At 64.9% G+C, this 114,284-nt stretch carries 99 protein-coding genes, 1 tRNA gene and 1 pseudogene (2 of these 101 running past the window's edge); 47 read left to right on the top strand and 54 right to left on the bottom strand.

The window, feature by feature from the left end; all coding sequences use genetic code 11:
• Together metF and LRS11_RS04125 are read left to right on the top strand one after the other, a co-directional pair.
• Positions 1-389 carry the 3' end of a methylenetetrahydrofolate reductase [NAD(P)H] gene (gene metF, locus LRS11_RS04120; protein WP_260495645.1) on the top strand. It extends 457 nt beyond the left edge of the window, so only the last 389 of its 846 coding nucleotides appear in the window; the start codon falls outside the window, past its left edge; it ends in the stop codon at positions 387-389.
• 282 nt (positions 390-671) lie between these two features.
• Positions 672-2,558, top strand: a complete 1,887-nt coding sequence (locus LRS11_RS04125; protein WP_260495646.1) for a DEAD/DEAH box helicase — start codon at positions 672-674, stop codon at positions 2,556-2,558.
• Between the two features lie 252 nt (positions 2,559-2,810).
• Here LRS11_RS04125 and LRS11_RS04130 read toward each other — a convergent pair whose 3' ends face one another.
• The 3 genes and pseudogenes from LRS11_RS04130 to LRS11_RS04140 all read right to left on the bottom strand — a co-directional run.
• Positions 2,811-3,386: a YceI family protein gene (locus LRS11_RS04130; RefSeq protein ID WP_260495647.1), complete on the bottom strand. Its 576-nt coding sequence runs from the start codon at positions 3,384-3,386 to the stop codon at positions 2,811-2,813.
• A gap of 24 nt (positions 3,387-3,410) precedes the next feature.
• Complete coding sequence (locus tag LRS11_RS04135) at positions 3,411-3,965, bottom strand: cytochrome b (RefSeq protein ID WP_260495648.1); 555 nt, start codon at positions 3,963-3,965, stop codon at positions 3,411-3,413.
• 263 nt (positions 3,966-4,228) lie between these two features.
• Positions 4,229-5,710, bottom strand: a pseudogene (locus tag LRS11_RS04140) (flavin monoamine oxidase family protein); the annotation flags it as partial.
• A 121-nt stretch (positions 5,711-5,831) separates the two neighbouring features.
• Here LRS11_RS04140 and LRS11_RS04145 point away from each other — a divergent pair.
• Complete coding sequence (locus LRS11_RS04145) at positions 5,832-7,238, top strand: adenosylmethionine--8-amino-7-oxononanoate transaminase (protein ID WP_260495649.1); 1,407 nt, start codon at positions 5,832-5,834, stop codon at positions 7,236-7,238.
• Positions 7,239-7,368: 130 nt separating this feature from the next.
• Positions 7,369-8,088, top strand: coding sequence for a 16S rRNA (uracil(1498)-N(3))-methyltransferase (locus LRS11_RS04150; protein WP_260495650.1), 720 nt, complete (start codon positions 7,369-7,371; stop codon positions 8,086-8,088).
• A gap of 146 nt (positions 8,089-8,234) precedes the next feature.
• Here the strand turns inward: LRS11_RS04150 and LRS11_RS04155 are convergent, their stop codons facing one another.
• The 10 genes from LRS11_RS04155 to pilG all read right to left on the bottom strand — a co-directional run bounded on the left by LRS11_RS04155 (position 8,235) and on the right by pilG (position 23,474).
• A complete protein-coding gene (locus LRS11_RS04155; protein WP_260495651.1) occupies positions 8,235-8,846 on the bottom strand; it encodes a LysE family translocator in 612 nt (203 codons plus the stop codon).
• 75 nt (positions 8,847-8,921) lie between these two features.
• Positions 8,922-9,722 (bottom strand): helix-turn-helix domain-containing protein, encoded by an 801-nt coding sequence (locus LRS11_RS04160; RefSeq protein ID WP_409519778.1) that lies wholly within the window; start codon positions 9,720-9,722, stop codon positions 8,922-8,924.
• 1 nt (position 9,723) lies between these two features.
• Positions 9,724-10,194 carry a chemotaxis protein CheW gene (locus LRS11_RS04165; RefSeq protein ID WP_260495652.1) on the bottom strand — a complete coding sequence of 157 codons (471 nt, stop codon included), beginning with the start codon at positions 10,192-10,194 and terminating at the stop codon, positions 9,724-9,726.
• Positions 10,195-10,224: 30 nt separating this feature from the next.
• The gene (locus tag LRS11_RS04170; RefSeq protein ID WP_260495653.1) at positions 10,225-11,247 is read right to left on the bottom strand and encodes a chemotaxis protein CheB; all 1,023 of its coding nucleotides are present in this window, start codon (positions 11,245-11,247) and stop codon (positions 10,225-10,227) included.
• On the bottom strand, positions 11,240-18,988 hold the full coding sequence (locus LRS11_RS04175; RefSeq protein ID WP_260495654.1) for an Hpt domain-containing protein: 7,749 nt from the start codon (positions 18,986-18,988) through the stop codon (positions 11,240-11,242). Before LRS11_RS04175 ends, LRS11_RS04170 begins: the two co-directional genes overlap by 8 nt.
• A gap of 22 nt (positions 18,989-19,010) precedes the next feature.
• Complete coding sequence (locus LRS11_RS04180) at positions 19,011-19,874, bottom strand: CheR family methyltransferase (RefSeq protein WP_173211737.1); 864 nt, start codon at positions 19,872-19,874, stop codon at positions 19,011-19,013.
• A 68-nt stretch (positions 19,875-19,942) separates the two neighbouring features.
• On the bottom strand, positions 19,943-21,985 hold the full coding sequence (locus tag LRS11_RS04185; RefSeq protein WP_260495655.1) for a methyl-accepting chemotaxis protein: 2,043 nt from the start codon (positions 21,983-21,985) through the stop codon (positions 19,943-19,945).
• Positions 21,986-22,069: 84 nt separating this feature from the next.
• Positions 22,070-22,606 carry a chemotaxis protein CheW gene (locus tag LRS11_RS04190; protein ID WP_260495656.1) on the bottom strand — a complete coding sequence of 179 codons (537 nt, stop codon included), beginning with the start codon at positions 22,604-22,606 and terminating at the stop codon, positions 22,070-22,072.
• Positions 22,607-22,655: 49 nt separating this feature from the next.
• A complete protein-coding gene (gene pilH / locus LRS11_RS04195) occupies positions 22,656-23,021 on the bottom strand; it encodes a twitching motility response regulator PilH (RefSeq protein ID WP_068824882.1) in 366 nt (121 codons plus the stop codon).
• A 45-nt stretch (positions 23,022-23,066) separates the two neighbouring features.
• Positions 23,067-23,474 (bottom strand): twitching motility response regulator PilG, encoded by a 408-nt coding sequence (pilG, locus tag LRS11_RS04200; RefSeq protein ID WP_160077107.1) that lies wholly within the window; start codon positions 23,472-23,474, stop codon positions 23,067-23,069.
• Between the two features lie 242 nt (positions 23,475-23,716).
• Between pilG and gshB the strand changes: the two genes are divergently transcribed.
• From gshB to LRS11_RS04235, 7 genes are all read left to right on the top strand, one after another.
• Positions 23,717-24,688 (top strand): glutathione synthase, encoded by a 972-nt coding sequence (gene gshB, locus LRS11_RS04205; RefSeq protein WP_260495657.1) that lies wholly within the window; start codon positions 23,717-23,719, stop codon positions 24,686-24,688.
• Between the two features lie 87 nt (positions 24,689-24,775).
• Positions 24,776-25,672: an energy transducer TonB gene (locus tag LRS11_RS04210; protein ID WP_260495658.1), complete on the top strand. Its 897-nt coding sequence runs from the start codon at positions 24,776-24,778 to the stop codon at positions 25,670-25,672.
• Positions 25,673-25,798: 126 nt separating this feature from the next.
• Positions 25,799-26,368, top strand: a complete 570-nt coding sequence (locus LRS11_RS04215; RefSeq protein WP_260495659.1) for a YqgE/AlgH family protein — start codon at positions 25,799-25,801, stop codon at positions 26,366-26,368.
• Positions 26,365-26,802, top strand: coding sequence for a Holliday junction resolvase RuvX (gene ruvX, locus LRS11_RS04220; RefSeq protein WP_182832810.1), 438 nt, complete (start codon positions 26,365-26,367; stop codon positions 26,800-26,802). Before LRS11_RS04215 ends, ruvX begins: the two co-directional genes overlap by 4 nt.
• 97 nt (positions 26,803-26,899) lie before the next feature.
• A complete protein-coding gene (pyrR, locus tag LRS11_RS04225; protein WP_260495660.1) occupies positions 26,900-27,406 on the top strand; it encodes a bifunctional pyr operon transcriptional regulator/uracil phosphoribosyltransferase PyrR in 507 nt (168 codons plus the stop codon).
• Between the two features lie 9 nt (positions 27,407-27,415).
• A complete protein-coding gene (locus tag LRS11_RS04230) occupies positions 27,416-28,417 on the top strand; it encodes an aspartate carbamoyltransferase catalytic subunit (RefSeq protein ID WP_260495661.1) in 1,002 nt (333 codons plus the stop codon).
• Complete coding sequence (locus tag LRS11_RS04235) at positions 28,417-29,688, top strand: dihydroorotase (RefSeq protein ID WP_260495662.1); 1,272 nt, start codon at positions 28,417-28,419, stop codon at positions 29,686-29,688. The genes LRS11_RS04230 and LRS11_RS04235 overlap by 1 nt, the downstream gene beginning before the upstream one ends.
• Before the next feature lie 77 nt (positions 29,689-29,765).
• Here LRS11_RS04235 and LRS11_RS04240 read toward each other — a convergent pair whose 3' ends face one another.
• The 4 genes from LRS11_RS04240 to pilT form a co-directional block, all read right to left on the bottom strand.
• Positions 29,766-30,563: an ABC transporter substrate-binding protein gene (locus tag LRS11_RS04240; protein ID WP_260495663.1), complete on the bottom strand. Its 798-nt coding sequence runs from the start codon at positions 30,561-30,563 to the stop codon at positions 29,766-29,768.
• A 193-nt stretch (positions 30,564-30,756) separates the two neighbouring features.
• Positions 30,757-31,170, bottom strand: coding sequence for a TM2 domain-containing protein (locus LRS11_RS04245; RefSeq protein ID WP_260495664.1), 414 nt, complete (start codon positions 31,168-31,170; stop codon positions 30,757-30,759).
• A gap of 102 nt (positions 31,171-31,272) precedes the next feature.
• Entirely contained in the window at positions 31,273-32,418 is a 1,146-nt protein-coding gene (locus tag LRS11_RS04250; protein WP_260495665.1) for a PilT/PilU family type 4a pilus ATPase, read from the bottom strand.
• A gap of 72 nt (positions 32,419-32,490) precedes the next feature.
• The gene (gene pilT, locus LRS11_RS04255) at positions 32,491-33,525 is read right to left on the bottom strand and encodes a type IV pilus twitching motility protein PilT (RefSeq protein ID WP_260495666.1); all 1,035 of its coding nucleotides are present in this window, start codon (positions 33,523-33,525) and stop codon (positions 32,491-32,493) included.
• A 72-nt stretch (positions 33,526-33,597) separates the two neighbouring features.
• On the opposite strand from pilT, the gene LRS11_RS04260 reads away from it, so the two are divergent.
• The 13 genes from LRS11_RS04260 (at position 33,598) to LRS11_RS04320 (ending at position 44,270) form a co-directional block, all read left to right on the top strand.
• Entirely contained in the window at positions 33,598-34,290 is a 693-nt protein-coding gene (locus LRS11_RS04260; protein ID WP_260495667.1) for a YggS family pyridoxal phosphate-dependent enzyme, read from the top strand.
• A gap of 19 nt (positions 34,291-34,309) precedes the next feature.
• Positions 34,310-35,128 carry a pyrroline-5-carboxylate reductase gene (gene proC, locus LRS11_RS04265; protein ID WP_260495668.1) on the top strand — a complete coding sequence of 273 codons (819 nt, stop codon included), beginning with the start codon at positions 34,310-34,312 and terminating at the stop codon, positions 35,126-35,128.
• A 39-nt stretch (positions 35,129-35,167) separates the two neighbouring features.
• Positions 35,168-35,761: a YggT family protein gene (locus LRS11_RS04270; protein ID WP_260495669.1), complete on the top strand. Its 594-nt coding sequence runs from the start codon at positions 35,168-35,170 to the stop codon at positions 35,759-35,761.
• The gene (locus LRS11_RS04275; RefSeq protein WP_260495670.1) at positions 35,762-36,058 is read left to right on the top strand and encodes a DUF167 domain-containing protein; all 297 of its coding nucleotides are present in this window, start codon (positions 35,762-35,764) and stop codon (positions 36,056-36,058) included.
• 176 nt (positions 36,059-36,234) lie between these two features.
• Complete coding sequence (locus LRS11_RS04280; protein WP_260495671.1) at positions 36,235-38,223, top strand: dynamin-like GTPase family protein; 1,989 nt, start codon at positions 36,235-36,237, stop codon at positions 38,221-38,223.
• Positions 38,224-38,353: 130 nt separating this feature from the next.
• Positions 38,354-39,493 (top strand): homoserine O-acetyltransferase, encoded by a 1,140-nt coding sequence (locus LRS11_RS04285; RefSeq protein ID WP_260495672.1) that lies wholly within the window; start codon positions 38,354-38,356, stop codon positions 39,491-39,493.
• A gap of 2 nt (positions 39,494-39,495) precedes the next feature.
• The gene (gene metW, locus LRS11_RS04290; protein ID WP_260495673.1) at positions 39,496-40,116 is read left to right on the top strand and encodes a methionine biosynthesis protein MetW; all 621 of its coding nucleotides are present in this window, start codon (positions 39,496-39,498) and stop codon (positions 40,114-40,116) included.
• A gap of 24 nt (positions 40,117-40,140) precedes the next feature.
• The gene (locus LRS11_RS04295) at positions 40,141-40,560 is read left to right on the top strand and encodes a DUF4426 domain-containing protein (protein ID WP_260495674.1); all 420 of its coding nucleotides are present in this window, start codon (positions 40,141-40,143) and stop codon (positions 40,558-40,560) included.
• A complete protein-coding gene (gene rdgB / locus LRS11_RS04300; protein ID WP_260495675.1) occupies positions 40,557-41,153 on the top strand; it encodes an RdgB/HAM1 family non-canonical purine NTP pyrophosphatase in 597 nt (198 codons plus the stop codon). The genes LRS11_RS04295 and rdgB overlap by 4 nt, the downstream gene beginning before the upstream one ends.
• Positions 41,150-42,310, top strand: coding sequence for a radical SAM family heme chaperone HemW (hemW, locus tag LRS11_RS04305; RefSeq protein ID WP_260495676.1), 1,161 nt, complete (start codon positions 41,150-41,152; stop codon positions 42,308-42,310). The genes rdgB and hemW overlap by 4 nt, the downstream gene beginning before the upstream one ends.
• Before the next feature lie 206 nt (positions 42,311-42,516).
• Positions 42,517-42,813: a hypothetical protein gene (locus LRS11_RS04310; protein ID WP_260495677.1), complete on the top strand. Its 297-nt coding sequence runs from the start codon at positions 42,517-42,519 to the stop codon at positions 42,811-42,813.
• A gap of 204 nt (positions 42,814-43,017) precedes the next feature.
• Complete coding sequence (locus tag LRS11_RS04315) at positions 43,018-43,341, top strand: DUF3392 domain-containing protein (RefSeq protein WP_182832791.1); 324 nt, start codon at positions 43,018-43,020, stop codon at positions 43,339-43,341.
• Positions 43,342-43,844: 503 nt separating this feature from the next.
• Positions 43,845-44,270: a hypothetical protein gene (locus LRS11_RS04320; RefSeq protein WP_260495678.1), complete on the top strand. Its 426-nt coding sequence runs from the start codon at positions 43,845-43,847 to the stop codon at positions 44,268-44,270.
• A 206-nt stretch (positions 44,271-44,476) separates the two neighbouring features.
• Here the strand turns inward: LRS11_RS04320 and LRS11_RS04325 are convergent, their stop codons facing one another.
• The 5 genes from LRS11_RS04325 to LRS11_RS04345 form a co-directional block, all read right to left on the bottom strand.
• Positions 44,477-46,018, bottom strand: a complete 1,542-nt coding sequence (locus LRS11_RS04325) for a phosphoenolpyruvate carboxykinase (protein ID WP_260495679.1) — start codon at positions 46,016-46,018, stop codon at positions 44,477-44,479.
• Positions 46,019-46,175: 157 nt separating this feature from the next.
• Positions 46,176-47,063, bottom strand: coding sequence for an Hsp33 family molecular chaperone HslO (hslO, locus tag LRS11_RS04330; RefSeq protein ID WP_260495680.1), 888 nt, complete (start codon positions 47,061-47,063; stop codon positions 46,176-46,178).
• An 84-nt stretch (positions 47,064-47,147) separates the two neighbouring features.
• Positions 47,148-47,543 (bottom strand): RNA-binding S4 domain-containing protein, encoded by a 396-nt coding sequence (locus LRS11_RS04335; protein ID WP_260495681.1) that lies wholly within the window; start codon positions 47,541-47,543, stop codon positions 47,148-47,150.
• 6 nt (positions 47,544-47,549) lie between these two features.
• Complete coding sequence (locus LRS11_RS04340) at positions 47,550-48,518, bottom strand: acyl-CoA desaturase (protein ID WP_260495682.1); 969 nt, start codon at positions 48,516-48,518, stop codon at positions 47,550-47,552.
• A gap of 32 nt (positions 48,519-48,550) precedes the next feature.
• The gene (locus LRS11_RS04345) at positions 48,551-48,859 is read right to left on the bottom strand and encodes a metalloregulator ArsR/SmtB family transcription factor (RefSeq protein WP_260495683.1); all 309 of its coding nucleotides are present in this window, start codon (positions 48,857-48,859) and stop codon (positions 48,551-48,553) included.
• Between the two features lie 180 nt (positions 48,860-49,039).
• On the opposite strand from LRS11_RS04345, the gene LRS11_RS04350 reads away from it, so the two are divergent.
• Positions 49,040-49,474 (top strand): ATP-dependent zinc protease, encoded by a 435-nt coding sequence (locus tag LRS11_RS04350; protein ID WP_260496859.1) that lies wholly within the window; start codon positions 49,040-49,042, stop codon positions 49,472-49,474.
• Positions 49,471-50,376 (top strand): 30S ribosomal protein S6--L-glutamate ligase, encoded by a 906-nt coding sequence (gene rimK, locus LRS11_RS04355; protein ID WP_260495684.1) that lies wholly within the window; start codon positions 49,471-49,473, stop codon positions 50,374-50,376. Before LRS11_RS04350 ends, rimK begins: the two co-directional genes overlap by 4 nt.
• 16 nt (positions 50,377-50,392) lie before the next feature.
• Here rimK and LRS11_RS04360 read toward each other — a convergent pair whose 3' ends face one another.
• The 9 genes from LRS11_RS04360 to desA form a co-directional block, all read right to left on the bottom strand.
• Positions 50,393-54,256 carry an EAL domain-containing protein gene (locus tag LRS11_RS04360; RefSeq protein ID WP_260495685.1) on the bottom strand — a complete coding sequence of 1,288 codons (3,864 nt, stop codon included), beginning with the start codon at positions 54,254-54,256 and terminating at the stop codon, positions 50,393-50,395.
• Between the two features lie 104 nt (positions 54,257-54,360).
• Entirely contained in the window at positions 54,361-55,725 is a 1,365-nt protein-coding gene (locus tag LRS11_RS04365; protein ID WP_260495686.1) for a hypothetical protein, read from the bottom strand.
• 299 nt (positions 55,726-56,024) lie between these two features.
• Positions 56,025-57,143 (bottom strand): S8 family serine peptidase, encoded by a 1,119-nt coding sequence (locus LRS11_RS04370; protein WP_260495687.1) that lies wholly within the window; start codon positions 57,141-57,143, stop codon positions 56,025-56,027.
• A gap of 335 nt (positions 57,144-57,478) precedes the next feature.
• Positions 57,479-58,105 (bottom strand): anti-sigma factor, encoded by a 627-nt coding sequence (locus LRS11_RS04375; RefSeq protein ID WP_260495688.1) that lies wholly within the window; start codon positions 58,103-58,105, stop codon positions 57,479-57,481.
• Positions 58,106-58,166: 61 nt separating this feature from the next.
• Entirely contained in the window at positions 58,167-58,730 is a 564-nt protein-coding gene (locus LRS11_RS04380) for a sigma-70 family RNA polymerase sigma factor (RefSeq protein ID WP_260495689.1), read from the bottom strand.
• A complete protein-coding gene (locus LRS11_RS04385) occupies positions 58,727-60,304 on the bottom strand; it encodes a hypothetical protein (RefSeq protein WP_260495690.1) in 1,578 nt (525 codons plus the stop codon). The genes LRS11_RS04380 and LRS11_RS04385 overlap by 4 nt, the downstream gene beginning before the upstream one ends.
• Positions 60,305-60,349: 45 nt before the next feature.
• Positions 60,350-62,551, bottom strand: a complete 2,202-nt coding sequence (locus tag LRS11_RS04390) for a hypothetical protein (protein ID WP_260495691.1) — start codon at positions 62,549-62,551, stop codon at positions 60,350-60,352.
• Positions 62,552-62,962: 411 nt separating this feature from the next.
• A complete protein-coding gene (locus tag LRS11_RS22335; protein ID WP_312026994.1) occupies positions 62,963-64,279 on the bottom strand; it encodes a PAS domain-containing methyl-accepting chemotaxis protein in 1,317 nt (438 codons plus the stop codon).
• 247 nt (positions 64,280-64,526) lie between these two features.
• Positions 64,527-65,714 (bottom strand): delta-9 fatty acid desaturase DesA, encoded by a 1,188-nt coding sequence (gene desA / locus LRS11_RS04405; RefSeq protein WP_260495692.1) that lies wholly within the window; start codon positions 65,712-65,714, stop codon positions 64,527-64,529.
• Positions 65,715-65,890: 176 nt separating this feature from the next.
• Between desA and dibA the strand changes: the two genes are divergently transcribed.
• Entirely contained in the window at positions 65,891-68,164 is a 2,274-nt protein-coding gene (gene dibA / locus LRS11_RS04410) for a phosphodiesterase DibA (RefSeq protein WP_260495693.1), read from the top strand.
• Between the two features lie 53 nt (positions 68,165-68,217).
• Here dibA and LRS11_RS04415 read toward each other — a convergent pair whose 3' ends face one another.
• The 7 genes from LRS11_RS04415 to LRS11_RS04445 all read right to left on the bottom strand — a co-directional run bounded on the left by LRS11_RS04415 (position 68,218) and on the right by LRS11_RS04445 (position 74,151).
• Positions 68,218-68,433: a molybdopterin-binding protein gene (locus LRS11_RS04415; protein WP_013793202.1), complete on the bottom strand. Its 216-nt coding sequence runs from the start codon at positions 68,431-68,433 to the stop codon at positions 68,218-68,220.
• A 55-nt stretch (positions 68,434-68,488) separates the two neighbouring features.
• Positions 68,489-69,289 (bottom strand): aliphatic sulfonates ABC transporter ATP-binding protein, encoded by an 801-nt coding sequence (ssuB, locus tag LRS11_RS04420; RefSeq protein ID WP_260495694.1) that lies wholly within the window; start codon positions 69,287-69,289, stop codon positions 68,489-68,491.
• Entirely contained in the window at positions 69,286-70,080 is a 795-nt protein-coding gene (ssuC, locus tag LRS11_RS04425; protein ID WP_260495695.1) for an aliphatic sulfonate ABC transporter permease SsuC, read from the bottom strand. The genes ssuB and ssuC overlap by 4 nt, the downstream gene beginning before the upstream one ends.
• 247 nt (positions 70,081-70,327) lie before the next feature.
• The gene (ssuD, locus tag LRS11_RS04430; RefSeq protein ID WP_260495696.1) at positions 70,328-71,476 is read right to left on the bottom strand and encodes an FMNH2-dependent alkanesulfonate monooxygenase; all 1,149 of its coding nucleotides are present in this window, start codon (positions 71,474-71,476) and stop codon (positions 70,328-70,330) included.
• A 213-nt stretch (positions 71,477-71,689) separates the two neighbouring features.
• Entirely contained in the window at positions 71,690-72,652 is a 963-nt protein-coding gene (locus LRS11_RS04435) for a sulfonate ABC transporter substrate-binding protein (RefSeq protein ID WP_260495697.1), read from the bottom strand.
• A 257-nt stretch (positions 72,653-72,909) separates the two neighbouring features.
• A complete protein-coding gene (ssuE, locus tag LRS11_RS04440; protein WP_260495698.1) occupies positions 72,910-73,503 on the bottom strand; it encodes an NADPH-dependent FMN reductase in 594 nt (197 codons plus the stop codon).
• Between the two features lie 9 nt (positions 73,504-73,512).
• Complete coding sequence (locus LRS11_RS04445; RefSeq protein WP_260495699.1) at positions 73,513-74,151, bottom strand: peroxiredoxin; 639 nt, start codon at positions 74,149-74,151, stop codon at positions 73,513-73,515.
• Positions 74,152-74,368: 217 nt separating this feature from the next.
• On the opposite strand from LRS11_RS04445, the gene LRS11_RS04450 reads away from it, so the two are divergent.
• Both LRS11_RS04450 and LRS11_RS04455 read left to right on the top strand, forming a co-directional pair.
• The gene (locus LRS11_RS04450; protein ID WP_260495700.1) at positions 74,369-75,364 is read left to right on the top strand and encodes a sulfate ABC transporter substrate-binding protein; all 996 of its coding nucleotides are present in this window, start codon (positions 74,369-74,371) and stop codon (positions 75,362-75,364) included.
• Positions 75,365-75,518: 154 nt separating this feature from the next.
• Entirely contained in the window at positions 75,519-76,061 is a 543-nt protein-coding gene (locus tag LRS11_RS04455; RefSeq protein WP_260495701.1) for an REP-associated tyrosine transposase, read from the top strand.
• Positions 76,062-76,191: 130 nt separating this feature from the next.
• Here the strand turns inward: LRS11_RS04455 and LRS11_RS04460 are convergent, their stop codons facing one another.
• From LRS11_RS04460 to LRS11_RS04475, 4 genes are all read right to left on the bottom strand, one after another.
• Positions 76,192-76,923, bottom strand: a complete 732-nt coding sequence (locus tag LRS11_RS04460; RefSeq protein ID WP_260495702.1) for an ABC transporter ATP-binding protein — start codon at positions 76,921-76,923, stop codon at positions 76,192-76,194.
• Position 76,924: 1 nt separating this feature from the next.
• Positions 76,925-77,752: an ABC transporter permease gene (locus LRS11_RS04465; RefSeq protein ID WP_260495703.1), complete on the bottom strand. Its 828-nt coding sequence runs from the start codon at positions 77,750-77,752 to the stop codon at positions 76,925-76,927.
• 5 nt (positions 77,753-77,757) lie between these two features.
• Entirely contained in the window at positions 77,758-78,747 is a 990-nt protein-coding gene (locus tag LRS11_RS04470; protein WP_260495704.1) for an aliphatic sulfonate ABC transporter substrate-binding protein, read from the bottom strand.
• A 94-nt stretch (positions 78,748-78,841) separates the two neighbouring features.
• Complete coding sequence (locus LRS11_RS04475; protein WP_260495705.1) at positions 78,842-80,164, bottom strand: OprD family porin; 1,323 nt, start codon at positions 80,162-80,164, stop codon at positions 78,842-78,844.
• Between the two features lie 367 nt (positions 80,165-80,531).
• Between LRS11_RS04475 and LRS11_RS04480 the strand changes: the two genes are divergently transcribed.
• Together LRS11_RS04480 and LRS11_RS04485 are read left to right on the top strand one after the other, a co-directional pair.
• Positions 80,532-81,506: an aliphatic sulfonate ABC transporter substrate-binding protein gene (locus LRS11_RS04480; RefSeq protein ID WP_260495706.1), complete on the top strand. Its 975-nt coding sequence runs from the start codon at positions 80,532-80,534 to the stop codon at positions 81,504-81,506.
• A complete protein-coding gene (locus LRS11_RS04485; protein ID WP_260495707.1) occupies positions 81,496-82,722 on the top strand; it encodes an acyl-CoA dehydrogenase family protein in 1,227 nt (408 codons plus the stop codon). Before LRS11_RS04480 ends, LRS11_RS04485 begins: the two co-directional genes overlap by 11 nt.
• Before the next feature lie 183 nt (positions 82,723-82,905).
• On the opposite strand, the gene LRS11_RS04490 is transcribed toward LRS11_RS04485, so the two are convergent.
• From LRS11_RS04490 to LRS11_RS04500, 3 genes are all read right to left on the bottom strand, one after another.
• Positions 82,906-83,811 (bottom strand): sigma 54-interacting transcriptional regulator, encoded by a 906-nt coding sequence (locus LRS11_RS04490; protein ID WP_260495708.1) that lies wholly within the window; start codon positions 83,809-83,811, stop codon positions 82,906-82,908.
• 118 nt (positions 83,812-83,929) lie between these two features.
• Positions 83,930-84,511, bottom strand: coding sequence for an alpha/beta hydrolase (locus LRS11_RS04495; protein WP_260495709.1), 582 nt, complete (start codon positions 84,509-84,511; stop codon positions 83,930-83,932).
• 240 nt (positions 84,512-84,751) lie between these two features.
• Positions 84,752-85,720 (bottom strand): GGDEF domain-containing protein, encoded by a 969-nt coding sequence (locus LRS11_RS04500; RefSeq protein WP_260495710.1) that lies wholly within the window; start codon positions 85,718-85,720, stop codon positions 84,752-84,754.
• Positions 85,721-86,032: 312 nt separating this feature from the next.
• On the opposite strand from LRS11_RS04500, the gene oscA reads away from it, so the two are divergent.
• The 6 genes from oscA (at position 86,033) to LRS11_RS04530 (ending at position 91,085) form a co-directional block, all read left to right on the top strand.
• Positions 86,033-86,215: a sulfur starvation response protein OscA gene (gene oscA, locus LRS11_RS04505; RefSeq protein ID WP_260495711.1), complete on the top strand. Its 183-nt coding sequence runs from the start codon at positions 86,033-86,035 to the stop codon at positions 86,213-86,215.
• A gap of 100 nt (positions 86,216-86,315) precedes the next feature.
• Entirely contained in the window at positions 86,316-87,314 is a 999-nt protein-coding gene (locus tag LRS11_RS04510; RefSeq protein WP_260495712.1) for a sulfate ABC transporter substrate-binding protein, read from the top strand.
• A gap of 139 nt (positions 87,315-87,453) precedes the next feature.
• Positions 87,454-88,272: a sulfate ABC transporter permease subunit CysT gene (cysT, locus tag LRS11_RS04515; protein ID WP_260495713.1), complete on the top strand. Its 819-nt coding sequence runs from the start codon at positions 87,454-87,456 to the stop codon at positions 88,270-88,272.
• A 9-nt stretch (positions 88,273-88,281) separates the two neighbouring features.
• Positions 88,282-89,154: a sulfate ABC transporter permease subunit CysW gene (cysW, locus tag LRS11_RS04520; protein ID WP_260495714.1), complete on the top strand. Its 873-nt coding sequence runs from the start codon at positions 88,282-88,284 to the stop codon at positions 89,152-89,154.
• 3 nt (positions 89,155-89,157) lie between these two features.
• The gene (locus LRS11_RS04525; protein ID WP_260495715.1) at positions 89,158-90,147 is read left to right on the top strand and encodes a sulfate/molybdate ABC transporter ATP-binding protein; all 990 of its coding nucleotides are present in this window, start codon (positions 89,158-89,160) and stop codon (positions 90,145-90,147) included.
• Between the two features lie 215 nt (positions 90,148-90,362).
• A complete protein-coding gene (locus LRS11_RS04530) occupies positions 90,363-91,085 on the top strand; it encodes a hypothetical protein (protein ID WP_260495716.1) in 723 nt (240 codons plus the stop codon).
• A 455-nt stretch (positions 91,086-91,540) separates the two neighbouring features.
• On the opposite strand, the gene LRS11_RS04535 is transcribed toward LRS11_RS04530, so the two are convergent.
• On the bottom strand, positions 91,541-92,065 hold the full coding sequence (locus tag LRS11_RS04535; protein ID WP_260495717.1) for a DUF962 domain-containing protein: 525 nt from the start codon (positions 92,063-92,065) through the stop codon (positions 91,541-91,543).
• Between the two features lie 94 nt (positions 92,066-92,159).
• Between LRS11_RS04535 and LRS11_RS04540 the strand changes: the two genes are divergently transcribed.
• Both LRS11_RS04540 and LRS11_RS04545 read left to right on the top strand, forming a co-directional pair.
• Positions 92,160-92,849 carry a Crp/Fnr family transcriptional regulator gene (locus tag LRS11_RS04540; protein WP_260495718.1) on the top strand — a complete coding sequence of 230 codons (690 nt, stop codon included), beginning with the start codon at positions 92,160-92,162 and terminating at the stop codon, positions 92,847-92,849.
• Positions 92,850-92,951: 102 nt separating this feature from the next.
• Positions 92,952-95,843 (top strand): EAL domain-containing protein, encoded by a 2,892-nt coding sequence (locus LRS11_RS04545; RefSeq protein WP_260495719.1) that lies wholly within the window; start codon positions 92,952-92,954, stop codon positions 95,841-95,843.
• On the opposite strand, the gene LRS11_RS04550 is transcribed toward LRS11_RS04545, so the two are convergent.
• Both LRS11_RS04550 and LRS11_RS04555 read right to left on the bottom strand, forming a co-directional pair.
• Complete coding sequence (locus LRS11_RS04550; protein WP_260495720.1) at positions 95,830-97,047, bottom strand: response regulator; 1,218 nt, start codon at positions 97,045-97,047, stop codon at positions 95,830-95,832. The genes LRS11_RS04545 and LRS11_RS04550 overlap by 14 nt on opposite strands.
• 167 nt (positions 97,048-97,214) lie before the next feature.
• Positions 97,215-97,781 (bottom strand): TetR/AcrR family transcriptional regulator, encoded by a 567-nt coding sequence (locus LRS11_RS04555; protein ID WP_260495721.1) that lies wholly within the window; start codon positions 97,779-97,781, stop codon positions 97,215-97,217.
• 90 nt (positions 97,782-97,871) lie between these two features.
• Between LRS11_RS04555 and LRS11_RS04560 the strand changes: the two genes are divergently transcribed.
• On the top strand, positions 97,872-98,612 hold the full coding sequence (locus LRS11_RS04560; RefSeq protein WP_260495722.1) for an SDR family oxidoreductase: 741 nt from the start codon (positions 97,872-97,874) through the stop codon (positions 98,610-98,612).
• A 164-nt stretch (positions 98,613-98,776) separates the two neighbouring features.
• Entirely contained in the window at positions 98,777-99,370 is a 594-nt protein-coding gene (locus tag LRS11_RS04565) for a 2-hydroxychromene-2-carboxylate isomerase (protein WP_260495723.1), read from the top strand.
• A 346-nt stretch (positions 99,371-99,716) separates the two neighbouring features.
• Here LRS11_RS04565 and gabT read toward each other — a convergent pair whose 3' ends face one another.
• The 3 genes from gabT to LRS11_RS04580 all read right to left on the bottom strand — a co-directional run bounded on the left by gabT (position 99,717) and on the right by LRS11_RS04580 (position 104,140).
• A complete protein-coding gene (gabT, locus tag LRS11_RS04570) occupies positions 99,717-100,997 on the bottom strand; it encodes a 4-aminobutyrate--2-oxoglutarate transaminase (RefSeq protein WP_260495724.1) in 1,281 nt (426 codons plus the stop codon).
• 345 nt (positions 100,998-101,342) lie between these two features.
• Positions 101,343-102,794, bottom strand: coding sequence for an NADP-dependent succinate-semialdehyde dehydrogenase (gene gabD / locus LRS11_RS04575; protein WP_260495725.1), 1,452 nt, complete (start codon positions 102,792-102,794; stop codon positions 101,343-101,345).
• A gap of 335 nt (positions 102,795-103,129) precedes the next feature.
• Positions 103,130-104,140, bottom strand: a complete 1,011-nt coding sequence (locus tag LRS11_RS04580; protein WP_260495726.1) for an AraC family transcriptional regulator — start codon at positions 104,138-104,140, stop codon at positions 103,130-103,132.
• Between the two features lie 184 nt (positions 104,141-104,324).
• Between LRS11_RS04580 and LRS11_RS04585 the strand changes: the two genes are divergently transcribed.
• From LRS11_RS04585 to LRS11_RS04600, 4 genes are all read left to right on the top strand, one after another.
• Positions 104,325-105,395, top strand: a complete 1,071-nt coding sequence (locus LRS11_RS04585; RefSeq protein ID WP_260495727.1) for a fatty acid desaturase — start codon at positions 104,325-104,327, stop codon at positions 105,393-105,395.
• Positions 105,396-105,476: 81 nt separating this feature from the next.
• Positions 105,477-106,202, top strand: coding sequence for an NAD(P)H-dependent oxidoreductase (locus tag LRS11_RS04590; protein WP_260495728.1), 726 nt, complete (start codon positions 105,477-105,479; stop codon positions 106,200-106,202).
• Positions 106,199-106,363, top strand: a complete 165-nt coding sequence (locus tag LRS11_RS04595) for a rubredoxin (protein WP_260495729.1) — start codon at positions 106,199-106,201, stop codon at positions 106,361-106,363. Before LRS11_RS04590 ends, LRS11_RS04595 begins: the two co-directional genes overlap by 4 nt.
• A 64-nt stretch (positions 106,364-106,427) precedes the next feature.
• A tRNA-Arg gene (locus tag LRS11_RS04600) sits at positions 106,428-106,504 on the top strand.
• Between the two features lie 184 nt (positions 106,505-106,688).
• On the opposite strand, the gene LRS11_RS04605 is transcribed toward LRS11_RS04600, so the two are convergent.
• Positions 106,689-107,627: a GlxA family transcriptional regulator gene (locus LRS11_RS04605; protein WP_260495730.1), complete on the bottom strand. Its 939-nt coding sequence runs from the start codon at positions 107,625-107,627 to the stop codon at positions 106,689-106,691.
• A 116-nt stretch (positions 107,628-107,743) separates the two neighbouring features.
• Between LRS11_RS04605 and LRS11_RS04610 the strand changes: the two genes are divergently transcribed.
• Together LRS11_RS04610 and LRS11_RS04615 are read left to right on the top strand one after the other, a co-directional pair.
• Positions 107,744-108,355 carry a nuclear transport factor 2 family protein gene (locus tag LRS11_RS04610; protein WP_260495731.1) on the top strand — a complete coding sequence of 204 codons (612 nt, stop codon included), beginning with the start codon at positions 107,744-107,746 and terminating at the stop codon, positions 108,353-108,355.
• Positions 108,349-109,050, top strand: a complete 702-nt coding sequence (locus tag LRS11_RS04615; RefSeq protein ID WP_260495732.1) for a glutathione S-transferase family protein — start codon at positions 108,349-108,351, stop codon at positions 109,048-109,050. Before LRS11_RS04610 ends, LRS11_RS04615 begins: the two co-directional genes overlap by 7 nt.
• A 383-nt stretch (positions 109,051-109,433) precedes the next feature.
• Here LRS11_RS04615 and LRS11_RS04620 read toward each other — a convergent pair whose 3' ends face one another.
• Entirely contained in the window at positions 109,434-111,788 is a 2,355-nt protein-coding gene (locus tag LRS11_RS04620; RefSeq protein ID WP_260495733.1) for a hypothetical protein, read from the bottom strand.
• Between the two features lie 17 nt (positions 111,789-111,805).
• Positions 111,806-114,284 carry the 3' portion of a hypothetical protein gene (locus tag LRS11_RS04625; protein WP_260495734.1) on the bottom strand. It continues 1,490 nt past the right edge of the window, so the window shows 2,479 of its 3,969 coding nt (coding positions 1,491-3,969); its start codon lies off the right edge, out of view — the gene reads right to left on this strand; its stop codon occupies positions 111,806-111,808.

The following is a 114,284-nucleotide window of genomic DNA, read 5'->3' on the forward strand; positions in this document are numbered from 1 at the left end:
TGGCCAACTTCGTGCGCAAGGCCAAAGCCGGCGCCAACAGCGCGATCACCCAGTACTTCTTCAGCGCCGACTGCTACTTCTACTTCGTCGAGCGCGTGCGCAAGCTGGGCGTCGACCTGCCGATCGTGCCGGGCATCATGCCGATCACCAACTACAGCAAGCTGGCGCGTTTCTCCGACGCCTGCGGTGCGGAGATTCCGCGCTGGATCCGCAAGCAGCTGGAAGCCTACGGCGATGACCTGCAGAGCATCCAGAGCTTCGGCGAACAGGTGGTCAGCGAGATGTGCGAACGCCTGCTGCAGGGCGGCGCACCCGGCCTGCACTTCTACACCCTGAACCAGGCCGAACCGAGCCTGGCGATCTGGAACAACCTCAAGCTGCCCCGCTGAAAGTTGCGCTGTACTGAACGAGCCGGGCACTTGCCCGGCTTTTTCTTGCCCGGCCAAGCCAGCATCCCCTGAAATTGCCGTCGCCCCTCCACTGAGCCGGCCGACGGGCAGGTAGCTGCGCAAGGCCCTGGCTCTGTTATACTCGGGACTCCCGCCAGGCTTGCGCCCGGATGCTTGCCCCCGAGGCCAGCAGTACCGGTCGGGATTGCGCGCCCCAGTGCCGTGATTCAAGCCAGGCAATACACCCCCATAGGGCTTCGCCCTCACTAGACAGGATTTCACATGTCCTTTGCCTCCCTCGGTCTCTCCGAGGCTTTAGTCCGTGCGGTCGAAGCCGCCGGCTACACCCAACCCACGCCGGTGCAACAGCGGGCCATTCCCGCCGCGTTGCAAGGTCGCGACCTGATGGTGGCGGCTCAGACGGGTACGGGTAAAACCGGCGGGTTCGCCCTGCCGATCCTCGAGCGCCTGTTCCCCAACGGTCACCCGGACCGCGAACAGCGCCACGGCCCAAAACAACCGCGCGTGCTGGTGCTGACCCCCACCCGCGAACTGGCCGCCCAGGTGCACGACAGCTTCAAGCTGTATGCCCGCGATTTGCATTTCGTCAGCGCCTGCATCTTCGGCGGCGTTGGCATGAACCCGCAGGTGCAGGCCCTGGCCAAGGGCGTCGACGTCCTAGTCGCCTGCCCCGGCCGCCTGCTCGACCTGGCCAACCAGAAGGCCATCGACCTGTCCCATGTGGAAATCCTGGTCCTCGACGAAGCCGACCGCATGCTCGACATGGGCTTCATCCATGACGTGAAGAAGGTCCTCGCCAAGCTCCCGGCCAAACGGCAGAACCTGCTGTTCTCGGCGACCTTCTCCAAGGACATCACCGACCTGGCCGGCAAGTTGCTGCACAACCCCGAGCGCATCGAGGTCACCCCGCCGAACACCACGGTCGAGCGCATCGAACAGTGCATCTACCGCCTGCCGGCCAGCCACAAGCGCGCCCTGCTCGCCCACCTGATTACCCAAGGCGCGTGGGAACAGGTGCTGGTGTTCACCCGCACCAAGCATGGCGCCAACCGCCTGGCCGAATACCTCGACAAGCATGGCCTGTCGGCCGTGGCGATCCACGGCAACAAGAGCCAGAACGCCCGCACCAAGGCCCTGGCCGACTTTAAGGCAGGTGATGTGCGCATCCTGGTTGCCACCGACATCGCCGCCCGTGGCCTGGACATCGACCAGCTGCCGCACGTGGTCAACTTCGAGCTGCCCAATGTCGAGGAAGACTACGTGCACCGCATCGGCCGTACCGGCCGGGCCGGGCGTAGCGGCGAGGCGATCTCGCTGGTGGCGCCGGACGAGGAGAAGCTGCTCAAGGGCATCGAGCGGATGACCAAGCAGCGCATTCGCGACGGCAACACCATGGGCTTCGATCCGTCCACCGTCGAAGTGGAAAAACCCGAAGTGCGCGGCCCGCGCCCGGAGCGCCAGCCGCGCGCCGATCGCCCGCGTCACGAAGCGAAGAAGCCGGAAGGCGCCGCCGTGGACAAGGAAAAGCGCTCGAACAACCGCCGCGATCGCCTCAAGCCGCAAGGCCAGGCCGCCGCCGGCGAGCAGCAGCCACGCCAGGCCCGTGAGCCGCGCGAGCCCCGTGCTCCGCGTGAGCAGCGCGAACCCCGCGCCGCTCGCGAGCCGAAGGCGCCGCTGACGCCGCCGCCAAATCGTGATCCGGAAGAATTCCTCGACGACGAGTTCGACAACTTTGGCAACCGCGCGGACTACGTACCCGTGCCGGCCAAACCGCAAGGGCGCGCCAACCCGCGTCGCGGTGGCCAGCCGAGCCAACCCGCGCAGGGTCGCAGCCAGGGCAAACCGCAAGGTCAAGGCCAGGGTCAACGCCAGGGTGGCGCTGGTGGCCAGGGCAGCGGCAAGCCGAAAACCGGCCAACGCCCGCAAGGTCAGGGCCGTAATGGCTCCGGCCAGGGCCGCGGTGCCGGTGATCCACGTCGCGATGACGTGCGCCAGGAGCGCCAGGAACCGGCGGTGCAGACCAAGCAACCGCTGATCATCCGCAAGGGTGAGCGCCTGCCGACGCCGGAACAGCTGGACAGCCTGGCTGCCAGCCGTCCGCGCGGCGAGAAGCCGGCACTGCTGACGCGCAAGTCCGAGCAGGAATAAGTTTCACCTGCCCATGAAAAAGCCGGCTAAGCGCCGGCTTTTTCGTTTCTGCAAACTCACAACTGATCACGGATTTCGCGAGCTAGAGCCAGGCAAGGCGAACGGGCGTGAGGACGCGGAGTTTACGTGGTGTAAATGAGCAGTACTCATTTCCCTCGCCCTCCGGGCCGCACTTAAGCGCGTTAGCCGCAAGCGGCTTTCCGAACGCACGTTCAACACAGCCTGGCCGACGCGCAGCAAATCCGTGGCGGGTTACTCGCGCACGCCTTCTACCGACAGAATCAGCTCAACTTCCTGGGAAGCCGGGCCGAGGTCCTTCTGGATGTCGAAGTCCTTCAGCTTGAGCGTGGTGCTGCCTTCGAAGCCGGCACGGTAGCCGCCCCATGGGTCGCTGCCTTCGCCGAGGAACTTGGCCTTGATCACCACCGGCTTGGTCACGCCGTTGAGGGTCAGATTGCCGGTGATGTCGGCCGTGTCTGCGCCGGTCGACTTGACCGAAGTGGAAGCGAAGGTCGCGGTGGGGTTCTTCTCGACGTTGAGGAAGTCGCCGCTGCGCAGGTGCTTGTCACGCTCTGCGTGGTTGGAGTCGACGCTGGCGGTGTTGATGTTGACGTTGATCTTGCTCGCTTCCGGCGCCTTGGCATCGAAGCTGAAGCTGCCGTCGAAGTCCTTGAAGGTGCCGTACAGCCAGCTGTAGCCCAGGTGGCTGATCTTGAAGTTGATGAAGGCGTGCTGGCCTTGCTTGTCGATGGCGTAGTCGGCGGCCATGGCCTGGCCGGCGAACAGGGCCGCACCCAGGGTAAGGGCGGCGAGGGATTGCTTGAGCATTGTTCAGTCTCCTTGTGGGTTACGTTACTTGCTGGCACGACCGAGCATGCGTGTCAGCGTCGCATCACGGTCGATGAAGTGGTGTTTGAGGGCCGCCAGGGCATGCAGGCCGGCGAAGATCACCAGCCCCCAGGCGAGGTATTCATGCACCAGGCCGGCAATATCGGCCTGGTCGGGAATGCTGGTCAGGGTCGCCGGAATCTCGAACAGGCCGAACAGGCTGATGCCACGGCCATCGGCGGTGGAGATCAGGTAGCCGGAGAGCATCAGTACGAACAACCCAAGGTACAGCGCGGTATGGCCGAGCTTGGATGCCAGGCGTGTCAGCTTGCCGTGGTTGCTCGGCGCCGCCGGTGGCGGGCTGACAAAGCGCCACAGCAGGCGGGCCAGCATCAGGGCGAAGAGGGCCAGGCCAATGCTTTTATGCAGGTCGGGAGCGCTGCGGTACCAGCTGCTGTAGTAGTCCAGACCGACCATCCACAGGCCCAGGCCGAACAGGCCGAACACCACCAGGGCGACAACCCAGTGCAGCAGGATGCTGACCAGGCCATAGCGGGAACTCGAATTGCGCCATTGCATTGCGAAACATCCGTGAAAAGCGATTGAGCAAGCCTAGCGGCAAATCCATCGATTTAAAGCGGAAAATTTCGCTTCGAAATATCGAGTAAATAGATAGTTATGCGGATGCAGCCAGGCGCGGATTAGTCCGGTGCGGGGCCGCAAGGTTCACCGGCAAGAGCCTGAACGGCCCCGTTCCACAGACAGACGGCGTAGCCCGGATGCAATCCGGGAGCGCGGTATCGACCTGCAACTTCCCGGATTGCATCCGGGCTACGGATTTACCCGCCGAACAGGCGCGCGAAGAAACCAGGCTTGGCCTGTTTGTCGTGCGTGGCCGCAGGCGTGCTCGGCGCAGCAGGCTTGGCGGCCTGACCTGGAGCGGCGATGCTCTTGCCGGCCTGCAGCTCGACGGCCTGGCTGGCGGCCCGCTGGCCACTGCGCAGGGCGCCTTCGAGGGTGCCCGGGTAGAGCGCATCGCTGTGCTCACCGGCGAACAGCACGCGGCCCAGCGGCTGTTCCCACAGGCGCCAGTACTGGCTGATCTCGCCAGGGCCGTAAGCCAGGTAGGCGCCGCCAATCAGCGAGTCCTTGCCATAGCGGCGCAGCTCGTAACCACTGAACTGCTCGCGGGCGCCTGGGTAGTGTTCGTCGAAGCGGATCAGCACCTGGTCGACCATCTGCCGGTCGCCGAAGGCATTGAGCAGGCGGGCGTTGTCGCCGGACAGGTTGATCAGCAGGTTGGCCCCGCCTTTCAGCGCCGGCTCGACCCACAGCATGCCCAGGCCCTTGTCGCTGAAGATCTCGCCGGACAGGCGCGCCTTGCCCCACACCGGCTTCTTGAACTTGAGCAGCATCTGGTCGCGCCAGCCGTAGTTGATGTCTTTCAGCGCTTTGTGCTGCAGCGCGGTCAGCGTCGGCGTCAGGCTGATCTTGGCGAGCGCCGGCAGCGGCACGGCGAGCACCACGTAGTCGGCACTGTAACCGGTGGCGCCGACCTTGACCGTGACCTTGCCCTGCTCCTGGACGATGGCCGAGACCCGCGCGTTGGTCTTCACCTGCTTGAGCTGTTTGGCCAGGGCCAGGGCCAGCACCTGGCTGCCGCCGGGCAGGCGCGCGGCGCGCAGTTCGGCATCCGCCAGGCCGCGGTAGACCCGCTCCTGCTGGGCCAGGTAGAGCAGCGACAGGCGCGACGGTTCGTCGTAGCGCGAACGGATGCGCTGATCAACCAGGGCGCGCGCGGTCGGCGGCAGCGCCAGCTTGTCCAGCCAGCGCGCGGCGCTCATCGCATCCAGGCTTTTCAAGGTGTGGCTGGCTAGCGGGTTGAGCGGATCGGCGATGGCCGCGGCGAGGTCATCCAGGCTCTTGTCGAAACGCGCCAGGCCTTCACTGGTGCTCGGCGAACTCTTGGCCAGTTCGGCGACGGACTGGTAGCGCCCGTCGATCAGGTAGCCCGGCATGCGTACATAGTCCGGCGCCGGCAGGGCCTTGATCTTGAAGCGGTCGAGGTAGGCATGCAGCGCCGGCTGCAGCTTGGCCGAACCCAGCCACTCGCTGCTAGCCAAGCCGGAACGCCCGCCGATACTCGGCTTGGCTTCCAGCAGGGTGACCTGCCAGCCCTTGCCCTGCAGCTCATAGGCGGCGGTCAGACCGGCCAGGCCGCCACCGACCACGATGGCCGTAGGTTGTTTGTCCTTGCCCAGCGTCAGGCTGCTGAAGACGGCTAAAACCATGAGCGCGGAGGCGCGCAACCAGACTGCGGACATGCGGAAAATCCCGAGGGCAAAAAACGAGGGCGCGCAGGATACGTCAGGCCCTGGCGGCGGGCCAGACGTATCCGCTGAAGGGTTCTGGTAGGCTAACCGCCCCGAACGAGGAGACCTCCCGATGAGCCTGAATGCCGAGTGGATGCAGCGCGACCTGGCCGTGCTCTGGCACCCCTGCACGCAGATGAAGGACCACGAGCGCCTGCCGCTGATTCCGATCAAGCGCGGCGACGGCGTGTGGCTGGAGGACTTCGATGGCAAGCGCTACCTGGATGCGGTCAGCTCCTGGTGGGTCAACGTGTTCGGCCACGGCAACCCGCGGATCAACCAGCGCATCCGCGACCAGCTCGACAACCTCGAACACGTGATGCTCGCCGGCTTCACCCACCAGCCGGTGGTCGAACTGTCCGAGCGTCTGGTCAAGATCACCCCCGCCGGCCTGGACAAAGTGTTCTACGCCGACAACGGCTCCTCGGGCATCGAGGTGGCGCTGAAAATGAGCCACCACTACTGGCTCAACTGCGACCAGCCCGGCAAGAAGCGCTTCGTCACCCTGACCAACAGCTACCACGGCGAAACCGTGGCGGCGATGTCGGTGGGCGACGTGGCGCTGTTCACTGACACCTACAAGGCCCTGCTGCTCGACACCATCAAGGTGCCGAGCCCGGACTGCTACCTGCGCCCCGAGGGCATGGGCTGGGAAGAGCATTCGCGCAACATGTTCGCCGCCATGGAGCAGACCCTGGCCGAGCATGCCCACGAAGTCGCGGCGGTGATCGTCGAGCCGCTGATCCAGGGCGCCGGCGGCATGCGCATGTACCACCCGGTGTACCTCACCCTGCTGCGCGAGGCCTGCGACCGCTATGGCGTGCACCTGATCCATGACGAGATCGCCGTCGGCTTCGGCCGTACCGGCAGCATGTTCGCCTGCGAACAGGCCGGCATCACCCCGGACTTCCTGGTGCTGTCCAAGGCCCTCACCGGCGGCTACCTGCCGATGGCCGCGGTGCTGACCACCGACAAGGTTTATGCCGCCTTCTACGACGACTACGCCACCCTGCGCGCGTTCCTCCACTCGCACACCTACACCGGCAACCCGCTGGCCTGCGCCGCTGCCCTGGCGACTCTGGACATCTTCCGCGACGACAACGTCATCGAGAACAACAAAGCCCTGAGCTCACGCATGGCCAGCGCCACCGCGCACCTGGTCGAGCACCCGCATGTGGCCGAAGTGCGCCAGACCGGCATGGCCCTGGCCATCGAGATGGTCCAGGACAAGGCGAGCAAGACCGCCTACCCCTGGCAGGAGCGCCGCGGCATGCAGGTCTACCAGCACGCCCTCGGTCGCGGTGCCCTGCTGCGCCCGCTGGGCAGCGTGGTGTACTTCCTGCCGCCCTATGTGATCACCCCGGAGCAGATCGACTTCCTCGCCGAGGTGGCTACGGAAGGCATCGATATCGCCACCCGCCAGTCGACCCGCATCAGCGTGGCCAGTGACCTCTACCCCAACCATCGCGATCCGGGCTGAGCCGTAGGGCGGGTGAAACCCGCGGGTTGCACCCGCCCTACGACCTGGTGGACGGATAAAACGCCGTCCACCCTACCCCCACCCAGGCCCTGCCGCTAAAATTCGCGCCTCTGTCCCAGGTTCTCGCCCCATGCGCCTATCCCGCTTCTTTATCGACGCCCCGCTCTCTCTCGGCCAGCACGAGCTGCCGGAAACCCAGGCGCATTACATCGGCCGCGTCTTGCGCCACGCCGTGGGCGATGCCGTGCAGCTATTCGACGGCAGCGGCCAGGAGTACCTCGGTGAACTGATCGAAGTGGGCAAGAAGATCGTACGGGTCGAGCTGCGCGAACAGTTCACCGGGCAGCCGGAGTCCGCGCTACGCGTGCACCTGGGCCAGGGCCTGTCGCGTGGCGAACGCATGGACTGGGCGATCCAGAAGGCCACCGAGCTGGGCGCGGCGGTGATCACCCCGATCGTCTCCGAACGCTGCGAAGTACGCCTGAAAGACGAACGCGCCGACAAGCGCCTGGCGCACTGGCGTCAGGTGGCGATCAGCGCCTGCGAGCAGTGTGGCCGCTCGGTCGTACCACTGATCCATTCGCCGGTGCTGCTGACCGACTGGCTGCAACAGAGCGACGCCGACCTCAAGCTGGTGCTGCACCCGGTCGCCGAACCACTGGCCAGCCATGCCAAACCGACGAGCCTGGCCTTTCTGATCGGCCCGGAAGGCGGCCTCAGCGACGGCGAAGTGGAACAGGCCAAGGCCGCCGGCTTCCACGCCGCCCGCCTCGGCCCACGGGTGCTGCGCACCGAGACCGCGCCGGTAGTGGCGCTGAGCGTGGCGCAGCAGCTATGGGGCGATTTCTAAGAGCCTGTTCACGATCTTTTGGACTAGAGCCAGACAAGGCAAATACAGGCGAGGAAGCGCAGTTTACGAGCTGTAAATGAGTATTCAGAGCCTGTTTTTAACGCGGTATGGCCGACGGCCAAGAGATCGTGAACAGGCTCTAACCCCTACAGACTGCGCAGCGCCAACCCGGCCAAACCCAATAGCAACAGGCCGCAACCGGCATAGCTGATGCGCTGCCACAGCAGCGAGGTGTTGCGCCGCAACCAGTCAACCAGCGCCGCGCAGACGAAGCACCAGAGCAGCGAGGCGAACATGAAGCCGGCGAAGAACACGCCCAGCTGCGCCTGGCTCGGCGTGCCCTGCACGATGCCCGCCAGGGCACTGCCGAGGGCGCCCCAGAACACGATGTTCTTCGGGTTGGACAGCGACAACAGCGCCCCGGCGCCGAAGGCATTGCGCGCCTGATTGCCACCCTCAGCACCGCCCTGCGGCGGCTGCCAGGCATCGCGCAGGCCCTGTACGCCGAGCCAGGCCAGATAAACGGCGCTGGCCAGGGTCAGCGGCAGGCGCACATGGTCCTCGGCCAGCAGCAGGGCCAGGCTGGACAAGCCGATCAGCGCCCACAGCGCATCGCCGATCAGCGAGCCCAGCTGCACCAGCAGCGCCGGGCGGAAGCCGCCCGTCAGGCCACGGCGCAAGGTTTCGCTGAACACCGCGCCGGGCGACGCGCAGAACGTCAGGCCGAACAGCATGGCCGCACAGAAGATTGCCAACATGGCAGGAACTCCGAATCCATCGACGATGGTGCGGATTATCCGCAGACCGCCTGCGGCCGACTTGAACCGGATTGCTCAGCTGCGCAGCAGGTGCTGATAGCGCCCCGGCGTCAGCCCGTAGGCAGCGCGGAAATGCCGGTTGAGATGGCTCTGATCGGCGAAGCCCAGGGCATGCGCCACTTCGCCGGCGGGCAGGCCCAGGCGTAACAGCCCCTGAGCGCGGCGGGTACGCAACTGCATGGCCCACTGCCGTGGGCTGAGCCCGGTGCGCTGTTTGAAGGCGCGCAGCAGATGGAACTTGGACAGGCCGACACTGATGGCCATCTGTTCCAGGCTCGGCGTCTGCGCGAGGCTGGCGGCGAGCAACTCCTGCAGGCGCGCCACCGACCCCTGCCCGACAGCAGCAGTGCTGGCCAGACGCACCTGGGCACCCCGGGCAATCTCGCCGAGCAGCAGGGTCACGCTTTCCTCGCCACGTTCGCGCAGCAGAGCATCGCCGCTCAGGCACTGCTCAACCGCCTGCGCCAGGCCTGTGGCCAGAACCGGTTGCTGCTGCAGCGGCAGGCCGAACTGCAGCTGTTCCAGGCCCAGGCTGTCAGCCAGCACGGCAGGTGCTACATAGAGACTGACATAGCGCCATGGCTGGCCTTCACGCGCGCCGCCACCCTGGATCTCGCCGGGATTGTAGGTGGTGATGGCGCCGACGCCGGCACTGAAGGTGCGACCGTCCAGCCACACCTGCTCTTCGCCGAGCAGGTTGGCGCCGATAACGAATTCATCGTGGCTGTGTTTGTCGAAGTGCTGGCCACAGGCCTGAGTACTGCAGACTTCCAGCCCGCCGATGCGCGCCAGGCGCATCCGCTCAGGCTGGCTCATCTCAGATCAGGCCAGCGTCGGCCAGCTTCTGCTCGAGGCCGATCAGGTCAGGGATCTTCACCACCGCCTCGCCGAGCTGCACCGCGTCCAGCTCCAGCGGCGCCAGGGCTTCACTGGCCCGGGCCAGGTGGCCGTCGACCTTCAGCGAGCGCGGGATACCCTGCACCAGCAAAGCAATGAACTTGACCTGGTCACGCCCGCCGAGGGCATTGAGCACTGCCACCCGCACACCAGGGCCAATCTGCGGCTGGCCATTGGAGGCGGCCTCGAATGACAGCAGCGGCAATTGCAGGTCGCGCCAGGCGATCTGGCCGAGGAACCAGGCCGGCAGGCCCGGCGTGACCTGCGGCGCCCGGTAGGGAATCAGCTCCGCCAGCGCCACGTTAGGCAGCATCAGGGTGCGGTCGGCCAGGGGCACCAGCAGTGCAGTGAGGTTGCTGGTGCTGTTGGCGGCAGTAACGGCTTGGCTCATCGATCAATCCTTACAAAAGCGCAGCATGCGTCAGGCGCACTGCTCGGCCAGGTGATTCACCAGTGCTTCAGCCAGCTCGCGCGGGTCGCCGCTGAGAACGCTGTAGCCACCCTCGCGCAGGCTGTCGGGCATGCTCGGGCAGGCACAGCTGTCGGCACGCTGGGTCCAGATCTGCCCACCTTGGCGGCGCACGTAGGCCGCGGCAGCACTGCCATCGCTGCCCATGCCGCTGAAGGCGATCACGCCGCAGTTGCCAGCAAAGTGCTGGGCCAGGTTGAGCATCATCTGGTCGATGGAGGGGCTATAGGGTTCCGGCCAGGCGCGGTCAGTGACCTGCATGGCACCGTTTTCGGCAAAGCCCAGCTCATGGGATACCGGCGCCACCACCACCTCGCCGCAGCGGATCGGGTCACCATGACGCACCGGGTTGACGTGCCACTGGCTGTGGCGGCCGACGGCCTGCGGCAGCGCGGTCTCGAAACTGGCACCGATGTGCTGGGCATAGACGAAGCCGATCGGCAGACCGCCGGGCAAGGCGTCGAGGAAGGCCTTGACCGCCTCGGGGCCACCCAGCGAGGCCGCCAGCAACCAGACCTGGCGGGCCGGTTCGCCGGCCACCAGCGGGGTATCGGCCAAGGCGGCGGGCAGCTCCAGGCGGCCGGGGCGCTGCGCCTCGGCGAGCAGGGCTTCGAGGCCTGGACCGATAACCTGGGCCGGGTCGCCGACCAGGCGCTTGAGCTTGCCGAACAGGCTGCGCTCCCAGCGCGGGTAATTCTCCGAATGGCGCTCCGGGGCATGGCCTTCGCCAAACAGCACCGGCGCATTGGAGCGCTCGAGCAGGTTTTCGACCAGCGGTGAGTCTTCCGACTGCGCCAGGTCGACCAGCCACAGGTCTGGCTCGCAGGCCGCCAGGGCTTCCTCGTCGAGTCGGGCCGGGTCGCTGTTGAGCACCACTTGATATCCATTGCCGGACAACGCCTGCTGCAGCACATGGCGCTGCAGCGAGGTATCGGCAATCACGGCAATCCTTGCAGCTGTGCGAGTCTCACTCATGGCGCTTGACCAACTTCTGGATGTTTTCGAGCAGATCGGATTCCTGGTACGGCTTGCCCAGGTATTCGTTGACGCCAATCGCCATGGCCCGCTCGCGGTGTTTCTCACCGGTACGCGAGGTGATCATGATGATCGGCAGGTCTTTCAGGCGTTCGTCGTGGCGCACCAGGGTGGCCACTTCGAAGCCGTCCATGCGCGGCATTTCGATGTCCAGCAGCATGATGTCTGGCTTGTGTTCCTGCAGCTGGGCAATGGCGTCGACGCCGTCCTTGGCCGTCAGTACGTTCATGCCGTTGCGTTCGAGCAGGCGGCTGGTGACCTTGCGCACGGTAACCGAGTCGTCGACCACCATGACCAGAGTCGGCCGCTCGGCTTCGATTTCCGCCGCGGTCTGCGCCACATGGCTGGCCAGACGCGGTTGCTGCAGCTGACCGAGCAGGTGCGCATGGCGCACGCGGATGGTCGCCAGCAGGTCGAGAATCACCACCACGCGGCCGTCACCGAGGATGGTCGCACCGGAAATACCATGCACCGCGCCGAACTGTACGCCGAGACTCTTCACCACGATCTCGCGTGAGCCCGCCAGACTGTCCACCTGCACCGCCACGGCGTGCTCGCTGGAGCGCACCAGGATCACCGGCAACGGCAGGCTCTGGCCGATCAGCTTGGGCTGCTGGCCGTTGTTCAGCAGATCGCCGAGGTACTTCAGTTCGTAGGCCTGACCGGCGTACTCGAAGCGCGGCGCGTCGGGCGCATAGTAGGCCTCCAGCTCGTACGGCGAGACGCGCACGATACCTTCGATGGTGTTCAGCGGGATGGCGTACAGGTCTTCGCCGGAGAGCACCATCAGCGCACGGTTGACCGACACGGTGAACGGCAGACGGATCAGGAAGCGCGTGCCTTCGCCCACGGTCGACTCGATACTCATCGAACCGCCGAGCTGCTTGACCTCGGAGTGCACCACGTCCATGCCGACGCCACGCCCGGAAATCTGCGTGACCTTCTCGGCGGTGGAGAAACCGGCCTCGAGGATGAACTGCAGGATCTCGTGGTCGCTGAGGTCGGAGTCGGCGTCCATCAGGCCGCGTTCTATGGCCTTGCGGCGTACCGCTTCGAGGCGGATGCCACCACCGTCGTCGGCCAGGGTCAGGAGGATGTCGCCACCCTCGCGACCGAGACTCAGGCGAATGTTGCCGACCTCCGGCTTGCCACTGGCGCGACGCTTGTCGGCCGGCTCGATACCGTGGTCAACGGCGTTGCGCAGCATGTGTTCCAGCGGCGCGACGATGCGCTCCAGCACGGTACGGTCCATCTCGCCTTCGGCGTTGCCGACATGGAATTCGACCTGCTTGCCCAGCTCGGCCGCCACCTGGCGGACGATGCGGCGCAGGCGCGGTACCAGGCGATCGAACGGCACCATGCGGGTGCGCATCAGACCTTCCTGCAGCTCGGTGTTGACCCGCGCCTGCTGCAGCAGCAGGGTCTCGGCATCGCGGTTACGCGTGGCCAGGGTTTCCTTCAGGTCGAGCAAGTCGGAGGCCGACTCGAACAGCGCGCGCGAGAGCTGCTGCAGCTGCGAGTGGCGGTCCATTTCCAGCGGGTCGAAATCTTCGTAGCCGGCACGCTCGGCCTCGGCCTGGTAGCGGCTGAGGATCTGTGCCTGGGTCTCGATATCGAGGCGGCGCAACTGGTCGCGCACCCGCTCGATGGTGGCTTCCATCTCGCCGAGGGTGAAACCGAAGTCGCTGACCTGCTGTTCTACCCGACCGCGGAAGATCGAGGTCTCACCGGCCAGGTTGACCAGGCCTTCGAGCAGATCGGCCGGCACCTTGACCAGTTCCTGCGGCGCGCGCTGCGCGGCGACGCGCGCGGCAGCCTCGGCGGCGCGCTCGACGAACGGCAGCACCTTGACCTGCTGCTGCGCCTGCGGCTTGCTGCTGGCGGCCACCAGCGGTGTGCTCAAGGCCACCGGGGTCGGCGCCAGGGTGCTCGGCTCAGGGGCGGCAAGTGGCGCGGCCTGCACTTCGGCGGTTTGGCTGTCGTCCAGGCGCTTGCGCAATTGGTCTAGTGCCGCCTGCAGGCCTTCGAAGCCGGACTGCACGTCGAGGAACAGGCTTTCCGGCCATGGAGCGCCCTGCTTCTGCGCCTCGGTCAGGTGCTGTTCGAGGTCGTGACTGAGGTCGCCGAGGAGCTTCTGGCCGGCCAACCGCGCGCCACCCTTGAGGGTGTGCAGGATGCGCAGCAGCTCATCAATGGCGCTGCCGTCTTCGCGATTGCTTTCCCAGCGGCCGAGGGCGGCTTCCATGGCCTCCAGCAGGTCGTCACCTTCCTCGAGGAAGATATCGAGAATCTCGGCTTCAGCGGCGGAGTCTTCTTCCACCACCGGTTGCAGGTGCACGCTGGAGGGAATATTCAGCTGCTCGGCAGGGTTGGCACGAAACTGCTTGATGGTGGCGATCAGCGCTTCGCCATCCGGCACCGCACGCTGGTCACGTACCGCTTCGAGCATTTCTGCCAGGCGATCGTGGCAGGCCTGGAGCAGGCCGAACAGATCCTGGCCGGCACGCAGGCGACCATCGCCAACGCCCTCGTAGAGGAACTCCAGCTCGTGGGCCAGGTCGCCAATTTCCCGAATCTCGGCCATCCGCGCACCACCCTTGAGGGTGTGCAGGTCGCGCTGCAGGGCCTCGACTTCGAGGGTGTTGTCGACATCCTCCATCCAGCGCTGCAGCGCACCGCCGGCACTCTCGATGATGTCGAAACCTTCCTCGAGGAAGATTTCCACCAGCTCTGGATCGCGCTCATCCTCCACCACGCTCGGCGGGGCGAAAGCAGCAGGCGCCTCGACGGGTAGCTCAGTGCTTTCCAGCGCAGGCAACTCGGCCATGGCCCAGTCGTCGACCGGTGCCGCTGCGACGTCGGCCGGCAGATCCATAATTTCTTCGCTGGCTGGCAGCTCGCTGAGCTCTGCGCTGTCATCCAGCGCCCAGGCATCGACCGGCAAATCTGCCGCTACGAGGCCTTCGACGGGCGCGGACTCAGCCGGCAACGGCTCGCTGCCCAGTTCCGGCATGGCCCCTTCGAGCGACCATTCGTTGTTGCTGAGATTCGGCAGGTCTTCCAGGTGCGGCTCTTCGACCACAAAGGGCACGGCCTCGACAGCGGTATTCAGCCACTCGTCGTTGGCCGGAGCGGACATGTCGTCCAGCTGCGGCGCGGTGAACTGCACATCGGCCAGCTCGGCCAGGTCCATTTCCGCGGACTCGGCCAGCTCACTGACCAGCGGGCTATCGGCCTGACTCAGCTCGACCGCTTGTTCTTCCACTTGCAGCTCAGGCAGGGCTTCGGCTTCGGCTTCGGCTTCGGCTTCGGCTTCGGCTTCGGCTTCGGCTTCGGCTTCGGCTTCGAAATCAGGCTGCACGGCCACGGCCGCAGCGGACAAGCTCGGCGCACCGCCACCCTGGCGGAAACTACGGATCGCCTCGATCAACGCAGTGGAGTCGGCCAGCGGACGGTTGCCCTGCAGCTGCTCGAGCAATACGGCCAAGCGGTCGTGGCTCTGCTGCAGCAGGCTGGCCAGGTAGGGCGAATAACTGAAACGCCGGTCAACCAGGCCTTCGTAGAGCGATTCCAGCTCATGGGCCAGGTCGCCGATGGCACGAATCTCGGCCATCCGCGCGCCGCCCTTGAGGGTGTGCAGGTCGCGCTGCAGGGAAGACAGCGCCAGGCTGTTGTCCGGTTCGCCCAGCCAGCGATCCAGGGCCTGGCCGGCGCTTTCCAGAATATCCACGGCTTCTTCCAGGAAGATCTCGACCATTTCCTCGTCGATATCTTCCGGCATGCCGCTGCTGACCGGCACGGGCTCATCGAACACCGATACAGGCTCGCTGAACGAAACGGGCGGCTCGAGCTCAGCGCTGTCTACTACCGGCGCTGCTTCATCTATTGGCGGTGTATCCAGCTCGATACTTTCGAGCTCGGTGATTTCCAGGCTGGCCGCGGCCTCGGGCTCCAGCAGCGCCAGGGCAGCCGGGTCGATGGACTCGCCGAGCAAGGCTTGCAGCGCCTCGACCCGCTCGGGCTGGGTGCTGACCTGCAGGCCGGCAGCCACCTGATCCATCATGCCGATCAGCACTTCATGGGCGGCTTCGGCTTCGCTGAAGAAGCGCTCGCTGATCGCCAGACGGCCTTCCTGGGCGGCCTGGTACAGGGCCAGCAGGGCCTGGCACAGCTCGTCGATTTGCGGCAGCTCGGCCATTTCGGCGCCGCGACCGAGGGTGGTCAGCTCTTCCAGCAAGGCACTCAGTTCTTGCTGCTCGCTCGGGTGCTCGCGCCATTTGCGCAGCAGGTCCTCGGCATCCAGCAGGATATCCATGCCTTCGGCGAGAAAGATGGAGATCAACTGTGGATCGCGGGTCTCACCCTGTTCGTCGTGGCGCGCCTGATCGGCCGTATCCAGGCGCTCCTGGTGCAGCCTGTGCACATCGGCCAGTAGCTCGGCAGCACCAGGGATCGGCGCCAACGGCTGGCTTTCCAGCTGCTCCAGACCGGCGCGGAACAGTTGTTCGGCACGGTGCAGCAATTCGGCTTCGGCCAGATCCATGGGGATCAGATTGGCCTTGAATTCCTTGGCCAGTTTTTCCAGCGGCGTGGCGATCTCGGCGATCGGCAGGATGCCGGCCATGTACGCACTGCCCTTGAGGGTGTGCAGGGCACGCTGCAGATCATCGGTGACCGGCTGCGGCAGCTCCTGGGCGCAGTCGGCAAGAAAGCCGACCAGGGCATCCAGGTGGGTCTCCGCTTCATTGCGGAAAATATCCAGCAGCTGCGGATCCAGGGCTTCGTCCAGTTCAGCGAGCGTTTGCATAGCCGGTCCATCCGGCTGCGGCTCGCTCTCGCTTTGCAGCACCTCGACAACCGCTAATTCGGTCTCGACGCTGGGTGCCGAGCCAGGACCGCTCGGTGGCGGCTGCTGACCGCGCGCCAGGGCGTGGGCGGTGGCAGCCAGCAGGTCGACATCGTCGCGCTGACGCTGGGCGTGAGCGGCGAATTCTTCGACCAGGGCCGGCATCAGCGCGACCACATCCTTGACCACCTGCTGCACCGGGGCATTGGCCTCGATACTGCGGTCAAGCACGCGGTTGAGCAGGTTCTCGATCGACCAGCCCAGCTCCCCGATAATCAGGGCACGGACCATGCGGCCGCTGCCCTTGAGGGTGTGGAAAGCCCGGCGGATTTCCGTGAGGGCATCCTTGTCGGTGGTGTCGGCGCACCACTGCGGCAAGTACTCGCCAAGGGTTTCCAGCACTTCGCCGACTTCCTCGACGAAGACCTCCAGCAGCTCTTCATCCACCGGCTCTTCGTCGGCGGGCGGCGGCAGCAGGCTCGGCGGCACATCCTGGGCGGGCGGGTTGATCGCCTGCACCGGGGTGGCCATCACATCGGCCATGGACAGCGGCTTGTCGACCAGCGGAGCGGGCACTTCGACGGCGAACGGTTCGTTCGACAGCTCGACTTCCGGTAGGTCCAGTTCGGCAATTTCCGCCGTATCCCAGCTCAGCGGCTCGTCACCGATTTCGTCGAGATTCAATTCTTCCAGCTGCAGATCGAGATCTGCAGGTGCAGCATCAACGTCCAGCGCCGGCAGTTCGGCAAGTTCCAGGCTGGGCAATTCGTCGGTCGGTTCGGACTCCGCCAGCTCCAGCGGCGCATCCAGGCTCAGGTCGATGCCAGCGCCCAGATCGGCGTTGTCGGCTTCACCCAGACTCCAGTTGTCGTCGGTCACCAGCAATTCGGTATCGCTAGCCGGTTGTTCGAGGGCGGCGAACTCGCTGCTCAGCTCATCCATGCTGAAAGAGGCGGCGTCGCTCAGCGGCTCAAGATCGAGCGACTCCACCTCGGCCAACTGCAGCTCGGGCTCGGGCTCGGGCTCGGGCTCGGGCTCGGCAACAGCCTGCGGCTCTTCGGCGGACAGCACATCGATGTCGTGCAGCGGATCGGCCAGGGGGGCAAAGGTTTCTGCCACCGGCTCGACACGGTCGAGGATCGAGGGCTTTTCCTTGAGCGGGTAGCCGAGGCTGTCGAGGCTTTCTTCGGCCACATCGAGGATCAGGTCACCCTGGGTCGCGTGGTCTTCGGCCAGGCGTTCGAGGTAGTACTCGACGCTGGTGATGGCGTCGGCCAGGGTGTCGAGGTTCTGCCAGTTGGGCACGGCCTTGCGCGCCAGCAACTGTTCCTGGATATAGCGGTTGCAGGCTTGCAGCAGGGCGGCGGCGCGGGTCAGCGGAATCATCGCCAGACCGCCACGCACCTGGGTCAGCAGCTCCGGCACACGGGCCAGGTGCTCATGATTCCACTGCGAGGCGATGAACTCGATGATGGCGTCCTTGGCCTGTTCGAGCCCGGTACGCGCTTCCTTGATCACCAGCTGGTGGATCTGTGCCACATCGGTGGTCGGCAGGTGGCTCTGCTCGCCCTGACGGTCATCGGACGGGCCGACCATGCCAGCCAGGGTCGCTTCGACATACAGCAGGGCGCCGGCGACATCCATCAGCACGGCATCGCTGGGCTCGCGCTGGCCGACGGAGAGGCCGTGAACCACGTCGAGCTGGTCGACGATTACCTTACGCGGCTGGCCGAAACCCAGCACCGCCAGGGTGTCGGCGATCTGCTTGAGCGGCGCCAACAGGCCATCAAGCTCGGCTACCTGCTTGCGATCACTGCGCACGAACAGGTCGAGGCTGTCCTTGACCCGTACCAGTTCCTCGCACAGGGCGGCGACCACCGAACGCATGGCGTCACGGTCCGGGCCGGCCAGGCGGGCGCGCTCCTCGTCGACCACTTCGCTGTCCGGTAGCGCGTCGTCGAGGCGGTATTGTTCTTTCAGGGCACGGATGCGTGGCGATTGCGCAGGAGCCTTGGCCACATAGAACAGCAGGTTCTTCGCCAGATCATCCGGCGCGGCCTGGTTGATGCCATCGGCGCCCTGTTCGAGCAAGCGCTTGAGCTCCTTGTCGACCTGGCGCAGCAGGGTGCGCACCGAGGCGCCATTGGCCACGCTGCCATTGGCCAGGCCTTCGACCATGCCGGAGGCGATCTGCCACAGCGGGCCGAGCGGCGCTTCCTTGCACAGGCTTTCCAGGCGCGCGAAAACCCGCGCCATGTAGCCCAGGTTGGTGGCCAGATCCTGGTTGCGGATGACCCCGACCAGGGCCATCTGCAGCATCTGCCGCAGCTTGCGCAACAGAACCGGCAATTCGGCGGTGCGCAGTTTGTCGAGGGAGTCGTGGGACAGGGCTGGCTGGCGACCGGACAGGTCCGGGGAGAACAGGCTGGTTTCCGACAGCAGCTTCTCGCCGCGCGCGGCGCGCAGGTCGTTGAGCAGCGGCAGCACCACCATCGGCAGGTCGCGGCGCGCGCTCTGGATCCGCTCCAGGTACGCCGGCAACTGCAGGATGGCCTGCATCAGCACTTCCAGAGCCTCGCCCTGGTTGCTCACGCGACCTTCCATCAAGGCCTGGGCAAGTTGCTCCATCTCTTCGGCGAGCAGGGCTGCGCCGTAGAACTCGACCATCTGCAGGGTGCCATGCACCTGGTGCACATAGGTCAGGCAGAAACGCATGCGCGTCGGGTCCTGCGGGTTCTCGACGAACGCCTCCAGGGCCTGGCGGGCCTGCTTCAGGGTTTCCGCGATTTCGCCTTTGACCCACTCCAGGGCGACATAGTCGTGCCGATCACCCATACCGACTCCAATCATTCTTTTCTTAGCCCTTGCGGGTAAACGCCAGCACACGCTCGTCGGCCACCGGAACCAGATCCGGGTGTTGCCAACCAACCACTTCCCCCACCCCGACGACCAGCAACCCCCCAGGCGCCAGGCGTTCGGCCAGGCGGTTGAGGATTTCGCGGCGCCGCCAGCGGCGGAAATAGATCAGCATGTTCTGACAGAAGATAACGTCCATGCCGGACAGGGGCGCCTTGCCCAGTTCCAGCACATTCAATCTGGCGAAACAGATACGTGCCGCCAGATCCGGCACTACCTTGAAGCGTCCATCAACCTCGGTAGCGAAGTAGCGCTCACAGAGGTCTGCATCCATTTGTTCCAGCTTGCGCGCGCCGTACAGCGCTTCGCGAGCTTTGCTCAGCGCATTCAGGCTGATATCTGTGCCCGTCACGCCGAACTGCTGCGCACTCTCGGTCTCACGCAGCACCTCGGCCGCGCAGATGGCCATCGAGTAAGGCTCTTCGCCGCTCGAGCAACCCACGCTCCAGAGTGCCCAGGGCTGTTGCTGTTGATCAGTGGCCAAACGGCCGCGCAAATAACTGTCGAGTACGTCGAAGGAGGGCCGGTGCCGGAAGAAGCGCGTCTCCTGCACGGTCAGACGATCCAGCAGGGTCGACCACTCCACCGCACCCCGCGGGCCATCGGTGACCATGCGGAAGTAACTGGCGTAGTCGGCAACCTCCAGCTCTCGCATGCGCGCGCTCAGGTTGGTCTGCAGAAATGCCCGCCGCTGTTCGTTGATCACCACGCCCGTGCGCTCTTCGAGCAGGGCCTGCCAGTCACGAAACTCCGCCTGTGACATATCGGCCAGGGGTTTCAAGGCCCAGACGCCGCTTGGCTGCATGCCGTGCCCCTCGCTCATGGCCGGGAACCCTGGGCAGCGACCCTCTCAGGCCGCTGCGCCTCCGTTGATCAGACCTGACCGTCCGGCAGGGTGAAGCCGGACACCGACTTACGCATCTCGCTGGCCATCTTGGCCAGGTTACCAATGCTCTTGGCGGTGGCAGTGGTACCGGCGGAGGTCTGCGAGGTGATCTCCTGGATCACGTTCATGGTGTTGGAGATATGACCGGCCGAAGAGGCCTGCTGACGAGCGGCGTTGGAGATGTTCTGGATCAGGGCCGCGAGGGTCTTGGATACCTTCTCGATCTCTTCCAGGGCCACACCGGCGTCCTGCGCCAGGCGGGCACCGCGCACCACTTCGGAAGTCGTCTGCTCCATGGAGATTACGGCTTCGTTGGTGTCGGTCTGAATCGTTTTAACCAGTGCCTCGATCTGCTTGGTCGCCGCCGAGGAACGTTCTGCGAGGCGTTGTACTTCGTCCGCTACCACGGCGAAGCCGCGACCCGCGTCACCGGCCATGGAGGCCTGGATCGCGGCGTTCAGGGCGAGGATGTTGGTCTGGTCAGCAATGTCGTTAATCAGGCTAACGATGTCACCGATCTCCTGGGACGATTCACCGAGGCGTTTGATCCGCTTCGAGGTGTCCTGGATCTGCTCACGGATGTTATCCATGCCGGTGATGGTGTTGTGTACGACTTCGTTGCCCTTGTTGGCGATGGCTACGGAACGTTCCGCTACCGCGGAGGATTCCGAGGCGTTCGCCGATACCTGGTCAATCGACACGGCCATTTCGTTGATGGCCGCGGAAGCACCGGCGATCTCCTGGGCCTGGTGTTCGGAAGCCTCGGCCAGGTGCATTGCCGTGGCCTGGGTTTCCTGGGCGGCGGCGGCCACCTGAACAGCAGTCGAGTTGATCGTCACTACCAGATCACGCAGCTGGTCGATCGAGTAGTTGATGGAGTCGGCGATGGCACCGGTGAAGTCCTCGGTTACCGTCGCTGCTACCGTCAAGTCACCGTCGGCGAGGTCGGCGATTTCGTCGAGCAGACGCAGAATGGCGGACTGGTTACGTTCGTTCTTCTCGGCGGTCGAGGCCAGACGGCGGTTGGTTTCCCGCACCATCACCAGACCGATCAGGATGATCGAAGCCAATGCCAGAGCGCCCAGCACATAACCGGCCAGGGTATTGAAGTAGCGCCCGCTGGCCAGGTTCTCGAGCCCGCCGGTCAGACCGGAGGCTTTGTCCAGCAGGGTCTGCGACTCGCTGAAGATGGTGCTGGCGGATTCGCGGACCTGGAACAGTTCCGGGGAAGTTTCCAGAATCTCGTCCACCGAACCGGAGACGAACTGGAACAGCTCGGAAATCTCGGCCAGACGCTCGAGAGCATCCGGGTCGGTGACCTGGGAGATTTCCATGGCGGCGTTGCCTTCGGTCATCGCCTTGAGTACGCGACCGAACAGGCTGGCATCACGACCGAACATGTCGGCGGCCTGCACCGAATCATCGTCACCGGCCAGTACCTTGTTCACCGAACCGAGGATACGTTCGGCCAGCAGCGACTGACGCTGGGCCACGGATACCTGGGCTGCCGGTGCACCGCTCTGCAGCAGGATGTCGACGACTTCTTCGTACTCGACCTGCAGCTGCGGAATGGTTTCCGCCAGGGTCGCGGCTACCTGGTGCAGCGAGAGTACGGTCTGTTCGCTGGCCAGAATGGCGTCGGCGTTCTTACGCAGGCTGTCCCAGTCTTTCTGCACCGCATCCATATCCGCCTGCATCGAGGCCGGGGCGGGAGGCAGGCCAGTCGCTTCGTTACCCTCGGTAAGGAAGCTCCAGCGCTCCTGGAAGCCGTTGCGCGCCTCTTTCAGCAGCGGGAAGGCCTCGGCCTTACCGGTTGCCGCTTCGGTGGCGTTCTTCGCAATACGCTGGGACAGAACACGCAGCTCACCGGCGTGGCTGATGTATTCCTTGTCGTAGTTCGACTGGGTGTTGAGATAGGCGAAGTTGGCGAACAACAACACGATGGAAATGATCAGGACGATGAACAGTCCGGCGATCAGCGTGTTACTGCGCACACCTGCCAAAAGATTGCCTGCATTGATTTTTTTCATTATCTGGCCCCCGCCTGGACCGACCGCACTACGGTTCCCATGTAACGCCAAAAGGCCGGCAAATGCCGACCCAACCGAAAAACTTTAGATCGCCACGGCAAGGAAGTCGTGATGCTGAGCCAGCGCATGCGGGCTAAACACCAGCCAGGGCTGTTCGCGCTGGAAGACACCGTGGATAAAAGGCTGAATTACCGCTTCGAGCGGTGGCAACTGCTCGGAGAAGGTATCCACCGGAAAGTGCTGCATGCCGAACACTTCGTCGACCGTCAGCCCGGCGAACACTTCCTGGTGGTCCACCACCAGGACGCGCCGCTGCTTGCGCAGCGGCGACAGTTCGGAACCAAAGAAACCGCACAGATCCATGACCGGCAACAGCCGGCCACGTACGTTGGCAACGCCTTTGACCCAATGTTTCACGCCCGGTAACAAGGTGTGCCGCGGCTCATGCAGGACTTCACCGATTTCGCCCATGGGCGCCACGAAGTAGCGCTCACCCATGCGAAAACCAATGCCACTCCAGGTCTGTACCGCCTGCTGCTGCGACGGCAAGCCAGCCGCCAGCAACCGACAGCGCTGATCGATTTGCACGAGGAGCTGGAAGGGGGATTGTGCGTCCGACATGCCGGCCTTGGCCTTTTCTTGTTATTGGGCTCTACGCACTGTCACGGTCTCAGCCGGCCAGTACCGCATTCAGAGTTTTCATCAGCGTGTCTTCGTCAACCGGCTTGGTCAGGTAGTCACGCGCACCCTGGCGCTTGCCCCAGACCTTGTCGGTCTCCTGATCCTTGGTGGTGACGATGATCACCGGGATGTGGCTGGTATCCGCATCCTTGGTCAGCTGACGGGTGGCCTGGAAGCCATTAAGCCCCGGCATGACGATGTCCATCAGCACAGCATCGGGTTTTTCCTGACGGGCCAAGGCAACGCCATCGGCACCGTTTTCCGCCTTGAGCACCTGATGACCATGCTTTTCCAGCATGGCAGTCAGTTTGTACATTTCAGTCGGAGAGTCATCAACAATCAAAATACGAGCCATGGAGTTCCCCATACGGAATAGGCTTCACCGGCTTGTGGCCGGAAATCAGGAGGCTTGCTCCACCGGAACGAAGTCGGGGACATGCGTCTTGATGGCACCGAGCAGCTCTTCCTTGCTGAAGGGCTTGGTCAGGTACTGGTCGGAGCCAACGATTCGGCCCTTGGCCTTGTCGAACAGACCGTCCTTGGAGGACAGCATGATCACCGGGGTGGATTTGAAAGCACTGTTGTTCTTGATCAGGGCGCAGGTCTGATAGCCATCGAGCCGCGGCATCATGATGTCGACGAAAATGATGCTCGGGTGAGTATCGGCGATCTTGGCCAGTGCATCAAAGCCATCAACAGCCGTGATGACTTCGCATCCGACTTTTTTCAGTAGAGTTTCAGCGGTGCGACGAATCGTCTTCGAATCGTCGATCACCATGACCTTCAAACCCTCGGAATGCTGTTCCATGTCTGCCCTACCATCGCCTCGGTGAGTCATTATTCTTACGTTATACAGTGTGCCTGAGGCCCTGCCACCGACGGGCTGCGACCCAATCGTCGGGCCTTTTTAGCACACTCTCCAGATGCAATCTATAAGCCCCGTCTTTACCGGGTTTCCCTTGACCGGCAGGGCCACCAGCGCCACCCTTGCGCATCTCAGTATGGCCGCCCTGGCCTATTTGCCGGATTAATTTGCGGAGGTTTGCCCCGATGAGCGTGCGCCTGGGGATCGTCATGGATCCTATCGACCAGATCAGCTTCAAGAAGGACAGTTCGCTGGCCATGCTTCTGGCCGCCCAGGCCCGCGGCTGGTCGCTGTTCTATATGGAGCAGAAAGATCTCTATCAGAACGCTGGCGAAGCCCGCGGTCGGATGTCACCGCTGCGCGTCTTCGACAATCCACAAAAATGGTTCGAGCTGGATACCGAACAGGATAGCCCGTTGCGCGAGCTGGACGTGATCCTGATGCGCAAGGACCCGCCCTTCGACAACGAGTTCGTCTATTCCACCTACTTGCTGGAACAGGCCGAACGCGCCGGCGTGCTGATCGTCAACCGCCCGCAGAGCCTGCGTGACTGCAACGAAAAGCTGTTCGCTACCCAGTTCCCCCACTGCATGCCACCGACCCTGGTCAGCCGCAGGTCGGACATTCTGCGCGAGTTTGCCGAAGCGCAGCGTGACATCATTCTCAAACCCCTGGATGGCATGGGCGGCGCCTCGATCTTTCGCCACCGCGCCGGCGACCCCAACCTTTCGGTGATCCTGGAAACCCTCACCGCCCACGGCACCCAGCAGTGCATGGCGCAGGGCTACCTGCCCGGGATCAAGGATGGCGACAAGCGCATCCTGATGATCGACGGCGAGCCGATCCCCTACTGCCTGGCGCGTATCCCGGCGCAGGGCGAGACCCGGGGCAACCTGGCCGCCGGCGGCACCGGCGAAGCCCGCCCACTGACCGAACGCGATCGCTGGATCGCCGCCCAGGTGGGCCCTGTGCTGCGCGAGAAGGGCCTGCTGTTCGTCGGCCTGGACGTGATCGGCGAACACCTCACCGAGATCAACGTGACCAGCCCGACCTGCATCCGCGAGATCGACAAGGCTTTCGACACCCGCATCGGCGAGCGCCTGATGGAGGCCATCGAAAACAAACTGCAAGCTGCCAAGTTCCAGCCACAAGCTTGATCCAGCTAACAGCTTGGGACGCAAGACTTGCAGCGTGAAGCGCGAAGTCGGCAGACTGCGCGGCAATCCGCTGCCCGCCGAAAGTCGATGAACGCTGCCACGCTCCCACCCCAATTGCCCAGCACCAGCGTCCGCCCCGCGGATCGCCTGGGCTTTACCCTGCTCATCGCGACCATCCTGCACCTGGCCGTGATCCTCGGCGTCAGCTTCACCCTGGCCAAACCCGGCACGCTGAGCAAGAGCCTGGAAATCACCCTCTCCACCTTCAAGAGCGAAGAGAAGCCCAAGGACGCGGATTACCTGGCGCAAAACAACCAGCAGGGCAGCGGCACCCTGGAGCACAAGGCCGCGCCGAAGACCACCGAACAGGCCGTCTTTCAGGACACCCAGGTCAAGCGAGTCACCCCGCCCAGCGCACCGCCCCAGGCGCAGCGCCAGGAAGCCGCACCCAAGGCTGCCATCGCCACACGCAGCCCGCAGCAGCAGAAGACACCAGTCAAGCGCGAGAAGGAAAAGCCCGTACGAGAAGCCCCCGCAGCACCTGTGTTCGATTCTGAGCAGCTGTCCGCGGAGATCGCCAGCCTACAGGCGGAGCTGGCGCAGGACATACAGGAATACGCCAAGCGCCCGAAGATCCATCGCCTGAATACTGCCTCGACCATGCGCGACAAAGGCGCTTGGTACAAGGATGAATGGCGCAAAAAGATCGAGCGGGTCGGCAACCTGAATTATCCGGAAGAGGCCCGGCGCAAAAAGATCTATGGATCATTGATACTCATGGTTGCAGTGAATCGTGACGGCACAATCAACGACCTCCAAATTGTTGAATCGTCTGGTCAGCCGGCACTCGATGAAGCCGCCAAGCGCATCGTGCGCCTTGCAGCGCCCTTCGCCCCCTTTACTGGCGATATGGCGGAGTTCGATATCGTACAAATCACTCGCACCTGGCGCTTTGAGCGCAGCGACCGTCTGTCGAGCAACTAGTGGCTTGCCCGTAGGAGCGAGCTCTGCTCGCGAACCCAGGCCCGTCAAGGCTTTGCGAGCAGAGCTCGCTCCTACAGACCTTGCCTGCTGCTTGAAGCCCGTCGTCTTAAGGTCGAAACTAGCCCCATGAAGAATTCCGCGCCCAGCTACCTCAAGCACCACTTCCTGATCGCCATGCCGCACATGGCCGATCCGAACTTCGCGCAGACCGTCACCTACCTGGTCGAACACAACGATCAGGGCGCCATGGGCCTGGTGATCAACCGGCCGAATGACCTCAGCCTGGCCGACGTACTCGAACAATTGCGCCCGGACGAAGAGCCGCCGCTGCGCTGCCAGAGCCTGCCGATCTTCGCCGGCGGCCCGGTACAGACTGACCGCGGCTTCGTCCTGCACCCGAGCGGACAGACCTTCCAGGCCACTCTCGAACTGGGCGAGCTGGCCCTGTCGACCTCGCAGGATGTGCTGTTCGCCATCGCCGACGGCACTGGCCCGCAACAGCACCTGATCACCCTCGGCTACGCCGGCTGGGAAGCCGGTCAGCTGGAAGCCGAACTGGTCGACAATGCGTGGCTGACCTGCCCGGCCGCTGCCGACATCCTCTTCGACCTGCCCTTCGACCAGCGCCTGGCCGCCGCTGCCGCCCGCCTCGGGGTCAACCTGAGCCTGCTCAGCGCCCAGGCCGGCCACGCATGAGCAATCCGGACAAACCGCTGCGCCTGCTGCTCGGCTTCGATTACGGCAGCAAGCAGATCGGCGTCGCCGTCGGCCAGGTGATCACCGGCCAGGCCCGCGAGCTGTGCGTGCTCAAGGCGCAGAACGGCGTCCCCGACTGGCAGAAAGTCGAAGCATTGATCAAGGAGTGGCAGCCGGACGCCATAGTCGTCGGCCTGCCGCTGAACATGGACGGCAGCCCGAGCGAGATGAGCGAACGTGCGGAGAAATTCGCCCGCCGCCTCAACGGCCGTTTCAACCTGCCGGTTCACACCCACGACGAACGCCTGACCACCTACGAGGCCAAGGGCGAACGCATGGCCCAGGGCCAGCGCGGCGGCAGCTACCGGGACAACCCGGTCGACGCCCTGGCCGCGGCACTACTGCTCGAAGGCTGGCTGGCCGAGCACCCGTGACATCCTTTATTAAACGGCTTCGCGCGCATTTGGCGCAGTAATCGCCACGCGCTCGGCTATGTTGTGCCAACAGCTTCCATTTGCACGAGGATCGTCCATGACCCTACCCAACCCCGCCGAACTGTTGCCGCGCATGGCCGCCGAGTTGCAGCAACTGCTGGCCAGTCGCGGCATCGAACAGGCCCACTTCATCGGCATCCGTACCGGCGGCGTGTGGGTCGCCGAGGCCCTGCTGGCGCAGCTGGGCCTGGACCAGCCGCTCGGCACCCTTGACGTATCCTTCTACCGCGACGACTTCACCCGCAGCGGCCTGCACCCGCAGGTACGCCCGTCCGCGCTGCCGTTCGATATCGAAGACCAGCACCTGGTACTGATCGACGACGTGCTGATGAGCGGGCGCACCATCCGCGCCGCGCTCAACGAGCTGTTCGACTACGGCCGCCCGGCCAGCGTGACCCTGGTCAGCCTGCTCGACCTGAATGCCCGCGAGCTGCCGATCCATGCCGATGTGCTCGGCGCAACGCTCGCCCTGGCAGCCAACGAGCGGGTAAAATTGCTCGGCCCCGCGCCGCTCGCCCTCGAGCTGCAACGCCTTTCCGCCTAGGAATCCCCCATGCCTATCGACGCCAAGCGCTCGCTGCAGCTCAACGACCAGGGCCAGCTGCGCCACTTCCTCTCGCTCGACGGTCTGCCCCGCGAGCTGCTGACGGAAATCCTCGACACCGCCGACTCCTTCCTCGAAGTCGGCGCCCGCGCGGTGAAGAAAGTCCCGCTGCTGCGTGGCAAGACCGTGTGCAACGTGTTCTTCGAGAACTCCACGCGCACCCGCACCACCTTCGAACTGGCTGCCCAGCGCCTGTCCGCCGACGTGATCAGCCTCAACGTGTCGACCAGCTCGACCAGCAAGGGCGAGACCCTGTTCGACACCCTGCGCAACCTGGAAGCCATGGCCGCCGACATCTTCGTGGTACGGCATGCCGACTCCGGCGCGGCGCACTTCATCGCCGAGCACGTCTGCCCCAACCTGGCGATCATCAACGGTGGCGACGGCCGCCATGCGCACCCGACCCAGGGCATGCTCGACATGCTCACCATCCGTCGGCACAAGGGCGGTTTCGAAAACCTCTCGGTGGCGATCGTCGGCGACATCCTCCATTCGCGGGTAGCGCGCTCCAACATGCTCGCGCTGAAGACCTTGGGCTGCCCGGATATCCGCGTGATCGGGCCGAAGACCCTGCTGCCAATCGGCATCGAGCAGTACGGGGTGAAGGTCTACAGCGACCTCGCCAGCGGCCTCAAGGATGTCGACGTGGTAATCATGCTGCGCCTGCAGCGCGAGCGCATGCAGGGCGGCCTGCTGCCCAGCGAAGGCGAGTTCTACAAGCTATTCGGCCTCACCGAGCAGCGTCTCAAGCTGGCCAAGCCGGATGCCCTGGTGATGCACCCGGGGCCGATCAACCGCGGCGTGGAAATCGAATCGGCGGTGGCCGACGGCCCGCAGTCGGTGATCCTCAATCAGGTCACCTACGGCATCGCCATCCGCATGGCCGTGCTGTCCATGGCCATGAGCGGCCAGACCGCCCAGCGTCAACTGAATGCCGAGGAGCAGAACTGATGCGTACCCGTATCTTCGGCGCCCGCGTGATCGACCCGGCCAGCGGCCTCGACCAGGCTAGCGACCTCTACCTCGACAGCGGCAAGATCGTTGCCATCGACCAGGCACCTGCCGGCTTCGTCGCCGACAAGACCATCGACGCCAGCGGCCTGATCGCCAGCCCCGGCCTGGTCGACCTGTCCGTGGCCCTGCGCGAGCCCGGCTACAGCCGCAAGGGCAACATCGCCAGCGAAACCCTGGCCGCCGCTGCCGGCGGTGTGACCAGCCTGTGCTGCCCACCGCTGACCAAGCCGGTACTGGACACCTCGGCCGTGGCCGAACTGATCCTCGACCGCGCCCAGGAAGCCGGACACGCCAAGGTCTTCCCCATTGGCGCCCTGACCAAGGGTCTGGCCGGCGAGCAGTTGGCCGAGCTGGTGGCCCTGCGCGACGCCGGCTGCGTGGCCTTCGGCAACGGCCTGGCACCGATGGCCAACAACCGCACCCTGCGCCGCGCCCTGGAATACGCGGCGACCTTCGACCTGACCGTGGTGTTCCACGCCCAGGATGCCGACCTGGCCGAAGGCGGCCTGGCCCACGAAGGGCCAACCGCCAGCTTCCTCGGCCTGGCCGGCATCCCGGAAACCGCCGAGACCGTGGCCCTGGCCCGCGATCTGCTGCTGGTCGAGCAGAGCGGCGTGCGCGCGCACTTCAGCCAGCTCACCAGCGCCCGCGGCGCCGAGATGATCGCCGCCGCCCAGGCCCGTGGCCTGCCGGTCACCGCCGACGTGGCGATGTACCAGCTGATCCTCACCGACGAAGCACTGCAGGGCTTCTCCAGCCTCTACCACGTGCAACCGCCGCTGCGCGCCGCGCGTGACCGCGACGGCTTGCGCGAAGCCCTGAAGGCCGGGGTGATCGGCGCCATCGCCAGCCACCACCAGCCGCACGAAGCAGATGCCAAGCTGGCGCCGTTCGGCGCCACCGAGCCCGGCATCAGCAGCGTCGAGTTGTTGCTGCCGTTGGCCCTGACCCTGGTGCAGGACGGCCTGCTCGACCTGCCAACCCTGCTCGCGCGCCTGACCGCGGGCCCAGCCAAGGCCCTGCGCCTGCCCGCCGGCCGCCTGGCCGTGGGCGCTCCCGCCGACCTGCTGCTATTCGATGCCGAGGGGCAGACCCTGGCCGGCGAAACCTGGTACTCGAAGGGCGGCAACAGTCCGTTCATCGGTCACTGTCTGCCGGGCAAGGTGCGCTACACCCTGGTCGACGGGCGCATCAGCTATCAGGCCTGACGGGGCGCACCAGCATGCATGCCCCACAGCAGCCCTGGCGCAAGCCAGGCTGACTGCGGGCATTGCGCCAAAGCGCCTCAGAAGGGGTAATGCGCTTCCAGCCCGTAGCGCCTGTAAATGGCAAGCAGGCTGCCATCCTGCTTCATCCGCCGCAGCTCTTCGTCGTAACGCTCGGCCAGCATCTCCAACCCAGGATAGGTCGAGCCTTTTACGAAGGTGTTGAAATAAGCCTCGCTCTTGATCGGCTTGGGCAAATAGCCGATACGCTCGGCATAGCCGCCCTGGTGCGCCCCGTAGAGCGTCACCATCGCCGGTAACGGGACAATATCGATGCGACCATGCAGCAGCTTCTGCATCTGCAGGGCAGGCTGAGTCACCAGATCGGTATGCCAGATACCCGCCTCCACGGCAGTCCAGAACTCCTTGGTATAGGAGAAACCCTGAGTCGCGCCGACCCGTAGGCCTTTCAGATCAGCAAAGTGCTGGTAATCCCAGCGCCCCAGATTTTCCTTGAGCGCGAAGAAGTACCAGTTGTTATGGATATGCGCTTCCCGGGCATAGAGCAGATAGGGCGTGCGCTCATCCTTGAAGGAATAGGTGAACACCATGTCGTACACCTTGCCTTGCCGCCAGTTGTTCTCCAGGCGAGCGGCGGATGACTCCAGCACAATTCGATAATCCACACCGAGGCGAGTCAGGATATGCGCGAGCACATCGACATCGAGCCCCTTGATTACCCCGTCGCGCGGATCGACATAACGCACTGGCTCCTCAGGAATACCGCCAACCACCAGCTCCCGGGCCTGCGCCGACACCATGCCCAGCCATAGCGACAGTGCATAGAGCAACATGCGGGCAAGCGTAGATAGGCGCATACATTTCCTCCCAAGCGCCGGCGCGGCTGGACGCGCATGACGGTATCCGCCAGCCCCGCCGGCAACCCGGAAAATCAGCGGGATCCTTCTGTCACCTTAGCATTCCGCGCATGGGATACGTGGCAATGGCCGCCTGCGCTGAGAAGCCAGGCGCAGCGGAGGGCACAGCCCACCAGTGCCTGAGCGCCACCTGTCAGGGCGCCGAGCGGGCGGCCATGGCGTTGCGCAGAGAAACCTGCTCATTGAGCGTCCAGAAGTCGTACAGCACACCCAGACCGAGGAAGCCAAAGGTCAGCAGGTAGAGGATGCCGCTGATCCACTTGCCCTGGTACATGCGGTGCACACCGAAGAAACCGAGGAAAGTCAGCAGAATCCAGGCCACGTTGTAGTCGGTATCACCGGCGTTGAAGCGCAGGTCAGCCTCGCGATCCATGCTGGGGATGAGGAACAGGTCGATGATCCAGCCAATGAACAGCAGGCCCAAAGTCAGGAACCAGATGGTTCCGGTGACCGGTTTGCCGTAGTAGAACCGATGCGCGCCGAGGAAGCCGAAGATCCACAGCAGATAGCCGATGACCTTGCTGTGAGTGTCCTGTCTTAGATCCATGCCTAACTCCTTTTATGATCCGGATGATTGAGACCGACCAACCGCCCAGAGGTTTCGCGACAATAAAAAGCCCGCTTGCGCGGGCCTTGGCAACGGCGTCGGTCAACGGAAGCGCCGCCCCGGATCTTCCTCACTGACCTCCAGCGACAGCCCCTGGCTCATGCTGGTCAGGTGGTCGCCGTCGGTTTCCGAACCGAGTTTGATCATCAGGCGCAGGTCGTTGGCCGAGTCGGCGTAGAGCAGCGCATCTTCGTAGGTGATCTCGCCCTGGGTGTAGAGGTTGTACAGGGCCTGGTCGAAGGTCTGCATGCCCAGCTCGGTGGAGCGCTTCATCAGTGCCTTGAGCTCATGCACCTCGCCCTTGCGGATCAGGTCGGCGGCCAGCGGGGTATTGATCAGTACCTCGATCACCGCGCGGCGGCCCTTGCCATCCGGGGTCGGCACCAGTTGCTGGGCGACGATGGCCTTGAGGTTCAGCGACAGGTCCATCCACACCTGATTCTGCCGGTCAGCCGGGAAGAAGTTGATGATCCGGTCCAGCGCCTGGTTGGCGTTGTTGGCGTGCAGGGTAGCCAGGCACAGGTGGCCGGTTTCGGCGAAAGCCACGGCGTGGTCCATGGTCTCGCGGGTACGCACCTCACCAATCAGGATCACGTCCGGCGCCTGGCGCAGGGTGTTCTTCAGCGCCACCTCGAAGGACTCGGTATCGATGCCCACTTCGCGCTGGGTGACGATGCAGCTCTGGTGCTGGTGAATGTATTCGATCGGGTCTTCGATGGATATGATGTGGCCGCTGCTGTTCTTGTTGCGGTAGCCGATCATCGCCGCCAGCGAGGTGGACTTGCCGGTACCGGTGGCACCGACGAACAGCACCAGGCCGCGCTTGGTCAGTGCCAGCTTCTTCAGCACTTCCGGCAGTTTGAGGTCATCCAGGGTCGGGATGTTGGTCTCGATACGGCGCAGCACCATGCCGGCCAGGTTGCGCTGGTAGAAGGCGCTGACGCGGAAGCGACCGACGCCGCGGGCGCTGATGGCGAAGTTGCACTCGTGGTTCTCGGCGAAGTCACGGCGCTGCTGCTCGTTCATCACCGAGTGCACGGTTTCCCGCGTCTGTTCCGGCGACATCGGGTTCTTGGTCACCGGCATGATCTTGCCGTTGACCTTCATCGACGGCGGTACACCGGCGGTAATGAACAGGTCGGAACCACCTTTTTCCACCATCAAACGCAGCAGCTTTTCGAATTCCATCGTTCTCGCCCGTGTGTCCTGTGCGCTGCTGGCGGAGGGCCGGCAGCAGCCTGTTGCCGATGATCCAGAAGCTTAGAAGTTTTCCGGCGACTTGGCCTTCTCGCGAGCCGCCTCGCGGCTGACCAGGCCCTTGGCCACCAGCCCCTTGAGGCACATGTCGAGGGTCTGCATGCCCAGCGAGGCACCGGTCTGGATCGACGAATACATCTGCGCCACCTTGTCCTCGCGGATCAGGTTACGGATCGCCGGGGTACCGATCATGATCTCGTGGGCCGCCACGCGACCGCCGCCGATCTTCTTCAGCAGGGTCTGCGAGATCACCGACTGCAGCGATTCGGAGAGCATGGAGCGAACCATGGACTTTTCTTCGGCGGGGAATACGTCGACCACGCGGTCGATGGTCTTGGCCGCCGAGGTGGTGTGCAGGGTGCCGAATACCAGGTGGCCGGTTTCCGCGGCGGTCAGCGCCAGGCGGATGGTCTCCAGGTCACGCATCTCGCCGACCAGGATGATGTCCGGGTCTTCACGCAGGGCCGAGCGCAGGGCTTCGGAGAAGCCGTGGGTGTCGCGGTGCACTTCACGCTGGTTGACCAGGCACTTCTTCGACTCGTGCACAAATTCGATCGGGTCTTCGATGGTCAGAATGTGGTGGTACTTGTTGCTGTTGAGGTGGTCGATCATCGCCGCCAGGGTGGTCGACTTGCCCGAACCGGTCGGCCCGGTGACCAGGACCAGGCCGCGCGGGACGTCGGTGATCTTCTTGAACACCTCGCCCATGCCGAGGTCTTCCATGGTCAGCACTTTCGACGGAATGGTCCGGAATACCGCACCGGCACCGCGGTTCTGGTTGAAGGCGTTGACCCGGAAACGCGCTACGCCCGGCACTTCGAAGGAGAAGTCGGTCTCGAGGAATTCCTCGTAATCCTTGCGCTGCTTGTCGTTCATGATGTCGTAGATCAGCGCATGGACCTGTTTGTGGTCCAGTGCCGGCAGGTTGATCCGCCGTACGTCGCCGTCGACCCGAATCATCGGCGGCAGTCCCGCCGAGAGGTGCAGGTCCGACGCGCCTTGTTTGGCACTGAAGGCCAACAGCTCGGTAATATCCATGGGACTCCCCAATCACATGCAAGCAGGTAGAATGCCGCAAACCCATGATGGGCGGGCTATAGAGCGCGAGTAATGTCCACGATAGCAGAGAATATTGCAAAGGTTCGCGCGCGTATCCGTGAGGCGGCGCAAGCCTCGCAGCGTGATTCGGCAGCTATCGGCCTGCTCGCGGTGAGCAAGACCAAGCCGGCGCAGGCCGTGCGCGAGGCGCATGCGGCCGGCCTCCGTGATTTTGGCGAGAACTACCTGCAGGAAGCCCTGGGCAAGCAGCAGGAGTTGGCCGATCTGGACTTGATCTGGCACTTCATCGGCCCCATTCAATCGAACAAGACCAAGCAGATCGCCGAGCACTTCCAGTGGGTGCACTCGGTGGATCGCCTGAAGATCGCCCAGCGCTTGTCCGAGCAGCGCCCGGCACACCTGCCACCGCTGAATATCTGCCTGCAGGTGAATGTCAGCGGCGAGGCCAGTAAATCCGGCTGTACCCCTGACGAACTGCCGGCACTGGCACAGGCGGTTACACAACTGCCGCAGCTGAGATTGCGCGGATTGATGACAATCCCCGAACCGACCGATGATGCTGGCGAACAACACCGCGCCTTTGCCCGCCTCCGCGAGCTGCGCGACGACCTGAACTTGGGCCTCGACAGCCTGTCGATGGGCATGAGTCACGACCTGGAAGCCGCCATCGCCGAAGGTGCCACCTGGGTACGGATCGGTACCGCCCTGTTTGGCGCCCGCGACTACGGCCAAACGCAGAATTGATGTGAAGGAAACCCGCTAAATGAATCACCCACGAATTGCCTTTATTGGCGCCGGCAACATGGCCGCCAGTCTGATCGGCGGCCTGCTCGCCCAGGGCACCCCGGCCAGCCAGATCCGCGCCAGCGACCCGGGCGCCGAGCAACGGGCCAAGGTCGCCGCCGAGTACGGCATCGAGCTGTTCGAAAGCAATGCCGACGCCATCGCCGGCGCCGATGTGGTGGTCCTGGCGACCAAACCGCAGGTGCTCAAGGGCGTATGCCAGACTCTGGCGCCGAACCTGGCTGATGGCCAGTTGATCGTATCCATCGCCGCCGGTATCGGTTGCGCCAGCCTGGCCAACTGGCTGGGTCCGCGGCCGATCGTGCGCTGCATGCCGAATACTCCCGCACTGCTGCGCCAGGGCGTCAGCGGCCTGTACGCCAACGCCGAGGTCTCCACCGCACAGCGCCAGCTGGCCGAGCAACTGCTCAGCGCCGTGGGCCTGGCCCTGTGGCTCGACGAGGAACAGCAGATCGACGCGGTCACCGCCGTCTCCGGCAGTGGCCCAGCTTATTTCTTCCTGCTGATCGAGGCGATGACCGCCGCTGGCGAGCAACTCGGCCTGCCCCGCTCCATCGCCGCCCAGCTGACCGTGCAGACCGCCCTCGGCGCCGCGCGCATGGCTAGCGAGAGCGATGTGGAGGCTGCCGAACTACGCCGCCGGGTCACTTCACCCAACGGCACTACCGAAGCAGCGATCAAGACCTTCCAGGCTGGTGGTTTCGAAGCTCTGGTACTGCAGGCCCTGGATGCCGCCGCCACGCGTTCGGCCGAACTCGCCACGCAACTGGGTCAATAAAAACAGCTCAATAAACAGCTGGATCAATAAGGAGCCTGCATGTACGGATTCACGGAAGCCCTCAGATATATCATCCAGACCCTCGGCAGCCTGTACCTGCTGATCGTGCTACTGCGCTTCATCCTGCAACTGGTGCGCGCCGACTTCTACAATCCGCTCAGCCAATTCGCCCTTAAAGCCACCCAGCCGCTGCTCAAGCCGCTACGGCGGATCATTCCAGGCCTGGGTGGCCTGGATCTGGCCTCTCTGGTGCTGGCGCTGCTGGTGCAACTGCTGCTGATGGTGGTGATTATCCTCATCTACGGGGCCAATCCACTCGCCTATGGCCTGCAGCTGCTGGTGTGGACGGTGATCGCAGTGACTTCGCTGTTCCTGAAGATCTTCTTCTTCGCCATGATCATCAGCGTGATCCTCTCCTGGGTCGCCCCCGGCAGCTACAACCCAGGCGCACAGCTGGTCAACCAGATCTGCGAGCCGCTGCTGGCGCCGTTCCGCAAGCTGATCCCGAACCTGGGCGGTCTGGATATCTCGCCAATCTTCGCCTTCATCGCACTGAACCTGCTGGACCGTTTCGTGATCGGCAACCTCGCCGTCATGAGCGACATGCCGACCATTCTCCGCACGTTCATGTAAATGACCTGGTTCCGCTGGGACGGCGACGACCTGCTGCTCGACTGCCATCTGCAGCCCAAGGCCAGCAAGGACGAATTCGCCGGCCTGCATGGTGAGCGGTTGAAAATCCGCCTCACCGCGCCACCGATGGAAGGCAAGGCCAATGCCCAGCTGCTGACCTTTCTCGGCAAGGCCTTCGGCGTGGCCAAGAGTCAGGTCAGCCTGGAAAGCGGGGAGTTGAACCGGCAGAAGCGCGTACGCATTCGTGCCCCGCAGCGCCTGCCCGAGCTGCCCGGACTGACCGCTCGGTCGCCTTGAGCAACCACCAGGCCGAAGTTGTGCAGCAGAGCAATTGACGGCGCCCAACCGCTCCGCATAATGCAGCTATCTCCGGCAAAGCCTCAGGCGTTGTGGCGGAGCAGCTCTTTATCGCACTGTTGCCCTATCGAACCGCCCGACCACCGCAGGATGCGCTACCCGAGAGGAGTTACCGGATGAGCATGGAACGTCTCAGTCAACAGGTCGACGCCTACGTCACCTGGAAGCGCGAGTTGATGCGCGAAATCACCCGCTACCGTAGCTGGCTGGTGCACAACCGCCTCGGTTCGGAAGCGGTCGATACGCGCCTGGAGCGTGCCCTGCGCCTGTTGCGCACCGATCACATCACCCTGGCCTTCGTCGGCGAGTTTTCTCGCGGCAAGACCGAGCTGATCAACAGCCTGTTCTTCTCCGAATACGGTCAGCGCATGCTGCCGTCGCACGCCGGGCGCACCACCATGTGTCCCACCGAGCTGTTCTTCGATCCACGCTCGGAACGCTCCTATATCCGCCTGCTGCCGATCGAAACGCGCACCGCCGCGGCCAGCGTGGCGCAGTTCAAGCGCATTCCCGGCAACTGGGTAAACATCCCGCTGGACATCAGCGACCCGGACAACATGGTGCAGGCCTTCGCCCAGGTGGCGAAAACCAAACCCATGCCGGTGGAGCAGGCGATCCAGCTCGGCTTCCACCCGGACATGCTGGAAAGCGCCGGCAAACCCGGCCTGGTGCTGGTGCCGGCGTGGCGCCATGCCATGGTCAACTTCGACCACCCGCTGCTGCGCCAGGGCCTGCGCATCCTCGACACGCCCGGCCTGAACGCCCTCGGCAGCGAACCGGAACTGACCCTGTCGATGCTGCCCAGCGCCCAGGCGATCATCTTCCTGCTGGCTGCCGACACCGGCGTCACCGCCAGCGACATGGCGATCTGGCAGCAGCATATCCGCCAGCTCGACGAAGAAACCCAGGCCAGCCTGTTCGCCGTGCTGAACAAGATCGACGTGCTGTGGGACGACCTCGCCGGCGAGGAGTTCGTGCAGCAGGCCATCGGCCAGATCCGGCATGCCACCGCGCGCCAGCTGGGCATTTCCGCCGATAACGTGCTGCCGCTGTCGGCCAAGCAGGCGATGCTGGCCAAGGTACGCAAGGACGAGGCCTTGCTCGAACGCAGCCAGCTCGGCGACCTGGAGAACCTGCTGTGCGAACGCATCGTCGCGCAGAAGGAGCGCCTGCTCGAAGAGCGCGTGGTCAATCAGGTCCTGGCCCTGCTCAACAACAGCCAGCACGTGCTCAACCTGCGCCTGGAGAAGGTTCGTGAACAGCAGGAGCTGCTCTCCACGCACCAGCAGGACAATGGCCAGATGCTCTTCGAGCTGACCGCCAAGACCAAGGAAGACCACAGCCAGCACCACAAACGCCTGCTCGGCCTGAAGACCAACCAGCGCCTGCTCCGGCGCCAGGGCGATCTGTTGCGCAGCGCCGTGCGCCCGGACAAGCTCGACGAGCACCTGGCCACCGTGCGCCAGGGCCTCAGCGGCAGCTGGACCACCTTCGGCATCAACCAGTCGATCCTGCAGTTTTTCCAGGCGGTGGAAACCGACCTGGGCAACCTGGCCCAGGAAGCCGGAATGGCCAACAAGATGGTCGCCGCCATCTACCGCCGGCACAACGAGGAGAACCCGCTGCACGGGGTCGACGCGCCGCAGTTCAACAGCCAGCGCTACCTGCGCGAGCTGAAGCAGCTGCAGGCCAAGGCCGACCAGTTCCGCCTGCACCTGAAGACCCTGCTCAGCGAGCAGAAAGTCCTGACCCGACGCTTCTTCGCCACCCTGGTGCAGGAAGTCATCGGCCTGCACCAGCGCCTGCGCAACGAGGCCGAGCAATGGGCCAACGACGCGCTGATGCCGCTGATGCAGCACACCCTGGAACACAAGCAGCTGCTGGAAACCCATATGCTGCGCCTCAAGGCCCTGGCCCAGGACACCCAGCAGGCCCGTCAGCGCGGCCAGCAACTGGCGCGCTATATCGGTGAACTGGAAACCCAGCTGGCTCAGGCCAACGAAATGCTTCGCGCCCTGCGCCGACCGGCACCGATCCAGCGCCAGGGCAAGGTCGTCACCCTGCCCGGGGTGATCCGCCAGCAGGGCGCTGGCGAGCACGCCTAAGAACCTGTTTAGGATCTCTTGATCGGCGGCCAAGCCAAGTAATTCAATACCTTAGCCCCTGCCCCCGGCGCTTGCTGCCGGGGGCCACGGTCTTTAGACTGCTGCACTTCCTTGATCGAGAGCAGGGTCGATGCCGACAGCCTTCCCACAAGATTCCGTCGGTCTGGTCACACCGCAGACTGCCCACTTCGCCGACCCGCTCGCGCTGGTCTGCGGGCGCAGCCTGGCCGACTACCAGTTGATCTACGAGACCTACGGCACGCTGAACGCCACGGCCAGCAATGCCGTGCTGATCTGCCACGCGCTGTCCGGCCATCACCACGCCGCTGGCTACCACAGCCCGGACGAGCGCAAGCCGGGCTGGTGGGACAGCTGCATCGGCCCCGGCAAACCGATCGATACCGACAAGTTCTTCGTCGTCAGCCTGAACAACCTCGGCGGCTGCAATGGCTCCACCGGGCCGGCCAGCCTCAACCCGGCCACCGGCAAGGTGTTCGGCGCCGACTTCCCGGTACTCACCGTGGAAGACTGGGTACACAGCCAGGCGCGCCTGGCCGACCTGCTCGGCATCCAGCAGTGGGCCGCAGTGGTCGGCGGCAGCCTCGGTGGCATGCAGGCCCTGCAGTGGGCCATCAGCTACCCCGAGCGTATCCGTCACTGCCTGTGCATCGCCTCGGCGCCCAAGCTGTCGGCGCAGAACATCGCCTTCAACGAAGTGGCGCGCCAGGCCATCCTCACCGACCCGGAATTCCACGGCGGGCACTTCCAGGAACAGGGCGTGATCCCCAAGCGCGGCCTGATGCTGGCACGCATGGTCGGCCACATCACCTACCTGTCGGATGACGCCATGGGCGAGAAATTCGGCAGAGGCCTGAAGAGCGAGAAGCTCAACTACGACTTCCATAGTGTCGAGTTCCAGGTCGAGAGCTACCTGCGTTACCAGGGCGAAGAGTTCTCCGGGCGTTTCGACGCCAATACCTACCTGCTGATGACTAAGGCGCTGGACTACTTCGACCCGGCCGCCACCCACGGTGACGACCTGGCCAAGACCCTGGCCGGGGTCAAGGCCGACTTCTGTGTGATGTCCTTCACCACCGACTGGCGCTTCTCGCCGGCGCGCTCGCGGGAAATCGTCGATGCCCTGCTGGCGGCGAAGAAGAACATCAGCTACCTGGAAATCGATGCGCCGCAGGGTCACGACGCCTTTCTCATCCCGATCCCGCGCTACCTGCAGGCCTTCGGCGGTTACATGAAACGGATCGAGGTATAAGCATGCGCGCTGATCTGGAAATCATTCAGGAGTGGATTCCCGCCGGTAGCCGCGTGCTCGACCTCGGCTGTGGCGACGGCGAACTGCTGGCCTGGCTGCATGAGCACAAGCAGGTCAGCGGCTATGGCCTGGAAATCGACGGCGACAAGATCGCCACCTGCATCGAGCGCGGGGTCAACGTGATCGAACAGGACCTCGATGAGGGCCTGGGCAACTTCGCCAGCAACAGCTTCGATGTGGTGGTGATGACCCAGTCGCTGCAGGCTCTGCGCTACCCGGACAAGGTGCTGGCGGAGATGCTGCGGGTCGGCAGAACCTGCATCATCACCTTCCCCAACTTCGGCCACTGGCACTGTCGCTGGTACCTGACCACCAAGGGCCGCATGCCGGTATCGGAGTTCCTGCCGTACACCTGGTACAACACGCCGAACATCCACTTCTGTACCTTCGCCGACTTCGAGCGCCTGTGCCTGCAGCTGGGCGCCCGCGTCGAAGAGCGCCTGGCGGTGGACCATGAACATCGCCACAGCCTGGGCAGCAAGCTATGGCCTAATCTGATGGGTGAGATCGGCATTTATCGCGTCAGCGGCCCCGGCCTGGCCGATCACCGTGTAGCCGTCTAACCGCCTGACGCCTGGAGAACCGCCATGCCTCGCCTCGCTTCCTTGCTGCTCTGCCTGCTCGTCGCCCTGCCCGCCTTTGCCGAACGCAAACAGACCTTCGGCGAGCTGGATGTGCATTACAGCGTGTTCAATTCCAGCTTCCTGCAGCCCGATATCGCCGCCGCAGCCGGCCTGACCCGCAGCAAGACCGGCGGTGTAGTCAATGTCGCCGCGCTCAAGGCCGGCAAGGGCGTGCCGGCCCAGGTCAGCGGCCAGATCAAGAACCTGCTGGGCCAGACCAGCACCCTGAGTTTCAAGCAGGTGCTGGAAAGCGGCGCGGTCTACTACCTGGCCGAATTCCCGCTGCGCGAGCGGGAAATCCTCACCTTCAGCCTCAGCGTGCAGGTCGGCGACAGCACGCCGCACAGCTTTACCTTCAACCAGGAAGTGTTTCCGGACGAATGATGCCCTTTAGCGAGCTCGTACTGGCCAGCCATAACGCCGGCAAACTCAAGGAACTCCAGGCCATGCTCGGCGACGCCGTGCGTGTGCGCTCGGTCGGTGAATTCTCCAGCGTCGAGCCGGAAGAAACCGGTTTGTCCTTTGTCGAGAATGCCATTCTCAAGGCGCGCAACGCCGCTCGCCTGTCCGGCCTGCCGGCGCTGGCCGACGACTCCGGCCTGGCCGTGGACTTCCTCGGCGGCGCCCCCGGCATCTACTCGGCGCGCTATGCCGATGGCCAGGGCGATGCGGCCAACAATGCCAAGCTGCTGCAGGTGCTGAAGGATGTGCCGGATGCCCAGCGCGGCGCCCAGTTCGTCTGCGCCCTGGCCCTGGTCCGGCATGCCGACGATCCACTGCCGATCCTCTGCGAAGGCCTCTGGCACGGCAGCATCCTGCATGCGCCACGCGGCGAGCAGGGCTTTGGCTACGACCCGCTGTTCTGGGTCGTCGAGCGCAACTGCTCCAGTGCCGAGCTGCCAGCTGCCGAGAAGAACCAGCTCAGCCACCGCGCCCGCGCCATGGCCCTGCTCAAGCAACGCCTGGGGCTGGCATGAGCACGCCCACCGGCGGGAGCTTCCAGCTACCGCCACTGGCGCTGTACATCCATATCCCGTGGTGCGTGCGCAAATGCCCGTACTGCGACTTCAACTCCCACGCCGCCGGCCCGACGCTGCCGGAGCAGGAGTATGTCGACGCCCTACTGGCCGACCTCGACGCCGACCTCGGCCATGTCCACGGCCGCGAACTGACCTCGATTTTTTTCGGCGGCGGCACCCCCAGCCTGTTCAGCGCCAATGCCCTGGCTCGCCTGCTGGATGGCGTCGAGCAGCGCGTGCGTTTCGCCCGCGATATCGAGATCACCCTGGAGGCCAACCCCGGCACCTTCGAGCAGGCCAAATTCCGCGACTACCGCGGCCTGGGCATCAACCGCCTGTCGATCGGCGTGCAGAGTTTCCAGGAAGCCAAGCTCAAGGCGCTCGGCCGTATCCACGACGGCAGCGAGGCGATCCGCGCCGCCGACATGGCGCGTGCCGCCGGCTTCGACAACTTCAACCTCGACCTGATGCACGGCCTGCCCGAGCAGAGCATCGAGGACGCCCTGTTCGACCTGCGCACCGCTATCGCCCAGGGGCCGACGCACCTGTCCTGGTACCAGCTGACCATGGAGCCCAACACGGTGTTCTGGAGCCAGCCGCCGGTGCTGCCGGAAGACGACCTGCTGTGGGACATCCAGGAAGCCGGCCAGGCCCTGCTCGCCGAGCAGGGTTACGCGCAGTACGAGGTGTCGGCCTACGCGCAAGCGGGCAAGGCGGCGCGACACAACCTCAACTACTGGACCTTCGGCGACTTCCTCGGCATCGGCGCCGGCGCCCACGCCAAGCTGAGCAGCCCGAGCGGGAAGATCGTGCGTACCTGGAAGACCCGCTTGCCCAAGGACTACCTCGATGCGAGCAAGCCCTTCCAGGCCGGCGAGCGGCTACTGACGACGGACGAGCTGCCCTTCGAATTCCTGATGAACGTGCTGCGCCTCAGCGAAGGCGTGCCTGCCGCGTTGTTCAGCGAGCGCACCGGCCTGCCACTGGCGCAGCTGGATGGCGCCCGGCGCGAAGCCGAGGCGCGCAAGCTGCTGCTCAGCGATCCGCAGCGCCTGACAGCCAGCCGCGAGGGTCAGTTGTTTCTCAACGATCTGTTGCAACACTTCCTGCCCTGAACCCAGCCCTACAGGCGAGAAACCGCACAGAGCGACACAGCCAGTCGCAGTCGGATGGGGTGCTCAAACACGCCAACGTCAGTGGGCGGCAACACGCCGTCTGCGATGACACTGCCGCCGGGCAGCGCAAGCAGCTCCGACCTGCGCCGTAGCCTGCCTCACCTATACTTCCCCCCGCCCCACTTCCCGATCAATCAGGAGACAACATGAAGCGTTCCTCCGGCTTGCATCTCACCGTATCGGCTCTGCTGCTCAGCATGGCCGCTCCACCCTTCATTGCACCCCTGGCCCAGGCGGAAACCTATGGCTCCGAGCGCCGCCAGGACCGTCGTGGCGACCGCTACGATGCGCGCGACAACCGCCAGGGCGGGCGCGAGGAAGCGCGCGATCTCAAGCAGGAGTGCCTGGATGGGGACGACAGCCGCATGGATTGCCGGCAAGACAAGCGCGGCACCAAGCAAGACACACGACAGGAATCACGAGAGATCCGTCGGGACGACTGAGACGGGCGCTACCAGCCTGCCAACGAGTCGTGACACTCAGGCCGGCTACTGGGGGGCAGGCATCAGCCCAGAACCGTCATGGGCGGCCGCGTCCTCTTCTGTGCAGGCCTTCGGGGCATCCCTACGCCGGATCCGCCGCGCTTTGCATTCGCGCCCAGACTAGGGTGCAATGGCGGCCTCATCCGCCACCCCGAAGGACAACCGATGGATCTGTTGCTCGACCTGATCGTCACGCTCTCGCGCTGGTGCCGCGGCAACCTGTACGACATTTCCCTGGCCATCATGGCCACCCTGTTCGTGCTGTTCGGCCCGGGCATCAATGCCTGGGTGCAGCGCTCGATCGGCGGTTTCAACTTTTTCCTGCGCACCCTGATCTTCGTCCTGGTCTGCGCGGTGGGCTATGGCCTGGCCATCGTCTTCCTCACCCCCTGGCTGGCCCAGGGCCTGGGCTACTTCAACAACTTCACCCTGGCACCAGTGCTGTTGCTGGTGTTCTTCCTGATCGGCGTACTGGCCGATCGCAGCTGAAGCGCCTCAGCACGGTTGGCCGGCCAACCGTGCGTCAGCCTTATTCACTCGCGGCCTTGCACAAAAGCCGCTGATCGCCTTTTCTCTGTAACCAAGCGAATGCGCGCTGCCAGCCAAGCCGGCATTCGCTCATGGCCCTGCCCACTCCTACCCAGATGCGGACAGGCGGTCGACTAGAACAACAATAAGCAGTCCTCCCCACCGGCCTACCCCCGGAGGCACCATGAAGCGTATCGCCCCGCTGTTGCTGATCCTCGCCAGCCTGCTCAGCCCAGGCGCCCTGGCGGAAAACGTCGCCCGCGACGTGCACAAGAGCATGCTCCCGCAACCCGGCTAGCCAGGTTGCGCCGCACAAAGCCGCGCCGAGAGTCGCGGCTGCAGCCCTGTGCGCCATGACGAAATCTGAGCGAGGCAATTCACCCGAAGCACTATCGCGAATCCGTCTAACAGACCCACTGCCGGCGGAGTAGATTGAAATCAGTGGAGTCATATAGGAGAACGGCATGCAGGTATCAGGCTACAGCAGCACCCTGCCCCTCTCGACCCAGATCATCAACAAAGCCGGCCAGGCCGCACAAGCACCCGACGCCCGGGCCAACCCGGAACAGGTGAACAAGGCAGTCGACCGCGCCGCTGATCGAGTCGTCGAGCAGCAGGAAAGCAAGGAACTGAGCCAGTCCAACCGGCGTAGCGCCGCCACTCAGTTGTACAGCGCCACCAGCCAGCAAAGGCAAATCGATACGTATCTGGCTGTAGCCAGCGAAGGTGAGATCGACAGCCAGCCGAGCACGGTGGAAACAGCACTGGAACTGCGTGATGATGTGCGCCGCAACGAAGTGGCACAGAACATCGATAGCAACACCGACCGCCCAGAGCGGCCCGAAGCAAAACCGGTCGAACCGGAACCGTACGTTGACACCCGTGCCTGATCTGTACTGACAGCAGCGCACAAAAAAGCCGCCCGAGGGCGGCTTTTTCTATGGCGCTACAGCTTAGAAGTTACTCAAGACCGTCGCGAGCGCAGGTCAGGCTAGGCGCAAACAGGCGAGGGCGCGGAGTTTACGAGCTGTAAATGAGCAGCCCGAGCCTGTTTGCAACGCTGCATGATCAAGCGCAGCAGGTATTGAGCAACTTCTTACAGCTGCGGGCCGGCGCTGCGGATAGCGTCGGACACGTCGAACTTCTTGAAGTTCTCGATGAACAGGCCAGCCAGACCTTTGGCCGCCTCGTCGTAGGCATTCTGGTCAGCCCAGGTGTTGCGCGGGTTGAGCAGGTTGGTCTCGACGCCCGGAACGGCCTTCGGCACGCTCAGGTTGATGATCGGCAGCTGCTCGGTTTCGGTACCGATCAGCGCGCCGCTCTGGATTGCGGCGATCACGCCACGGGTGGTCGGAATGTTGAAGCGCTTGCCGACGCCGTAGCCGCCACCGGTCCAGCCGGTGTTGACCAGGTAAACCTTGGAACCGAAGCCACGGATGCGCTTGATCAGCAGCTCGGCGTACTCGCCAGCCGGACGCGGGAAGAACGGCGCGCCGAAGCAGGTGGAGAAGGTCGACTTGATGCCGCCGCCGCTGCCCATTTCGGTGGAACCGACCAGCGCGGTGTAGCCGGACAGGAAGTGGTAGGCCGCCTGCTCTTCGCTGAGGATCGATACCGGCGGCAGTACGCCAGTCAGGTCGCAGGTCAGGAAGATCACGGCGTTCGGCTCACCGCCGAGGTTCTTCTCGCTGCGCTTCTCGACCAGCTCCAGCGGGTAGGCCGCACGGCTGTTCTGGGTCAGGCTGTCGTCGGTGTAATCCGGCAGGCGGTTTTCGTCGAGGACGACGTTTTCCAGCACGGCGCCGAACTGGATGGCTTTCCAGATCACCGGTTCGTTCTTCTCAGACAGGTCGATGCACTTGGCATAGCAACCGCCTTCGATGTTGAACACCACGCCCACGCCCCAGCCGTGCTCGTCGTCACCGATCAGGTAACGGCTTTCGTCGGCCGACAGGGTGGTCTTGCCGGTGCCGGACAGGCCGAAGAACAGGGTCACGTCGCCGTCTTCGCCGATGTTGGCGGCGCAGTGCATCGGCAGCACGTCGGCTTCCGGCAGCAGGAAGTTCTGCACGGAGAACATGGCTTTCTTCATTTCACCGGCGTAGCGCATGCCGGCGAGCAGGACTTTCTTGGCGGCGAAGTTGATGATCACGCAGCCATCGGAGTTGGTGCCGTCACGCTCCGGTACGCACTCGAAGTTGGCGACGTTGAGGATCTGCCACTCGTCCTTGCCGGCCGGGTTGTACTGCTCCGGGTTGATGAACAGGCAACGGCCGAACAGGTTCTGCCAGGCAGTCTGGGTGGTCATCTTGACCGGCAGGTAGTGGGCATCGGCCGAACCGACGTGGACGTAGGAAACAAAGTGATCCTGGGCGTTGTTGAACGCCTCGACGCGGTCCCACAGGGCATCGAACTTGTCGGCCGGGAACGGGCGGTTGATCGAGCCCCAGGCGATTTTCGCCTCGGTGCTCGGCTCCTGCACGATGAAACGGTCAGCCGGGGAACGGCCGGTGCGATGGCCGGTGCGTACCACCAGCGAACCGTTGGCGGCCAGCTCGCCTTCGCCACGGCGAATGGCTTCTTCGACCAGTTGGGCAGCGCTGATGTCGGTGTAAACGGCGGTATTGGCTTGCGTCATGAGTGTCCCCGTCGGCGGCTGGCCGAGTCTTCCAAACTTGTGTAGCGCGCATGCAGCCGCACTACAGCGATAAAAAAGTCGCGGGAGTATGCCAGAAAAGCCGGCTTCTTGGCAGCCTCTTGTCTACCTAAGCGACCGATAGACGCACGCTATCGTTTTAGTGGCGAGTCGCCGAGGGCTCCTGGCTATCACCACTGGTAAACAGCTGCGCCACATCGGCCGCATCAAAGGCATAGCGCTGGTTGCAGAACTGGCAATCGATTTCCACCTGCCCGCCATGCTCGGCCAGCAGCAATTCGGCATCGCCCTGGCCCAGGCTGATCAGTGCCCGCGCCGAACGCTCACGCGAGCAGCTGCAACGGAACTGCAGCGGGTTCGGTTCGAACAGGCGCACCGCCTCTTCGTGGTACAGCCGGTGCAGCACGGTCTCGTTGTCGAGGCCGAGCAGTTCTTCGGCGGTCAGGGTATTGGCCAGGGTCAGCAGGTGCTGCCAGCTGGCTTCGCGCTCGTCGGCATCTGGCAGGCGATCCACCGGCAGCTGCTGCAGCAGCAGGCCGCGGGCGCGTTGGCCGTCGGCGTGCAGCCAGAAGCGGGTGGACAGCTGCTCGGAGGTGGCAAAGTAGGCGGTCAGGCAATCGGCCAGGGTATCGCCTTCCAGGTCGACGATGCCCTGGTAGCGCTGGCCCTGCTTCGGGTCGACGGTCAGCGCCAGCACGCCGTCCGGCATCAGCTCGCGCAGGCCGGCATCGGCGCCGATCTGCTCGGCGTGGTAGCGGGCGATGCCGCGCACTTCGCGCTCGCTGGAGCATTCGATCATCAACAGTGGCACCGGACCGGAGGAGCGCACCTGCAGGATCAGCAGGCCGTCGAACTTCAGGGTGCCGACCAGCAGCGCGGCGGCGGCCAGCATCTCGCCGAGCAGCTGGGCCACCGGTTGCGGGTAGGGGTGCTTGGCCAGCACATGCTGGTAGCTCGCGCCGAGGCTGACCAGCTCGCCACGCACGTCGGCGTCGTCGAAGAGGAAACGTTGGGTAAAGTCGGCCATGGGCGGATGCTGCCTGGATACTGGGGCGGCGATTTTAGGCGCAAAGCCCGGCGCGACCAAGGGCCGGTTGTCCAACGGCCGGCTTCAGTCCTGACCGCCGCGAAAATGCTGGAGCTGACGACGCTGCTTCTTGCTCGGCCGACCATCGGTCTGCAGGCCCAGGGCGCCGGCCTTGCGCAGCTCGGCGGCGGCCTCGCGGCGACCGACGCTGTCAGCAGTCTCCTCATATAACAGTTGCGCCTCGGGAGCACCGCGGCGCACCACAGACAGCGCGCGCACCTGCACCGTGCGCTCCTCGAAGCCGGTGCGGATCACGTACTGATCACCGAGCTTCGGCTCCTTGCCCGGTTTGCAGCGCTCGCCGCGGCAGTGCACCTTGCCGCCCTCGATGGCCTCCTTGGCCAGGGCCCGAGTCTTGTAGAAACGCGCGGCCCACAGCCACTTGTCCAGGCGTACCTTGTCGTCGTCTTTGTCGCTCAAAACCGATCAGCTCCATACCCAGCGTTTCAATACCGCGCGCAGCGGACAGTTGCAGGCCTGCTGCTCATCGTCCTCGACCCGGCGCAACTCGGCCCGATAGGGTAGATCCAGCGGCGTTTTCATATCCCAGACCAGACCCATACGGGCCAAGCCTTGCAGCACCCACCAGCCCGGGTCCCACTCGCCGGCATACAAGCCGAGCCGGGCCGAACCGGGAAAGGCATGGTGGTTGTTATGCCAGCACTCGCCCATAGTCAGCAAGGCGGCAAAGGGCACGTTGTAACCCTGCACGCTGGCATCGTCGACCACATGATGTTGCGCGCCATGACGGTGGGCGAAGTGGCCAATCAGCCAGTGGCCAAATACCCCCGCGGTGACCCGCGCACACACGCCCCAGAATACCCAGGCCCAGCCACCCAGGGCGAAGAACAGCAGCGCCCAAGGCAACTGCTGGGCCATCCAGGTGCGCTGCAGGAAGCGATAGACCGGGTCGGCGGCGACCCGTGGCTCGACCCGGATATCCGGCGGATTGGCCAGGCGCAGCTCGCAGTGCAACTGCCACCAGGCATCGCGCAGGGGCGCGCGGCGATGACCGAAGAAGTCATGACAGGCTTTCTGCCGCTGCGCGTAATCGCGCAAGTCATGGGTGCGCAGCAAGCCCAGCGGGCCTGACAAGCCAACCAGCACACCACAATAGACGAGGAAGTACTCCAGCCACTTGGGGCACTGGAAGCTGTCGTGAATCAGCTTGCGGTGCATGCCCAGCGAGTGCCCGAGCAGCAGCACCAGCGCGGTGGTTCCGGCAAACAGGGCGAACGCCGCCCAGCTGAAAGTCAGCGCCCCGCCCACCAGCGCAGCCAGCGCCATGCCACTGAACCACAGCGAGCGGATCGGCTCCCAGCGCACCTCACCGTGGACGACATCGGCGCCCAGCTGCACGCGATGGCTCTTGAGACTTTCGGGTATCACATCCATATGCGCCTCCAAGCCCCAACGGGCTTTTGCAGTTACTTCTTGGCCAACTCCTCACCCTCGCGCTTCAACTGGCTACCCGTCGGGCAGACCTCGAAGGCAAAGCCGAGCAGGGTATTCAACAGGCTGTCGGGGTTGAGCCGGTACAGCACGTACTGCCCTTTGCGCTCGCCGACCACCAGGCCGGCCGCCGCGAGAATCGACAGATGCCGAGAGATCGCCGGCGCACTCATCGCGAAGCGGCTGGCAATGTCTCCAGCGGTCAGTTCCTGCGCCGAGAGGTAGGCCAGAATCTGCCGCCGCGGGGTAGAGGCCAGCGCTTCGAAAACCCGGTCTGTCGCCATGCGCTCACCGCTTAATTAACATTTTAGTTAATTGCTTTATAGCAGAGCCGCGGCGCCTGGCAAATCCTTGCTCTGGTGCATGCAGCCAGGGGTGCGGTTGTCATCTGACCTGTCTAGAATGCCTGCACCTCCCGGGGAAAGCCTGCATTGAAGACGTTCGACCAACTCGCCGTGATCGGCCTGCGTGAATGGATCAACCTGCCTGAACTGGGCATGGTCGGCCTGCGCGGCAAGATCGACACCGGCGCCAGCACCTCGACCCTGCATGCCAGCGATATCCAGCCGTTCGAGCGCGATGGCGCAGGCTGGGTGCGCTTCACCGCCCACTTCGGTACCCAGGTGCAGCGCCGCCATCCGTGCGAGGCGCCCCTGGTGACGGTGAAGACCATCAAGAGCTCCAATGGCCAGACCCAGACCCGCTACGTGATCCGCACCCTGCTCGCCCTCGGTGACCGGGCCTGGCCGGTGGAGTTCACCCTGGCCTGCCGCAAGACCATGCGCTACCGCGTGCTACTCGGCTCCAAGGCGCTGGTCGACGGCCAACTGGTGGTCAATCCGGCGCTGACCTACGTGCAAGACAAACCCCAGCTTTCCCTGCCTTCCGGTGCCCAATGAAGATTGCCATCCTGTCGCGCAACCCGCGCCTGTATTCGACTCGTCGCCTGGTGGAAGCCGGTACCGCGCGCGGCCATGAAATGCAGGTGATCGACACCCTGCGCGCCTACATGAACATCGCCAGCCACAAGCCGCAGATCCACTACCGCGGTCGCCCGCTGGAAGGCTTCGAGGCGGTGATCCCGCGCATCGGCGCCTCGGTGACTTTCTATGGCTGCGCCGTGCTGCGCCAGTTCGAGATGCAGGGCGTGTTCCCGCTCAACGAGTCGGTGGCGATCAGCCGCTCGCGCGACAAACTGCGCTCGCTGCAACTGCTCTCGCGGCGTGGCGTCGGCCTGCCGGTGACCGGCTTCGCCCACTCGCCGGACGATATTCCCGACCTGATTCAGATGGTCAATGGCGCGCCGCTGGTGATCAAGGTGCTGGAAGGCACCCAGGGCATCGGCGTGGTCCTGTGTGAAACCGAGAAGGCCGCCGAATCGGTGATCGAGGCCTTCATGGGCCTCAAGCAGAACATCATGGTGCAGGAATACATCAAGGAAGCCGGCGGCGCCGACATCCGCTGCTTCGTGGTCGGCGACAAGGTCATCGCGGCGATGAAGCGCCAGGCCAAGCCCGGCGAGTTCCGCTCCAACCTGCACCGCGGCGGCAGCGCCAGCCTGATCAAGATCACCCCGGAAGAGCGCATGACCGCCATCCGCGCGGCCAAGGTCATGGGCCTGTCGGTGGCCGGGGTGGACATCCTGCGCTCTAACCACGGCCCGCTGGTGATGGAAGTGAATTCCTCGCCCGGTCTGGAAGGCATCGAGACCACCACCGGCAAGGACGTGGCCAGCATGATCATCCAGTACATCGAGAAGAACGGCGGCCCGCATCTGACCCGTACCAAGGGCAAGGGCTAAGCCCCGTACGCGAACCTCAGAAGCACCCTCTCCCCAGCCCTCTCCCGTGAACGGGAGAGGGGGCAAAAGCGCTCCGTACCCGCTCGTCAGAGGGTGCTAGCCGGTAGCCCCCCCCTTCGCCGTGCTGCTGCAACCAGGCAAGGAACTCCGTCTCGCCGAGCGGGCGGCTGAAGTGATAGCCCTGGCCCAGCGAGCAACCGTGCTGGCGTAGCCACTCCAGCTGCACGACGCTCTCGACGCCCTCGGCCACGCATTCCAGGCCCAGGTTGCGGGCGATCAGCAGAATCGTCTCGACCAGCATCTGCCCACTGGCCTCGCCTTCCAGATCATTGATGAAACTGCGATCGATCTTCAGCCGGTCCAGCGGCAGACGCTTGAGGTAGGTCAGCGACGAATAGCCGGTGCCGAAGTCATCGATGGCAAAGCGGATACCCAGGCGCTTGAGGACATGCATGGCCTCGATGCACTGCTCGACATCCTGCAGCAGCACGCCTTCGGTGATTTCCAGCTCCAGGGCGCTGGGCGGCAGGCCATGGCGCTGCAGGCAACTGCTGATGCGCTCGGCACAATCGTTCTGGCGCAACTCGCGCGGGCTGAGGTTGACCGCCAGCACCAGCTGCGGCCAGTCGGCCTGCCAGCGCGCCAGGCTGGCGCAGGCATGCTCCAGCACCCAGTGGCCGAGCTCCTGGATCAGCCCGGTCTCCTCGGCCAGCGGAATGAACTGGCCGGGCGGGATATCGCCCCGCTCCGGATGGTTCCAGCGCAGCAGTACCTCGGCCCCGGCAACCCGGCCAGTGGCCAGTGCCAGTTGTGGCTGGAACACCAGGCACAGCTGATCGCGTGCCATGGCCTGGCGCAGCTCGCTCTGCAACTGCAGGCGCTGGTCGATCACCGCCTGCATTTCCGGGGCGAAGAAATGCAGGGCGTTACGCCCGCCCTGCTTGGCCTGGTACATGGCGGTGTCCGATTGCTTCAGCGCATCGGCGGCATCCTGCCCCGGCAGCGGGTGTAGGGTGATGCCGATGCTGCCGCTGACGGCCAGCTCGTGACCGTTGACCAGATAGCTGCCGCGCAGGTTGAGCAGCAGCTTCTCGCCCACTTCAGCCGCATGTTCGGCGGCCAGCGCCGGACTGTCCGCCAGCTGTTCCAACAGCACGACGAACTCGTCGCCACCCAGTCGGGCCAGGGTGTCCTCGGCGCGCAGGCATTCGCCCAGGCGCGCGGTGACGGCCCTGAGCAAGGCATCGCCGGTGGGGTGGCCGAGGCTGTCGTTGACCGTCTTGAAATGATCGAGGTCGATGAACAGCAAGGCGCCGTAACTGCCCTCGCGCTGTTCGCGGGTCATCGCGTGATGCAGACGGTCCTGCAGCAAACGGCGGTTGGGCAGTCCGGTCAGTTCATCACTGTAGGCCAGGCGCTCGATCTCGCGCTGGTAGCGCTGGCGTTCGGAGATGTCGGTGATGCTGGCGCGAATCAGCAGCGGCTTGCCGGGCATGCACACCAGGCGCACTTCGCAGGGCAGCACGCGACCGGCACTGTCGCGATGCAGCCACTCGAACACCGGCGTCCCGCCGCCGATCGCCGCCTCCAGGTAACGCTGCGCGAGTGGTGCGGAGTCCTGGCCGTCGGCCTGGCGCGGCGGGCTCAGCTCGATCGGGCGGCGGCCCAGCAACTCGGCATGACTGAGGCCGAACAGGCGCAGGGCATTTTCGTTGGCCTCGATGATGCCGCCCTTGGGGCTAAACAGCACGATGGCCTCCGGGGCATGCTCGACCAGCGTGCGGTAGCGCGCCTCCGCCTCGTGGCGCGCGGTGATGTCCTCGATGATCGCCAGACAGGCCTCCAGACGGCCACCCTGTGCACGCACCGCGCGTAGGCTCAGGCGGCTGAAGATCACCGAGCCGTCCTGGCGCAGGAAGCGCTTTTCTAGTTCGTAATCATCGCGCTCGCCACGGCGAATGGCATCGAACAGGGCCTCCTCACGCTCGACATCCTGCGCATGGGTGATCTCCTGCCAGTTGCCGCTGCACAGCTCCTGACGGCTGCGGTCGAGGATCTGGCAGAGCTTGAAGTTGACCTCCAGCCACTGGCCCTGCGGGTTGATCATGGCCATGCCAATCAGCGGTGCCTCGAAGAACAGGCGCAGCCACTCGTCGCGTTCGCGCAGCTGCTGCTCGGCGAGTTTGCGCGCGCTGATGTCCTGCATCGCGCCGTACAGGCGCACAACCTTGCGCCCGTCCATTTCCGGAAAGCCCTTGAGGCGCACCCAGCGCGAGGTGCCGCGCAAGCCGGACAGGCGCACCTCCATGTCGAACGGCTGCCCCGAACGCAGGATCTGCCGGAGGGTGCGCTGGATCAGCTTGCGGCTCTCCGGCTCGTAGCGACTGAGCGCCAGTGACAGCGGCGGAGCACCCGCCGAGGGGTCCATCTCGTTCATGCGGAAGCAGCCATCGGTCCAGTACATGCGCTGGTCGGCCATCTCCAGGACCCAGCCACCGATATCGGCGATCGCCTCGGTCTGCGACAGCAGATGGGTCTGGCGCATCAGCTCCTCGCGACGCCTGGTCAACTCCCTGGCCAGGCGCTCACGCTCGCTGACATCCTGGTTGAGCGCGACGAAATGGCTGACCTTGCCGCGTGCATCGAGCAGCGGTGCGATGGTCACCTCGTTCCAGAATTCCTCGCCATTTTTGCGGTAATTGCGCAGCACCTCATGATGCGGCAAGCCGCGGCTGAGGGCCTGGCGCGCCCGCTGCAAGGCACCGTGGTCACTGTTGCCGGCCAACAACAGGCGGCTGCCACTGCCGAGGATTTCCGCACGACTGTAGCCGCTCATCTTCTCCAGCGCCGGGTTGCAATAGATGAAGGGGTTACCGGGCTGGCGCGCGTCGGAGATCGACACGCCCAACGGGCAGGACTGCAGTGCCTGGCTGACCAGGGCCAGCTCCTGCTGCATCGCCGCACTGCTGTACAGGGTGCGGCGCAGGTCGCTGAGCGCACGGCCGACCAGCAGCGTGGCGATCATCAGCAGCAACAGGCTGAAGTGCATCTCCAGGCGCTGCGGGCTGGCCCAGTCGAGATCGCTGACCAGCACACCGGCCAGCGGCAGCGCCAGTACGCTCAGTACGGTCAGGGACGCGCCCCAGAGTGCGCCACTGAAGCCCCAGAGCATGGCCAGCACCAGCATCATGGCGCCAATCAGCGGCAGGATCAGCAGCAGCGGTAACACGCAGAGCAACACCGGCAAGCCCACCAGCAGCGCGAGCAAGGCCCACCAGGGCGGGGTCTGCAGCCCGGCGCTCGGCGCGCCGTGCGCAGCCAGCGGATTGCCCCGCGCCCAGCCGCGCCGGCGCAGGCGCTGGGTCAGTCCGGTCAGCAGCGGCAGCGCCACTCCCAGGGCAATCAGGCTATCGGCCAGCCACAGGGTCAGGCTCGCCTGGGCCCATTGTTCGCTCGCCAGCACGCCGCTCAGCAGCAGGTTGGCCTGCACGCCGAGCGCGGCAACCGCCGCCGGCACCAGCACGCCCAGGAGGATAAAGCGCACCAGGCTGGCTACCGTGGACAGGGCCGCATCGAACTCGCGGCGGCGCAGAAACAGCCAGGCCACACCGACAGCCAGGGTTTCCGGCACGGCATACAGCGGCGCCCAGCGCCAATCCAGCCCCCACAGGGGAATACTCAACAGGGCGTTGAGGTAGAGCGCCGGCAGCACTCGTGGCCCCCACCACAACAGCAGCGTCAGGCCGAGCGCGAACGGCAGGTACCAGAGTGCAGCACCACTGACAAACTGGGTCGACAGGGACAACCAGGTGCCCAAATGGAACAGTGGCAACGGCAGCCACCAACTCCACCCCGGCAGTCGATCCGAATCCACAGGCATGCTGACCTCGGCTAATCCATCTGAGCAGCATAGATCAGCCGCCAATCAGCGGACCCATGCAAAAGCCCGCCGGGTGGCGGGCTTCTGCACAGCGTGGGATCAACTCACTGCGGATTGCTTTGCAGCTGCAGCGTGGGCTTCGGCGGTTCCGGCTGCGGCTGCGGCGCCTTGATCTGCAGCACCGGCTTGGGTGGTTGCGGCGGGGTTTGCGGCGCCTGCAGTTTCAGCTCGGGCTTCGGCGGTTGCGGCTCATTGGCCTTGAGCTGCAGTTGCGGCTTCGGCGGCTCGGGCTGCGGTTGCGGCGCCTTGATCTGCAGGCCCGGCTTCGGCGGTTCGACCGGTGCTACCTGCAGCTTGCCACTACCACCCGGTTGCACGTTGAGGGTACTGGTGCAGAGCACCTCGACCTCGACCTTGCTCGACTGCTGCTTGTTCGGCGCCAGCACATGCAGGCGGTAGCTGCGCTTGACCAGCGTGCCCTGGCCCTGGGTATTGGCCTTGAAGCCACCGATACCCTGCTGCTGCGGCTGCGCATCCGGCTTGATGGTGACCTTTTGGTTGAGCACACGCTGGGTCGCCTCGCCCACCTTGCCCGGCAGGTTGCTGGTCATCTGCATGGCGGCGCCCTTGCCGCCGACTTCTTCCAGCCAGTACTTGATCTCGCCGCCACCGACACCCTTGATGGTGGCCTTGAGATTCACTTCCGCCGGGCACACACCCTTGAACTTGGCGGGCTGGGCGACCAGCTCGACGCTGGTGACCTGGAACTGCGCCGCTACACCTTGCGGGCCTTTCGGCGGGGCGACCTTGTCGGCGATGGTCGGGTTGCCCAGGCACTGGATGGTCACCGGCGCGGTTTTGTCCCACAGGTGGTACTGGTGGCTGCTGGCCGGCCGCGAGGTGTTCGGCCCGCCGCCCAGCTGGTAGAAACCGGCCATTTTCAGCGGCACATCGAGCTTGACGTTGAAGCCCTGGCGCAGCACCTGATTGAGGCCCTTGCCCTGCTTCAGGCGGTTGTGCTTTTCGAAGCTGCAGTAGGTGGCGATATCGGCACCGGGGATGCCGTCATTCACCAGCAATTTGAACGGCAGGTTGGCGTTGAGATAGCCACTGGCAGCCTTTACCTGGGCGGCGCCGAGATCGAACATCTGCGCTTTCTCGAAGAGCATCTCGCCATTGCTGGGGATCTTCGCTTCGCCGACGTAGATCCGCGCCCAGGGCTTGCTCGGCTGCTGCGACCACTGGTGGGTGTACTGGAAGCGCATTTTCACCGTGCTGCTGGGCACCACCGACCACTCGCCCTTCTGGTCCAGCTGGACCTGCAAGGTGTGCGGCTGGCCGCCATTGGGCGCAGCCTTGATGGTGGCGGTGGCAGCCGGGTTGTCATCGACAGCTTGGGCGGCGGTGCTGGCCAGTAACAGGGCCAGGCTGAGGCTGCTGAGGGTGAAGCGGGCGTTGAACGCTTTCATGGTAGAGATCCTTGTAGGGGTGGCGATAAATTTGCCTTGCCACCCTCTGTCGTTGATCGCTACTGCAGCGGTTCAAATTATTTTTGCCGCTCGCGATAATCCTTCTGAGTAAAGCCGCTAGTGGCCTGTGCGGCTAATTCGTGCATTCAAGTTCGAGTGCCAGGGTTTGCCAGACAAGGCGCCGCGACGAGTCGTAGCAGGGCTACGGTGAGGAGCGGCAACGCCGTATGGCGAAGTCTGGCGCCGAAATTGAGTATTTGAATTAGCCAAACAGGCCACTAGGCCAGGATTGGCGAGGCCTAGCGACAGCCGGGCAGGCGCGCCAGACCGGCGCCGTACTGCTCGTCGCGGCCGCTCTCACCGAGATCACGGGCCTGCGCCAGCAGCGCTTCGGCAGAGGGCGCCAGGGCCAGGGCGGCGCTGACGAAGGGCGCGGCGAAGGAGGTACCGCTGGCGTAGAAGCCCTGGCCATTGCCGTCCAGGGTCCAGATATCCTCGCCCGGCGCCACCAACGCCAGATGCCGGCCGAAGTTGGACTGGCGCAAACGCCGCAGCCGCGCATCCACTGCGCCCACCGCGAGCACGCCGGGATAGGCGGCCGGATAACGCACGCCGGCCTGGCCGTCGTTGCCGGCGGCCGCGACGAAGTCCATCCGGGCTGCAAGCTGCTCGAACAGCTCCGCCAGCAAACGACTGTGCGCCCCGCCGAAGCTCAGGTTGACCGCCTGCGGCGCTGGCTGCAGGCCGGCCAGCTGCTCCAGGGCGTTGATCACCCAGTCGCTGCGGGTGTGCAGGCCGGCCGTGCGGTCTTCACCAAAAATCCCCAGGGCCTGCAGGCGCGCGCCGGGCAGCAGGCCGGCAACCTGCTCGCGGCCGACCAGCAACGCCGCCAGCGCGGTGCCGTGCCGCGCCGCCTCGCTACTGCGGGCCAGGTACTGCGCCGGCGGCAGGCTCTGGTAATGCAGATCGGCACCGGCAAACTCGCTCAGCGCGCTGTTCACCGGGCCGTCGAGCATGGCCAGCAGCTTGCCCTTGCCGCAGTCGACGGCGGCTCGTTGCTGGCGGCCCATGGCGCGCTGGCCCCAGTTGCGTTGTTGCAGCTCGGCCGCGTCCGGCAACTGCAACGGCCGGTAGCGCTGATTGAGCTCCTGCTGCCAGTGCGGAAACTGCCGCCTTAATTCGGCTTCCAGTTTTTGCAGGTCGAGCTGCGCGGGGATGCGGTAGACGCTGAGCACCCGCTGCAGATTAGGCAACTGCTGGCGACGCAGTATCGACAGCTGGAACGCTTGCAGGGCCAGGCGCTGCTGCTCCGCTTCGGCCAGGTCGCGGCTGAACACCAGCCACTCGCGCAACGGCGGCAGCTCCTCCGTCGGCGGCTGCACCACACCGCGCCACTGCTGGGGTGGCGCCTGCAGCATGGGCTGATCGAGCAGGCTGCCCGTGGCGCGGCGGGGCGGCGGGATGGCAGTAGGAGCTGCCGGAGTTACGGGTGGGATAAGCTCCGGCGCCGGCACTGGCGCCGGCACTGGCGCTGGCGAAGCAAGCGGGGCGGCGGGAGTTGCCGCGGGTACGACAGGCGCCGGAGCAGGCGTCGGCGCAGGGCCGCCAGGCACGGGTGGCACAGCCGGTGCAGGCGGCGCACTGCTGGCGGGCGGGCCACCCGGAACGCTGGGCGTTGCCGGCCCACCAGCGGCGTCGCTGGCAGCCTGCAGCGGCAGGCTCAGAAGCAGCGCCAGCAGCAGCCAGGGCCGCCTCATGGCTTCTCACGCGCCAGCAGCGCGGCATGCTGCACCACCGCTTGCTGCTGCAACCACTGCAGCAGGGCCTGGCCATCGGCGAAGCGCCGATCGGCCGGCACATGCACCTGCACGACACCCAGCGCCGAAGGGCCATCCACCAGCACCGCGTCGACCTCCAGCAGCAGCCCGCGCACCTGCTGCCACTGGGCATGCTCGACGAAACGCAGCTGCACCCGGTAGCCACCGCTGAGTACCTGCTGCGGCCCGCCGCTCTGCAGTTGCCAGTCCATGTCGGTCGGCGCCGGGCGCATCAGGATGCCCAGTTGCAGCGCCACCACCAGGGCTGCAGCGGCCGCCAGCGAAGGCTTCCACCAGTCGCGCCGGGCCGCCGTCGGTTCTTGTTGCAGGCTGCGCTGCAGGCGCGCCCAGCCTAGTTCGGCCGGTGCGCTGTGGGCGTTGTTGTGCTGCTGTTCCGCCTGCTGCAGCGCCGGCGCCAGTTGGCGCAAGCCGGCCAGTTCCTCGCGGGCCTCGGCGGAGCGTTGCAGCAGCGCCTCGACCCGGGCCCGCTCGTCTGCCGCCAACGTGCCGTTGAGGTACCAGGGCAGCAGGGCGCGTAAATCGTCGTCAGTTTCGTTGTTCATTGTTCACCTCCGCAGCCTGTACCCCTGAGTCGTCTGCGCCGGTGTAGCGGTTCAGTCTTTCTCATGCCTCGGCCCCTCCCAGCAGGCGCCGCAGACACTGCAGCAACTGCTGTTTGGCGTGCAGCATGCGGGTCTTCACGGTGCCATTGGGGATGGCCATGATCTCGGCGATTTCCGGGTAGGACAGTTCCTCGAAGAAGGTCAGGTAGACCACCTGGCGATGGCTGTCCTTGAGCCGGTCCAGGCACAGGCGCACCTGTTCGCCCTGCTGGCCCAGCTCCATGGCCAGGCTCATAGGGCAGCTCGCCTCCTCCTCGCCTTCGTCCAGGCTCGCTTCGTCGAGCAGTTCGGTGGGGCGCTTGCGGCGCAACAGGTCGATCGACTTGTGCCGGGTGATGCTCAGCAGCCAGGTGCGCACCTGCGACTGGCCCTGGAAGCTGGCGGCGCGGCGCCAGACTTCCAGCATCACCTCGTTGAGCACCTCGGCGGCATCGGCGGCGTTGGCCACCGTGCGCATGGAGAACTGGTAGACCACGCCGTGGAAGCGCTCATAGAACTGGCGCAGGGCGCGCTGATCCTGGCCGGCGATGCGCAGCAGCAATTGTACGTCCGTGTCTTCGCTCATGGCTGGTAGCGCACTCTCCATTCCTGGCTCTTGCCGATCAGCGCGCCACCCTGGTCATGGGCGGTCACGCGCCACAGATAGTAACGCCCCGGCTCCAGCTTGTTGCGCATCAGCGCCGACAACGGGGTCTGGGTGGTGCTGGCCGGCAGCAGCATGCCGGCGACGAAGCTGGGCGACTCGCCGAGCACCTCGACCTCGCCGGCATTCTGCTGGTCGAGGCCAATGGCGAACAACTGCAGCTGGTAGACCACCGCGCCGTCCACCGCCCGCCACTGGAAGGCCGTGGCCGCATCGACCGTGCCGCTCTGCGGGCTGGCGGCAATCGCCAGTTGAGCAGCGGGGCCGCTGCCGCCCAGCACCTCGTAGACGGTTTCCACGGTGAGGCTCTCGATCGGGCAGCCGGAGTCCAGCACCAGGGCATCGGCCGGCACCAGATCCTGGTTGGTCACGCAGAAGCGCAGCCGATACTTGCCGGCCTTGGCCGTCGGCAAGGGCGGGCTGTACAGCGTGCTCTGCTGGGCACTGCCAAGCTGGCTGCGCACCAGGGTGAGGGTGCGGTAGAACGGCTTGCCCTCGGTGCTGCCCGGCTCGGCCACCTGCCAACGCCCCTCGACCAGGCCATTGCCGCTGTAGCCCAGCAGTACCTTGGCTTTCAGCTCAGTGGCCGGCGGCACCAGCTTGATCCGCTGGTTGTCGAGGAAGCTCAGGCTCAGGCGCTGCACCAGCAGCTCGCCGTCGCGGTTTTCCCGCGGCGCGCGCAGGCCGCTGCTGACCAGGGTGAGGACCACCTGAGCGCTCAGGCTCTGGCTGCCGCTGGAGAACTCGCGCTGCAGGATCAGCCGGCGCAAGCCACGGGCATACCAGCCCTGCACCTCGGCCGCCGACAGCTCCAGCTGCTCGCTGAGCAGGAAGGGCGTGCGGCCACTGGCGCTCAGGCCGTCGCCCAGGGTGGTCAAGACGCCGCCACTGGCCGGGTCGATGATGCGTGCGCGGCTGGAACTGACCCGCCCGCTGAAGTCGTCACTGGCCACCACCTGCCAGGCCAGGGCCAATACATTGCGCTGGCTGGCCAGCACCTGGCGCTGCGCCGGCTGAATCTTAACCGCGCGCAGGCTGCCCACCGGCTGGGTCGGCTGGGTCGGCGCGGGCAGCACCAGCACCTGCTGGCCACGTACCGTGCCGCCCCCTGCCAGGTCGGCGAAGTCACGCACCAGCAGGACCCGGCGCAGACCGCTGCGCTGCCAGCCCTGCACTGTGGCCAGCGGCAGACTGATGAACTCGCCGAACGTGAACGGCCCGCTGCCACCCTGGCTGAGGGTGCCACCGACCGTGGCCAGGGTCGCGCCGCCGGACGGGTTGATGATGCGTGCCGCGCTGGAGGCGGCGCCGCCCCGGTGGACAGCACCCGTCGTGACGCGCCAGTTGACCGCAAAATTGTTGTCCTGGTTAACCTGCAACTGGCGCTGGTTGGGCTGGGCGGTCGCTGCCAGCAAGGCGGCCTGGGCAGAAAAGGCAGGCAGGCCGAGGCAGGTAACCAGGGCGAGCAGCAGCCAGTGCTTGGAAAATCGGTTCATCGTTCACCTTCCTTTCCCTCCCCGGCCAGCGGCCCGGGCGGGGCATCAATATGTGTGGGTATCCCAGCGCAGGTCGAAGCCCAGCAGCAGCTGCCAGTCCTCCAGGCCCTGGTCGTAGAGGTCGCTGTCCTGCTTGGCGTAACTGCTCTTGATGAACCAGTCGAGGCCGGGGTTGAGGCCATCGGGCTGCATCTGCGTCCAGGTCAGCTGCAGGTTGGCGGTCTGCTGCAGCATGCTGTCGCCGAGGAAGTCGCCGTCGCCGAAGTGGCTGGTATCGCGGCCGCGGTAGTAGGAGGCATTCAGCAGCCAGCGCTCGGGGACAATCTGCCAGGCTACATCCAGGCCCCGGCTGACGCTGCGGTAGAGATTGTCGTCGTCGCTTTCCTGCTGCTTGTTCCATTGCCAGCTGGTGGAAATGCTCAGCACGTCCCAGGGCATGTAGCCGATCTGCAGGGTGGTGAAGCGGTTGCGCTGATCGGACGGCGGCTCGTAGATCAGGTAGCCGTTCTGCTCCACCGCCTGCGAATCGTCGCGGGTTTCCTGCAGGGTGTGCTGCACCGACCAGTTCCAGCGGTTGTGGTAGAAATTCACCCCGACCAGGCTTTCGCGCGTCTCGTCGTTGAGGTCGAAACCGACCACCTGGGCGTCTTCGCGATCCTGCCGGCGGCGGGTCTCGGTCACTCCAGCATTCAGCGAGGGCATGCCGAGGATGCGCCAGGGCAAGGCGTTGCTGTCGACCATCGGGTAGTAGTAGAGGTTGAACACCTGGCGATGGGCGACCTGGTCAGCGATGTCGTCCTGGTCATCGAGGTTGTTGGTCTCGCGCGCCAGCTCGGCTTCCACCTGCAGGTTGCCGACAAAGGCCTGCCAGTTGGCCCGCTCCAGCTGCAGGTCGCCGGGTAGCGAGAGGTTGCCGAGGGTGAAGAAATCCAGGCCCACCTCGCGCCGCTGCAAGGTCAGGTTCCACTGGTCGAACGGCCCGGAGGGGAACCATTCGCCGGAGCTGAACTGGGTCTGCAGATCGTGCGCGCTATCCGTGCGCGCGTCTGCGCCGATACCGAGGCCGTCGCTGTCGAAACTGGAGTGGGCGTAGTCGCCATGCAGCCACAGGCTGTTGTTGCCCAGGCGCGAGTCGACTGCGATGTTCCAGCTGTCGCCACCGTAGCGGGTCTGCTGATCCGGCGACCACCAGCCGACCCCGCTGTCGGTGGTCTCGCCGTTGAGGTAGGCGGTGCTGAACTGCAGCCATTGCGGGTTTTCCTGCAACGGGGTGAAGGTCAGCAGGCCGCCGGCACTGCGCTCCTCGCTGCTCTGCGGGTAACCGAGGCGGCGCCGGTAGTCGGTCAGCGGCTCGCTCTGCAGGCCGAACACCTCCAGCTGCAAGGGGCTGCTCAACGCATCACCGAGGCTCAGCGCCACACCGCGGCGCTGGTAGGCGCTGAACAGCAGGTCCTCGCGCAGCACGTTGTAGGTGCCCAGGGCCAGCCCCTGGCGACTCAGGCCCGTACCGCGCGAAGCGGCCAAACGGTAGTTGGGCAGCTCCCATTCGTAGCCGTTGGGGTTGTTCTCACTGAGATTGTCGTACAAGGCATCCAGCTCACCCTGCCACTGCCAGTCGGCGCCAGCGCCTTCGCCGCGGTAGCTGACACCGCCATTGCTGGCGTAGCGCGGGCTATCGGGATAGTTGGCGGCATCCTTCTCGTCGACCCGGTAGTTGTTGCTGAGCAGGCCGTAGAGGGTATAGCGGTGGGCGAGCGGTGCCGCATCCTGGGCATAGGCATCGACCGCCGTGGCGGCCTCTTCGCTGGCAGGCTCCGCCGCCAGCACCTCGGTGGTGTCCGTACCTGGATCGGGCGCGGCCGCCGTCTCGTCGCTCGCCTGCGGCGCGCTGCCGGCGGCCACTTCGACGCTGGCTTCGAGCAGGGTGGCGACGTTGCCGTTGGCATAGAACACCAGCACCAGCAGCGGGTGGCTGCCGTCAGCCAGCGGGCTGGGCATGTCGAGGAGAAAATCGCTGTCGCTGCGGCTGATCAGGGCGCTGACGTCGTAACCATCCAGCTCCACAGCCAGCTGGTCACCGGCGCCCAGCGTCTCCAGGCCGAGCACGCTGAAACTCAGGCGGGTCTGCCCGGGCGCCAGGTTGAGCACGTCCTCGGCCGCCGCCTGGCCGGCCAGGCTACCGAGCAGGAACACCGCGCAGCAGCGACGGGTGCTGGTGATCAGTCGGTGCACGATGCTCATGGCCATACCTGTTCCTGGTTGCCAGCCCAGCGACCACGCGCACTCGGCTGGGTAGCCGGCGAGGCTCACTGGAGCACAACCGCGGCGCGCAGTGGCGCACGGTCGGGTTGCGGGGTGCCACAGCCATGCCCTGGCACTGTGACCCATGCCGGCTGGTTGTCTCGTTGGGGTATCACGCGTACAGCCGGGCAACACACATCGTAGACCAGGGGCGGTACGCAGCATGCTCGATAGCCGGCAGCAACAGCGGGCGGCGCGTGCGGGGCAACACGGGGCAAGTACATGGGTGACGCTCCTGGCAGGTGGCTGACACCCCTCTGTCGTAGTCCACCGGGCCAGCGGTTCACTTTATTTTCGCGGTACTGTGATTCGCCAGCACACGACAGCACCCGTGAACGCGTCAGGCAGTGCTCGCCGTCAGTCCTGCATGGCCTCGGTGAACTGGCCGATGGCATCTACCACGCGCTGTGCCTCGTCGCGGATTTCCAGCATCACTTCGCCCGCCCGGTTGACCAGCTGCACGCCCTGCTCGGCCTTGGTCTTGCTGCCGTCCATGCCGCTGACCGCCTGCTGGGCCAGCTCATGGTTGAGGCGTACCACCTCGTTGATCTCCACCGTGGCCTGGCTAGTGCGCGCCGCTAGATTGCGCACCTCGTCGGCGACCACAGCAAAGCCGCGCCCCTGCTCGCCGGCGCGTGCCGCCTCGATGGCCGCATTCAGCGCCAGCAGGTTGGTCTGCTCGGCAATCCCGCGGATCACCTGCACGATGCTGCTGATGCGCTCCGACTGCTCACTGAGTGCAGCGATCTTGCCGGCCACCTGCCCCAGCTCCTCGGCGATACCGCGCACCACCTGCACAGCCTCATCGACGGTGCCGGCGCCCTTGATCGCACTGTCATCGGTCTCCCGGGCGATGTCGAACGCCAGTTGCGCAGCCGCCGCCTCGGCTTCGCGGTGCTCGACCTGGGCAGTGATGTCGCTGGCGAACTTGACCACCCCGTAGAGCTGGCCGGTGGCGTCATACAGCGGGTTGTAGGTGGCACGCAGCCATACCGTCTGGCCGGACTTGGTGATGCGTTTGAAGCGATCGGAGATGAACTCGCCCTGGTTCAGGCGCTGCCAGAAACGCCGGTAGGCATCGCTGCCGGTCTCTTCGCGGGCGCAGAACTGGCTGTGGTGTTTGCCGCGAATCTCGTCCAGGCGATAGCCCATGGTCTGCAGAAAGTTATCGTTGGCCTCCATCACCTCGCCCTTGAGGTTGAACTCGATCACCGCCATGGAACGGTTGATCGCGTTGAGCAGGCTCTGGTGCTGGTGTTCGGCATGCACCTGGGCGGTGATATCGATGGCCACCTTGATCACCTTGCTGACCCGTCCGGAAACATCGCGCACCGGCAAGTAACTGGCCTCCAGCCAGATTTCCCGGCCGCCCTTGGCCACCCGCATGAAGCGGTCACTGAAACTCTCGCCATTGCCTAGACGCTGCCAGAACTGGGCGTAGGCCGGGCTGGACAGCAGCGCCTTGGCGCAGAACAGCCGGTGGTGCTGGCCACGCAGCTCATCCAGGCGGTAACCCATGGTCGCCAGGAACGCTTCGTTGGCCTCGAGAATCTCCCCCTGTGGGGTGAATTCGATCATTGCCATGGTCTGTCGGATAGCGGCCAACACCTGCTGGCTGGAGGCCAACTGGGCCTGACTCTGTTGCAGTTCCATGCGAAGAGCTGATCCGAACATGACAACCTCACAATCCATTAGGGGGTCGATGCAGCATAGATGCCAGACTATCGGCGTGCGCTCGGTACTCCTTGAGCACACTGGCGGACGAGTGACAGATAGGCTAGCCAGCTGCCCATAACGAAAAAGCCCGCCAAAGGGCGGGCTCGTTCATCTCGGTGCAACTCAGAACCTATCTACGATCTAGCGAGCTAGAGCCTGACCTCAACGCCGTATGGCCGACGCGCAGCAGATCGTGGCCAGGTTCTCAGGCCATGGCGGCCGGGCGCAGCGAGTAGGTCTTAAGCTGTTCGGCGAACTCGCGCAGCGACTGGATGCCGCTGGCTTCCGCCTCGCTCACCCACTGCTTGATCGCTTCGAGCATGTCGTGGCCGTTGCTGCTGGTCTTAACCCAGATCTGCTGCAGGGCCAGGCGCTTCTCGTAGATCACCTTGAGTGCCTGGCTCTGCTCCAGCATGCGCTGGATACGCGCCTGGTGGGTTTCGTCGAGCAGGCTCGGCTCACGCGACAGCAGACGCTTGGCGCGGTGGAACTGGTGACGAACCGAGGCGTCGGCCTTGGCCAGTTCCTGCTTGACCAGCGGCGCGATGACCAGCTTGCGGTACTGCGCCATGATCTGGAAACGGTTGTTGAGGATGGCCATGGCGGTGTCCATGTCCAGATTGCGCTTGCCTTCCACGCGGTGGGCGATCGGCGCCACGCGCTGTACCTTGGCCATACGCAGGAAGCTGAACAGCTGGATCCAGGCCCAGCCCATGTCGAACTCCCACTTCTTCACCGACAGCTTGGCGCTGTTCGGATAGGTGTGGTGGTTGTTGTGCAGTTCCTCACCGCCGATCAGGATGCCCCAGGGCACCAGGTTGGTGGCGGCGTCGCGGCACTCGAAGTTGCGGTAGCCGACGGCATGACCGAGACCATTGATCACGCCTGCAGCCCAGACCGGAATCCACATCATCTGGATCGCCCAGACGGTCATGCCGAGCACGCCGAACAGGGCCAAGTCGATCACTGCCATGGCAATGATGCCGCCCATCGGAAAACGGCTGTAGACGTTACGTTCGACCCAGTCTTCCGGGCAGTTCTTGCCATAGATGCGCAGGGTTTCCGGGTTCTTGGCTTCCTGCTGGTAGAGCTCGGCGCCGGTGCGCAGCACGGTGCTCAGGCCTTTGATCACCGGGCTGTGCGGGTCATCCACGGTCTCGCATTTGGCGTGGTGCTTGCGGTGGATGGCGGTCCACTCGCGGGTGTTCTGACCGGTGGTCATCCACAGCCAGAAACGGAAGAAGTGCTTGAGGGCGGGGTGCAGCTCCAGCGCACGGTGCGCCGAGTAGCGGTGCAGATAGACGGTGACGCTAACGATGGTGATGTGCGTCATCACCAGGGTGACCGCCACCAGTTGCCAGACCGACAGGTCAAGTAAACCGTTGTACCACATGGAAGGTGTTGCCTCGCAGGGAAGAGAGAGACGGCCCGGATTGCAGGCTCGCCCGCATTATCTCTTAGTGCAGGGATAAAGCCAGTACGCCCTTAGAAGGGAATACGCTGGATAACGACTTATCTATAATGTGCGCCCGCTCACATTCCCCCCCGCCATGGCCGGCCTCTCACCCGATGAAACTTCAACGCAGCCCGCTGCAGCTCACCCTGCTTTATCTATCGCTTGCCGCCCTCTGGGTGCTTGGCAGCGACGCCCTGCTGCTCTGGCTCGGCCTCAACATCGAAACCCTGGCACGCTACCAGCTGCTCAAGGGGCTCGCCTTCGTTCTGCTGACCGCCGCCCTGCTGTACCTGTCCCTGCAGCAGTACCAGCAGGCGCAGCGCAGCGCGCGAGAACACATCCGGCGCAGTGAAGAGCGCCTGACCCTGGCCATGGACTCGGCCCAGGAGGGCTTGTGGGACTGGGACATGCAAAGCGACAAGGTCTTCTACTCGCGGCGCTACTGCACGTTGCTGGGCTACACCCCCGAGCAGTTCGGCAACGCCCGCAGCGCCTGGGAAGAACGCCTGCACCCCGAAGACCGTGAACGCGTGATCGAGCGCTTCCACAGCCTGCTGGAAGCGCGCACCCCCTACTTCGAGATCACCTATCGCCTGCGCCATTGCGATAGCAGCTACCGCTGGCTACTCGCCCGTGGCCAGGTGCTGCTCGACGAATACAACCGACCGAACCGCCTGATCGGCACCGCCGTGGACATCACCCAGCGCCGCGCCGACGAGGAAAGCCTGCGCCAGGCCGCCGCCGTGTTCGACAGCACCCAGGAGGGCGTGCTGGTCACCGACCACAGCCAGAAAATCGTCCACGTCAACCCGGCCTTCAGCCGCATCACCGGCTACAGCGCCGAGGAAGTGCTCGGGCAGAGCCCCAACCTGTTCAAGTCCGGCCGCCACGACGCGGCCTTCTACCACAGCCTGTGGCACGCCCTGGAGCAACGTGGCGCCTGGAGCGGCGAGATCTGGAACCGGCGCAAGGACGGCGAAGTCTTCCCCATGTGGCAATGCATTCGCAGCATTCATGACGAAACCGGCAATCTCAGCCACTACGTCGCGGTGTTTTCCGACATCAGCGCGCTCAAGCGCTCGCAGCACGAGCTGGACTACCTGGCCCATCACGATCCACTGACCACCCTGCCCAATCGCCTGCTGCTCAGCGAGCGCATCGAACAAGCCGTGCAGCGCGCCCAAAACAGCAAGCAACGTGGCGCCTTGCTGCTGATCGACCTCGACCATTTCAAGATCATCAATGAAAGCCTCGGCCACAACACCGGCGACCAGTTGCTCAAGCTGATCGGCGAGCGCCTGGCGCTGCGCTTCGACAAGCAGCTGACCCTGGCGCGCCTGGGCGGTGACGAGTTCGGCCTGCTGAGCAATGACTGCGCCAATGCCGAACAGGCCTCGCAACTGGCCCAACGCCTGCTCGACAGCCTGGCCCAGCCCTTCCAGATTGCCGGCGAAACCCTGTTTATCAGTGCCAGCATCGGCATCAGCCTGTACCCGGATGATGGCGATAGCGTCGAGCAACTGCTGCGCAATGCCGACTCGGCGCTGTTCCGCGCCAAGAGCAGCGGGCGCCAGGCCTTCAGCTTCTACAGCCAGGACATGACCGCCCAGGCGCGTCAGCGGGTCAAGCTGGAGGCCGAGCTGCGCCAGGCCCTGGAGCAGAACCAGCTGCGCGTGTACTACCAGCCGATCCACCGCCTCGATGACGGGCGCATGCTCGGCGCCGAAGCCCTGGTGCGCTGGCAACACCCCGAGCGCGGCCTGGTGCCGCCTGGCGAGTTCATCCCGATGGCCGAAGACAGCGGGCTGATCGGCGCCATCGACGCCTGGGTGCTGGAACAGGCCTGCCTGCAGATGTGCCGTTGGCTGGCACGCGGCATTGAGCTGGACTTCATCGCGGTCAACGTCTCCAGCCGCCTGTTCTGCCGGGGCGAGCTGGATCTGCGGGTAGCGCGGGTCCTGGCCGACACCGGTCTCGACCCGGCACGCCTGGAACTGGAAGTCACGGAAAGTGCGGTGATGGACGACCCGGAGCACGCCCTGGAACTGCTGCAACATCTGCGCGGGCTGGGCGTGCGCCTGGCCATCGACGACTTCGGCACCGGCTACTCCTCGCTGGCACGCCTCAAGCGCCTGCCGGTGGACAAGCTGAAACTGGATCAGAGCTTCGTCCGCGGCCTGCCCAACGACGCCGAGGACGCCGCCATCGCCCACGCGGTGATCACCCTCGGCCAGAGCCTGGGCTTGCGCGTGCTGGCCGAAGGCATCGAGACCGAGGAACAGGCCGCCTATCTGCGCGAGATCGGCTGCGGCCTTGGCCAGGGCTACTGGTTCGGCCGCCCGCAGCCGGCCGAACAATTGCTGCCGACAACGGCGGGCACCTTGTAGGGCGGGTGCCACCCGCGTGCTGGATGTCGCGGGTTGCAGCCGCCCTACGAGCCTCAGAGCTTGGCGATCGACACCTCGGTGGATTTGACGAAGGCGATTACTTCGCTGCCCACGCCCAGTTCCAGCTCGCGCACGGAGCGGGTGGTGATCACCGAGGTGACGATGCCGGCAGCGGTCTGCACGTCGATTTCCGACAACACGTCGCCTTCGACGATTTCCTTGATGGTGCCTTTGAACTGGTTGCGTACGTTGATGGCTTTGATGGTCATGGTATTGCTCCTTGGATCATGGGTAACCCGAATGCAATCCGGGACAGGGGTTTGCTCAGAGCGCCCAGCGCAATTGCGTGGGCAGGGGTGAAACGGGTTCTGCCTGGGGTGGTAGTGGGGGCAGCGCCAGCACCCGGTTGAGCACTTCGGCTTCCAGTGCGGCCAGGCGCGCCGAGCCACGCTGACGCGGACGCGGCAGCTCGACCGGCAGATCGAGACCAATCTGGCCGTCCTCGATCAGGATTACCCGGTCGGCAATGGCCACCGCCTCGCTGACGTCGTGGGTAACCAGCAGCACGGTGAAACCATGCTGCTGCCACAGGCGTTCGATCAGTTGTTGCATCTCGATACGGGTCAGCGCGTCCAGTGCACCGAGCGGCTCGTCGAGTAGCAGCAGGCGCGGCTGGTGGATCAGTGCACGGGCCAGGGCCACGCGCTGCTTCTGCCCACCGGACAAGGCCGCGGGCCACTCGTTGGCGCGGTCGGCCAGGCCCACGGCGGCCAGCGCGTCACGGGCCTTGGGCTGCCAGTTGCCGGACAGGCCCAGGCCGACGTTGTCGATCACCCGCTTCCACGGCAGCAGCCGGGCGTCCTGGAACATCAGCCGGGTGTCTTCGCGGGCGGCAGACAGCGGGCCCTTGCCGGCCAGCAGCTGGCCGCCACTGGGCGCATCCAGCCCCGCCAGCAGGCGCAGCAGGGTGCTCTTGCCGCAACCACTGCGACCCACTATCGCGACGAACTGGCCGGCCGGAATATGCAGGTCGATGGCGCTCAGTACCTGGCGTTCGCCAAACGACTTGTGGATACCTTCGATGGCCAGCGGTATGCCCTGGCGAATGCTGTGCAGGGCGCTCATTGGCCACCTGCCTTGGCCTGGTAGGCCGGGTGCCAGCGCAGCCACAGCCGCTCCAGGCCACGGGCGGCCAGATCCGCCAGCTTGCCGAGCACGGCGTAAAGCAGGATCGCCAGCACCACCACATCGGTCTGCAGGAACTCGCGGGCGTTCATCGCCAGGTAACCGATGCCGGCACTGGCGGAAATGGTCTCGGCGACGATCAATGTGAGCCACATAAAGCCGAGAGCGAAGCGCACGCCGACCAGGATCGACGGCAGCGCGCCGAGCAGAATCACCTGCCAGAACAGGCCGATGCCTTTCAGGCCATAGCTGCGCGCCATCTCCACCAGCGCCGGGTCGACGTTGCGGATGCCGTGGTAGGTGTTCAGGTAGATCGGGAACAGGGTGCCGAGGGCGACCAGGAAGATCTTCGCGCTCTCGTCGATGCCGAACCACAGGATCACCAGCGGGATCAGCGCCAGGTGCGGCACGTTGCGGATCATCTGCACCGAGCTGTCGAGCAGGCGCTCACCCCATTTCGACAGGCCGGTAATAAAGCCCAGCAGCAAGCCCAGACCGCCGCCGATGGCGAAACCGATGGCGGCGCGCTGGCCGCTGATGGCCAGGTGCATCCAGATCTCGCCACTAGCGAGCAGCGCCCAGCCGGCCGCCAGCACCGCGCTCGGCGCCGGTAGGATGCGGGTGGACAGCAAACCGGCGACTACGGCGATCTGCCAGACCGCCAGCAGCGCCAGCGGCAGGGCCCAGGGCGCCAGGCGCAGGCCGATTTTGTGTAGCGTTTGCGTCGACATGTTCAACGCTCCTTCACTATGTGTATGGACAACCACCCTCTCCCCCAGCCCCTCTCCCGCAAGCGGGAGAGGGGAGCCAAGTCCGTGCCAGCGAACTGGCTGGCAGCGCAGATCTGCCCCCTCTCCCATTTATGGGAGAGGGCTGGGGAGAGGGGCCGTTCTCGTGCTCAGCCCCGTAGCCCGGATGCAATCCGGGAAACCCGGCACGCAGGACCCCGGATTGCATCCGGGCTACGGTTTCAGCAAATCAACTGGCGGCTGCCGCCTTGGGCAGGATGTCGCTGGAGATCATTTCGCCGAACGGGCTGACGTAGCCGCGGCTCTGCGGGCGCTCCGGCGGGGCGACGTCCAGGTGCGGGAACAGCAGCTCGGCGACCCGGTACGACTCTTCCAGGTGCGGGTAACCGGAGAAGATGAAGGTGTCGATGCCCAGCGCGGCGTATTCCTTGACCCGTGCCGCTACGGTCGGGCCGTCGCCGACCAGTGCAGTGCCGGCACCGCCGCGCACCAGGCCAACCCCGGCCCAGAGGTTGGGACTGACTTCCAGCTTGTCCTTCTTGCCACCGTGCAGGGCAGCCATGCGTTGCTGGCCGACCGAGTCGAAACGCGCCAGGGAGGCCTGAGCACGAGCGATGGTGTCGTCATCGACATGGCTGATCAGCTTGTCGGTGGCCTTCCAGGCCTCTTCGTTGGTCTCGCGCACTATCACGTGCAGGCGGATGCCGAAGCGCACTTCGCGGCCCTGGGCCGCTGCCTTCTCGCGCACCTGGGCGATCTTCTCGGCCACCGCAGCCGGCGGCTCGCCCCAGGTCAGGTACAGCTCGACCTGCTCGGCGGCGAGGTCCTGGGCGGCATCCGAGGAACCGCCGAAATACAGCGGCGGACGCGGCTGCTGGATCGACGGGTAAAGCAATTTGGCACCCTTCACCTGGATGTGTTTGCCGTCGTAGTCGACGCTCTCGCCCTCCAGCACCCGGCGCCAGATACGGGTGAATTCCACCGAGGCTTCGTAGCGCTCGGCGTGGGACAGGTTGAGGCCGTCACCGGCCAGTTCGTCCGGATCGCCACCGGTCACCAGATTGAACAGCGCGCGGCCGTTGGACAGCCGATCGAGGGTCGCGGCCTGCCGCGCCGCCACCGTCGGGGAAATGATCCCGGGGCGCAGGGCAACGAGGAATTTCAGGCGTTGCGTCACCGGGATCAGCGAGGCGGCGACCAGCCAGGAGTCCTCGCAGGAACGCCCGGTGGGGATCAGCACGCCGCCAAAACCGAGGCGGTCGGCCGCCTGGGCGATCTGACTGAGGTAGCCATGGTCGACGGCGCGCGCGCCCTCGGCGGTGCCGAGGTATTTGCCATCGCCGTGGGTGGGCAGGAACCAGAAAATATTCAGGCTCATGGAGTGGTCTCCTTGGTCATGCATGGCCCGGATGCGATCCGGGGCGGGATTTCCCGGATTGCATCCGGGCTACTAGAAGCATTTGGATCACCGTCCCCTCTCCCGGATCTTCGGGTCACCCTCTCCCATAAACGGGAGAGGGAAGAACCGAGCCGGTGCCACAGTCGCCCCTCTCCCATTTATGGGAGAGGGGCTGGGGTAGAGGGAGGGCCGTTACTGCTGCGCCACCTTGGCCGGCGGCGCCCAGATCACGTCCTTGATGGTCAGGCGCTTGGGGATCAGCTTGAGGTCGCTGAAGGTGTCGGCGATCTGCTGCTGCGCCTCTACCACCTCGGGGCTGATGAACTGCGCGCCGTAGGCCTGGCGCTCAACCGCCGTGCGGGTGATCGCCGGGGATAGACCGAGCAGCGGCGCCACCTGGGCAGTCGCCTCGGCACTGTTGGCGCGGGTCCACTCGCCGATGCCACGGACCTCCTCGACCAGCACGCTGACCACCTCGGGGTTCTGCAGCGCGTAGGGCTTGGCGGCCAGGTAGAACTGGTGGTTGGCCACCAGACCCTGGCCGTCACGCAGGCTGCGGGCCTGCAGCTGATGCTCGGCGGCTGCCTGGAAGGGGTCCCAGATCACCCAGGCATCGACGCTGCCACGCTCGAAGGCGGCGCGGGCATCGGCCGGCGGCAGGTACACCGGCTGGATGTCGCTGTATTGCAGGCCGGCGTCCTCTAGGGCACGCACCAGCAGGTAATGCACGTTGGAGCCCTTGTTCAGGGCGACTTTCTTGCCCTTCAGTTCGGCGACCGACTTGATCGAGGAATCCTTGGGCACCAGGATCGCTTCGCTGGTCGGCGCCGGCGGTTCGTGGGCCACGTAGAGCAGGTCAGCCCCCGCCGCCTGGGCAAAGATCGGCGGCGCTTCGCCGGTTGTACCGAAGTCGATGGAGCCGACATTGAGCCCTTCGAGCAACTGCGGACCGCCCGGGAACTCGGTCCACTGCACCTCGATGCCCTTGTTGGCCAGACGCTTCTCCAGCGAACCCTTGGCCTTGAGCAGCACCAGGGTGCCGTATTTCTGATAACCGATACGTAGCGTTTCGGCTTGTGCTTGAGTGATGGCGCCGAAGGAAATGGCCGCGGCAAACAGGGCGACCAGGCTCCGACGCAAAGTGATAGTGCGCATGGCGCTCTCCTTTGCAATTCGTGATTTAGGTGTCGACCTGCTCGCCCGTTGGCGGGTGAGTAAGGAGGGGTGTTGCTGTGTCTCGCGGGTTTCACCCGCCCTACGCACGTGTCCGTTGGCCAGTGCGTAAAGCGGGGGTTACCTGTTCCTGTAGGAGCCAGCTTGCTGGCGATCAGCGAATCCAATGGCAGTTGCTCTGCTCCCTGTCGCCCCGGATCGCCAGCAAGCTGGCTCCTACAACAATCAACAATGCGTCTTCAGATACTCCAGCGGGCATTCACCAGCCGGTCGTTCAACAGCTGCGGGTCGATCGGCCGCGGGCGGCGGGCCAGGGCGGCGAGCAGTTGCTCGACCGACTCGTCCAGGCGTTCGAGCAGTTCGTCATCCAGCTGCGCCGGGCGCTCGCCCTCGGCATAGGCGATCTGCTTGTCCACGGCGAACACGCCATGCAGCATTTCCTGGGCCTTGAGCGCCGCCAGCACCGGCTTCAACGCGTAATCCACGGCCAGCAGATGCGCCGGGCTGCCACCACTGGCCAGCGGCAGGATCACCTTGTGCGCCAGGGCGCGTTCCGGCAGCAGGTCGAGCAACACCTTCAGCGCCCCGGTGATCGAAGCCTTGTACACCGGCGTCGCCACCACCAGGCCGTCGGCACTGGCCACCACGGCCTGCAGCTGCTGCACCGCCGGGCTGTCGAAACGGGCGTGCAGCAGGTCCTCGGCCGGGAAGTCGCGTACCCGCAGCAGGGTCACCTCGACATGCTGGGCGCGCAGGCGCCGGCTGACATGCTCCAGCAGCACTTCGGTGCGCGAACGCGCCGCGGGGCTGCCAGACAGCAGAACTACGTGCATGGCCAGTCCTTACCGGTTCGGCTGCGGGGTCAGGCGCAGGTAGGGTTTCACCGCGCGATAACCCTGCGGAAAGCGCCGGGCGATTTCCTCCTCGTCCTTCAACGACGGCACGATCACCACCTCGTCACCATCCACCCAGTTGGCCGGGGTGGCGACCTTATGGCTGTCGGTCAGCTGCAGCGAATCGATCACCCGCAGGATCTCGTGGAAGTTGCGCCCGGTGCTGGCCGGGTAGGTGATGGTCAGGCGCACCTTCTTGTGCGGGTCGATGACGAACAGCGAGCGCACGGTCAGGGTGTCGTTGGCGTTCGGATGGATCAGGTCATACAGGTCGGAGACCTTGCGGTCGGCATCGGCCAGGATCGGGAAATTGACCGTGGTGTGTTGGGTCTCGTTGATGTCGTCGATCCACTTCAGGTGCGAGTCGACCGGATCCACCGACAGGGCGATGGCCTTGACCCCACGCTGGGCGAACTCGTCCTTGAGCTTGGCGGTGAAGCCCAGCTCGGTGGTGCACACCGGGGTGAAGTCGGCTGGATGGGAGAAGAGAATGCCCCAGTTGTTGCCCAGCCACTCGTGGAAACGAATGCGGCCTTCACTGGAGTCCTGTACGAAGTCGGGGGCGATGTCGCCCAGGCGGATGGTCATGCTGCTGCTCCTTGAGCGTCGTGGCGTGGGGCTCACTATGCTCAGGAACGAAAACGAATAAAAAGAATAAATAATGATTTATTTATTCCATAAAGAGATATGCAGCGAATCATCGACCGGCTCGCACAAAAGCATAAGCATCTAATTATTTATTCTTTCAAAGAATAAAAACGCTCTCCTATAGTCGCTGCGTTCCCCCTCCTTCCAAGGACGTCCGATGAAACGCCTACTGTCCCCTTCCCTGCTCGCCGCCGGCCTGCTGCTGGCCTCCAGCACCCAGGCCGCGACCCTGCTCAACGTCTCCTACGACGTGATGCGCGACTTCTACAAGGACTACAACGCCGCCTTCCAGCAGCACTGGCAGGCCGAGGGCGGCAAGCCGCTGCAGATCCAGATGTCCCACGGCGGTTCGAGCAAACAGGCACGGGCGGTGATCGACGGCCTGGCCGCCGACGTGATCACCATGAACATGGCCACCGACATCAATGCCCTCGCCGACCATGGCGGCCTGGTGCCGAAGGACTGGGCCGAACGCCTGCCCAACCACAGCGCGCCGTTCACCTCAGCCACCGTGTTCATCGTGCGCAAGGGCAACCCCAAGGGCCTGAAGGACTGGCCGGACCTGCTCAAGGACGGCGTGCAGGTGGTAGTGCCCAACCCGAAGACCTCGGGCAACGGCCGCTACACCTACCTGTCGGCCTGGGGCTATGTGCTGGAAAAAGGCGGCGACGAAAAAGCCGCCAAGGACTTCGTCGGCAAGCTGTTCAAGCAGGCGCCGGTGCTCGACACCGGTGGTCGCGCCGCCACTACCACCTTTATCCAGAACCAGATCGGCGACGTGCTGCTGACCTTCGAGAACGAAGCCGAGATGATCGCCCGCGAGTTCGGCCGTGGCAGCTTCGAAGTGGTCTACCCGAGCGTCTCCGCCGAAGCCGAGCCACCGGTCGCGGTGGTCGACAAGGTGGTCGACAAGAAAGGCACCCGCCAGGAGGCCGAGGCCTACCTGAAATACCTGTGGTCCGAGGAAGCCCAGCGCATCGCCGCCAACAACTACCTGCGCCCACGCAACCCGGCGATCCTCGCCGAGTTCGCTGACCGCTTCCCCAAGGTCACCTTCTTCAATGTGGTGCAGACCTTCGGTGACTGGCCGCTGATCCAGAACACCCACTTCAAGGATGGCGGGGTATTCGACCAGATCTACGGCGCGCAGTAAGACCCGCCCGCAATGCAAAAGCCCGGCCCTGTGCCGGGCTTTTGCATTCGTATACCGCGGGTTTCACCCGCCCTACGGGGTTTGCGTAGGGCGGGTGAAACCCGCGTTGCGGCCTACACTGCGCTGACCCGCCAACCACAACATGGATGTTGTGATGCCCTATTACCGCCGCGCCGCCGCTCCCGGTGGCACCTACTTCTTCACGGTAGTGACTGCCCACCGCCAGCCGATTCTGACCAACACCGATATCCGTAGCGCACTGCGCGAGGGAGTCTCCCTGGTGCGCCAGACCTTGCCATTTCGCATCGAAGGCTGGGTGCTGCTGCCCGATCACCTGCATGCAATCTGGACCCTACCGGAAGGCGACGCGGACTTTTCCACGCGCTGGCGACTGATCAAGCGACACGTTACCCATACGTGCGGCGCCAATTACATTCGCCACGATTATCTGAGTCCGCGACGGTTTGCCAAACAGTACGGCACGCTCTGGCAACACAGATTCTGGGAGCACCTGATACGTGACGAAACGGACATGCGCCAACACCTCGATTACCTGCACGGCAACCCACTCAAACATGGGATTGTAGAGCGAGTCAGTGATTGGCCCTGGTCGTCGTTTCATCGTTATGTGCGCCAAGGCATTTATCCCACCGATTGGGGTGGCTCGACAGACGAGGAAACGCCGATGGGCGAGTAAAAGCCGCGGGTTTCACCCGCCCTACATTTCGCCGGCAACACCACCGTAGGGCGGGTGCAACCCGCGTATGCAGCGCACATAAAAAACCGGGCCTTGCGGCCCGGAAACGTGCTTCCACCTTGAGGTTGGTTTACAGCGCGTGGGCCTGGTACAGCGCGGTCAGCGCCTCGCCGCGCAGGTAGGCCAGCTCCACCGCGCGGCGGTCGCGCGGGCGGGCCAGTGGCACATTCAGTTCCAGCTGCAGGCGGCTGGGTGTGCCGCCGAGGATCAGCACCCGGTCGCTCAGGTAGAACGCCTCGTCCAGATCATGGGTGACCAGCAGCAGGGCGATGCCGTAATGCTCGGCGAGGGCAACCACCAGGTCCTGCAGTTTCATGCGGGTGAAGGCATCCACCGCGCTGAAGGGCTCATCGAGCAGCAGCACCTGTGGCCGGCCGAACAGGCCACGGGCGATGGCCACGCGCTGGGCCATGCCGCCGGAGAGATGCTTGGGCAGTTTGTCGGCATGCCCGGCCAGGCCGACATCCTGCAGCAGCTGCGCCACCCACTCGGCATCGGCCGCGCGGCCGGCGGCAAAGCCGATATTTTCGGCCACCGTCAGCCAGGGCAGCAGGCGCGGCTCCTGGAACACCACACCGATGCCGCTGCCCCGGCCGAAGCCGAGCAGCGGGTTGAGCTCCAGACTGCCGGAGAAGTCGCGATCGAGCCCCGCGGCGATGCGCAGCAGGGTGCTCTTGCCACAGCCACTGGGGCCGAGCAGGCTGACGATCTCGCCGGGGGCCAGGGCCAGGCTGATTTCATCGAGCACCCGCACGCCGGCGAAGGCCTTGCGGATGCCCTGCAGTTGCAGCAATGCGCTCATCTCATGCCTCCCCACCGCTGTAGCTGTCGCGCCAGTGCAGGGCGCGGCTTTCCAGGTTTTTCAACAGGCCGTCGCTGAGCTTGCCGAGCAGTGCGAGCAGGACGATGGCGGCGAGCACCAGGTCCGGCCGCGACGTTTCGCGACCGTCGCTGAGCAGGTAGCCGAGGCCCTGGGTGGCGGCGATCAGTTCGGCGGCGACGAGGAACATCCAGCTCAGGCTGAGCGCCCCGCGCAGGCCGGTAAACAGGTTGGGCAGCGCCGCCGGCAGGAGGATGCGCCGGGTCAGGGCGAAGGCCGACAGGCCATACAGCTGGCCGACTTCCACCAGTTTGCGATCGACCCCGCGAATGCCGGCGAGCAGCGCCAGGTACACCGGGAAGAAGGCGCCAAGGGCGATCAGCACGATCTTCGGCGTCTCGTCGATGCCCAGCCAGAGCAGAAGCAGCGGCACCCAGGCCAGGCTGGGAATCGCCCGCAGGGCCTGGAAGCTGGGCTCCAGGTAGGCCTCGGCACGGCGGCTGAGGCCGACCCAGGCACCGATCAGCACGGCCAGGCCGGCACCGCTGGCAAAACCCGCCGCCACCCGCGCCAGGCTGACACCGACATGCCCCCACAGCTCACCGCTGGCGGCCAGCCAATGGAGCGTCGCGCCGATCTGGCTGGGCGCCGGCAACTGGTGCGCCGGCAGCCAGCCCAGGCGCACCAGCGCCTCCAGCAGGCCGACCAACGCCAACGGCAGCGCCAGGCCACGCCAGCCCGCCAGAACGGGGCGGCGCCAGCGCGGCAGGCGCACGGCACTGCGCAGGGCGAACAGGCTGGACGCGGGCATGGCCGTTACTCCGCCTTGGCCACGGGCTGGCCGATAACGCTGGCCGCCAGTTGCGGGCTGATCAGTTGCTCGACGGTGGCGGCCACGTCGGTACCCGGACGCACCAGCTGCTCCTCGACCAGGATCGGCGCGGCGGCCTTCAGCGCGGCAATGTGCTCGGCCCCCGGCTGCGGGTTGCTGAAGTCGGTACGCGACAGCTGCAGCTTGGCCACTTCCAGCGGCAGCTTGGCTTCCCGGGCGAGCAGCTCGGCCGTCTGCTGCGGATGGCTAACGGCCCAGTGGCGGGCTTGCTCGTAGGCGCCGATGACCTTCTCGATCAGCTTGGGCTGCTCCTTGAGGAAGCCGTCGCTGACGTTGAGCACGCCATAGCTGTTGAAGTCGACATTCCGGTAGAGCAGGCGCGAACCGGCCTGCAGCTGGCTGGCGGCCAGGTGCGGATCGAGCCCGGACCAGGCGTCGACATCACCGCGCTCCAGGGCCACGCGGCCATCCGGATGCTGCAGGTGGACGATTTCCACGTCGTCCTTGTCCAGGCCGGCCGTCTGCAGGCTGCGCAGCAGGAACAGGTAGGGGTCGGTGCCCTTGGTGGCGGCGATCTTCTTGCCCTTGAGGGCGGCCAGGGTCTTGATCGGCGAGTCTTTCGGCACCGCCAGGGCGGTCCATTCCGGGCGACTGGCGATGTACACGGTCTTCACCGGGCTGCCGTTGGCACGGCTGAGCACGGCGGCCAGGCCGGCCGTGGAGGCGAAGTCGATGCTGCCGCCGTTGAGGTATTCGAGGGAGCGGTTGCTGCCCTGGCTGAACACCCACTTGACGCGGATGCCGTCGGCGGCGAGTTGTTTCTCGAGGATGCCCTGCTCCTTCAGCACCAGGCTGGTGGGGGCGTAGTAGGCGTAGTCCAGGCGGACTTCCTTGGGCGTTTCGGCCTGCACGCCGGCGGATGCCAGTGCGGCCAGCAGGGCGCTGAGGCCGTGACGCAATGTGAAGTGTTTCATGGGGTTCTCCTTGGCTCTTGGGCAGATGCCTTCCGGCCCGATGGCGGGCTGGTCAGGAGGTGGCGCCGGCGGGGTTCGCCGGCGCCTGGGTTAATCAGAGGATGGGCAGGCTGTAGCTGAGGATCAGACGGTTCTCGTCCTGGTCGGCCGCGGCATTGCCGCGCAGGCTGGCGTTGCGCCAGGACACGCCAAGACCCTTGAGGGCGCCATCCTGCAGGGTGTAGTCGAGACGGAAGTCGCGTTCCCACTCCTGCTTGTCGCCGGTGGCCGAGTCGATGTTGTCGCCGGACAGGTAGGTGACGGTGGCTTTCAGGCCCGGCACGCCGACTTTGCTGAAGTCGTAACCGTACTCGGCCAGCCAGGTGCGTTCGCCGGCACTGAGGAACTTGCCGATCTGGCGGTCGGTGATCAGGTAGGCGGTGGCGCCATCACCCTGGTTGAGGTACGGGAAGTTGCTGTCGCCGGAGACCTGCTGGTAACCGGCGCTCAGCGCGTGGCCACTGAGGCTGTAGGTGAACAGGGCGCTCCAGGTGTCGTTGTCCACTTCGCCCTTGGTCACGCCATTGCCGTAGTAACCGGTGCTGACGTAGCCGTCGTCGCGCCCGGCTGCGCTGCCGTTCTCGCCATCGGAGTCGCTCTTGAAATAGCGCAGGTCGGACTTCAGCGCGCCAGAGCCTATGGCCAGGTTGTGGGTCAGACCGAGGAAGTGCTGCTGGTAGAACTCGTTCAGCTCGCCGTAGTAGTACTGCGCCAGCAGGTCCTTGCCGATCTTGTAGTCGGCACCCGCGTAGTAGAAGGTGTTGCTGAACTGGCCGGTCTTGGCATTGTTGGCGCCACCGATCGACAGGCCTTCGCTGCTGCTCGAGCTGCGCCCCTTGGCGTGCTCCAGCTGGCCGCCAATCAGGGTCAGGTTGTCGATTTCATTGGAGGTGATCTGCCCGCCGTCGAAGGTCTGCGGCAACAGGCGGCCGTCGTTGAAGGTCACCACCGGCAGCTTCGGCTGCAGGGTGCCCAGACGCGCCTCGGTCTTGGAGAGGCGCACCTTGCCGGTCAGGCCGAGGCTGCTGAATTGGTCTTCGGCGCGACCGTTCTCGTCGGTGGGGAACACGGTGCCGCTGTACTTGCTGGAGTCCGGGTTGTAGTGACGACCCTTGCCGGAGTCGAGCTTGACCCCGAGCAGACCGATGGCATCGACGCCGACGCCAACGGTGCCTTCGGTGTAGCCGGAGATGTAGTTGAACTGGAAGCCCTGGCCCCATTCTTCCTGGGTGTTGGCATCCGCGTTGCGGGTGTCCTGGTTGATGTAGAAATTGCGCAGACCGATGGTGGCCTTGCTGTCTTCGATGAAACCGGCGGCGCCGGCCTGCTGGGCGATGGCGCCGAGGGCGACGGCCAGGGCCAGGGATGACTTGTTCATGCTCGATGCTCCAGATGCGTTCTTGGTCTCGTATGGGCTGGGGCTCGAGCCGGCGGTCTGTGTGCCGTGCTGCAGTGAAAGGAGAGCCCCTTGATCGGGCTCGGTGCGGTGGTCCGCTGTCGGCTTGGGGTGCAATCTAGGGGATTTTTTTAATCCCTAAAAAGAATTGTTTTTCACTTTTATGTAACTAAAAAGAATATGCATGGCATAGCAACAAACCCATAAGCTAATTCCTGAAAAGTATTTGTAGAGTACTTTTTAGATCGACTAGCTTGTCTTCACCGGATCACCGGACTTCCTCTTCCCCCGAAGTTTCCTGTGCTCCGCCGCCTCGCAATGGCCGGAGTGCCCCTTGCAGAGGTCTGCCATGTTCCCTCATTCGTTTACCCGTCGCGCCCTGCTCGGCCTCGGCTTGAGCCTTGGTCTGCTCGCCGCCCTGCCGGTCCAGGCCGAAACCCAGCTGCGCATCGGCTACCAGAAATCCTCCACCCTGATCAGCCTGCTGAAGAGCCAGGGCACCCTGGAGCAGGCCCTGGCCGGCCAGGACATCCGCATCAGCTGGCATGAGTTCGCCAGTGGCCAGCCGCTGCTGGAGGCGCTGAATGTCGGCAATATCGACCTGTCCGCCGATGTCGCCGACACCGTGCCGGTGTTCGCCCAGGCCGCCGGCGCGCAGCTCACCTACTTCGCCCAGGAAGCGCCCTCGCCCGCCGCCCAGGCGATCATCGTGCGCAACGACTCGCCGCTACACAGCCTGAGCGAGCTGAAAGGCAAGAAAGTGGCGGTAACCAAGGCCGCCGGCAGCCACTACCTGCTGCTCGCCGCCCTGGCCAAGGCCGGGTTGCAGTTCAGCGACATCCAGCCGGCCTACCTGACCCCGGCCGATGGCCGCGCCGCCTTCGAGAACGGCAAGGTGGATGCCTGGGTGACCTGGGAACCCTTCCTCAGCAGCGCCCAGCGCCAGCTGCCGACCCGCACCCTGGCCGATGGTCAGCAGCTGGCCAGCTACCAGCGCTACTACCTGACCAGCACTGCCTTCGCCAAGGCCCATCCGCAGGTCTTGCAACTGGTGTTCAACGAGCTGGTGAAGACCGGCGAGTGGCTGCGTGCCCATCCAGCCGAGGCGGCCAAGGTGCTCGGCCCGCTGTGGGGCAATCTCGACCCGGCCATCGTCGAGCAGGCCAACCAACGACGCAGTTACCAGGTGCGCTCGGTGCAGGCCGCCAACCTCGGCGAGCAGCAGAAGATCGCCGACGCTTTCTTCGCCGAAGGCCTGCTGCCCAAGGCAGTGGATGCCAGCCAGGTGGCGATCTGGCAGCCGGCGGTGAACCATGGCCAGTGAAGCCCGCCACCTGCACCCGCAGGCAGAGCCGCTGCTGGATGCGCGGCTGTTCCCCGTCGACTTCGGCACCCTCACCAGCAAGGTCGAGCGCCTGGCGCGCAAGCTCGCCGACAGTGCCATCGAACGCGACAAGCGCGGCGGCCATGCGCGCGCCGAGCGCGAGCTGATCCGCGACAGCGGCCTGCTCAGCCTGGCCATCCCGCAGCGCTACGACGGCCAGGGCAAGAGCTGGCCGGAGATCTACCGCATCGTCCGCCATCTGGCGACGGCGGACAGCTCGCTGGCCCACCTGTTCGCCTTCAACCACCTGCAGGTGGCCACCATTCTCCTGCACGGCAGCGCCGAGCAGCAGCGCCACTGGCTGAGCCGCAGCGTGCAGGAGCGCTGGTTCTGGGGCAACGCCAGCAACGGCCGCGACCTGAATCTGCAGTTGCAGGCACGCGAGGAACACTTCGAGCTCAACGGCAGCAAATCCTTCTGCTCCGGGGCCCTCGGCGCCGATGCCCTGCTGGTCAGCGCGCCACGCGGCAAGAGCGCCACCGAACGGGTGTTCCTGAGCCTGCCGGCGCAGCGCGACGGTCTGGCGATCAACGACGACTGGGACGCCTTCGGCCAGCGCCAGACCGACAGCGGCACGGTGCAGTTCGAGAATGTCTTCGTCGATCGCGACGAGCTGTTGATCTCCGGCGGCCAGAGCCCGCGCAGCAGCCTGCGGGTCTGCGTGTCGCAGCTGATCCTCACCCAGCTCTACCTGGGCAACACCCAGGCCGCGCTGGATGGCGCGCTGCGCTACACCCGCGAGCAGGCCCGCGCCTGGCCCGGCTCCGGAGTGGCCACGGCGAGCGAGGACCCATTGATCCAGAAGCGTTACGGCGAACTCTGGCTGCTCTACCGCGGCGCCCTGCTGCTGGCGGAACACGCCGCCGAGCGCCTGCAGCAGGCCTGGGAGAAACCGGCACTGGGCGCCGCCGAGCGTGGCGAGGTGGCGCTGCTGATCGCCGAGGCGCGGGTCTCTGCAGCTCGCGCTGCGCTGGAGATCACCAGCCAGGTGTTCGAGGCCATGGGCGCCCGCGCCACCGCCTCGCGCTACGGCTTCGACCGTTTCTGGCGCAACGTGCGGGTGCACAGCCTGCACGACCCACTCGATCACAAGGTACGCGATGTCGGCCACTGGCTGCTCAACGGGGTGCCGCCGACACCGTCGCTGTATTCCTGAATACGCGTTTACACGGGGGCCGTCTCAGGCAGGGCGGCTCCCGTTTTTTTGCTTGCTGCTTGTATGCCGGGCCAGTAGATGCTGCCGGTATGCCTCGCCGTAGGGCGGGTGCAACCCGCGCCATGTGCCGACGCGGGTTGCACCCGCCCTACGCATGAGGTGGGGCTGCTAACGAAGCAACCGTCAGGACGCCAGCCACTGCCGCAGCTCCGTCCGTTCCTCCGCCGTCAGCCGCGCCAACTGCTGCTCGATCAGTTGCAACGGCGCACTGGCCGGCAGGTTGAGATGCTGCGGGAGGATCTCCGCGCCGCTGCTGACCAGCAGGGCGAAGTGGATGACGTTCTCCAGCTCGCGGGTATTGCCGTACCAAGGATGGCTTTCCAGAGCGGCCTGCACGGCCGTGCCGAGCAGCGGAATGGCCAGGCCCAGGCGCTGGGCGTAGATGCCGAGGAAATACTCGGCCAGCGGCAGGATATCGCCGGGCCGCTCGCGCAGCGCCGGCAGTTCCAGGCGGCCTTCGTTGAGGTACAGATAGAGGCGCTCGCTGAACTTGCCGGCGGCCACCGCCTGGGCCAGGTCGATGCTGGTGGCGACCACCAGGCGTACATCCACCGGGGTCGCGTGATGGGCGCCGACGCGTAGTACCTCGCGGGTTTCCAGCACACTCAGCAACTGGTCCTGCAGCGGCCGCGGCAGGTCGCCGATTTCATCCAGATAAAGGGTGCCGCCGGTGGCCGAACCGAACCAGCCGGCGCGGCTGCTGGTCGCTCCGGCATAGGCGCCGGCGGCATAGCCGAACAGTTCGGCCTCGCCCCACTGCGGGCTGATCGCCCCACAGTTGACCGCGACGAACAGGCCGCCGCGCTCGCTCTCACGGTGGATATGCCGGGCCAGCAGCTCCTTGCCGGTGCCGGTCTCGCCGACGATCAGCACCGGCAAGTCGAGGGTGGCCAGCAGGTTGGCCTGCTCGCGCAGCTCACGGGAACGCGGGTCGACGAACACCAGCGCCTTGGCGCGGATGCTCAGCGGGCTCTTCTCGGTGTCGGCAAAGGTCAGCAAGGCTTGCTGGGGATAATCGGGGCGGCTCATGGATCGCTTCTCTATACGGGATGAGCCACCGCACGGCAGTGGGCTCAGGGTGAACGAAGGACGGGAACGGGCGAGCCGCCGGGCATTCGCGGCTTGAGTGAACGGGGCGTGCGACGTTTCACGCGCGCCGCCGCGCCTGCTGCTCGATCTGGCTCTGCAGGCGGTACAGGTAGGCGAAACCCTGCTCCCAGCGCTGGTGGCCAGATTTCACGTTGATATGCCCGACCCCCGTCAGCACGGCAGCCTGCGCGCCCCAGTCGCGGGCCAGTTGCAGGGCGCGGGCGGCGCTCGCCGCTGGATCGTTGTCGGAGCCGACCAGTTGGCTGGGAAACGGCAGCAAGTCCCGCGGGATTGGTGCAAAGCCTTGCAGCGCCGGCGGGCAACCGGGCCGTTCGACATCTGCCGGAGCCACCAGCAAGGCCCCCCGCACCTGGCGCAAGGACGCCAGCGGCGCCTGCGCCGCCCAGCGCGCCACGGTGATGCAGCCGAGGCTGTGGGCGATAAGGATCACCGGGCTGTTGGCGGCGCTGATGGCGCGTTCCAGGGCGGCGACCCAACTGGCCGGATCGGGCTGATCCCAGTCGGCCTGCTCGACCCGCGAGGCATTCGGCAGGCTGCGCAGCCAGTGGCTTTGCCAGTGATTGTCCGGCGAGCCCTGCCAGCCCGGCAGAATCAGATAACGGATGGATTGGCTGCGCATCGCGGGCCTCCTTAAGCGGTGTATGGAGGCCAGTCTAAGAGGGCGAAATAAAGATGTTAAGGAATAAGAAATTATTTGTTTATAACTTAATTGACATGGAAACCTGACGGCTTGTTGCGGGCCGCGGCAGCGCCCCTCTCCCCAACCCTCTCCCGTAAACGGGAGAGGGGGCAACGCAGTCCGGACCTGCTTGCAATGCGTTGTGGCGCGGCAAGAAGACTCGTCAACACGTTCGCTACCTCACCCCAGCACGATGCAATTCTTGCCGTTGTGCTTGGCCTGGTACATGGCCTCATCGGCGCGCGCGTAGAGCGCTTCGAGGTTGTCATCCGGGCCCAGGCTGGTGAGGCCCTGGCTGATGGTCACGCCGAAGGTCTGCTCAGCGGCGGTGAAGCTCAGGCGCTGCACCTCGCGCTGCAGACGCTCGGCCATCTGCCTGGCCTGCTGGGCATCGCAGCCGGGAAAAATAGCGGCGAACTCCTCGCCGCCGATGCGCCCGAACAGGTCGTCGCGGCGCAGCACATAGGCGCCGCAGTGGGCGATGCGTTGCAGCACGCGGTCGCCGGTCTGGTGGCCGTGGCTGTCGTTGATCTTCTTGAAATCGTCGATATCGAACAGCAGGAAGGCCAACTCGTGACCATTGCCGCGCGCCTGCTCCAGGGCCCGCTCGGCGCTCTCGAAGAAGTAGCGGCGGTTGTGGATGCCGGTCAGCACGTCGGTGGTGGCCAGGCGGTGCAGCTCGCCCTGCAGTTGCTTCTTCTCGGTGATGTCCTCGGCAATGCCGACGATCAGTGGTTGGCCCTCGGGGGTGCTGCGCGGGCTGACGAAGCACTTGTCGCTGAGCCAGCGGATCTGCCCGTCGCCACGGATGATGCGGTATTCACGCTGTTCCACCGCGCCGGCTTCGAGCACGGCGGCCAGGCTCTGTGCGGCGTACTCCATGTCGTCTGGGTAGATGCTGTTGAGCCACTCGCCGTAGTCGCTCATCAGCAGGGCGGCCGAGCGGCCAAATACGTTTTCATAGGCCGGGCTGACGTAGACCACCCGCTGCTGCTGCCAGTCGAAAGCCCACAGCACCACGTTGACGCTGCCCAGCAGGCTGCTGACCAGCTGCTCGCGCTCGCGCAAGCGCTCGACCTCGCCGCGGCTGTGCAGCAGGGCGAGGGTCAGGGTTTCCAGTTCGCTCGGCGCTTGGCTGTTGTCGTCCATGAAGTCATCTCCTGACTACCTGCTCATAGACTATGCCCCACGGTAGAGCCTGGCGATGGGGAGAAACCGATGATGTGACGAGTGGCAGAAAATCCGTCAACTCAGTCAGGAACCAGACACCGTCGCACATGCAGATTGGCAAGACAGGGCCACTGAAGCATTACGGGAGCCAGTAGAAGCAGAATTGCTTAGGCAATTAAGGAATATATAAATCATTAAATATTCTTTTTAAGCATATTCGATCTACCCCTACTATCCGCTCCACGCCCACCACCCATCCTCGGTAAGGGCACCTTTGCATAGGAGCGAATCATGAGCGCCACTCTCAGAAGCGTCGAAGGCCAGGACGAAGCCAGCATCCTGCGCGAGATCCAGGCAGCCCTGCAGGGCCTGCGTTTTGGTGCGGTGGAAATCACCATCCACAACGCCCAGGTCGTGCAGATCGAGCGCAAGGAAAAATTCCGCCTGCAGGCCTCGGCCAGCAAACAAGCCTGATCACCTAACGAACAGCCCGACTGGACAACCAGAGGGTGCACTGAACCTGAAACCAACAATACCTACACGCCAACACCGCAGAATTCTCAGGAGCACCACCATGTCCATTCGCCGTTTCGCCCTGGCCGCTCTGGCCTCCGCCCTGATCGCCGGCCCAGCCACTGCCGCTACGGAAATCCTCAACGTGTCCTACGACCCGACCCGTGAGCTGTATCAGGAGTTCAACGCCGCCTTCAACAAGCACTGGACCGCCCAGGGCAAGGAAGCGGTGACCGTGCAGCAATCCCACGGCGGCTCCGGCAAGCAGGCCCGCGCAGTGATCGACGGCCTGCGTGCCGACGTGGTGACCCTGGCCCTGGCCGGCGATATCGACGAACTGAACAAGCTCGGCAAGCTGATCCCGGCGGACTGGCAGAGCCGCCTGCCGCAATCGAGCACGCCTTACACCTCGACCATCGTGTTCCTGGTGCGCAAGGGCAACCCGCAAGGCATCAAGGACTGGGATGACCTGGTCAAGCCGGGCGTGGAAGTGATCACCCCCAACCCGAAAACCTCTGGCGGTGCACGCTGGAACTTCCTCGCCGCCTGGGCCTTCGCCCAACAGAAGTACGGCAGCGAAGCCAAGGCCCAGGAATTCGTCGAGAAGCTGTACAAGAACGTCCCGGTGCTGGACACCGGCGCCCGCGGTTCGACCATCACCTTCGTCAACAACCAGATCGGCGACGTACTGCTGGCCTGGGAAAACGAAGCCTTCCTGGCGCTGAAAGAACAGGGTGGTGACCAGTTCGAGATCGTCGCACCGAGCCTGTCGATCCTCGCCGAGCCGCCGGTAGCCGTGGTCGACAAGAACGTCGACAAGAAAGGTACCCGTGAAGTGGCCACCGCCTACCTCAACTACCTGTACAGCGAAGAAGGCCAGCGCATCGCCGCGAAGAACTTCTACCGCCCGCGTAACGAAGCGGTCGCCGCCGAGTACGCCAAGCAGTTCCCGCAACTGAAGCTGGTGACCATCGACAAGGACTTCAACGGTTGGAAAACCGCACAGCCGAAGTTCTTCAACGACGGCGGCATCTTCGACCAGATCTATCAGGCGCAGTAGGTCGTCGTCCGTAGGGTGGATCGCGCTCCACCGATCCGCCATCGACCTCCGCGAGGCCCGCTGGTGGAAGTGAAAAGCGACTTCCACCCTACACGCGGCACGTCATTCCTTCGTCGCAAAACCAGCCAAGGCCAAAATCATGTCACGCCGCATTTCCCCCGTCATACCCGGCTTCGGGCTGACGCTGGGCTACACCCTGGTGTACCTCAGCCTGTTGGTGCTGATTCCCCTGGGTGCCATGTTTGTCCACGCCGCCCAGCTCAGCTGGGGCGAATTCTGGGCCATCATCTCCGCACCGCGGGTGCTGGCCGCACTGAAACTCAGCTTCGCCACCGCCTTCGCCGCCGCCGTGATCAACGGCATCATCGGCACCCTGCTGGCCTGGGCCCTGGTGCGCTACACCTTCCCCGGCCGCAAGGTCATCGATGCGATGATCGACCTGCCGTTCGCCTTGCCCACCGCCGTGGCCGGCATCGCCCTCACCGCGCTGTATGCCCCGGCCGGCCCGGTCGGGCAGATCGCCACCTGGCTCGGCTTCAAGATCGCCTACACACCGCTGGGCATCACCCTGGCGCTGACCTTCGTGACCCTGCCGTTCGTGGTGCGCACCCTGCAGCCGGTACTCGCCGACATCCCCCGTGAAGTCGAGGAAGCCGCCGCCTGCCTGGGCGCCAAGCCGCTGCAGGTGTTCCGCCATATCCTCGTACCGGCGCTGCTGCCGGCCTGGCTGACCGGCTTCGCCCTGGCCTTCGCCCGCGGCGTCGGCGAGTACGGCTCGGTCATTTTTATTGCCGGCAATATGCCGATGAAGACCGAGATCCTGCCGCTGCTGATCATGGTCAAGCTCGATCAGTACGACTACACCGGCGCCACAGCCATCGGCGTGCTGATGCTGGTGGTCTCCTTCATCCTGCTGCTGCTGATCAACCTGCTGCAGCGCCGTATCGAAAAGCCCTGAGGAGCCGCCATGACATCTATTACCCTCAGTGCTGCCGCCAGCGCCAATGCCGCCCGCCGCGGCAGCCGCGCCGGTCGCATCGCCCTGATCCTCGGCGCCTGGCTAGCCTTCGTGGTGTTTCTCCTGCTGCCGCTGCTGGTGGTGTTGAGTGAGGCGCTCAAGCTCGGCCTGGGCACCTTCTTCACCGCGCTGATCGAGCCGGATGCGCTGTCCGCACTGAAACTGACCCTGCTCGCCGTGGGCATCGCGGTGCCACTCAACCTGGTGTTCGGCGCGGCCGCCGCCTGGTGCGTGAGCAAGTACGAGTTCCGCGGCAAGAGCATCCTGGTGACCCTGATCGACCTGCCGTTTTCGGTCTCGCCGGTGATCGCCGGCCTGATCTACGTGCTGCTGTTCGGCGCCCAGGGCTTCTTCGGCGAGTGGCTGCAGGAGCGCGACATCCAGATCATCTTCGCCCTGCCGGGCATCGTCCTGGCCACGGTGTTTGTCACCGTGCCCTTCGTCGCCCGCGAACTGATCCCGCTGATGCAGGAACAGGGCACCCAGGAAGAAGAAGCCGCGCGCCTGCTCGGCGCCAACGGCTGGCAGATGTTCTGGCACGTGACCCTGCCCAACATCAAATGGGGCCTGATCTACGGCGTGGTGCTGTGCGCCGCGCGGGCCATGGGCGAGTTCGGCGCGGTGTCGGTGGTGTCCGGGCATATCCGTGGCTACACCAACACCCTGCCGCTGCATGTCGAGATTCTCTACAACGAATACAACCACGTCGCCGCGTTCAGCGTGGCCAGCCTGCTGCTGGCCCTGGCCCTGATCATCCTGCTGCTCAAGCAGTGGAGCGAAGCGCGTCTGTCCCGCCTCAAATCGAATGCCGACGAGGAATAAGCCATGAGCATCGAAATCCGTAACGTCAGCAAGAATTTCGGCGCCTTCCGCGCGCTCAACGACATCAACCTGGACATCAACAGCGGCGAACTGGTGGCCCTGCTCGGCCCCTCCGGCTGCGGCAAGACCAGCCTGCTGCGGATCATCGCCGGCCTGGAAACCCCGGACAACGGCAGCATCCAGTTCCATGGCGAAGACGTATCGCGCCACGACGTGCGTGATCGCAACGTCGGTTTCGTGTTCCAGCACTACGCCCTGTTCCGCCACATGACGGTGTTCGACAACGTCGCCTTCGGCCTGCGCATGAAGCCCAAGGGCGAGAAGCCCAGCGAGCCCGAGATCGCCGAACGCGTGCATGAGCTGCTCGGCATGGTCCAGCTCGACTGGCTGGCCGACCGCTACCCGGAACAGCTGTCCGGCGGCCAGCGCCAGCGCATCGCCCTGGCCCGCGCCCTGGCGGTCAAACCCAAGGTGCTGCTGCTCGACGAACCCTTCGGAGCCCTCGACGCCAAGGTGCGCAAGGAGCTACGCCGCTGGCTCGCGCGCCTGCACGAGGAAGTGCATCTGACCTCGGTGTTCGTCACCCACGACCAGGAAGAAGCCATGGAAGTGGCCGACCGCATCGTGGTGATGAACAAGGGCGTGATCGAGCAGATCGGCACGCCGGGCGAAGTTTACGAGAAGCCGGCGAGCGACTTCGTCTACCACTTCCTCGGCGATTCCAACCGCCTGCATATCAGCGAGGACCAGCACCTGCTGTTCCGTCCGCACGAGATCTCGCTGTCGCGCCTGGCAGTGGCCGAGCACCAGAGCGCCGAAGTGCGCGATATCCGTCCGCTCGGCGCGATCACCCGGGTGACCCTCAAGGTCAACGGCCAGGACGAGCTGATCGAAGCGGAAGTGGTCAAGGATCACGACAGCCTGAACGGGCTGATCCGTGGTGAAACCCTCTATTTCAAGCCCAAGGTCTGGCAGGCGCAGTCCGCTCGCTAACCCCGGTAGCACAGGCAGAGCCGCAACGGCTCTGCGGCGCCAGAATTGCGACGCAAATCACTCTTTTGGCTCATCCTTTGCTATGACAAGCACAGTAGGCTGTTGCCACTGCGCGGTGGCTGCTCTTTGCCGACGATCCCGCGGTTCACAAGAATAATAAGGAGTACCACGGCATGATCCGTAACCCTTTGATTGCTAGATTTTTTCTTCTCTGTATGGGGCTTTTGACGCTGCTCTCTGCACAAGCCTCCTCCGCCCAGATGACGGCGGCCGAACAGGTTCAGGTTTTTGCCAGCCGCGCCACCGGCAGCCTGCTGCTGCTGCGCGGCGAGGGCTTCCAGGAGGCCCATCTGGCGCGTCTGGAGAAGGATATCGTTGATCTGGAAGCGGCATCCCAGAATGCCATGAGCGCCAGCTCGGAAATTCCCGGATTGACAACCAAACTTGTTACCCAGTTACGCCTAGGTGTTTCCTTTGGCCCCAACGAAGACAACGTGCCATGGCGTTATCCGGAAGAACTGGCCCAAGCCCTGCGTGACCTGCTCACCGTGGCCCGCGCAGTACCCGGCGCCACTGCAGAAGGCGAACTGCCAGGCAAGGTCGAATACCTCGCCGTGCAGTACCTGAGCCGCTCCTACATCGGCACCTTCGAGATTGCCCGCGAGCAGCCGGACAACTACATCGGCCAGGACGAGCGCGTGCTGGTACCGGACATCGACGCAGAAATGAAGAACCTCGACGACAAGAGCAACCCGGCCCTGGCCAAGCTCAAAACCCGCTGGAACTTCCTGCGCGCCGCCCTGCTCGACATGAACAGCCAGAGCAACGCCCTGGCCAGCGCCTCCGGCCGCGCCTTTGCACCGACCACCGTGGACCGCCATGCGCGCTCGCTGAGCAGCCAGTGGATGGCCATCAACGCGGTCGAACCAGCGCCCTGACAGCAGGCGCAACGGAACCTTCAAGCCGGGCCAATGCCCGGCTTTTTCATGCCTGTGTATCCGTTAACTGCTGCCCCGAGCAGCCACCTTGAGAGTCTGTTTCGGATATCAGAAATGTCCCTCTACCGCCTGGAAGACTGCGGGGTGCAGGGGGTGAAGCCAAACCCTCTCCGAGAATGGGAGAGGGGAGCAAAGCGCTAAAGTTGTAGCCCGGATGCAACCCGGGAAACAGGCAGCTCCGCGCCCTGCTCACTAAAGAAAAAACGCCCGCCTGGCTCGGCACCAGGCGGGCGTTTGCATAAGGGGCGCGGCTCAGAACCTGTTTACGATCTTTTGGGCTAGAGCCAGACAAGGCAAAAACAGCCGAGGAAGCGGAGTTTACGAGCTGTAAATGAGCATTCCGAGGCTGTTTTTAACGCCGTATGGCCGACGGCCAGGAGATCGTTAACAGGTTCTCAGGCCAGGGCTTTGCCCGGGCGGATACAGGTCGGCCCGGCGCGCTGCTCCACGGCCTGGCGCACTTCATCGCGCAGGCCGCAGAGGAAGGCCAGCTCGGCCACCACGAACAGCGGGCCAACCACCAGGCCCATCAGGTCGTCGACAAAGGCCGGCTTGCGCCCCTCGTAGTAGTGGCCAATGAACTGGATGATCCAGCCGACCACGAACAGGCCCAGGCCGGCGCTCAGCCAGACCAGGGTGCTCTGCTGCGCCAGCGCCGCGCCGGCCCACAGGCACAGCGCCAGCAAGGCGGCCATCAGCAGGCCGAAACGCAGGTCCAGACGCAGGTAGAAGACGCCGGCGGCGACTGCCGTGAGCAGCGCCGGCGACAACCACAGGCCGGCAAGTTCGAAACCGGGGCGCGACAACAGCACGGCGACGGCCACCACAATCAATGGAATACCGATGAAGTGGCTGAAGATGTTGCGCCGGTCGCGGTGGTACTCGGCGTACTGACCAAGGTGATCGACAAGGGACTTCATCGGCTATCTCCGCAATAATTCAGGCAGGTTGATCGATAATGGCCCTGTACCGTCGATTGCCTCTGTCAGCTAGCCGACAAACCCAGGAGACGCGATGCCCAGCCCCAACACCCTGCGCCAGCAACTGCTCGCCGGGCACTGGTTCAGCCACCTGCCCGCCGCCCTGCAACAAGCCCTGCTCGACCAAGCCAGCGAGCGCCAGCTGGGTGCTGGACAGCGTCTGTTCCGCCGCGGCGATCCGCCCTGCGGCCTGTATGCCGTGCTCGACGGGGCGATCCGCGTGGGCGCGGTCAATCGCGATGGCAAGGAAGCGCTGCTGACCCTGGTCGAGCCGCCCTACTGGTTTGGCGAGATTTCCCTGTTCGACGGCCAGCCACGCACCCATGACGCCTACGCCGAGGGCCCGACCCGCCTGCTGCAGGTGCCGCAAAGCGCACTGCTGGCGCTGCTCGAACAGCAGCCGCACTACTGGCGCGAGTTCGCCCTGCTGATGAGCCAGAAGCTGCGCCTGGCGTTTATCGCCTTGGAGGAGATGAGCCTGCTGCCGGCGGCACCACGCCTGGCCCGACGCCTGCTGCTGATCACCGAGGGTTATGGCGAGACCGGCCCGCGGCGGGTGATCCACCTGGCCCAGGAACAGCTTGCCTTGATGTTGGCGCTGTCGCGGCAGACCACCAACCAGATCCTCAAGGAACTGGAAGCCCGCGGCGCCCTGCGCCTGAACTACGGCGAGATCGAAATCCTCGACCTGGAGTGCCTGCGTCAAGTTGCGCAAATCGACTAGTGGCGCAAGGCCAATAGCGACAGCCTCGGCTAAGCTTGCCTAGGGTCGCCATCGGGCCCACCTCACCGCTTCCATCCATTCTCCTGCGCTCAGGTGCCATGCATGCCATTTGCTGTTCGCTGGCTGAAACCTGTGTTGAGCCTGCTGTTGCTCACCTGCCTGATGGCCACTGCGCGCGCCGAATTACCGCTCAATCAGCTGTGGTCCAAGCCGGACGCTAGCGCCCTGCACGTGCGCCTGCTGGAGGAGCCACAGGGCCAGTGGGATGTGCGCGAAGCCCGCGTGCGCCTGCTCAGCGCTGGCAGTACCTTTACCCGCACGCCATCCCTGGGCTGGAGCGCCAGCACCTGGTGGCTCGGCATGCGCCTGAGCGGCGTGCCCGGCCAGCGCGATTACCTGTGGCTGGACCATACCTATCTGGATGACGTGCAGTTGTGGGTGTTCAGCAACGACCAGCTGCAGTTGTACCGGCAGACTGGCGATACCCTGCCCTTTGCCCGCCGCGATGAGCCGCTACGGGCTTTCCTGCTACCACTGCCAACCCACGGCACTGGCGAGCTGGAAGTGATACTGCGGGTGCGCAGCAGCTCGTCGATCAGCCTGCCGCTGAAACTGATACCCGCCGAGCAGAAGAGCCAGTTACTGGCCAGCAGCTGGCTGGGCAACGGCCTGATCGTCGGCGCACTGCTGGTGATGGCGCTGTTTCACCTGCTCAAGTTCGTCTCCGTGCGCGAGCGCAGCCTGGGTTACTACTGCGCCACCATTCTCAGCGTGGCCTGGTACAGCGCGGCAATCAACGACCTGACCAGCCTGCTGCTCTGGCCACACTGGCCGGCCATGGCGCTGTTCGAGATCAATATCAGCGGCGCCCTCACCCTGATTTTCAGCACCCTGTTCATCAGCACCTCGCTCAAACTCGACCAGCGTCCGGTACGCTGGCTGCGCAATGCCCTGTTGCTGATCCTGGTCAGCGCACAGCTGTGGGTGCAGCTGAGCCCGGGGCAGCACCTGCCAGCCGCCGTTTTCAATCAGCTGATGCTCGCCACCGGCCTTTTCCAGCTGGCCCTGACCCTCTTCGCCCTGCACCTGCGCCGCCCCTATGCCGGCTGGTTCGCCCTGTTCTGGGGTGCCGCCATCCTGCTCATGCTGCTGCTCTCGCTGAGCCGCAGCGCCGTAATCCCGCGCAGCGCATTGGTCGACACCCTGCATGCCTGGCTGCCGGTGATCAGCGTGTTCCTCTTCGGCGTGCTCAACGGCCGCCAGCTCGACCATGTGCGCAAGGCCCTGCTGGCTTCGCAGGGCCAGGCCATCGTCAACCTGGAGCAATACCGCGCGCTGTTCCGCAATGCCGCCGAAGGCATCTTCCGCTGCAACCTGCAGGGGGTGTTGCTGGAGAGCAACCCGAGCTTCCTGCGCCTGCTCAATCTGGGCAACGGGCAGAGCACGCAGCTGCAGGGCCAACCCATGTACAACCTGATTGCCAGTAACGACTGGCAGCGCCTGCGTGCCCAACTCAGCCCCGCGCAACCCACCGCCAGTGGCGAAGTGCAGCTGCTGGCCTGTGGTGGCCAAGTGCGCTGGGTGCATCTGTCGCTGCACGAACAGCGCGAGCAGCATTGCATCGAAGGCATCGTCGTCGACCTCAGCGAACGACGCGCCCTGGAGCAGCGCCTGGCCAACCTGGCGGCGCACGACTCGCTGACCGGGCTGATCAACCGCCGCGAGCTGGAGCGTCTGCTGCAAGAGAGCCTGCAGCGGCATGGCCGGCACTTCAGCCACCTGCTGTTTCTCGACCTCGACCAGTTCAAGCAGGTCAACGACCTCTGCGGCCACTCCGCCGGCGACCAGTTGCTGCGCCAACTGTCCAGCTACCTGCTCGGCCGCCTGCCCAGCACCAGCGAGCTGGCGCGTATCGGTGGCGACGAGTTCGCCGTGCTGCTGACTGGCACGGACACCCAGCAGGCCCTGCTCCAGGCCGAGCACCTGCGCGAAGCCGTGGCCCAGTTCGTGTTCAGCTACGACGGCCGGCCGTTCTCCCTGTACGCCAGCATCGGCGTGCTGGAACTGGACTCCGGCGTGGATGACTGGGAAATGGCGCTGAACTGGGCCGACAACGCCAGTCACATGGCCAAGGCCCAGGGGCGCAACCGCGTGCACCTGTTCAACCCGGCGGACGGCGCCCTGCTCGAACACCAGCGCCAGCTGCAATGGATCAACCGCCTGCGCGAAGCCATTGAACAAGAGCATTTCGAGCTGTTCTACCAACCGGTGCAGGCGTTGCAGCACAGCGAAAGCGGCTGGCATTACGAGGTACTGCTGCGCTACCGCGACCCGCAGTCAGGCGAATGGATCGCCCCGGGGCAGTTCTTCGCGGCCGCCGAGCGCTATGGCTTCCTCGCCGAAATCGATCGCTGGGTGCTGCGCCGCTACTGCCAGTGGCTGGGGCAGAATCCGCAGCATGCGGCGCACCTGCAACAGGTCAATCTCAACCTCAGCGCGCCCTCGCTGCTCGACCCCGAGTTCCACCACCTGCTCGACGAACTGCTGGATAACCAGCGTCTGCCGGCCGGCAAGCTGTGCCTGGAAATCACCGAGATGGTCGCCCTGGCCGAGCTGGGCACCTCGGCCAGCTGGATCGAACGGCTGCGCAGCCGGGGCATCAAGGTGGCGCTGGATGACTTCGGCAGCGGCTTCGCCTCCTACGCCTACCTGCGCCACCTGCCGCTGGACCTGCTGAAGATCGACGGCACCTTCATCCTCGGCATCGAGCGCGACCCGATCAACCGCGCCATGGTCAGCTCCATGGTGCAGATCGCCCGGCAACTGGGTTTGCAGACGGTGGCCGAGTTCGTCGAGAACAGCGCGGGCCTGGAATGCCTGCGCGAGTTGGGGATCGACTTCGCCCAAGGCTATTTCATCGACCAGCCCAAGCCGCTGGTGGAACTGGCCGACCAGGCGGTCGAGCGTTCGACGGCTCCGGTCAGTCGCGCCTGAACAGACTCGGCGGAACCTGGCCGAGCACGGCCGCCGACAGCCGCAACATACTCGCCGCACGGCACTCCTCCAGCTGCTCCGGGCCTTGATTGGCCGGCAGCGCGAGGAACTCAGCACTCAGGTTGAGCACCAGCGCCTCGCGGGAGAACACCCCGCTGCCCAGCGCATAAAAGGCCGCGATCAGTTCGCGCAGGCCGAATGGCAGGCGCCAGCGGATACGCAGGGCCGAACCGAAACCGGCGGCTCGTCGGCGCAAGGCCGTGTCGATCTGCTCATTGCCCAGCTCGCCGCCGGCATCCAGCCAATCCTGCAGGCTGCGTAGCAGGGCCAGCTCGCCAATGTTATGCAGCAGGCCGGCGGTGTAGCACAGCTCGTTATCCAGGCCCAGGCGCCCGGCCAACCAGTAGGCCAGCTCCGCGCTCTGCTGGGCCTGGCGACCCGCCAGCAGGGCCAGCTCGCTCAGGCGGGCATCCTGCAGCAAGGCATTGCGCTGCACGGCCAGGCCCAGCACCAGGTTCAGGCTGCGTGCCACACCCAGGCGCTGCAAGGCCTGGGACAGGGTCTGGCAGGCCACGCCACGGTGTTCGGCGCCACTGTTGGCGGCAGCGATCAGGCGCGCGGTGATCTGCGGATCACGCACAAACTCCTGCTCCAGTTCACCCAGGCTCAGTTCCGCCGCCTGCAGGCTGCGCGCCACCGCGTCGCGCAGGTCACCCAGCAGCGGCGCGCCCTGGCCTTCCTCACGCACGCTATCGAGGTATTCGTTGAGATCGCTGACCAGCAGTGGCTGGCGCGGCTGGGCGACGGCCACACCCGGCACCTGCAGCAGGCCTTGCAGGCGCTGGCGCAGGATTTCCGCGTTGAACGGCTTGGCCAGGTAGGCAGTCGGTGCCAGCGGCAGGGCCGCTCGCACGCTGCGCGCATCGGTGTGGCGGCTGATCAGAATGAAGGGCAAGACCGGGGTGCGCGGATGGCGGCGCACCTGGCGCAGCAACTCGACGCCGTCGAGCGCGGCCAGCTCACCATCGGCAATCACCAGGTCCGGCAGCCGGCGCCGGCAACGAGCCAGCGCCGCCTGGCCATCAGCGACCTTGGTCACCACGGCATCGCCGCGCACGTCGAGCACCAGCTGGGCAAGCAGATCGGCTGTCCAGGGGTTCGCTTCGGCAATCAGAATCTCCGGAGCAGCAACCGGGACAGTCATGGAAACCTCAAAAATGATGGCAAAATAGTGGCGTCAGGCGAAAGGCGCGCCAGTCTACGGATTGCCACTGGGCACGCCAGAGTAATCCGACGGGATGTTGAGCCTCCCGTCAGGTTAACCCGCCAGCAATTCGATTAGCGAGAGCGCAAGGCTCTATTGCGCCACTTTCAGCTCGATGCCTGGTTCAAACTGGCGTTCAGCCAGGCCTTACTGGCATCCAGGACTTCTTCCTGGCGCTGCTCCGTGGCCAGCATGCGCGCCACCACCAGCGCGCCAACGCACTGGGCGAGAATCGCCCAAGCCAGTTCGCCACTGCCCAGCACCTCGCTCCAGGCCTGTTGTAGGCGCACCAGCCAGTGCTCGGCCTGCTCGCGCACGACGAGGTCGGCGCGGGCGATCTCGGCACCCAGGGTGGGAATGGCGCAGCCGCTGTCCGCATGCTGCACATGGGCCATGCTCAGGTAGCGCTCCAGGCAGCGCTGCAGCTTGGCGCGGCTGGCGTCAGCGCTGTCACCGAGCCGAGCCGCGCTGTGGCTCAGTTCGCGTTCGACGATGGCGCTGAACAGGTCGTTCTTCGACGGAAAGTGGCTGTAGAACGCCCCGCCGGTCAGGCCGATGGCCTTCATCAGGCTGTCCACACCCGCCGCGGAAAAGCCGCCCTGCTTGGCAATGGCGCCACTGCTCTGCAACAGCTTCTCGCGGGTCTGGGCCTTGTGCTCGGCTGAATAGCGCATGGGGGTCTCCGCTGCTAAACCTGCTTGACGATGCCGCAAGCGTAGCATAACGTTCGTTTAACTAACGATCGTTTAGTAAAGGTGAAATCCATGAGCACGCAGAACAACGACAACAAAGTGGTACTGGTGATCGGTGCCGGCGACGCCACCGGCGGGGCCATCGCCAAGCGTTTCGCCCGCGAAGGCTATATCGCCTGCGTGACCCGGCGCAGCGCCGACAAGCTGCAGCCGCTGGTCGATGAAATCCGCGCCGCCGGCGGCCAGGCCCATGGCTTCGCCTCGGATGCGCGCAAGGAGGAAGAGGTCGCCGCACTGGTCGAGCAGATCGAGAGCAGCATCGGCCCGATCGAGGCCTTCGTCTTCAACATCGGCGCCAACGTGCCGTGCAGCATCCTCGAAGAGACCGCGCGCAAATACTTCAAGATCTGGGAGATGGCCTGCTTCTCCGCCTTCCTCACCGCCCAGGCGGTAGCGCGGCGCATGGTCACCCGTGGCCGTGGCACCATCCTGTTCACCGGCGCCACTGCCGGCCTGCGCGGTGCCTCGCACTTCGCCGCCTTCGCCGGCGCCAAGCACGGCGTGCGCGCCTTGGCGCAGAGCATGGCGCGCGAGCTGGGCCCGCGGAACATCCACGTCGGCCACGTGGTGGTGGATGGTGCCATCGACACCGCCTTTATCCGCGACAGCTTCCCCGAGATGTACGCGCGCAAGGAGCAGGACGGTATCCTCAATCCCGAACATATCGCCGACAACTACTGGTTCCTGCATGCCCAGCCACGCGATGCCTGGACCTTTGAACTCGATCTGCGCCCCTGGATGGAAAAATGGTGACTTGCATCGACCCGCTGCGCGACGCCCAGGCGTTGTTGGCGAAGCGGTGCGAAATGCTCATTGGCAGCAGCCAACTGCGCTTTCTCCCCACTTCGCCGCCTAGCCTGAGCGCCGCTCGCTGGGTCGCGGAACCTCGCTAGAACAATCACAAGAGAGAGCCATTCATGAGCAAATCCGTCGAGTTCTACTTCGACTTCGGCAGCCCCACCACCTACCTGGCCTGGACCCAGTTGCCGGCGCTCTGTGCCGCTGCGGATGCCGAGCTGGTGTACAAACCCATGCTGCTCGGTGGCGTGTTCCAGGCGACGAAAAACGCCTCGCCGATCACCATCCCGAGCAAGGGCCGCTTCATGCTCCAGGACCTGCAGCGCTTCGCCCGCCGCTACCAGGTGCCGATGCAGTTCAACCCGCACTTTCCGATCAACACCCTGGGCCTGATGCGCGGCGCGGTGGCGGTGCAACTGCGCATGCCGGAGCGCTTCGACGCCTATGTGGCGACGATATTCCGGGCGCTGTGGGTCGACGCGCTGAACCTTGGCGACTTGGCGGTGCTGGGCAAGGTGCTGAGCGAAGCCGGTTTCGATGCCCCGGCGCTGCTGGCGCTGACGGCCGAGCAGGAGGTCAAGGACCAACTCAAGGCCACCACCGAGGAAGCGGTAAAGCGCGGGGTATTCGGCGCGCCGAGCATGTTCGTCGGCAACGAGCTGTTCTTCGGCCAGGATCGTCTGGACTTTGTCGCGGAAGCGCTGCAGGCCTAAGAACCTATTTACGATCTCCTGGCCGTCGGCCATGCGGCGTTAAAAGCAGCCTCGGAATGCTCATTTACAACTGTAAACTCCGCTTCCTCGGCTGCTTTTGCCTTGCCTGGCTCTAGCCCAAAAGATCGTAAACAGGCTCTTCGCGATGCCCGCGTTGGTAGCCCGGATGCAATCCGGGGAGGGAGCTGCCTGCTTCCCGGATTGCATCCGGGCTACGGCTGAGCCAACTATTCGCCAGGCAAAAAAAGACCCGCTTGCGCGGGCCTTGAAGAAACGCCTGGCCTGGTGAGCTTCAGGCGGATTCTGTGAGGCTTCCAACGGGGAGGAGGAAGCCTCGGCAGAGCAGTTACGCCAGTTCGTCGAAGCACTCGGCCACAATGGCCAGGCCTTTTTCCAGCTGGGCATCGGGGATGGTGACCGGCATGAGGAAACGCACCACGTTGTAGTAGGTGCCGCACGACAGCAGGATCAGCCCCTTGTCGCGCGCCTTGGCAACGATCTTGCCGGTCAGCTCGGCGGCCGGCTTGTTGGCGTCGCCGCCTTCGAACAGCTCGATGGCGATCATCGAACCCAGGCCGCGCACGTCACCGATGACCTTGTGCTTGGCCGCGATCTCACGCAGGCCGGCCTTGAGCTTTTCGCCCACGGCTTGGCTGCGCTCCAGCAGCTTCTCTTCGTCGAACACTTTCAGCACGGCCAGGGCCGCGGCGCAGGCGATCGGGCTGCCGGCATAGGTGCCGCCCAGGCCGCCGGGAGCGATGGCGTCCATGATCTCGGCCTTGCCGCACACGCCGGAGATCGGGAAACCGCCGCCGACCGATTTGGCGAAGGTGGTCAGGTCCGGCACGATGCCCAGTTGCTCGCTGGCGAAGAAGGTGCCGGTACGGCCGGCGCCGGTCTGTACTTCGTCGGCGATCAGCAGGATGCCGTGCTGGTCGCACAGGGCGCGCAGACGCTTCATGAAGGCCGGCGAGTTGACGTAGAAACCACCTTCGCCCTGCACCGGCTCGATGATGATGGCGGCGATGTCCTGGGGCTGCGCGTCGTTCTTGAAGATGCGCTCGATGCTGGCGATCGACTCGTCTTCGCTGACGCCGTGGATTTCGCACGGGGCGACGGCGCGGTACACGCCAGCGGGCATCAGGCCCATGCCGGCGGAGTACGGTACGACCTTGCCGGTCAGGCTCAGGGTCATCATGGTGCGGCCGTGGTAGGCGCCGGTGAAGGCGATCACGCCGACACGGCCGGTGGCGGCACGGGCGATCTTCACGGCGTTCTCGACGGCTTCGGAGCCGGAGGTGACCAGCAGGGTCTTCTTGGCGAAGTTGCCCGGCACGCGCTTGGCGATTTCTTCACACAGCTCGATGTAGGGCTCGTAGGCCAGCACCTGGAAGCAGGTGTGCGACAGCTTGGTCAGCTGCTCCTGCACGGCTGCCACCACTTTCGGGTGCAGGTGGCCGGTGTTAAGTACGGCGATACCACCGGCGAAGTCGATGTACTCGCGGCCTTCGACGTCCCACACGGTGGCGTTCTCGGCGCGCTCGGCGACGATCGGGTGGATTTGACCTACACCGCGCGGAACAGCGGCAGCACGGCGTTGCAGAATGGATTCGTTGGTCTTGCTCATGGTTTCCTCATCGACCGCTTGTGTTGGCGCGGCTTGGTCCAAGGATGATGACGATGGGGCGGGGCTTGGCAGCTAGCGATGATCGAACTGCCAAGCGCCTGCCGATTCGTCTGCAGGGTTCGCCGGTGCCACCACCGGAAACGCCGACGCCGGGTGACCACGGCTCCTGCCTGTCACCCGACACCCACGGAAAATCAAAACTATGAAAACTTGTTCATGATGTAGCGAGCTAGCGCCAGACAAGGCGAAAGTGGCCGAGGGAGCGCAGTTTACGAGCTGTAAATGAGCATCCCGAGGCCAGTTTCAACGCCGTATGGCCGACGCGCAGCAAATCATGGGCAAGTTTCAGATACCGCCCAGGCACAGGTATTTCAGTTCCAGATAGTCCTCGATGCCGTACTTGGAACCTTCACGACCCAGGCCGGAAGCCTTCACGCCGCCGAACGGCGCCACTTCGGTGGAGATCACCCCGGTGTTGATGCCGACCATGCCGTACTCCAGCTTTTCCGCCACGCGGAACACGCGGCCCAAGTCGCGGGCATAGAAGTAGGAAGCCAGGCCGAACTCGGTGTCGTTGGACATGGCGATCACTTCGGCCTCGTCCTTGAAGCGGAACAGCGGCGCCAGCGGGCCGAAGGTCTCTTCCTTGGCGACGGCGGCGTTGTTCGGTACATCGATCAGGATAGTCGGCTCGAAGAAGCTGCCACCAAGCGCGTGCGGCTTGCCGCCGGCAACCAGCTTGGCGCCTTTGCTGATGGCGTCCTCGATGTGTTCCTGGACCTTGGCCACGGCCTTGTTGTCGATCAGCGGGCCGGTGGTGGTGCCGTCTTCCAGACCGTTGCCGATCTTCAGCTTGGCCACGGCGGCTTTCAGCTTGTCGACGAAGGCGTCGTACACACCGTCCTGGATGTACAGGCGGTTGGCGCAGACACAGGTCTGGCCGTTGTTGCGGTACTTGGAGATCAGCGCACCTTCCACGGCGGCATCCAGGTCGGCGTCGTCGAAGACGATGAACGGCGCGTTGCCGCCCAGCTCCAGGGACACCTTCTTGATGTCCTGGGCGCACTCGGCCATCAGCTGGCGACCGATCTCGGTGGAGCCGGTGAAGGTCAGCTTGCGCACGATCGGGTTGCTGGTCAGCTCGCCGCCGACTTCGCCGGCGCTGCCGGTAACCACGCTGAACACGCCGGCCGGAATCCCGGCCTTCTCGGCCAGGGCCGCCAGGGCCAGGGCGGAGTACGGAGTCTGCGAAGCGGGCTTGAGCACCATGGTGCAACCGGCGGCCAGGGCCGGGCCGGCTTTACGGGTGATCATCGCCGAGGGGAAGTTCCACGGGGTGATGGCCGCGGTCACGCCGATCGGCTGCTTGAGCACGATGATGCGCTTGTCCGGCTGGTGGCCGGGAATGGTGTCGCCATAGATGCGCTTGGCTTCTTCGGCGAACCACTCGAGGAAAGAGGCGGCGTAGGCGATTTCGCCCTTGGCTTCGCTGAGCGGCTTGCCCTGCTCGATGGTCATCAGACGGCCGAGGTCGTCCTGGTTTTCCATCATCAGTTCGAACCAGCGACGCAGGCGGTTGGCGCGATCCTTGGCAGTCAGCGCGCTCCAGGCCGGCAGGGCGCGCTCGGCGGCTTCGATGGCGCGACGGGTCTCGGCGCGGCCCATTTTCGGCACCTGGCCGATGATCTCGCCGGTAGCCGGGTTGTTGACCGCGATGGTCTGGCCGCTGTCGGCGTCCAGCCACTGACCGTCGATATAGGCTTGCTGGCGGAACAACTGGGCGTCTTTGAGTTGCATGGCTTTCTCCTGATGCACGGCGCCAACAAGGCAGGCAGTGAAGCAGTAAATGTAGTCCGCCGGAAACGGCGTGACGGGCGTTTGAAATGTCAAACGAATCCTAGGGCCAGCGTCGGCAAAGGGCAATAGGGATGTTCGATAAAAACCACAAAATAGCAAAAAAGTATGAACAGCCGGGATGCGCCGCCGATTTCCCTGCTACCCCTTCGCCAGCCAGCCGGGCCATGAGTGACGCGGCTACCGGGGCAGGTGAAGACGCGCCGCACGAGCGTTCAATATTCAGAACGAACGTGCAAAAACATCCTGTAGTGCTGTTCGTCCTGCGCTACAGGCGTTCAGCCGCAGTTCAGGCTGGCGCGGTACTGGCTGGGGCTCTGCCCGCTCCAGCGCTTGAAGGCGCGACTGAAGCTGCTGCTGTCGGCAAAACCGAGCAGGTAGGCGACTTCGCTGATCGAGCAGTCGGCCTCGCCCAGGTGTTGCACAGCCAGGGCATGGCGGGTCTCGGCGAGCACCTGTTCGTAGCTGCTGCCTTCCTCGCTGAGGTGGCGCTGCAGGCTGCGCAGGCTCAGGTGCAGACCATGGGCCAGCACCTCGGCGGAGGGCTCGCCATTCGGCAGGCATTGTTCCAGGGCGCGGCGCAGGCGACGACCAACGGTGTCCGGTTGCAAGGCGTCGAGGCGTTTGCGCAGCACCGCCTCGTTGTGCGCGGCCAGCTCGGGGTTGCCGTCATCCAGCGGGCGATCGAGGTCAGCGCGGGCGAAGCACAGCACGTCCTCGGCGGCGGCGAAATGCACCGGTGCGCGGAACGCCTCCAGCCACGGCTGCGGATCGGCCGGCGGCGGCCGACGCAGGTGTACGGCCAGCGGCGCGTAGCTGCGCCCCAGGCGATTGCGGCAGGTGCGCACGTAGATCGCGGCGAAGGCATCGATGGCCTCGGGTGCCGGCAGCGAACCGCCCGGCGGCAGGCGGAAATGCAGCTCGCAGCTGTCGCCGACATCGCGCAGCTCCAGCTCCAGGGCATCGCTGACCACCTGGTGGTAGCGCACGATGCGCTCGAAAATCTCGCGCAGGCTGCCGCTGGCCATCACCGCCATGCCGAGGGCGTGGAAGGTGGTCGGCGCCACGTGCCGCGAGGTGTTCAGGCCCAGCGCCGGGTCGCCACTGGCGGCCACGGCCAGTTGCCACAGGCGGGTGGTGGCCGACAGCGGGTAGCGCGCGTTGGCGTCGTCCAGCAGCTGCGGGTCGAGGCCGGCCTCGCGGCACAGGGCGGCGCTGTCCAGGCCGAGGCCGTCGAGTTGGCGACGCAGGGCACGGGTCCAGCTGGCCAGGGTGGAAGCTTCAGTCATGCAGGTTGGCATTCTCGGTCAACAGGTTGGCGTTATGGGTCAGGCGCCCTGTGCAGCAGGCGCGCACAGTAGCCTGGTCGATTGCCCACAGACGTTTTTCCACAGATGTCTTCCCACAACAGTCCGCATGCCGACCCGCTGCCCCGCATGGCAACGCTCGGCGAACCGAGAAGAGGATGCGTGCATGACCCCGACTCCTGCAAGCCATGGCCTGCACAATGACCAGCAGCGCTCCGCGCATATCCGCAGCCAGGTACTGGCCCGTGGCGCAGAGCTGCGCCAGCGCTACCCCATCCTGCAACACCAGGATGCCCTCGGTGCCGGCATCCTGGCTTTCGCCTTGGCGGGGATGCTCGGCAGTGCCTGGCTCTACCTGGATGGCGCCATCGCCTGGTGGGCGTGCCTGCTGGCCAACGCCTTCTTCGCCTCGCTGACCCACGAGCTGGAGCATGACCTGATCCACTCCATGTACTTCCGCAAGCAGCGCGTGCCGCACAACCTGATGCTGGCCCTGGTGTGGCTGGCGCGGCCGAGCACGATCAACCCGTGGATCCGCCGTCACCTGCACCTCAACCACCACAAGGTGTCCGGCAGCGAGACCGATATCGAGGAGCGCGCCATCACCAACGGCGAGCCTTGGGGCCTGGCCCGCCTGCTGATGGTCGGCGACAACCTGATGTCCTCGCTGATCCGCCTGCTGCGTGCCAAGACCTGGGCGCACCGCAAGATGATCGTCAGCCGCACGCTGATCGGCTACGCACCGCTGGGCCTGCTCAACTGGAGCACCTGGTATGTGTTCCTCGGTTTCCACCTGCTCGACTTCGCCGCCAGCGCCGCCGGTGCGCCGATTGCCTGGGGCGCCACCGCCCTGAGCGTGATGCACGGCGTGAACATCGCCGTGGTCGTACTGGTCGGGCCCAACGTGCTGCGCACCTTCTGCCTGCACTTCATCAGCTCGAACATGCACTACTACGGCGACATCGAGGCGGGCAACGTGATCCAGCAGACCCAGGTGCTGAATGCCTGGTGGCTGTGGCCGCTGCAGGCGTTCTGCTGCAATTTCGGCAGCACCCACGGCATCCACCATTTCGTGGTCAAGGAGCCCTTCTACATCCGCCAGCTCACCGCGCCGCTGGCGCACCAGCTGATGCGCGAAGCCGGGGTGCGCTTCAACGACTTCGGCACCTTCGCCCGCGCCAATCGCTGGCAGGCGCACGAGAAGCCGACCAGCGCCACGACCCAACAGGCCGCCTGAATCCGCTTTAGTCCCCTCTCCCATTTATGGGAGAGGGCTAGGGAGAGGGTTGCTCTCCTATCGCCGCTCCCGGAATTGCCCATGAACATCCTGATCATCCACGCCCACCCCGAACCGCAGTCCTTCTGCAGCGCGATGAAAGACCTCGCCGTCGCCACCCTGCAGCAGGCCGGACACAGCGTCCAGGTCTCCGACCTCTACGCGATGAACTGGAACCCAGTGGCCAGCGCCGCCGACTTCAGCCAACGCAGCAACCCCGATTACCTGGTCTACGCCCTCGAACAGCGCCATGCTCACGGCCAGCAGGCCCTGGCTGCGGACATCAGCACCGAGCTGAACAAACTGCTCTGGGCCGACCTGCTGATCCTCAACTTTCCGCTGTTCTGGTGCTCGGTGCCGGCCATGCTCAAGGGCTGGATCGACCGCGTGTTGGTGTCCGGCGTGTGCTACGGCGGCCTGCGCTTCTACGACCGCGGCGGCCTGGCCGGCAAGCGTGCGCTGCTCAGCTTCAGCCTCGGCGGTCAGGCGCACATGTTCGCCGATGAAGACGCCGTGCATGGCGATCTGCACGACATGCTGCGCCCATTGCAGCGCGGCACCTTGGCCTACACCGGGCTCAGCGTGCTACCGCCGTTCGCCGCCTATCACGTGCCCTACGTCAGCGCAGACACCCGTGGGGAAATCCTCGAACAGTACGCCGACTACCTGAACAGCCTGGATGAGTTGAAGCCGCTGACCTTCCCTGCGCTCAGTCGCTTCGATCGTCACCTGCATCCGCTAAGTAATAAAGAACAGGTGCCGACATGAAGACCTGGATCTGCATCATCTGCGGCCTGATCTACGACGAAGCCAGCGGCTGGCCCGACGACGGCATCCCAGCCGGCACACCCTGGGCCGAAGTGCCAGACGACTGGCTATGCCCCGACTGCGGCGTGAGCAAAGCCGACTTCGTCATGCAGGAGCTCTGAACAAAAGGCCCGACGGCCCGCATGGACGCCCGCGCGGCGGATGCGTATGATTGCGCCCCGCAACGCACCAGTAGCTCAGCTGGATAGAGTACTGCCCTCCGAAGGCAGGGGTCGTGGGTTCGAATCCCGCCTGGTGCGCCATCTTCAAAGCAAAAAGCCCCGGATGAAAGTCCGGGGCTTTTTTTGTGCCTGTCTTTTGCATCCAGCCAGCACGGTGCGACAGCTTGGGGGAAATAAATCCGCCCCCTTTTCTTTCCCCTTTTCTTTGCCGCTGCTGCTACTGCACCACTGCTGGTTTGACCGGGCGCGTAAGCCCGCCGCCGCACTACAAGGCGAAGCGGCGGCGGTAGTCCTGCATGGTCATTCCGGTCTGGCGCTTGAACAGCCGGCGAAAGGAGGCCAGGTCTTCATAACCCACTTCCCAGACCAGGCTGTTCATCTGTTTGCGCGTGGTTTCCAGGCCGCTTTTCACCCGCTCGATACGCATCCGCTGCTGGTAGCCCAGCGGGGTCACCCCGGTGGCCTTCTTGAACCGCCGGCTTAGGTGTCGCTCGGTCAGCCCCTTCGACTCGGCATAACCCCTGAAGTCGATGGCCTGCTCGGGGTGTTCGTCGATCTGCGCCTGCGGCGCCGTGACCACGGCATCGCCGTGGCTCCGCGAGGGGGAGAAAATGGCGAAGCGGCTCTGACTCTCATAGTTAGGCTCCACCAACATCAGCTTGGCCGTGGCCAGCGCCAGTTCCCGGCTGTGCCAGCGCTGAATCAGGTAGAGCACCAACTGGGCAACAGACAGGGCTCCGCCGGCGCTGATCAGATCGCCATGGTCGATCAACAATTTTTCGGTCACGAAACTGGTCGTCGGGAACAGCTCTCGGGCGACCGGCAGCGACGCCCAATGACAACTAAGCGTGCGCTCTTTCGCCAATCCCGCCTGTGCCACCAGGAAGTTGCCGGTGCAGACGCTACCGATCACCGCGCCGGCGGCGTGCCAGCGCCTTAGTTGGGGGTACAGCGAGTCCAGCCGGAACATCGCCTCGCCCGCCTGTGACGCTGACAGCACCGACTCGAAGGCCCCTGGCAACAGCACGATCTGCGGTATCGGGTCATGTGTCAGCCGTTCGAGGGGGGCCAAGGCGTAGCCGTTGTAGGCAGTTTCCCGGGTGTGCAGGCCGACCAGGCGCACCTGAAAGGGGTCGCCCGCTTCCCCAAGGAAGCGGCGCGCGGCGTAATTCGCGGCGAGCAGCAGATCGACGATGGTGAACACACTGGAGGCCTGGCAGCGCTCCGTAACCACTATTGCAACGCTTGGCATACAGCCCCCTGGCAGCTCGCCCAGCAGGATGCCTCAACGGGGCGCGTGGCTGGAAGGTCAAAATAGACGTGTACAAGGTCGATTCGGCTCTCCGCTTAGATGTCCGGATTCACCCGTTTCGCGCCGGCATCGACACTCGGGGAGCGGTCGCCGCGCGGATAGCCTGTGCTCGTCCAACCCCGGGCAAACCACCGGTAATCAAGGAATCGAACGTGACGTCAGAGCAGATGCATGCCCTCGCCAGCAAATTGGCCAGGGTCAAGAGCGAGCAGAACATTGCGGCCGCAATGACCATCTATCACCCGGACATCGAACTGGCGGCGCCGAGTTTCGATGCTCGGCAATGCGGTGCGGCTGCCGTCGAGCAGGGCCTGCAGGTCTTCTTCGCGCTGTTTCCCGATTACCAGATTGAGTTGCACAAGACCGCCTATCAGGGTGCAACCATGCTTGCCAGCGGTCAGGTGCGAGTGACCCCGCATGTGCCGGGGCAGGCCTGCCCATGCGTAAGCGTGCCGGTCTTCCTCGAGCTGGAGTTCCGCGACGCCCGGATTTATCGGGAAACCTTCTTCCTCGATGCCGGGCTGCTGTGTCGACGTGCCGGCATCGCACCCGAACAACTTCGCGCGGCGGCAGCCGAGGCCCAACGCGCACTCAAGCAGACGGAGGTGCGCGCATGCTGACCCTATACGCCTGGACCACCCAGAACGCCCGCAAAATCACCATCATGCTGGAGGAGTGCGGCCTGCCCTATCGCATCAGCCCGGTCGACATCCTCAAGGACGAACAGCACTCACCGGCGTTCCGGCAGCTGAATCCCAACCGCAAGATCCCCGTGCTGGTGGATGACGATTTGTGCGGTGCCAGCGGGGAACCGCTCGCCGTCTTCGAGACCGGTGCGATCCTGCTCTACCTGGCGGAAAAGAGCGGGCGCTTTCTCTCCCCGCAGCCTGGCCAGCGCGCCCATACCCTGAGTTGGTTGTTCTGGCAGACCAGCGGCGTCGGCCCGGCGTTCGGCAACTTGGCCCATTTCGCCTCCGCCGGCGTACAGGATCGCACCCGGCTGAACGGCTTCTTGGAGAAGACTGGTGCCCGTGAACCGGTGCAGTACGCCATCCAGCGCTTCGCCGGGGAGAGCCTGCGACTGCTCGGCGTGCTCGACGAAGCGCTGGCCGAAAACCCGTATGTTGCCGGCGAACTGTCCATCGCCGACTTCGCCCTCTACCCCTGGGTGGAGTCGGGCTGGCCCGGATTTCAGTCGCTGCACCCGACTCTGTCGGTGGACTTCGCCCGGGTGGAACACTGGATGAACAGGCTGGACCAGCGCGAGGCGCTACGCCGGGGCATGCAACGCCTGGCTTGGGGGGCGCCGCTCTAGCCTCGAGATCGCGGGTTTATTCGGGGCTCCCTGGACTACCGGAGCAGCGGCCGGCTCAGCCGCCACGCACCTCGGATAAGCCTGCATCGACGTGCCTCGTCAGGCTTCTTTGGGTCTCGGTGCATGCGAGTAACAAGCCTGAAAATGCCACAAATTTGCCACACTCGCCTAGTTAAACAGGGCTAAATGCCACCTCTTTTAGATGCGCCAAGTCTTTGATTTTACAGAAAATAAACGCTAGCGTATTGATCGTAAAGGGTGACTTTAAGGACTCCGAAGGCAGGGCTCCTGGGTTCGATCCCGCCAGGGCGCCAGACTGCAATAAAACGAAGGCCCCGTGGCGCAAGCCCGGGGCCTTCGGCGTTTCTGCGTTGGCGTTTGCCCTAATGCCCGGCGTCGCTGCGCTTGCCGCCAGCCTTGGCCGCCTGCTGGGCCTGGAAGGCCTGCAACTGGTTGGGCAGCTCCGCCAGGACGGCCTGCACCAGGCTGTGCAGGTAGGCCTCGGCCTGGGCTGGATCCCAGTGCTGCTGGCGTTGCTGCTCGCGCTCGATGGCGGCGCTGTCGAGCAGGCGCAGGTCGAGACGGCAGGTACCGGCAATGGCGCCCTGGGCGTCGCGCAGCAGGCCTTCGCAGCTGCGCCAGCCGGTTTCCAGGCGCTCCGGCAGATAGATCTGTGTGCTGAGCGAGTTGCCCGCGCCATCCTGGCAGGTCAGCGTCAGTTTTTCCGCCAGTTCGCCGCTGCTCGCCAGTGGGCAATAGAGCACCTGGTCGACGTGTCGGGTAAAGGCACTGGAAGGGCGCTGGCCACTTTCCTCCAGCTGATAGTGCTGCTCGCCGAGGCTCAGGTTGAGCGGGCCTGGGCTGTCGGCGAAGGCCTGGCCGTTGAGCAGGCTGATCCCGAACAGCGTGACTGCCAGGGTGTCGCCTGTGGCGTCGCCGGGTTCGCGCCAGCCCAGGGCCAACTGGGCCAGTAGCGTTTCGCCGAGATTGCCCAGCAACTGCTCGGTGAGCAGGTTGAGTTGCCAGTTGAAGGTGCCGCCCGCGGCGCTGGCACGCAGGGCCAGGCCGGGGGGCTGGGCGAGCAAGCTGAAGAAGGCGCTGGTGGCGCTGTGGATATCCACGGCTGGCGTGCTGCGCAGCAGGGCTGCCTGGGGCCGGTTGCGCGCCTGCTGCAGAGCGGTGGGCAGCAGTTGGCTGTGCAGAGTCAGCGCCAGCTGTTCGAGGATGGGCGCCAGGTTGGCCTGGGACAAGCTGGCGATGTCGCTGTGCAACGCATCGTAGAGATTCTGCGCCAGCGCGAAGAAGCCGGGGGCGATCTCGGCGTGGGCGCCGATATCGGGTATTTCCGCACTGACGGCCAGGTAGGTGCCGTTGCCGCCGACCAGGTAGCCGGCCATTTCCGCGCCAGGTTCCAGCAGCAGGTCATAGAGACGCTCGTCGGCGTTGCCGCTGCCGGGCAGACAGTGCACCTGGGTGACCGGATAAGGTTGCGCGCTGTGGTTGGCGATACGCAGCAGCGTGCTGCCGCTGCTCAGCGGACCGATACCCAGTACGGCCAGGCCAGGGATGCGCGCGCTCAGTTGCAGCGGGTCGATACTGGCCAGAGTGGGCTGATCCGCCTGGGGAAAGCGCAGGAAGGGGTGGGTGGCGGTGACCCCGATGGGTAGATCGTTGATGCGATAAAGCGCGCGCCCGGCGCGAAACGGCTGGGCGACCAAGGCCAGGCGCCGCGGCCCGGCGGTGGTGGCCAGTTGATCACCGGGTTGCAGGGTTTCGATTGCTCGTTCGCTGCCATCGGCCAACAGCACACCGGTGCCGGCGGCAAAGCAGCAACCACCACCACCGGTCTCGCGGTAGCCACTGCCGGGCTGGCTATTGGCGGTGAACTCGTAGGAGTTTTCCTCGTTCATGCACGAAGGCATGTACGAGCCGGGATAGGCCGTACAGACCTGCGCCAGGATGCCGCCCCGGGCAGCGCCGGCGATGTCGTTCCAGTCGAGCCGGCGGCGGTTCGGGTCGCTGGTGGACATCCAGGTGTTGTAGGTGAGCCAGGTGCCCACATCGACGTTACCAGGCAGCACGACCTGCAGAGTGGCCAGGCTGTTTTTCACCGCACCGATGATGCCGGCGATGCTGGCCGTGGGGCAGCCGAGCACGCTGAGCTTGACCCAGTGGTGCCACATCAACCAGTCAAAGTTGGGCAGGCCAGCCTGGCTGTGATACTGCACGGCCAGGGCGTTGAGGTAGTTGCTGCTCTGCAGTTGCGCGCTGTAGGTGGCCAGGGCCTGGGCCTTGTCCGGGGTGTCGTTGTAAGCCTGGGTGAACGCTGGGTAACCCTGTTGCAGGGCCACACCATAGAGCGGCATGGCGCTGTTGCTGATCTGCCCGTTGCAGGCATTCACCGCGTTGTCGATATCCCCGGACTTGAGCTGTTGGCGCAGACCCGAGGTGATGTTGTACATCGCCTGGCACAAGGTGGCGACGGCGAATCCGGACCAGAAATCATCGTTCAGGCCGGTACTGCCGGTGACGTTGCCGGTGTAGGCGGCCGGCGTGTAGCCGGGAAAGAAAATGGCGAGAAAGCTTGGCCCGGAAGATTGGGGCCACGGCTGGGTGTGTTTGCCCGGCGTGGCCCCTTCCAGACGACTGAGCAGGGCCGCCTTGGCCAGGATCCCGACCGGGTTTGCGCCGATATCGGGCAGGGCGGTGAACATCGCTTCTACAGGATCGGTGGACATGGTGGCGGCCCTCCTGGTCAAGCTACGGCGAATTGCAGGTCATCATCGGCCCGCAGCTGTGTGTACATCGGCGGGACATAGATCTGCACCCGGATCGAGAAACTGCACGCGGCCTCGCCGTAGTCATTGGAGACGGTGAGCGTGTAGCTCTTCGCCGCCATGCCGCTGGGTGTCACGCCAGTTTTCTGCGAGATGGCACCAGTGGCCAAGTCGAACTGCAGGAAGCTCGGCAACGCCGGGTCGATTTTCCACTTACGCGGCGCGCTGCCGGGCTGACCCAGGTACGGGGTGTTGCGCTGGTCGCGGTTGTAGTCCCACAGGTTGAAGTTGCCCATGGCCAGCAGATTGGGCGCCATGGTGGTGAGGGCCACCGTCCAGGCCGTACCGCTGCCGCCGGCGGACACCGTCTTGCCATCGCTGTTGAGGTAGAGCTTCTTGCCCTGGTCGTTCCAGTAGCAGTTGTAGAAGCGGAACTGCGCCGCCACCAGCGCGCCCTGGCTGTCGAACTGCGGGCTGCCGACATACTCGCTGGCCCACAGCTGCTGGCTGGTTTTCTTCGCATCGCTGAGGGGCGGCACGGCGCTGAGCAACTGGTTGTCGTCCAGAGTGATGCTCACCAGCTTTTGCCGCGGCGTGTTGTTCACCGTCTCGCCGCCCTCTGCCAGCAGGGTCGAGAGGGTGGCGCGGCCGAGGGCATCGGAACCGAGGAAGAAGTCGGTGCTGAAGTCCAGCTTCTGCGCGCCGATGGTCAGCGAGCCATCAGTATTGAAGGTCAAGGTCTGCTGGTAGCTGGCGTTGTACTGCAGGGCGATGCCGACCAGCTTCGGCGAGGTCTGGTTGGTGGTGCTGCCGGTGATGTTGAGGGCATCGATGGAAGCCTTGTCTTCCATGTAGAAGCCGGCCTTTTTCGCCTGGTCTTCGGCGAATTTCTGGATTGGCGTCTTCTGCGGACGGAAGGCCAGCACCAGCAGGATGATCGCCCCGGCAATCGCCGCAAAGGCCGCCAGCACCGCCACCCCGGAGGCGATGGAGGCCACCGCCAGGCCGCCGATGGCCTCGATGCCGAAAGCGCCCAAGCCCCACTCGCCGAGGATGGCGATCAGCTCCAGCGAGGCCGAGGCCAGCAGCAGCGCGTTGCCGGCGGTTTCCAGATCGGACTCCGAGTTGGCGATGGCGATGGCGCTGAGGACGATGTTGGCCACCGCAAACAGTGCGCCAAGGCGGGTGGCGATGAACTCGTCGAGGTTGCGCCCGAAGATCTTCGCCACGACGCCCAGGTCTTCTTCCGCGCCAGCGACGAGCAGCTTGGCCTCCAGCGAGGCATCGCGCACCAGCCAGCGCGAAAAGCCGTTGCTGCCGCGAGTGTTGGCCAGCTCCAGCACATCGTTGCTCCAGACGCTCTTGAAGAACGAGCCCCAGGTATTTTCCGTGCGGAAGATGGTGGTGTAGGCCGTGCCCTTGCGCAGCACGGTGCCGAGCAGTTGGGCGAACACCTGCGTGCCGCCGATGATCACCTGGGCCTGTTGCGCCGAGTCGAGTTTTTTCCAGTCCATCACGCCGAAGACGAAGGCGGCGATACCCACGGAAGCGGCGGCCAGGGTGATGGCCTTGGCCAGGCCGAGGGAGATCTTGCTGCTGATGGGCCAGGAGGCGGCGAACTTGCCGGCCAGCTGTTCCCACTCGTAGATGCCGGCGAAGGTGGCGGACAGGCTGGCGAAGGTGTCGAGCACCTCGCGCACCTGTCCTTGGGCCTGGGCCTCACGCAGTTGCCGGATCATGTCGAGGATCTGCGGGTCGGTGGAGCCGCCGTACTGCTTGATGAACGCGCTGATGATCTGGTTGACGGAGTACTCGTAGTCGTCGAGGTTGCCGCTGAAGTCGATCAGGGTGGGCAGGATGTTGCCGATCTGGAAGGTCTGGATTACCTGGGTGTACTGGTTGCAGAAGAACCCGCTGGGGTCGAGCACGTTGAGCACGGCCAGGTTGGTCTGCACGCGCTGGGCGAAGGCCGAGCCATCCAGGCCGGTATTGCTGTTCATCGAGATCATGCGCAGGTAGTTGAGGGCCGACGGCTGGGTCGAGTAGCGGAACATCAGGTAGGCCCAGTACAGGCTCTGTTTGCCCTTGGTGGCGGCCTCGGTGACCATTTTCACCAGGTCGTCGATCTGCTGCTGGCTACCGGTGACGGTGGCGCGGATCTGCGCGATCCAGCCGGTCAGGTCCTGGTCGATCAGCGGCACGTACTGGCCGTTGTTGTTGATCTGATCCTGGGTGAACAACGCAGTATCGGGGAACTGCATCAGCCAGCGGTTGGCGTACAGCTGCGGTGCCTGGGCCTGGTACACCTGATCCGCGGCCACCTGCTGGGACAGCCATTTGCCGGCGCGGTCGCCGTTCAGGTAGGGCGCGCCTGGGTCGTCGGTATGTGCCAGGGCGCTGCTCAGGTAGGCCACGCTGAGGCTCTTGTACCAGTCCTGCGGCAGTTGCCCGTTGGCG

This window comes from Pseudomonas sp. J452 (genome assembly GCF_024666525.1).
Lineage (GTDB): Bacteria > Pseudomonadota > Gammaproteobacteria > Pseudomonadales > Pseudomonadaceae > Aquipseudomonas.

Excerpts from the sequence above, each read along its gene's own strand:
- LRS11_RS04125 (WP_260495646.1), top strand. The coding sequence starts at position 672 with ATGTCCTTTGCCTCCCTCGGTCTCTCCGAGGCTTTAGTCCGTGCGGTC.
- LRS11_RS04130 (WP_260495647.1), bottom strand. The coding sequence starts at position 3,386 with ATGCTCAAGCAATCCCTCGCCGCCCTTACCCTGGGTGCGGCCCTGTTC.
- LRS11_RS04135 (WP_260495648.1), bottom strand. The coding sequence starts at position 3,965 with ATGCAATGGCGCAATTCGAGTTCCCGCTATGGCCTGGTCAGCATCCTG.
- LRS11_RS04145 (WP_260495649.1), top strand. The coding sequence starts at position 5,832 with ATGAGCCTGAATGCCGAGTGGATGCAGCGCGACCTGGCCGTGCTCTGG.
- LRS11_RS04150 (WP_260495650.1), top strand. The coding sequence starts at position 7,369 with ATGCGCCTATCCCGCTTCTTTATCGACGCCCCGCTCTCTCTCGGCCAG.
- LRS11_RS04155 (WP_260495651.1), bottom strand. The coding sequence starts at position 8,846 with ATGTTGGCAATCTTCTGTGCGGCCATGCTGTTCGGCCTGACGTTCTGC.
- LRS11_RS04160 (WP_409519778.1), bottom strand. The coding sequence starts at position 9,722 with ATGAGCCAGCCTGAGCGGATGCGCCTGGCGCGCATCGGCGGGCTGGAA.
- LRS11_RS04165 (WP_260495652.1), bottom strand. The coding sequence starts at position 10,194 with ATGAGCCAAGCCGTTACTGCCGCCAACAGCACCAGCAACCTCACTGCA.
- LRS11_RS04170 (WP_260495653.1), bottom strand. The coding sequence starts at position 11,247 with ATGAGTGAGACTCGCACAGCTGCAAGGATTGCCGTGATTGCCGATACC.
- LRS11_RS04175 (WP_260495654.1), bottom strand. The coding sequence starts at position 18,988 with ATGGGTGATCGGCACGACTATGTCGCCCTGGAGTGGGTCAAAGGCGAA.
- LRS11_RS04180 (WP_173211737.1), bottom strand. The coding sequence starts at position 19,874 with ATGCAGCCAAGCGGCGTCTGGGCCTTGAAACCCCTGGCCGATATGTCA.
- LRS11_RS04185 (WP_260495655.1), bottom strand. The coding sequence starts at position 21,985 with ATGAAAAAAATCAATGCAGGCAATCTTTTGGCAGGTGTGCGCAGTAAC.
- LRS11_RS04190 (WP_260495656.1), bottom strand. The coding sequence starts at position 22,606 with ATGTCGGACGCACAATCCCCCTTCCAGCTCCTCGTGCAAATCGATCAG.
- pilH (WP_068824882.1), bottom strand. The coding sequence starts at position 23,021 with ATGGCTCGTATTTTGATTGTTGATGACTCTCCGACTGAAATGTACAAA.
- pilG (WP_160077107.1), bottom strand. The coding sequence starts at position 23,474 with ATGGAACAGCATTCCGAGGGTTTGAAGGTCATGGTGATCGACGATTCG.
- gshB (WP_260495657.1), top strand. The coding sequence starts at position 23,717 with ATGAGCGTGCGCCTGGGGATCGTCATGGATCCTATCGACCAGATCAGC.
- LRS11_RS04210 (WP_260495658.1), top strand. The coding sequence starts at position 24,776 with ATGAACGCTGCCACGCTCCCACCCCAATTGCCCAGCACCAGCGTCCGC.
- LRS11_RS04215 (WP_260495659.1), top strand. The coding sequence starts at position 25,799 with ATGAAGAATTCCGCGCCCAGCTACCTCAAGCACCACTTCCTGATCGCC.
- ruvX (WP_182832810.1), top strand. The coding sequence starts at position 26,365 with ATGAGCAATCCGGACAAACCGCTGCGCCTGCTGCTCGGCTTCGATTAC.
- pyrR (WP_260495660.1), top strand. The coding sequence starts at position 26,900 with ATGACCCTACCCAACCCCGCCGAACTGTTGCCGCGCATGGCCGCCGAG.
- LRS11_RS04230 (WP_260495661.1), top strand. The coding sequence starts at position 27,416 with ATGCCTATCGACGCCAAGCGCTCGCTGCAGCTCAACGACCAGGGCCAG.
- LRS11_RS04235 (WP_260495662.1), top strand. The coding sequence starts at position 28,417 with ATGCGTACCCGTATCTTCGGCGCCCGCGTGATCGACCCGGCCAGCGGC.
- LRS11_RS04240 (WP_260495663.1), bottom strand. The coding sequence starts at position 30,563 with ATGCGCCTATCTACGCTTGCCCGCATGTTGCTCTATGCACTGTCGCTA.
- LRS11_RS04245 (WP_260495664.1), bottom strand. The coding sequence starts at position 31,170 with ATGGATCTAAGACAGGACACTCACAGCAAGGTCATCGGCTATCTGCTG.
- LRS11_RS04250 (WP_260495665.1), bottom strand. The coding sequence starts at position 32,418 with ATGGAATTCGAAAAGCTGCTGCGTTTGATGGTGGAAAAAGGTGGTTCC.
- pilT (WP_260495666.1), bottom strand. The coding sequence starts at position 33,525 with ATGGATATTACCGAGCTGTTGGCCTTCAGTGCCAAACAAGGCGCGTCG.
- LRS11_RS04260 (WP_260495667.1), top strand. The coding sequence starts at position 33,598 with ATGTCCACGATAGCAGAGAATATTGCAAAGGTTCGCGCGCGTATCCGT.
- proC (WP_260495668.1), top strand. The coding sequence starts at position 34,310 with ATGAATCACCCACGAATTGCCTTTATTGGCGCCGGCAACATGGCCGCC.
- LRS11_RS04270 (WP_260495669.1), top strand. The coding sequence starts at position 35,168 with ATGTACGGATTCACGGAAGCCCTCAGATATATCATCCAGACCCTCGGC.
- LRS11_RS04275 (WP_260495670.1), top strand. The coding sequence starts at position 35,762 with ATGACCTGGTTCCGCTGGGACGGCGACGACCTGCTGCTCGACTGCCAT.
- LRS11_RS04280 (WP_260495671.1), top strand. The coding sequence starts at position 36,235 with ATGAGCATGGAACGTCTCAGTCAACAGGTCGACGCCTACGTCACCTGG.
- LRS11_RS04285 (WP_260495672.1), top strand. The coding sequence starts at position 38,354 with ATGCCGACAGCCTTCCCACAAGATTCCGTCGGTCTGGTCACACCGCAG.
- metW (WP_260495673.1), top strand. The coding sequence starts at position 39,496 with ATGCGCGCTGATCTGGAAATCATTCAGGAGTGGATTCCCGCCGGTAGC.
- LRS11_RS04295 (WP_260495674.1), top strand. The coding sequence starts at position 40,141 with ATGCCTCGCCTCGCTTCCTTGCTGCTCTGCCTGCTCGTCGCCCTGCCC.
- rdgB (WP_260495675.1), top strand. The coding sequence starts at position 40,557 with ATGATGCCCTTTAGCGAGCTCGTACTGGCCAGCCATAACGCCGGCAAA.
- hemW (WP_260495676.1), top strand. The coding sequence starts at position 41,150 with ATGAGCACGCCCACCGGCGGGAGCTTCCAGCTACCGCCACTGGCGCTG.
- LRS11_RS04310 (WP_260495677.1), top strand. The coding sequence starts at position 42,517 with ATGAAGCGTTCCTCCGGCTTGCATCTCACCGTATCGGCTCTGCTGCTC.
- LRS11_RS04315 (WP_182832791.1), top strand. The coding sequence starts at position 43,018 with ATGGATCTGTTGCTCGACCTGATCGTCACGCTCTCGCGCTGGTGCCGC.
- LRS11_RS04320 (WP_260495678.1), top strand. The coding sequence starts at position 43,845 with ATGCAGGTATCAGGCTACAGCAGCACCCTGCCCCTCTCGACCCAGATC.
- LRS11_RS04325 (WP_260495679.1), bottom strand. The coding sequence starts at position 46,018 with ATGACGCAAGCCAATACCGCCGTTTACACCGACATCAGCGCTGCCCAA.
- hslO (WP_260495680.1), bottom strand. The coding sequence starts at position 47,063 with ATGGCCGACTTTACCCAACGTTTCCTCTTCGACGACGCCGACGTGCGT.
- LRS11_RS04340 (WP_260495682.1), bottom strand. The coding sequence starts at position 48,518 with ATGGATGTGATACCCGAAAGTCTCAAGAGCCATCGCGTGCAGCTGGGC.
- LRS11_RS04345 (WP_260495683.1), bottom strand. The coding sequence starts at position 48,859 with ATGGCGACAGACCGGGTTTTCGAAGCGCTGGCCTCTACCCCGCGGCGG.
- rimK (WP_260495684.1), top strand. The coding sequence starts at position 49,471 with ATGAAGATTGCCATCCTGTCGCGCAACCCGCGCCTGTATTCGACTCGT.
- LRS11_RS04360 (WP_260495685.1), bottom strand. The coding sequence starts at position 54,256 with ATGCCTGTGGATTCGGATCGACTGCCGGGGTGGAGTTGGTGGCTGCCG.
- LRS11_RS04365 (WP_260495686.1), bottom strand. The coding sequence starts at position 55,725 with ATGAAAGCGTTCAACGCCCGCTTCACCCTCAGCAGCCTCAGCCTGGCC.
- LRS11_RS04370 (WP_260495687.1), bottom strand. The coding sequence starts at position 57,143 with ATGCTGCAGGCGCCACCCCAGCAGTGGCGCGGTGTGGTGCAGCCGCCG.
- LRS11_RS04375 (WP_260495688.1), bottom strand. The coding sequence starts at position 58,105 with ATGAACAACGAAACTGACGACGATTTACGCGCCCTGCTGCCCTGGTAC.
- LRS11_RS04380 (WP_260495689.1), bottom strand. The coding sequence starts at position 58,730 with ATGAGCGAAGACACGGACGTACAATTGCTGCTGCGCATCGCCGGCCAG.
- LRS11_RS04385 (WP_260495690.1), bottom strand. The coding sequence starts at position 60,304 with ATGAACCGATTTTCCAAGCACTGGCTGCTGCTCGCCCTGGTTACCTGC.
- LRS11_RS04390 (WP_260495691.1), bottom strand. The coding sequence starts at position 62,551 with ATGGCCATGAGCATCGTGCACCGACTGATCACCAGCACCCGTCGCTGC.
- LRS11_RS22335 (WP_312026994.1), bottom strand. The coding sequence starts at position 64,279 with ATGTTCGGATCAGCTCTTCGCATGGAACTGCAACAGAGTCAGGCCCAG.
- desA (WP_260495692.1), bottom strand. The coding sequence starts at position 65,714 with ATGTGGTACAACGGTTTACTTGACCTGTCGGTCTGGCAACTGGTGGCG.
- dibA (WP_260495693.1), top strand. The coding sequence starts at position 65,891 with ATGAAACTTCAACGCAGCCCGCTGCAGCTCACCCTGCTTTATCTATCG.
- LRS11_RS04415 (WP_013793202.1), bottom strand. The coding sequence starts at position 68,433 with ATGACCATCAAAGCCATCAACGTACGCAACCAGTTCAAAGGCACCATC.
- ssuB (WP_260495694.1), bottom strand. The coding sequence starts at position 69,289 with ATGAGCGCCCTGCACAGCATTCGCCAGGGCATACCGCTGGCCATCGAA.
- ssuC (WP_260495695.1), bottom strand. The coding sequence starts at position 70,080 with ATGTCGACGCAAACGCTACACAAAATCGGCCTGCGCCTGGCGCCCTGG.
- ssuD (WP_260495696.1), bottom strand. The coding sequence starts at position 71,476 with ATGAGCCTGAATATTTTCTGGTTCCTGCCCACCCACGGCGATGGCAAA.
- LRS11_RS04435 (WP_260495697.1), bottom strand. The coding sequence starts at position 72,652 with ATGCGCACTATCACTTTGCGTCGGAGCCTGGTCGCCCTGTTTGCCGCG.
- ssuE (WP_260495698.1), bottom strand. The coding sequence starts at position 73,503 with ATGCACGTAGTTCTGCTGTCTGGCAGCCCCGCGGCGCGTTCGCGCACC.
- LRS11_RS04445 (WP_260495699.1), bottom strand. The coding sequence starts at position 74,151 with ATGACCATCCGCCTGGGCGACATCGCCCCCGACTTCGTACAGGACTCC.
- LRS11_RS04450 (WP_260495700.1), top strand. The coding sequence starts at position 74,369 with ATGAAACGCCTACTGTCCCCTTCCCTGCTCGCCGCCGGCCTGCTGCTG.
- LRS11_RS04455 (WP_260495701.1), top strand. The coding sequence starts at position 75,519 with ATGCCCTATTACCGCCGCGCCGCCGCTCCCGGTGGCACCTACTTCTTC.
- LRS11_RS04460 (WP_260495702.1), bottom strand. The coding sequence starts at position 76,923 with ATGAGCGCATTGCTGCAACTGCAGGGCATCCGCAAGGCCTTCGCCGGC.
- LRS11_RS04465 (WP_260495703.1), bottom strand. The coding sequence starts at position 77,752 with ATGCCCGCGTCCAGCCTGTTCGCCCTGCGCAGTGCCGTGCGCCTGCCG.
- LRS11_RS04470 (WP_260495704.1), bottom strand. The coding sequence starts at position 78,747 with ATGAAACACTTCACATTGCGTCACGGCCTCAGCGCCCTGCTGGCCGCA.
- LRS11_RS04475 (WP_260495705.1), bottom strand. The coding sequence starts at position 80,164 with ATGAACAAGTCATCCCTGGCCCTGGCCGTCGCCCTCGGCGCCATCGCC.
- LRS11_RS04480 (WP_260495706.1), top strand. The coding sequence starts at position 80,532 with ATGTTCCCTCATTCGTTTACCCGTCGCGCCCTGCTCGGCCTCGGCTTG.
- LRS11_RS04485 (WP_260495707.1), top strand. The coding sequence starts at position 81,496 with ATGGCCAGTGAAGCCCGCCACCTGCACCCGCAGGCAGAGCCGCTGCTG.
- LRS11_RS04490 (WP_260495708.1), bottom strand. The coding sequence starts at position 83,811 with ATGAGCCGCCCCGATTATCCCCAGCAAGCCTTGCTGACCTTTGCCGAC.
- LRS11_RS04495 (WP_260495709.1), bottom strand. The coding sequence starts at position 84,511 with ATGCGCAGCCAATCCATCCGTTATCTGATTCTGCCGGGCTGGCAGGGC.
- LRS11_RS04500 (WP_260495710.1), bottom strand. The coding sequence starts at position 85,720 with ATGGACGACAACAGCCAAGCGCCGAGCGAACTGGAAACCCTGACCCTC.
- oscA (WP_260495711.1), top strand. The coding sequence starts at position 86,033 with ATGAGCGCCACTCTCAGAAGCGTCGAAGGCCAGGACGAAGCCAGCATC.
- LRS11_RS04510 (WP_260495712.1), top strand. The coding sequence starts at position 86,316 with ATGTCCATTCGCCGTTTCGCCCTGGCCGCTCTGGCCTCCGCCCTGATC.
- cysT (WP_260495713.1), top strand. The coding sequence starts at position 87,454 with ATGTCACGCCGCATTTCCCCCGTCATACCCGGCTTCGGGCTGACGCTG.
- cysW (WP_260495714.1), top strand. The coding sequence starts at position 88,282 with ATGACATCTATTACCCTCAGTGCTGCCGCCAGCGCCAATGCCGCCCGC.
- LRS11_RS04525 (WP_260495715.1), top strand. The coding sequence starts at position 89,158 with ATGAGCATCGAAATCCGTAACGTCAGCAAGAATTTCGGCGCCTTCCGC.
- LRS11_RS04530 (WP_260495716.1), top strand. The coding sequence starts at position 90,363 with ATGGGGCTTTTGACGCTGCTCTCTGCACAAGCCTCCTCCGCCCAGATG.
- LRS11_RS04535 (WP_260495717.1), bottom strand. The coding sequence starts at position 92,065 with ATGAAGTCCCTTGTCGATCACCTTGGTCAGTACGCCGAGTACCACCGC.
- LRS11_RS04540 (WP_260495718.1), top strand. The coding sequence starts at position 92,160 with ATGCCCAGCCCCAACACCCTGCGCCAGCAACTGCTCGCCGGGCACTGG.
- LRS11_RS04545 (WP_260495719.1), top strand. The coding sequence starts at position 92,952 with ATGCCATTTGCTGTTCGCTGGCTGAAACCTGTGTTGAGCCTGCTGTTG.
- LRS11_RS04550 (WP_260495720.1), bottom strand. The coding sequence starts at position 97,047 with ATGACTGTCCCGGTTGCTGCTCCGGAGATTCTGATTGCCGAAGCGAAC.
- LRS11_RS04555 (WP_260495721.1), bottom strand. The coding sequence starts at position 97,781 with ATGCGCTATTCAGCCGAGCACAAGGCCCAGACCCGCGAGAAGCTGTTG.
- LRS11_RS04560 (WP_260495722.1), top strand. The coding sequence starts at position 97,872 with ATGAGCACGCAGAACAACGACAACAAAGTGGTACTGGTGATCGGTGCC.
- LRS11_RS04565 (WP_260495723.1), top strand. The coding sequence starts at position 98,777 with ATGAGCAAATCCGTCGAGTTCTACTTCGACTTCGGCAGCCCCACCACC.
- gabT (WP_260495724.1), bottom strand. The coding sequence starts at position 100,997 with ATGAGCAAGACCAACGAATCCATTCTGCAACGCCGTGCTGCCGCTGTT.
- gabD (WP_260495725.1), bottom strand. The coding sequence starts at position 102,794 with ATGCAACTCAAAGACGCCCAGTTGTTCCGCCAGCAAGCCTATATCGAC.
- LRS11_RS04580 (WP_260495726.1), bottom strand. The coding sequence starts at position 104,140 with ATGACTGAAGCTTCCACCCTGGCCAGCTGGACCCGTGCCCTGCGTCGC.
- LRS11_RS04585 (WP_260495727.1), top strand. The coding sequence starts at position 104,325 with ATGACCCCGACTCCTGCAAGCCATGGCCTGCACAATGACCAGCAGCGC.
- LRS11_RS04590 (WP_260495728.1), top strand. The coding sequence starts at position 105,477 with ATGAACATCCTGATCATCCACGCCCACCCCGAACCGCAGTCCTTCTGC.
- LRS11_RS04595 (WP_260495729.1), top strand. The coding sequence starts at position 106,199 with ATGAAGACCTGGATCTGCATCATCTGCGGCCTGATCTACGACGAAGCC.
- LRS11_RS04615 (WP_260495732.1), top strand. The coding sequence starts at position 108,349 with ATGCTGACCCTATACGCCTGGACCACCCAGAACGCCCGCAAAATCACC.
- LRS11_RS04620 (WP_260495733.1), bottom strand. The coding sequence starts at position 111,788 with ATGTCCACCGATCCTGTAGAAGCGATGTTCACCGCCCTGCCCGATATC.